Raw genomic sequence first — 113,319 nt, 5'->3', positions numbered from 1 at the left:
GATAGCGGTGATGTCACTCGGCAGCGGCGCTGCGGCCCAGTGCGCCCTGGCGAAGGCGGCGTCGACCTTGCCCTCGACCACGGCATTGCGTGGAGTAATGGTCGCGATGACTGTCTCGACGTCGGCAGCTTGTCGATGGCTGCGATAGAACCGCATCACCTCGGCGTCGGCTATCCGGTCGCCGTGCACAGCGACCCGCAACGGCGTGCGCACCGCCCGTATCGCCGCATCGGTGGAAGCCAGAATAGCCCTGGCGTGCGGGAGGAAACGCAGCCCGATGGGCGTGAGCACGGCCCCGGTCGGCGTCCGCTCGAACAGGGTCGTCCGCAGTTGCGCCTCGATCTTGGCGACGCGTTTGGAGACCGACTGCTGGCTGATGCCGAGTAGGTCGGCGGCATAGCTGAACTGACCTTCCTCCGCCACGGCAACGATTGTGCGCACGGCAGCGAGATCGAGATCCATGTCCACCTCCATGTACAGGCCTCGGGTGTGCACCGGGGCGCGATGGTTGTTCGACCTACCACCATGCCGCGGGTTGGAATGCAGCGCGATCCGGTCGTAAACACCTTGGCCACCGAGGTATCGAGGGTAGGCGCACCGGCGAGACAGTCGACAGCGTAAGGCGGTTCCCGGTGGGCGATTCAGCTTCCTTCGTGCATCTGCACAACCATACGGAGTTCTCGATGCTGGACGGGATGGCTAAGGTCGACCCGATGTTCGCCGAGGCGCAACGGCTCGGGATGCCCGCGGTCGGCATGACCGATCACGGCAACATGTACGGAGCGTCCGACTTCTTCCGCCAGGCGCAGCGATCCGGTATCAAGCCGATTATCGGCATCGAGGCGTACGTGGCGCCGGGTTCGCGACGGTCGACCGATCGGGTCCGGTGGGGCGATCCGTCGCAGAAGGCCGACGATGTGTCGGGATCGGGTGCCTACGTCCATATGACGATGCTCGCGGCGAACGCCGTCGGCTTGCGGAATCTGTTCACCCTGTCCACCCTCGCCTCGTTCGAGGGGCAGCTCGGCAAGTGGCCGCGGATGGACGCCGAGCTCATCGCCGAATACTCCGACGGAATCATCGCGACTACCGGTTGCCCTTCGGGAGAAGTACAGACCCGTTTGCGCCTCGGTCAGTTCGACGCGGCGTATCAGGCCGCGGGAACCTGGCGTGAGATCTTCGGCCCCGGCAACTTCTACCTCGAACTGATGGACCACGGCCTCGCCATCGAGCGCGGAGTACGCGAAGACCTGCTCGCGATCGGGACCAAGGCAGGCATCGCGCCGCTGGCGACGAACGACTGTCACTACGTGCTGCGAGGGCAGTCAGCGGCGCATGCGGCGATGCTGTGCGTGCAGACGGGCAAGACGCTCTCGGACCCCACCCGATTCAAATTCGGCGGCGACGGCTACTACCTGAAATCGGCGGCCGAGATGCGCGCTCTCTGGGACGACGAGGTGCCCGGCGCGTGCGACGCGACGCTCGCGATCGCCGAACGCGTCGAACCGTACGACGAGGTGTGGGCGTTCCAGGACCGGATGCCGGTGTTCCCGGTTCCCGAGGGGCACGACCAGGACAGCTGGTTGCGTGTCGAGGTGGATGCCGGGCTGCGGTGGCGGTTCCCGGGTGGTGTCCCCGACACCTACCGTGACCGTGCGCGATTCGAGCTGGACATCATCCGGGACAAGGGATTTCCCGCCTATTTCCTGGTCGTCGGCGATCTGGTCGCGCACGCGCGAGAGGTCGGTATCCGGGTGGGTCCGGGGCGCGGGTCGGCCGCCGGCTCGCTCGTCGCCTACGCCCTGGCCATCACCAATATCGATCCGATCCAGCACGGACTGCTCTTCGAACGCTTCCTCAATCCGGAGCGGCCGTCCGCACCCGATATCGATATCGACTTCGACGACCGGCGGCGCGGCGAGATGATCCGCTACGCCACCCAGCGCTGGGGCGCGGACAAGATCGCGCAGGTGATCACCTTCGGCACCATCAAAACGAAGGCGGCGATCAAGGATGCCGCCCGCGTCCAGTTCGGTCAGCCCGGATTCGCCCTCGCGGATCGGATCACGAAATCTCTGCCACCGGCGGTGGCGGCCAAGGACATCCCCGTCGCCGGGATCATGGATCCGGCCCACGAACGCTACTGCGAAGCCGCCGAGGTGCGCACCCTGATCGAGTCCGATCCGGACGTGCGCACCATCTACGACACGGCGGTCGGGCTGGAGGGAATGGTTCGCGGCGCAGGCGTGCACGCGTGCGCGGTGATCATGTCCTGCGAACCGCTGCTGGGTGTGGTTCCGCTGTGGCGGCGCCCGCAGGACGGAGCCGTCATCACCGGGTGGGACTATCCGTCGTGCGAGGCCATCGGTCTGCTCAAGATGGACTTCCTCGGCCTGCGCACACTCACCGTGATCGGCGACAGCCTGGACAACATCGCTGCGAACCGCGGCATCGAACTCGACTTGGACACACTGGGTCTCGACGATCCGGCCGCCTACGCCATGCTCGCCAGAGGCGACAATCTCGGTGTGTTCCAGCTGGATTCGGCGGGTATGCGGGAACTGCTGCTGAAGATGGCGCCGACCGAATTCAACGACCTGGTCGCCTCGAACGCGCTGTACCGGCCAGGGCCGATGGGTGTCGGCGCGCACTGGTCCTATGCCGATCGCAAGAACGGGCGCGAGGCCGTCATCCCGATCCATCCGGAGCTCGACGACGCGCTGGGGGAGATCCTGTCCGAGACCTACGCGCTCATCGTCTATCAGGAACAGATCATGCAGATCGCGCAGCGGGTGGCCGGGTACACCCTCGGTCAGGCCGATCTGCTGCGGCGTGCCATGGGCAAGAAGAAGCCCGAAGTGCTGGCGATGGAGTTCGAGAACTTCCGTGACGGTATGCGCCGCAACGGGTATGGCGACGACGCCGTCACCGCGCTGTGGGAGGCGGTGCTGCCGTTCGCCGGCTACGCCTACAACAAGTCGCACGCCGCCGGATACAGCCTCATCATGTACTGGACCGCCTACCTCAAGGCGAACTATCCCGCGGAATTCATGGCAGCACTGCTGACCTCGGTCGGCGACGACAAGGACAAGACCGCGATCTACCTCGCCGATTGCCGCAAGCGCGGGATCCGGGTGCTGCCGCCGGACGTCAACGAGTCGGTCGCCACCTTCTCTTCGGTGGGTACCGACATCCGCTACGGGCTCGAAGCGGTGCGCAATGTGGGCGCGCCGGTCGTCGCGGCGATTGTCCGGGCGCGCGAGGCCGGTGGCGCGTTCACGGAATTCTCCGACTATCTCGACAAGGTCGACCTCACCGCCTGCGCGAAGAAGGTCGTCGAATCACTGGTCAAGGCAGGAGCTTTCGACTCTTTAGGGCACAGTCGCCATGGCCTGTACCAGGTACATTCGGAGGCGGTCGACGCGGTGGTCGGGATCAAGAAAGCGGCTGCGGCAGGCCAATTCGATCTGTTCATGACCGCTGAAGCCTCGGTCAGCAGCTTCGCCGTTCCGGTTCCCGAGCAGGAATGGGACGAGCGGCAGCGCCTGGCCTACGAGCGAGAGATGCTCGGGCTCTATGTCTCCGGGCATCCGCTCGACGGAGTCGCGAACACGCTGGCCGCGCTCGCGGACACTTCGATCACCGCTGTTCTCGAAGGCCGGATTCCGCACGGCCGTACCGTCGTTCTCGGGGGCATCGTCGTCGCGATCGATCGGCGGGTGAACAAGAAGGGGGAGCCGTGGGCGATCGTGCAGATCGAGGACCTCGAAGCGGGCGCCGAGGTCCTGTTCTTCCCCGCGCCCTACGCGGCCGTCGCCACGCGGCTGACCGAGGATGCGATTGTCCTGGTCACCGCTCGCGTCACAGTGCGCGACGGGCGGACCTCCTTGTTCGGTGACGACCTGACCGTGCCGGATATGAATGGCCACGGCGCGCCGGTCGTCCTGAAGATCACGACCCAGGCCTGCACGAAGGGCAATGTCGCAGCGCTACGCGAAGCGCTGCGACGCCACCCGGGCGACACCGAACTGCACATCGAATTCCACGGACGCAAAGGGCCGAAGAGGTACTCGATCGACCCCAGCTTCCGGATCAGCAGTACTCCGGCGCTGATGGGCGAGCTCAAAGCGATCTTCGGCCCCGGCTGTCTGGTGGGTCAGCGGTTGCCGAGTTCTGAGAGTTGATAGGCCAGCTTGCCGCGGACCGCGGGGATGCGGGTGAGTAGGCGGAAGGCGGTGTTGCGCGCGGTGCGAGCGGGGGTGGACCGCAGGGTCGCCATTCTGGTCATGCGGTCGGTGAAGTCCACGACTTCGAGGGCGATCGGTCTGCGGATGGTTTCGTAGGTGTCGAGGATCGAATCCGGTTCGCCTGCGGTGACTTTCGCCAGGAGGGTGCCGAGTAGGGCGGCGTCCTGGATGCCGGTGTTCATGCCTTGGCCGCCCGCCGGGCTGTGCACGTGGGCGGCGTCGCCCGCAAGGAGGATTCGGCCCGCGCGGTAGTGGTCGGCTACGCGGTGGTGGACGCGGAAGCGGGAGCTCCACAGGACCTCGTCCACATGGATCTTGCCTGCGGGGCCACGGGTGTCGAGCAGTGACTGGATGTCGTCGAGGGTGGGGTGTTCCGGCGCCTGGTCGACGGTGGCGACGACGCGATAGCGGTCGTGGGCGTCGTCGGGGAGCGGGGCGACCACGGTGACGCCTTCGGGGAACAGGTGCAGCGACACCTCCGAACGCGGGGTCGGCCAGCTCATCCGGACGTCGGCCAGGATGAAGGAGGCCGGGTAGGTGTCGCCGGTGAACCCGATGGCCGCCTGCTCGCGCACGACACTGTGCATGCCGTCGGCGCCGATCACGTAATCGGCCACGAGCCGACCACGCTGGTCGCCCTCGTCGACGTATTCGACAGTGACGCTGCCGTTCTCCTCGGTGACCTTGGTGACCGTGAGCGGCCGGTGCACCGCGCCGCCCAGTTCGTGCAGCCGGTCGAGGAGCACCTGCTCGGTGACGTCCTGCGGCACCATCAGCGTGTACGGGAACTCGGTGGGGAGATCGCCGAATTCGATGGTGGCCAACGTCTTCGCGCCGTCGTGCAGCTTGAAGGTCGGCACCTCGATTCCGCGTTCGACGAGTGCGCTCGCGATGCCGAGCCCGTCGAGCACCTCGAGCGTCCTGGCATGCACTACCGCAGCCCGAGAAGTGTTGGCGCCCTCGCCGAGTCGATCGATGAGCACATGGTCGACGCCGGCTTCGGCGAGCACGATCGCGGCGGTGAGCCCGGCGGGACCCGCGCCGACGATGACGACGGAGGTGGCTTCGGGCAGTGAGGTGGCGGGCATTTCGACTCCTGGTCAACGCTTGTTTGCCAACGCTTGTAGGCATAACGGTAAACCTGCTCGTGGATGAAAGTCAACAGTTGTTGGCCTACAATCGTTGACATGCCTGACCAGGAGATTCCCACCCGTCGTTCCGACGCGACGAAGGTCGCCATCCTCGAGGCCGCCCGTGCCCGCTTCGCCGCCGACGGCTACGCCAAGGCCACGATCCGCGCGATCGCCGCCGACGCCGAGATCGACCCCTCGATGGTGATGCGCTATTTCGGCAGCAAGGACGGCCTCTTCGCCGCCGCCGCCCAGATCGACCTGGACCTCCCCGACCTGAGCGCCGCCGATCCGAACACCATGGGCGAGTTGATGATCCGCCGCTTTCTCGAGATCTGGGAGGGCAACGACAACACCGTTCTGCTGATCCTGCTCCGCTCCTCGATCACCGACGAGGCGGTAGCGGCCCGCTTCCGCGAGATCTTCGCCGACCAGGTCCTGCCCGCGGTCCTCCGCTTCGGCACCCCCACCGACGCCCCCCGCCGTGCCGCCCTGATCGTCACCCAACTCCTGGGTCTTGCCCTGTGTCGCTACGTCCTGCGGCTGCCCCCGGTGGTCGCGCTCACTCCGCGACAGATTATCGAAGACATCGCCCCCACCCTCCAGCGCTACTTGACTGCGGCGGCGACCGTCGATGAGGCAGCTGAGTATGTGCGGGACACGAGTGCGGAGCTGAACGCGCGACTGTCCTCGCAATGACCGGGTCTTCGGCGTGAAGACGCGAAAAGGGCCGGTACCGATCGGATTCGATCGGTACCGGCCCTAGGACGAGTGTGGGCTAGTTCGCCAGCTCGGCGCCCAAGGCGAGGAGGTGGGGAGTCGCTCCGCCGAGGGCGAATTCGTTGTGTTTGGCGGCGGTGAAGTAGTTGTGGGTGATGTGGTCACGGTCGATGCCGAGGCCGCCGTGGATGTGGACGACGGTGTGGGCGACCTTGTGTCCGGCCTCGGCCGCCCAGAACTTGGCGATGTGGATGGCCTCGGCGGCGGGGAGGTCCTCCGCGAGGCGCCAGGCGGCCTGGGTGACCGTGAGGCGCAGGCCGCCGATGTCGATATAGGCGTCGGACAGGCGCTGGGCGACCGACTGGAACGAGCCGATCGGCTTGCCGAACTGTTCGCGGGTGCGGGTGTGCTCGGCGGTCAGCTCGAGCGCGCGCTCCAGGGTGCCGAGTTGCAGGGCCGACACCCCGAGCCAGGCGTATTCGCGCAGCCAGGTGAGGATGTCGGCGCCGGCCTCGATGGTGCCGAGCAGTTCGGCCGGAGTGGCGGCGAGCTCCACAGCGAACTCGGGGCTCAGGTCGACGACCTGCTGGGCGGTGCGGGTGACCGACGCGTGCTCCGGATCGATCACGAAGACACCGACGCCGTTGGAGGTGATGGCGGGCACCAGGATTCGTGCGGCGCGGTCGGCGTAGGCGACGGTGGTGGCGGTGCCGGTCAGCGTCCACCCGGCACCGGCGGCCTCGGCGACGATTCCCGGTGCGTCGGTGGTGGCACGCAGTTCCTCGGCGAGCGCCGCGGTCAGCACGATCTCGCCCGCGCCTGCCCGCGCGGCCAGCTGCTGCTGGTCGGCATCGCCGAACTTCGCCAGCGCGCCCGCGCCGAGGACGATCGACCACAGGTAGGGCACCGCGGCGACGACGCGGCCGAGTTCCCGCAGGATCGCGGTCTGCTCGAGCATGCCGAAATCGCTGCCGCCCAGTGCTTCCGGTAGCGCGGCGGCCAGCACGCCGGTCTCGGCGAGCGACTTCCAGAGCTGCTCGTCGAAGCGGGCGGCGGTGTCGAGTTCACGCAGCCGATCGGCGGTGACGAGCTTGGCGCAGACCTCGCCGGTCAGCCGGGCGAGATCGGTCTGGGCTTCGGTGGGAGTGAAATCCATGGGAGATACCGGCTTTCGGGATCAGCGGGCGGATGCGGGCTGGCGCAGGGCGGTCATGGCGATGATGTCGCGCTGCACCTCGTTGGTGCCGCCGCCGAAGGTGAGGATGAGTGCGGCGCGGTGCATCCGCTCGAGCCGGCCGAGCAGGGCGGCGCCGGGGGAGTCCTGGCGCAGGTAGGCGTGGGGGCCGACGACTTCCATCAGCAGGCGGTACGCCTCGGTGGAGAGCTCGGTGCCGTAGACCTTGCACGCGGACGCGTCCCACGGCTTCGGCGCCGCTTCGCCGCCCAGGTCGGCGCGGCTGGCGATCTCCCAGTTCAGCAGCTTGAGGTATTCGACCTTGGCGTGCACCTTGGCCAGATTGAGCCGGGCCCATTCCTGGTCGATCACGCGCCTGCCGTCGGACAGGGTGGTTTCCTTGGCCCACTCGACGGTCTGCGCGACCGCTAGGCTCAGCGGACCCGCCGAGGTGAGAGCGACGCGCTCGTGATTGAGCTGGTTGGTGATCAGCGACCAGCCGCCGTTCTCCGGACCGACCACCGACGAGACGGGCACCCGTACGTCCTGGTAGTAGGTGGCGCTGGTGTCGGGGCCTGCCATCGTGTGCACCGGCGTCCAGGAGAACCCGTCGACGTCGGTCGGCACGATGAGCATCGTGATGCCCTTGTGCTTCTTGGCCGTCGGATCGGTGCGCACGGCGAGCCAGATGTAGTCGGCGTAGGCGATGAGGCTGGTCCACATCTTCTGGCCGTTGATCACGAAGTCGTCGCCGTCGCGCACCGCGGCGGTCCGCAGCGAGGCCAGGTCGGTGCCTGCGCCCGGTTCGGAGTAGCCGATGGCGAAGTGCAGCTCACCCGAGGCGATCTTGGGCAGGAAGAATTTCTTCTGCTCCTCGGTGCCGTACTGCATGATGGTCGGCGCGACCGAGTTGAGCGTGAGGAACGGGACGGGCGCGCCCGCGATGGCCGCCTCCTCGACGAAGATCAGCTGATCCATCGTGGTGCGGTCCTGGCCGCCGTACTCCTTGGGCCAGCTCAGCGTGAGCCAGCCGTCGCGGCCCATCTCGCGCACGACCTCGCGGTAGACGTTGCCGGAGCCGTATTCGCCGGTGGTCATGCTCAGCGCCGCGCGACGTTCCGGTGTCATCAGCTTCGCGAAATATTCGCGCAGCTCGGCGCGCAATTCTTCCTGCTGCGGCGTATACGCGACGCGCATGCTTCCTACCTCGGTGTCGAGCTGAAAGGGCGGGTGGCGGGGCGCAGGGGGTGAGCCCCGCCGAAACCGATCATTGCATACGAACTGGAACATGTTCCAGTATTGATGGTGATTCGGCGCCTGTTTCGCTCCGTGGACCGGGGTGTCTGAGTTAGTGTCGCCAAGACCGCGTGGAAGGAAGTTCTCATGAAGATCATCGTCGATTTCGACCGGTGCGAAGCGAACGGCGTCTGTGTCGGAATCGCCCCTGACATGTTCGAACTTGATGACGACGACATGTTGACCGTCGCCGAGGGCGATGTCGCGCCCGATCGTCTCGCCGATGCAGAGGAGGCGGTGGCGCAGTGTCCCAAGGCCGCGCTGAGGTTGGCGTGATCGCCTCTTGTCGGATGGTGGAACACGTTCTAGAGTCGGCCGAATGAGTGTGACGCAGATTTCATTGGAGGGCCGGGTCGCCGTCGTGACCGGTGCGGGCGCGGGGCTCGGCAGGGCCGAAGCTCTCGCGCTGGCGTCGGCCGGTGCGGCGGTGGTCGTCAATGACCTGACCGAGGACGCGGCGGCCGAGACCATCGCCGCCATCCGCGAGCTCGGTGGCAAGGCGGAATTCGTCGGCGGCTCCATCGCCGAGCGCTCGACGGCCGACGCGCTCGTCTCGACCGCGCAGGAGTCGCTGGGCGGGCTCGACATCGTCGTCAACAACGCGGGCATCACCCGTGACCGCATGCTGTTCAACATGTCCGACGAGGACTGGGACGCGGTGATCGCGGTGCACCTGCGCGGACACTTCCTGCTCACCCGCAACGCGGCCGCCTACTGGCGCGCGGCGTCCAAGGCGGCGGGCGCGCCGGTCTACGGCCGGTTGGTCAACACCTCCTCGGAGGCGGGCCTGCTCGGACCGGAAGGCCAGGCGAACTACGGTGCGGCCAAGGCGGGCATCACCGCCCTCACGCTGACCGCGTCTCGCGTCCTGTCCAGGTACGGCGTGCGCGCCAACGCGATCTGCCCCAGGGCCAGGACCGCGATGACCGAAGCGGTCTTCGCGGACGCGCCCGAAGGCGCGGTCGACCCGTTGGCGCCCGAGCACGTGGCCAAGCTCGTGGCCTACCTTTCCTCGCCCGCCGCCGACGCGGTGAACGGCCAGGTGTTCGTCGTCTACGGACCGATGGTGGCGCTGATGGCGGCGCCGACGGTCGAGCAGCGCTTCGATGCCGAGGGCGCCGAATGGTCCGAGGCCGACCTCGCCGCCGCCCTCGGTGGCTACTTCGCAGAGCGCCCCGCCGACCACACGTTTTCGGCGCGCGACCTCCGCGATCTGGGCTGAACCGTCCGGTTGGCGGTTTGCCCGATGTTGGCCCGCCACACACTCCGTCCGTTTTGTCACGCCTGTCGTGTTGATCACCGGTCCAGGTGTTGGTAGACATGAGCGTCGGAGTGTGTGACGGCTCACAGGAGGTTCGCGGATTTTAATAAGTACCCGTTTCAGTTTTAACGGCGATTTACGGCAAAAAGTCCTGTTCTGAGTCTACGAAAATGGCAGACATTAGCAGGAACATGTTCTAGTCTTTGGGCAGTCTTCAGATCGGGGTGGCGGTGAAGTACGGGTACGCGGACAAATCGGTCCGCCCGTCGATTGAGGAGGATTCGGTATGACAAACCTCCTTGCTGTCCCGTTGCGGGCGGTCGGCGGATTCTTCGAACTCGGCGCGGAAGTGGCGCGCGCCACCGTCCGCAAGCCGTTCCAATGGCGCGAATTCGTCGACCAGTCCTGGTTCGTCGCCCGCGTCTCCATCGTGCCGACTCTGCTTGTGGCCATTCCGTTTACGGTCCTGGTGGTTTTCACCCTCAACATCCTGCTGCGCGAAATCGGCGCCGCCGACCTCAGCGGAGCAGCCGCCGCGTTCGGTGCCGTCACGCAGGTCGGCCCGATCGTCACCGTGCTGATCGTGGCTGGCGCAGGCGCCACCGCGATCTGCGCCGACCTTGGCGCTCGTACGATTCGCGAAGAGATCGACGCGATGAAGGTGCTCGGTATCGACCCGGTCAGCCGGCTGGTCGTGCCGCGCGTGTTCGCCTCGATGTTCGTGGCGCTGATGCTCAACAGCCTGGTGTGCACCATCGGCATCGCCGGCGGCTTCGTCTTCTCGGTGTTCCTCCAGGGAGTGAACCCCGGCGCGTTCGTCAACGGCATTCCGCTGCTCACGAGTCTGCCCGAACTGATCATCTCCGAAATCAAGGCGGGTTTGTTCGGCCTGATCGCCGGAATGGTCGCCTGTTATCTCGGGCTCCAGGTCAAAGGCGGACCCAAGAGTGTCGGTGACGCCGTGAACCAAACAGTGGTATTCGCATTCATGGCGCTGTTCGTGGTGAATGTGGTCGTCACCGCGATCGGCCTGAAATTCACGGTGCGGTGACACGATGGCATTCATAGTTCGCAGCAAGTTTCCGCGCACGGTCCGCCGTTTCGACCGGATGTCGAAATCGGTGGATTCCCTGGGCGATCAGGCGATCTTCTACGTCAAGGCGCTCGGCTCGGTCCCACGCGCGCTGGTGCACTACCGCACCGAGACCATCCGGCTCATCGCCGAGATCAGCATGGGCAGTGGCGCCTTGGCCGTGATCGGCGGCACCGTGGTGATCGTCGGCTTCCTGACGCTCATGGCGGGCGGCACCATCGCGGTGCAGGGCTACAGCTCGCTCGGCAATATCGGTGTCGAGGCCCTGACCGGCTTCTTCGCCGCCCTCATCAATGTGCGAATCGCGGCGCCGGTGATCTCCGGCATCGGCCTGGCCGCCACGATCGGCGCCGGTGCGACAGCGCAGCTGGGCGCGATGCGTGTGGCCGAGGAGATCGACGCGCTGGAATCGATGGCGATCCGGCCGATTCCGTTCCTGGTCGGCACCAGGGTGCTGGCGGGCATGATCGCGATCGTGCCGCTCTACGCACTCGCGGTGATCGCCTCGTTCATCGCCAGCCGCTTCGCGACCGTCGTGATCTACGGGCAGTCGGCCGGTGTGTACGACCACTACTTCTCGACATTCCTCATCCCGAGCGACATCCTGTGGTCGTTCGCGCAGGCGATCGTGATGGCACTGGCCGTGATGCTCATCCACACCTACTACGGCTTCCACGCCGCGGGTGGTCCGGTCGGCGTCGGCATCGCGGTGGGTAACGCGGTGCGGTCGTCGCTGATCGCGGTTGTCACTGTGACGCTGCTGATCTCGCTGGCCATCTACGGCACCTCCGGCAACTTCCACCTCTCGGGATAGCGTGATGGACACTTCACGGTTCGTTGCCGCATTGCAGGGCGGGCTCGGGCGCAAGCTCGCCGCGCTCACGATGATCGGCTTGCTCGTCGGGCTCGCGGTTTTCGCGTTCGCCCTGTTCCAAGGCGCGTTCACCACCACCGCGAAGGTAGTGGTCGACGCTCCCCGCTCGGGTCTCGTGCTCGACCCCGACGCCAAGGTGAAGGTGCGCGGCGTCGAGATCGGCCGGGTCGCCGAGATCAACCTGCGCGACGACGGTGCGCAGATCCTGCTCGAGGTGGACCCCGAACAGCTGAAGCTGGTGCCGTCGAACGCGGGTGTCGACATTCGCTCGACCACGGTGTTCGGCGCCAAGTACGTGAACTTCGTGGTTCCCGAACAGCCTTCGTCCAGCCCGCTGAAGCCGGGCAGCACGGTCGCGGCGAGCTCGGTGACGGTGGAGTTCAACACGCTGTTCCAGCACCTGTCCGATGTACTGGCCCAGGTGGAGCCGGAGAAGCTCAACGCCACGCTGACCGCGCTCGGTACCGCACTGCAGGGTCGTGGCGACAAGCTCGGCGATCTGCTCGTCCGATCGGATCGCTACCTGCGCGAGATCAACCCGTATCTGCCCACGCTGCAACAGGATCTGGACAAGACGGCCCAGGTGACCAATATCTACGCCGATGCCTCCGGCGCGCTGCTGCGCACGGTGGACAACGCCACGGTGACCGCGAAGACGATCGCGGAGCTGCAAGCCGAGCTCGACAATGTGCTGGTGAACGTGATCGGACTGTCGGATACCACCGGTTCGGTGCTGCGGGAGAACGAAACCGATCTCGTCACCGCGCTCGATCTGCTGCGGCCGACGACCAGCCTGCTGTTCGAATACGCACCCGCGCTCGGCTGCATCATCGACGGCCTCGGCCCGCTGATGCCGATCGCCGAGGACATGTTCGGCGGCCTGCTGCCCGGCGTCGGCATGAACGCCTCGTTCATGCTCGGGGACAAGCCTTATACCTACCCAGAGGACCTGCCCAAGGTGAACGCCACCGGCGGACCGCATTGTGAGGGCGTGGTCAACCGGGTGCCGGAGAGCCACTCGAACTATGTGGTGACCGATAGCAACCAGGGCGCGCCGTACACGCCGCGCACCGGTGCACCCGAATTGAACAGCGCACCAAAGGTTTTCCAGCTGTTGCTGGAAGGACTGCCGGGAGTGACACGGTGAAGAACACGGCGACGACGGTCAAGCTCGCGATATTCACCGTAGTGATGACGCTGGTGTTCGCCGGCCTGGCGATCGTGCTCAGTCAGGCACGGTTCTCCAGCGAGAACAGCTACAAGGCGGTGTTCACCAACTCCTCGGGCATGCTGCCCGGGTCGAAGGTGCGGATCGCCGGTGTGCCGGTCGGCTCGGTGTCCTCGGTGAAGGTCGGCGACGACGATCTCGCGCACGTCGAGTTCGACGTGGACACCAAGTATTCCGTGCTCTCGAGCACGCGCCTGGTGATCAAGTACGAGAACCTCGTCGGTGACCGGTATCTGGAGCTGCAGGAGGGGCCGGGCTCGGCGCGTCGGCTGCCGGACGGTTCCACCATCGGCAAGGAGCAGACCACGCCCGCGCTGGATCTCGACCTGCTGCTCGGCGGGTTCAAGCCGCTGCTGCGCGGCCTGGATCCGGGTCAGGTCAACGACCTGACCGCGGCGCTGCTGCAGATCTTCCAGGGTCAGGGCGGCACGCTGGTCTCACTGCTCAACAGCGGTGGCAGCTTCGCCAAGACCCTCAGCGATCGCGATGCCCTGATCGGTAGCGTGATCGACAACCTGAACACCGTGCTGGCCACCATCGACGATCGGGACGAACAGTTCACCACCACGATCGAGGAATTGCAGCGCCTGGTCAGCGGATTGGCCGCCGAACGCGACCCGATCGGCGCCGCGCTACCGCGGATCGCCGGTGCGACAAAGGAACTCAACGACCTGTTGACCACCGCGCGCCCCGATCTGCGCAACACCATCGCGCAGACCGGCAGGCTGGCCACCAACCTCGACAACGGCTCCGACCATATCGAGTGGGTGCTCGGGAAACTGCCCGATACCTACAAACAGCTCACCCGCATCGGCGCCTATGGGTCGTTCCTGCAGCTGTACGTGTGTGGCACCAACTTCCTGATCGACGGCCCGAACGGCCAGACGATGGAAGTCTTGGCGCCAGGTCTGCAGGCGACCGGAAGGTGTACGCCCAATGAATGAGAAGAATTCGTCGGCCGTCATCGTCGGCATCGTCGGCATCGTGCTGGTGGTGACGATCTCGCTCGCCACGCTGCAATACACCAAGCTGCCGTTCATCCGCTCCGGCGCGACCTTCACCGCGTACTTCGTCGACGCGGGCGGGCTGGTGCCGGGTGATCCGGTGCACGTCGCCGGTGTGCGTTCCGGCGAGGTCGACCAGGTATCGCTCGACGGTCCCAAGGTGCTGGTGAAGTTCACCCTCGACGAGTCGATCGTGCTGGGCCAGAAGACCTCTGCCGCGATCAAGACCAATACGGTCCTCGGTCGCAAGTCCCTGGACGTGCTGCCGACCGGACCGGGCGCGCTGCGCACGGCCGACACCATCCCGCTCGATCGGACCACCTCGCCGTATTCGCTCAACGAGGCCCTCAGCGACCTCGGCGCGACCGTGCGAGACCTCGACATGGACCAGGTCGACAAGACGCTGGACGTCCTCTCGGCCGCCTTCGCCGACACCCCCGGCCCGCTGCGCAACGCCCTCGACGGCGTCACCGCGCTCTCGCGCAGCATCAATACGCGCGACCAGGCGCTGACCGATCTGCTCGGCCGGGCCCAGAACGTCACCAAGATCCTGGCCGACCGCAGCTCCCAGCTCAACGCGCTGCTGCTGGACGGGAACAATCTGCTCGGCGAACTCGACAGCCGGCGCGCCGCGATCAACCAGCTCATCGTCTACGTCGATTCCGTCGCCAAGCAGCTCTCCGGGCTGGTCGCCGACAACGAGGCGCAGATGAAGCCGACGCTGGACCGCCTCAATTCGGTGCTCGCCATGTTGCAGCGCAACAAGGACAACCTGTCGAGCGCGCTCGAGAATCTCGGCCCCTACGCCTCGGCTCTCGGTGAGCAGGTCGGCAGCGGCCCGTGGTTCAACGCCTATGTGGTGAACGCCACGAGCACCGAACTGCGCCCGCTGGTCGACGCGCTGGTCTGGCCCGAACATCTGCCACAGGACGTGATCGACATCTTTACGAATCCGAGGCCGCCGGGCATCGTGCCTTCCCAGGAGGATCCGCCGCGATGAGCATCGCATCGACAGTGCGCGGCGTGCCGCGCTGGACGCTCGCGGTCGCCGCGGTGGTGATCGTCGCGCTGGTCGCGGTCGGGGTCTACATCACTCTCGGCGTCGGCAAGACCAAGATCACCGCCGCTTTCACCTCGACCACCGGTCTGTACGCGGGCGACGAGGTACGGATGCTCGGTGTGGAGATCGGCAAGATCGACGCGATCGAGCCCGGCGAGGGCCGGGTACAGGTGCGGATGTCGATCGACAGTGGCATCGACCTGCCCGCCGACGCGCGTGCCGTGCTCATCGCACCCTCGCTGGTGTCGGCGCGGTTCATCCAGCTCGCGCCGGCCTACACCGGTGGCCCGAAGCTGGTCGACGGTGCGCAGATCCCGATCGAGCGCACCGCGGTCCCGGTGGAGTGGGACGACATCAAGGCCGAACTGTCCAATCTGGCTACGGCTCTCGGGCCGGTCGGCGATGACAAGCAGGGCTCCTTCGGGCGTTTTGTCGATACCGCCGCGAACAACCTGGACGGCAACGGCCAGAAGTTCCGTGACACCCTGCGTGAGCTGTCGGCGACGCTGAACACGTTGTCCGACGGGCGAACCGACCTGTTCGGCACCATTCGCAACCTGCAGAAGTTCGTCGAGGTGCTCTCGGCGAGCAACGAGCAGATCGTGCAGTTCGGTGGCAGGTTGGCCTCGGTGGCGTCGGTGCTCGCAGGCGCGTCCGAGGAACTCGTCGCGGGACTCGACAGCCTGGATGTGGCGCTCGCGGACGTGAAGCGGTTCCTCGAGGGCAGCGGCGCCGAGCTCACCGAGGGTGTCGAGCGACTTGCCGATGTCACCCAGACGCTCGTCGACAAGCGGCCGGAGATCGAACGGGTGCTCCATTCCGCGCCGACCGCGCTGGTGAACTTCTACCAGATCTACAAGCCGGCTCAGGGCTCGCTCACCGGCGCTGTGGCGCTGAACAATACGGCCAATCCGCTGAGCTTCCTCTGTGGTTCCGTCCGTGCGCTCGAACACAACGACTCGGATCGATCGGCGGATCTGTGCGCGGAATTCCTTGCCCCGGTGATCAGCTCGTTGGCGATGAACTACGCGCCGATCATGCTCAATCCAGGCAGCGGCGTGACGGCCTTCCCCGAACAGTTGACGTACAGCCCGCCGAGTCTGGCCGGAGAGGTAGCACCCGAACGGTCGTCTTCGGCGCCGATCACTGTGCCGAACGATCTTGCCGGACTTGCGGTTCCAGGAGGACAGCGATGAGGCCCCAACGCATGCTCGCCGGGCTGGCGGTGGGCGTCGCCGTGACGCTCGGCGCTACCGGCTGTCAATGGGACGGGCTGAACTCGCTACCCATGCCCGGCTCCGAGGGCAGGGGCCCCGGTTCGTACACCGTGCGGATCCAGATGCCCAATGTCACTACGCTGACGCGGAATTCGCCGGTTCGGGTGGACGACGTCGAGGTCGGCACTGTCACCGGAATCGATGTCGAGGGTTGGCACGCGCTGGTCACGGTGTCGCTGAATCCCGAGGTGAAACTCCCCGCCAACGCGATCGCCAAGATCGGCCAGACCAGCTTGCTCGGCAGCAATCACGTGGAGCTGTCCGCGCCAACCGCGACGCCGTCCCAGGGTCAGCTTCGCAACAACGACGTGATCCCGCTCGAGCGGGCGGGGGCCTACCCCACCACCGAGCAGGTGCTGTCCTCGCTGTCGGTAGTGCTCAACGGCGGTGGCATCGCCCAGCTCGAGACCATCACCAGCGAGCTGAACGCGGCGCTCAACGGCCGCGAGGCCGAGATCGCCGATCTGCTGCCGCAGCTCGACCAGCTCGTCACCGGCCTGGACAAGCAGACCGGCAACATCATCGCCGCGATGGAGGGTCTCGACCGGCTCGCGGGCAACCTCGCTGACCAGAAGGACGTGCTGGCCCGCGCGATCGACGAGATCCACCCGGCACTGACCGTGCTCGCCGACCGCACCGCCAACATCACCAGGGCGATCACCTCGCTGGGTGAGCTCAGCGAGGTCACCGAACGGATCATCCAGACCAGCGGTGACGATCTCAAGGCCAACCTGGCCAGCCTCGGCCCGGTACTGGAGACCCTGGCGAACACCGGCACCAACCTCATCGACGCGATGGGCATCCTGCCCACCTTCCCGTTCCCGATCAAGAACATCGGCAACGCGATCAAGGGCGACTACCTCAACCTCTTCATCACCTTCGACCTGACCGGTAAGCGCTTGGACAGCAACTGGCTCACCGGTACTCCGCTCGGCGGACGCTTCGGTGGTGTCGAGGGCGTGGTCGGTAGTTTCGCGCCGTCGACGGCGACCGACGCGGCCGACCCGACCAAGCTCCCGCAGGCGCCGACGCCCAGTGCGGGACCGGCGCCCACACTTCCCGGACTGCCACCCATTCCCGGCCTGCCCTCCATCCCCGGAATCACCGTGCCGCTGCCCGGCCAGGAAGGGGCGGGACGATGAAGCTCACCAAGTTCGTCCATGTTCAGCTCGCGATCTTCGCGGTCCTCACCGTGATCGGCCTGGTCGTGATGGGCGGGACGTATGTGCAGCTGCCCGCGATGTTCGGCATCGGCCGCTACAACGTGGTCGTGCAGCTCGCCGCCACCGGTGGGTTGTATCCGACCGCCAATGTGTCCTACCGCGGCACCAACATCGGCAAGGTCGAAGCTGTGCGGCTCACCCCCGCTGGGGTCGAGGCGGATCTGTCGATCAACAGCGACTACAAGGTGCCGTCGGACTCGACCGCCTGGGTGCGCAGCGTTTCGGCGATCGGTGAGCAGTACGTCGACCTGGTGCCCGAGGTCGGTTCCAACTCCGGCGACCTGCGCGACGGCTCGGTGATTCCGGTGCAGCGCACCAGGCTGCCCCAGGATGTCGGCGCGCTGCTCGACCAGTCCGACAAGCTGCTGTCCACCGTCGCCGATACCCGGCTGCGTCAGGTGATCGACGAGGCGTTCAAAGCGTTCAACGGTGCCGGGCCGGATCTTCAGCGGTTCATCGACTCGGCGGCGCTGCTGGTGCAGCAGGCCGAGACCGATGTGGAGCCGACCAAGAAGCTGCTCGATCAGATCGGCCCGCTGCTGGACACCCAGATCCAGTCCGAAGCCGATATTCGTTCCTGGACAACAGATCTCGCGACCCTGACCGATCAGCTGCGCGAACACGATCCCACGCTGCGAAACCTGTTGTACAACAGCCCGTCGGCGATGCAGAAGGTCAACGAGCAGTTCCAGAGTCTGCGCCCGACCCTGCCTCTGCTGATGAGCAACCTGGTCAGCCTCGGTCAGGTCGGGGTGACTTATCACGCTGGTGTCGAACAGCTTCTGGTCGTCTTCCCGCCGTTGATCGCGGCATTGCGGACCGTCATTCGCGGGCCTGCCCTGTACGGCGTGATGGTCGACTTCATGACTGTCATCAACGACCCGCCCGCCTGCACGACAGGCTTCCTGCCCGCCGATCAGTGGCGTCAGCCGAGCGATTTCTCCCAGGTGGACACCCCCGAAGGGCTTTACTGCAAGGTGGCTCAGGATTCTCCGATCGAAGTGCGCGGCATCCGCAACTCGCCGTGCATGGAGTATCCCGGGGTCAGGGCGCCCACTCCCGAACTGTGCCGGACAGGGTACGTGCCGCAGGGCACGAACCCGCCGTTCGGTGCGCCGCAGCCGGTAGCGCCGGCTTCGGCACCCACCGGCGCGTCCACCGGCGGGGTCACCCCCGCCGCCGCGCGTCCCTATGATCCGTCCACGGGCAGCTATCTCGGCCCGGACGGACGCATGTACCGCCAAGGTGATATCGCCTCCGACGGTTCGGGCACTGTCCCGGCCAGCTGGCAGGCGATGTTGGAGGAGCAGCAGAGATGAGTGAGAGCAACAACGGCCGCCCGCGTCGGCGGGCAGCCAGGTCGGCGGGTCCGCCGGTGGAGGATGTGCAGGTCGTCGACGTGACAGTCGACGCGGGGGCGGTTGAATCGGCCGAGGTGGCCGATGCGGAGGTGGCCGCGGCCGAGGAAGCCACAGTAGTCGCGGCTCCCGTCGAGTTGACGAAGGCCGCGGTGGTGGACGAGGAGGCCGACGATGATTCGGCCGAGCTCGACGAAGAAGATGCGAAGCTGACGCGGCTCGGGCAGATCATCGGGCTCGCCGCCGCGGCGGTGCTGGTGTTGGCGCTGGTCGTCGGCGCCGGGTTCGCCGCGTTCGCCGCCCGGTCGGGGAGCCAGGATGAGGATCTGCGCGCGCAGTACACCCAGACCGCGCGTCAGGCGGTCATCAACCTGACCACCATTCGCGCCGACTCCGCCAAGGAGGACATCGACCGGATCCTGTCGGTGGCCTCGGGGGAGTTCAAGAACGAGTTCGACGGTCGCGTCGATCCGTTCATGGATGTGGTGAAGCAGGCCAAGGTGGTCTCCACCGGCGAGGTCGTCGAGTCGGGCATCGAGTCCGTCGACGAGAATTCGGCGAAGGTGCTGGTCGCCGCCAAGCAGATGGTGAGTAATACCGGGTCGGCCGAGCCGCAGGCGCGGCAGTACCGATTCCGGATCACGGTGTCGAAGGGCGATTCCGGGATGACCGTGTCGAAAGTGGAGTTCGTGGGATGAGCAACCGAATCAAGATCGTCTTCGGAGCCCTCGCGGCGGCTGGTTTGATCGCGGCCATCGTCCTCGGTGTCAGTGGGTATCAGTTGTGGCAGCAGGACAAGACCGAGCAGGCGCGCACCGATGCGATGAGCACCGCGAGCCGGACGGTGAGCGCGATGTTCACCTATGAGCCCGCCACCGTCGACACCGAACTGCCGAGGGCCGCCGATAATCTCACCGAGTCGTTCCGGGCCGAATACCTGAAACTGATCGAGCAGGCCATCGCGCCGGGCGCCAAGGAGAAGCAGCTCACCGTCAAGGCCACCACCCAGGCCGAGGCCGTGGTCTCGGCCGATGCTGAGAAGGCGGTCATCCTGCTGTACCTGAATCAGCTGACCACCAGCAAGGATGCCCCCGATGGCACCACCTCGGGCAGTCGCGTACGGGTCTCGCTGGACAAGGCCGACAACCGCTGGCTGGTCTCCCAGGTCACGCCGGTCTGACCTACTCGCCGCGCGGTAGGCGCACCACGAAGGTGGCGCCGCCGCCGGGAGTCGATTCGACGCGCACTGTGCCGCCGTGCGCCGCGACGAGTGCTGCCACGATGGAAAGACCCAGCCCGCTGCCGCTGGTGTGTACGCGGCGGGTGCGGGAGGTGTCGGCTCGGTAGAAGCGTTCGAAGACGTGGTCGGCTTCCTCGGCGGAGAGCCCGGGGCCGGTGTCGACGACCTCGAGCTGGACCTCGTCGGTGGCGGGGGTCAGGCGGACGGTGATCGAGGTGCCGTCGGGGGTGTGAGTGCGGGCGTTGCCGAGGAGATTGGTGAGGACCTGGCGGAGGCGGTGTTCGTCGCCGAGGATCTCCAGGGTGCCAGTGCCTTCGGCGATCTCGAGAGTGATCGGGCGGTGTTGTCCTTCGGCGGCTTCGACCGCGCGGGCGCTGTGGACGGCGTCGCCCGCCATCGCCAGTAGATCCACCGGGCCGAGTTCGACGGGGCGTTGGGCGTCGAGGCGGGCCAGCATGAGCAGGTCTTCGACCAGCAGCCCCATGCGTTGGGCCTCGTGCTCGATGCGGTTCATGAACATCGCCGGATCGGTGGTCGCCCCCTGGCGGTACAGCTCGGCGAAGCCGCGGATCGTGGTGAGGGGCGTGCGTAGTTCATGGCTGGCGTCGGCGACGAAACGGCGCATCTTCGCCTCGGATTCGCGCGCGGCGGTTTCGGAGGCCTCGGTGGCCGCGAAAGCCTGCTGGATCTGGGTCAGCATGCTGTTCAGCGAACGGGACAGTCGGTCCACCTCGGTGACATTGCCGTGCACCGGGATTCGATGATGCAGCTCGCCGCCCGCGATCGCCGCCGCCGTCGCTTCGACCCGGTGCAGCGGGCGCAGGCTGCCGCGCACCACGAAATAGGCCGCGATGGCCAAGGCGATCAGCACGATGGCGCCGACGATCAATTGCAGCACAACGAGGTTGCGTAGCGTCTCGAGGTTCTCGGCCAGCGGCCACGCGACCGTCGCCGTCGCACGATGGCCGTTGACCGTGAGCACTCGCCACTGGTCGCCCGAGTCGTCCAACGAGCCGACCGTGACCGGCTGTAGCGCGGGAGGGTCGGGGAGGTCGGGCTCGGCATTCGTGCCGAAGACATTGTCGAGGCGTACGTTTCGGGTGCCATCGGTGCTCTCGGCCGTCACGAAGTAACGCCCGGGCGGCTGCCCGGACTCCGAGGAGGGCGGGGGCAGGTTGGGCGCGGGCAGCCCCACCCGCCGCTCCCATTCCATCGCCGCGTCCTGCAACTGCTGGTCGGTGCGGTTCTGCAGCGAGGTCTCCATCGCCTTGGTGACCACGAAACTCGAAGCGACCAAACCGAATCCGGCCAGCGCGACCAGCATCAGCACCAGCGTCACCCGCAGGGGGAGTCTGCTCACCGCTTCGGCTCACGCATCACATAGCCGACCCCACGCAGCGTGTGGATCAATCGCTGCTCGCCGGTGTCGACCTTCTTGCGCAGATACGACACATAGGTCTCCACCACGCCGACTTCACCACCGAAGTCGTAGCGCCACACGTGATCCAGGATCCGCGGTTTGCTCAGCACGCTTCCCGCGTTCACCATGAAATAGCGCAACAGCGTGAATTCGGTGGGGGACAACGCAACCGGCTCGCCGTCCTTCCACACCTCGTGCGTGTCGTCGTCGAGTTCGATATCGGCGAAGCGCAACCGGGTGCTCGCCCGCTCGGGCTCGGCGTGGCCGGCGCGACGCAGGATCACCCGCAGCCGCGCCACCACTTCCTCCAGGCTGAACGGCTTGGTGACGTAGTCGTCGGCGCCGAGGGTGAGCCCGGTGATCTTGTCGTCGACCTCGTCGCGCGCGGTCAGGAACAGCACCGGTGCGTCGATCCCGTCGGCGCGCAGCCGGCGCAGCAGACCGAAGCCGTCCATGCCGGGCATCATCACGTCGACGATCAGCGCCTGCGGCCGGAACGTGCGCGCACGATCCAGCGCCTCGGCGCCGTCGGCCGCCGTCGCCACCTCGAACCCCTGGTAGCGCAGGCTCACCGCCAGCAGCTCGACGATCATCGGTTCGTCGTCGACGACGAGCACCCGCGCCTCGGGCACATCAGGCACACCACTCATGCCCCTAATGCTCCACCACCCCGCTGGGAAGTGGCTGGACCGACGCTGTGAGGTCGCTGTGTGCCCACTGGCCGACGCGGGGCGTACCTCAGCGTTGGTCGGCCGGGTAGGTCTGCTCGTCGCTCATCAGGGCCGAACCGGCGATATTGCTGTGCGACAGCGCGTCGAGGAACGCGCGCGCCCAGCGTTCGACGTCGTGGGTCAGCACCTGACGGCGCAGCGACCGCATCCGGCGGCGCTTGGTATCGCGATCGTCGTCGAGTGCGCCGATGATCGCGTCCTTCACGCTGTCCAGGTCGTGCGGGTTGCACAGGTAGGACTGGCGCAGCTCCGCCGCGGCGCCGGTGAACTCGCTCAGCACCAGGGCGCCGTTGAGGTCGCTGTGGCAGGCCACGTACTCCTTCGCGACCAGGTTCATGCCGTCACGCAGGGGCGTCACCAGCATGGCGTCGGCGGCGATGAAGAAGGCGATCAGTTCGTCGCGGGGGATCGGGCGGTGCAGATAGTGCACGACCGGGTAGCCGACGCGGGCGAATTCACCGTTGATCCGGCCCACCTGGCGCTCGATGTCGCCGCGCATCTTGATGTAGCTCTGCACGCGTTCGCGGCTGGGGGTGGCCAGCTGCACCATCACCGTCTCGGTCGGGTCGACGCGGCCCTCTTCGAGGAGCTCCTGCAGCGCGTTGAGCCGGATGTCGATGCCCTTGGTGTAGTCGAGGCGGTCGACGCCGAGCATGATGTTCTTGGGATTGCCCAGCTCGGCCCGGATCTGCGCGGCCCGCTCCCGCACCGACCGACGGCGGGAGGACTCGTCGAGTTCGGCGGAATCGATCGAGATGGGGAACGCGCCCACCCGGACCGTGCGGAAACCGACCTGCACGACACCCAGTTTCGAGCGAACGCCGATGGTGCCACGGGAAGTGGGCTGACCGGCCAGTCTGCGGGCCAGGTAGAGGAAGTTCTGTGCCCCGCCCGGCAGGTGGAAACCGATCAGGTCGGCGCCCAGCAGGCCCTCGACGATCTCGGTGCGCCACGGCATCTGCATGAACAGCTCGACCGGCGGGAACGGGATGTGCAGGAAGAAGCCGATGGTCAGATCGGGGCGAAGCATGCGCAGCATCTTGGGCACCAACTGCAGCTGGTAGTCCTGCACCCAGACTGTCGCGCCCTCGGCGGCCACCTTCGCGGTCTCCTCGGCGAAACGCCGGTTGACCTCGACATAGGCCGCCCACCAAGCCCTGTCGTACACCGGGCGCACGATCACATCGTGATAGAGCGGCCACAGCGTGCCGTTGGAGAACCCCTCGTAGTAGTCCTCCACCTCCTGCGCCGTGAGCGGCACCGGATACAGCTCGAGCCCGTCTTCGATGATCGGTTCGACCTCGACATCGGGCACGCCTGCCCAGCCGACCCAGGCGCCTTTGTTGCTGCGCAGCACCGGTTCCAGCGCGGTTACCAGCCCACCGGGGCTGCGCTTCCATCTGGTGGTGCCGTCGGGCAGGCGCTCGAGGTCGACCGGAAGCCGGTTGGCGACGACAACGAATCCCGAACCCGCGCCGGTCGGCGCGAGGGGTTCACTGTTTTCGGACGGACGGTCATTGGACGGTTGATCGATCATTTGGTCCACTCACGCATCCTTATGCGTCGCAGGGGTGCGCTGTGTCAGGCGGGGGCGATGCCGAGCATGGACAGCAGCATGCGGCACTCGTCGGCGTCTTCGGCGTGTGCCGCGACGACCTTCTGTGCCTGGCGGGCAGTTTCGTCGGCAAGCGGCTCGAGTTCGTCGTCGGCGATGTCGTTGGCGGTGCTCTTCGCGGCCATAATGGGTTCGTCCTCCCGGTTTCCCTGCGCTCTACCTGCGAGTGATCAATACTATCGGGCGCCGGCGCACGGCCGATGAAGTAGCGACGCGTAACACCCCGCCCCGGTGCCGTGTCGTGGCGGTCCCGTTACCGTGGGGTAGCACACGATCAACCCCGCAGAGAGGTTTGTTTCATGCCACTGGCCACGGTGAACGGCATCGCACTGAATTATCAGGTCAAGGGCGACCGTACCAAGGGCACGGACGTCAAGGGCGGTGGTCCGCTGGTGGTGTTGATCATGGGGACCGGGTCGCCTGGGCGCGTGTGGGAGCTACATCAGGTTCCCGCGCTGGTCGCGGCGGGTTATCGGGTCTGTGTGTTCGACAACCGGGGGATCGCGCCGACTTTCGAGGCCGCGGGCGGAATGCGGATCGAGGAGTTGGTGGCCGACACCGCCGCGCTGATCGAGTTCCTCGACGAGGGTCCCGCGCTGATCGCGGGGACCTCGATGGGCGCGCGGGTGGCGCAGGAGCTGGCGCTGGCCCGGCCCGATCTGGTTCGCAAGGCTGTGTTCATGGCCGGTCACGGCAGGCTTGATCAGTTCCAGAAGACGCTGTCGGCCGGTGAGCAGGAGCTCGACGCGTCGGCCGTGAAGCTGCCCGCGAAGTTCGAGGCGGCCTTGAGCGCGGTGATGAATCTGTCACCGGCGACGATGGCCGACACCAACGCGGCGCGCGACTGGCTCGACCTGTTCGAGTTCTCCGTGGGGGCCCCTTCGCCCGGTGTCCGGGCGCAGCGGGCCATGGACCACGAATTCGACCGAGTCGCCGCCTACCGTTCGATTACGGTGCCCTGCTTGGCAATTGGGTTCGCCGATGATCGGATGATTCCGCCGTACCTGTCGCGTGAGGTGGCCGAGGCTATTCCCGGCGCCCGCTACCAGGAGATCCCGGATACGGGTCATTACGGGTACCTGGAGCGTCCCGAGGCGGTCAACAAGATCTTGCTCGATTTCTTCGCCGCATGAGACTCTGACCGGAACAGCATCGGGTAACTCCCTACCAGTAACGTATGCCTTGCTAGGGTCGACACAACGCTCGTGGCTTAGCGGCCGCGCAGTGATCCTGTACACAGCGCCAGTATCCAGTGAGGTGAAATGAGCACCAACCCCTTCGACGACGAGGACGGCCGCTTCTTCGTTCTGGTCAACGATGAAGAGCAGCACTCCCTGTGGCCCGCGTTTGCGGAGGTCCCGGCGGGCTGGCGTGTCGTGTTCGGCGAAGAAAGCCGGGCAGCGTGCGTCGAGTACGTCGAGAAGAACTGGACCGACATGCGGCCCAAGAGCCTGCGTGATGCGATGGCCGCCGACGACGCAGCTCGCGCCCAGTCCTGATCTCCTCCGCCACCGCGTGACACCCATCCGGTGTCACGCGGTCGGCGTGCGCGGCTATGATGGTCGCCGCAGTACCCGCCTCCTTAGCTCAGTGGTAGAGCACCGCTCTTGTAAAGCGAAGGTCGTCAGTTCAATCCTGACAGGGGGCTCACTTTTGATGAAGGCTCCGACCCAGGTCGGGGCCTTTTTTCATGCCCGGGGTGAGAAAGTTGCAGCAATCTCGGTGTGAGTTGTCGTATTCGGGTTCGGTCGTTCGTGGTGTGAGTAGAGGCAGCCGATCGGCGGCCACCGACGAAGGGAGATCGTCATGACTCAGTACCTGCTTTCCGTTGTTGTCGACCCGAGTGCCTACGACATTCCACAGGAGGAGGCGCAGCCGCAGTACGACGCGACGGGGAGGTTCAACGACGAGCTCCAGGCCGAAGGAGTGTGGGTGTTCGCGGGTGGCCTCGGGCGGGTCGACGAGGCGACCACGGTGGACAACACCGGAGCTGACGTGATTGTCACCGACGGGCCGTATGCCGAGACCAAGGAATGCCTCGGCGGGTTCTGGGTCGTGGAGGTACCCGACCTCGATGCCGCGCTGAAGATCGCCGCAAGGGCGTCGAAGGTCTGCGAGCAGAAGATCGAGATCAGGACGTTCGACGGCGCATGAGCGACGACACTCGCGCGCGGATCGATCGGATCTATCGCGAGGAGTACGGCCGGGTGGTCGCCTCGCTCGCTCGCCGTTTCGGCGATCTCGACATCGCCGAGGACGCCGCGGGCGAGGCGCTGCTCACAGCCATCGAACGGTGGCCGGTCGACGGCATACCGCCCAACCCGGGCGGCTGGCTCACGAAGACCGCGGGCAACCGCGCGATCGACCGGATCCGCCGTGAATCATTGCGCGACGCGAAACACCAGGCAGCCATGATCATCGACGATCACACACCGCACGAACCGACCGGACCGGTCAACGACGATCGCCTCCGGCTCGTCTTCACTTGTTGCCATCCGGCATTGGCGCCGGAGGCGCGAGTCGCGCTGACATTACGCCTGCTCGGCGGGCTGACGGTCGGCGAGATCGCTCGTGCGTTCCTTGTTGCCGAAACGACTATGGCGCAACGTATCACCCGCGCCAAAGCCAAGATCAAAGCCGCGCACATCCCGTTCCGAGTGCCCGATCGCGATGACGTCACCGATCGGCTCGGCGGGGTGCTGGCTGTCATCTATTTGGTCTTCAACGAGGGATATCTGGCCGGCGCGCAATCGATTCGGACCGACTTGATGGCCGAGGCCATTCGGCTCGGTCGCATCATGCGAGATCTACTGCCCGACGACGGCGAGGTTGCCGGGTTGCTCGCGCTGATGTTGCTCATCGATGCGCGCAGTGCGGCGCGCATCGCGGGCGGCGAACTGGTGACGCTCGACGAGCAGGACCGCGGTGGCTGGGACCACGTCCTCATCGCCGAGGGGCACGCTCTCGTGCGCGAATGCCTGCGTCGCGTCGCCGCCGGCGGGGCTCGGCCCGGCCGCTATCAGCTCATGGCGGCGATCAACGCGGTCCACACCGACGCGGCCGACTCCCGCGATACCGACTGGAACCAGATCGTCGCCCTCTACGACCAACTCTATGCCGTGACCCCGACTGCGATAGTCGCCCTCAACCGAGCCGTCGCCATCGCTGAACTCGACGGGCCGAATGTAGCTCTGGCACAAATTGATTCACTGCCGCTCGACGGGTACCACGCTTGGCACGCCGCGCGCGCCGATCTGCTTCGCAGGTTGGGGCGCGGCGCCGAGGCGAAGTCCGCCTACGACGCCGCGATCGCCGCCACGCAGAACCCGGCGGAGCGCGCGTACCTGACCAGGAGGCGCGAGCATCTCGTGTAGAAGGGGGACGCTTGGTCAGCGCGGTCCGTTCGTGTTGAGATAGAGGACAGGGCCGTCGCCGAACCTGCCCTGCTCGTTCATCGCCAGCAGTGCCGCCATGGCCTTGGCGGTGTAGACGGGTTCGAGGTTCAGGTGCTCGCGGTCGGCTGACAAGGTCTGGGCGCGTTCGCCTTCCGCTGTGGGGTGGCCGTAGCCGCTGCCGAGCCAGTCGGTGACGATGTCGATGTCCTCGACTCGCGGTTCGAGATCGGACAGGTCCGCGCCTCGCTTGCGCAGCAGTTGCGTGGTACGGCGGGCGAGCCGGGTGATCGTCGCTGGATCCAACCGCAGCGTGTCGTTGACTACGACACCGACTGCTCGGGTCGTCAAGCCCGCCATCCGCAAACCGAGCTGCAGCCCCGCGATCGTGCCGCCGGATCCGACGGCGGTCACGATGTGGGTGGGCTCGGGTAGCTCGCCGCGGTGTATTTGCCCGGCCAGTTCGAGCGCGGCCTCGACGTATCCGAGGACGCCGACCGGCGAGGATCCGCCAGGTGGCAGGTAGTAGGGCAGATGCCGCCCGCTGGTGTGCCGGGCGAACAGCATCGGCGCGGTGAGGATGGTCCGCGTCTTCGAACGCGTGAAATAGAGCGTGGCGCCGCTGTTCTCGAGCCGGCTCAGCTGTGCGCGGACGTGCTCGTCCACCGGCTGGTCGACGAGGGCGAGAACGGTGCCGAGTCCGTGGTCGCGTCCGTACAGGGCGACGGCAAGTCCCCAGTTCGTACCCACTCCGCCGACGGTCAGGATGGTCCGGGAGCCGCGCCGGTGCGCGTCGGGGAGAATCCATTCCAGCTTGCGGACTTTGTTGCCACCCCACCCGCCGTCACCGAACGCGCAGTCGTCCTTGAGCCAGACCGGCGCGCCACCGGTCGGCAGCGCATCGAGCCGACGGACCGGTGTCGGGCCGGAGCTCAGTCCGATATGCGGCAGGGTTTCGCGTAGGTGCGGAAAGCGTTGGTGCAGAAGCGGAGTGTTCATCAGCTGCCGTTCGTCAGGACAATGTCGTGGAACTGGTCGCCGATCCGTGAACGCGGCACGTTTCCCTCCTCGGATTCGGTGCTGCCCAACTCTCGCAACCCTTGTCGCGAAAGTCGAACAACTTGCCGAAACCGCACTGAACGCCACAAGCGCCCGCTACGCGATGATCCGGCCGGCAGCGGTCTGCGCCGGAGCCCTGCATGGTCCGGCCCGCGGACAGGCCGGAGATACCGATCAGCGCCGCCGAAAGAACTTCGCCGAGACCTGTCGTATTCGACCGGTCCTGTTCGTGGAACTGAGGAGAGGCGGCAACAGGCTGCCCACACCACACAGGAGTTCGACATGACCACTTCCGCTTACGCCGCGCCCACCATCCGCAGCAGCTCCGCCTTCTGGCGTCCGGCCGCACTGGCGGCCGTCGTCGCCGCGGCCGCGACAACGGCCGTAGCCGCCGTCGCGCACGCCGCCGGCGTGTCCCTCGCAATCGAAGGCGAACAGATCCCCCTCGCCGGATTCACCCAGCTCACCTTGATCTTCGCCGCGATCGGCATCCTCTTCGCCGCCGCCCTGCGCAAGTGGGCCCGAAACCCTCGCACGGTGTTCGTGCGCACCACGATCACCCTGACCGCGCTGTCGCTCGTCCCCGACCTGATCGTGAACGCAGCCGCCGACACCAAGCTCACTCTGATGCTCACCCACCTTGTGGCCGCCGCGATCGTGATCCCGACGGTCGCCGCTCGGCTCGCTCACCAGGTCTCGCCTGAATGATGGAGTCGCCGCTGTCCGGATGCGATGACGGAGGTGATCGTGTACAGACGCCCCGTGGCTGTACACGATTTACCTGTCGATTCAGCGAGTGGTGTTGTCTACCAGACTGATTGGCGAGTGGTGGCGGTTGCTTGGTCGACCAGACGTTGGAGGTCGGCTTCGATTCTGTCGGCGGTGGCTGGGGTGGCTTCTATTCGTTCGCGTTCGTGGATGAGGTAGCGGCCGTCGTTGGTGTAGTCGACCAGTTGGAGGGTGGTGCCGCCTTCTTGCCAGCCGTCCAGGGCTGGGCCGGTGGCTACGCGGAATTCGGCGTAGGTGGTGAAGGGGCGTTTGAGGAATTTGAGGGCTTGTTCGGCAGGGGTGCGGTGGCGGGCGTAGGGGTCGGGGGTGGTGGTGAAGTCGTCGCGGTGGACGTTGAAGCCGCCGGTGGTGCCCGCGGGGGTTTTCGGGAGGATGGCCAGCAGGCGGGCGGTGATGGCGTGGGCGGGGCGCAGGGAGATCAGGATGTTGCCGCCCTGGCCGTATTCGGGGCCGGGAAGTTGGGCGGCGACTACGCCGTTGCCTGCCTCGGTGGTGGCGCAGGCGCGGACCATGCGGGTGCGGCCGTCCAGCCGGTGGCCGAACAGTTCGATGCGGATTTCAGGGTGCGCGAGGGCGTGTAGGGCGTGGTAGAGGGATTCGTCGGTGCCCATTTTGGCGATCAGCGCGTCCGCGGCGCGACGGCATTCCAGGTCGAATTCGACCTGGGTTTCGACGCCCGCGGTGAACGTGAGGGGCCAGGGCATGCGGTCGCGGCCGAGCGTTTCCCAGGCGACCCAGAACTCGAACGGGGTCAGCTCCCAGGTGTCGGTCATGCGTCGCCGCCGATCACCGGCGGAACGTGCAGGCGTTCGGGGCCGAGCAGTTCTTCGTGAATGCCGCGCAGGTAGTCAGGGGCCTGGTGCTCGTTCTCGTCGTCCTTGCCGCCGCCGCGTGCGCCGGGCGCGCCCATTCCGCCCATGCCGGATGTGCCTGCGCGGCCCGAGGATGCGCCGGAACCCGCGCCCGCTCCCGCGCCTGCGCCTGCGCCCTGCTTCTGCCCGGCGGTGCCGGGGACAGCCGCGCCGGGGGTGCCTGCACCTGCTCCAGCTCCCGCGCCCGCACCTGCTCCACCGCCGGAGCCGAGTCCGCCCGGGGACGTGCCCGGGGTGGTGCCAGACGGGGTAGTCGCGGTGGGGGTTTCCGGAGTTGTAGTGGCGGCGGTGGTCTCGTCGCCAGTGGTGTCGTCAGTGGTCTGGTCGTCGGTGGTGTCGTCGTCACCGGGGTCGGTGGTGGTGGGGGTTTCCGGCTCCGTGGTGGAGGGGGTGGTGTCGTCGGTGCTCGGCTTGGTGGTGGTGCCGGTGGGTTTGTCGGTGGTGGTGCCGGTCGGCTTGTCCTTGGAGGTGTCGCCGGTTGGCTTGTCGGACTGGGGTTTTGCCGGCGTGGGGACCTTCGGGACCTGGGTGTCCGACTGTTTCGCGACCGGCGCGTAGACGGTCTCCATCACCTGGCGAGCTGCGGCTTGGGCAGCATCGGCGCGGCCTGCGCTGGTGCTGTCCATGAGGCCGGAAACTGCGGTACCGCTGCCGGGCACGATCGAAGATGCGAGCGCAGAAAAGACTGCGCCACCTACGGTGCTGCTCTGTTTGTCGGACTCGTGCGGTACCGAGTACTTCACCTGATTGAAGCCGGAATAGGCCTCTTCCATCTTGTTGCCGATCAGGGAGGCGGCTTGGTCGACCTTGTGGACTTCGGCGAGATAGCTTTTGGTGCTTGCCAGCGCTTGGCTCGCTGCGCTGCCCGACCAGCCCCGTTCCATTTCCTTCTGAATATTGTCGTGAAAGGCAGTGGCTTTCGTCGTGGTGTCGGTCGCCAATTGTCGCCAGGCTTGAACGCTGGTGCTCATCGTAGCGGGGTCGATCGACTCGACGAATTTCATGATTTCCGAATGGCTCATGATGGAGAACGGTTCCAGGATGTGTCGTACAACCTCTGGCGTAAACTCGCCGGAAAAACCGGTAGCGAGGCTGGAATTCTCAGCGTAGATCCGAGCTCGTTCGCGGTCGCCGGCATCTTGGGCGTCCAGTTCGGACTGTGTGGCAGAGATATCGGAATCGAATAGCGAGCTGATTCGGTCGGTAATTCTGGATGAACTGGTTGCTGTGTACGCAATGCTGCCCAATTTGCCCATGAAATCTGAGAAACTCATTGATCCCCCCGGATTCAGTCTATTTTGTTGGTCTGCTGTTTGATGGCGAGCTGGGTGGCCTCGTCGCAGTTCTTGTATGCGGCACCGGCTTTGCGGTACATGTCTGCCATGTTGGTGAGAATTTCGATGTGCTTGGCGGCGGCATCTGTGTATGAGCCAGAGCCTTCGCCGCCCTCGGCCAGGTCGACAAATTTTTTTCCGAGTGCCTTAGCTGAGTTCAGCGTACCAAAAGAATCGACGACGACCATTCGTCCGGTGCGCCCGGCGAGAGATTGTAGATCGGCTATATAATCGTCACACCATTTTGCGCAGCGCTCGGCGGTGTCGTACTCGATAATGAGACGACCCGCTGCCGCATCGCCAGTCAAACTCTGAAACTCTGTAGCCAATTCATTCGATGCCATCGTAGATCTCCTGGGTATTCGCTGTCGGTCCTATTTGGGCAGAACTTCCAGGAAGTTCGGTGTGGCATTGTTTGCCAACATGCAGGGGTCCGTCGATGACTTATTGTCGATAAATTTTGCCGCCGTCACTGTCACACGACCCTTGCTGGTATCGAAGGCAATCTCGCACTGATTCGGCGGTGTTCGCGTACCGAGGAGATACTGCACTGCCGCCCTGTCGCCGACCTTGATGTCTTGAAAGTCGTGGAAGTAATCGTTCGCCCGAATTTCTTGGAGCGTGTGAGTTGTCGAGCTGAGGTAGATGAAGTGGCCATCTCCGCGCCAGCCGCAGCCCTTCCACTCCTTACGCGGTACCGAGAACGGGTTATCATCCTTCGACGACGGGTTCAGACCCGCCGCCAGCAACACACTGTCCGGCACCGTGCACGGATCGAACAGCTGCTCCTTGGTCAGCGGAGTCCCACTGGCCTCGGGCTGCCCTTCGACCGCTGTAGAACATCCGGCGAGCGCCAGCACAGCGCACACTCCGGCGGCAAAGCCAACCAGTCGCATCGTCTCTCCTCTTTCGCGCACAACAACCACTCGCTGTCTTAGACGCACGCCCGGTCGTTTCGGTTCCATCCAGGGCAAAAATCAGGCGGGGACGTTGGCTCCGTAGCCGAGGTCGCGGAGGGCGGCCTTGATCTTGGTCTGGGCCTCGTCGAGGGATTCGGGGGTGGGGTCGGTGTTGGCGCCGGAGATGTCGAAGTCGCCCATGGTGAAGGCCGGGAAGACGTGGGTGTGCAGGTGGGGGACCTCGAGGCCGGCGATGAGCAGGCCCGCGCGGGGGGCGTCGAAGGCGGCGCGGACGGCCTGGCCGATCTTCTGGGCGAGGGTTGCCATTCTGGCCATCACGGCGGGATCCACGTCTTGCCACTGGTCGATCTCCGCGCGCGGCACGATGAGGGTGTGGCCCTGGGTGACGGGGGCGATGGTGAGGAAAGCGACGAACTCGTCGTCCTCCCAGACGAAACGGCCGGGGATCTGACCTGCGATGATCGCGCTGAAGACGGATGCCATACGGGTGAGCGTAGCTAGACCGAGACGAAATGCGACAGGATGCCCTGCACCTCGTAGATGTCGACCTGGCGGTTGAATCGCTGCTTGACCGGCTCGTTGTCGCTGCCGATCCAGATGTAGAGCTCGGCGTCGAGGTCGAAGGTGCCCGCGGTCTCGACGGAGAAGTGGCTGATCGAGCGGTAGGGGATGCTGTGGTAGCTGACCTTGCGGCCGGTGACGCCCTGCTTGTCGACCATGACCAGGCGGCGGTTGGTGAACAGCATCGCGTCGCGGACCAGGATGAACGCGGCGTACACCTGTTCGCCTTGGCCGAACAGCTTCGCGTACTCCTGCTGGGCGGCGGCCGGATCTATGCGACCGGCATTGCCCATCATCCCGTCGAGCAGTCCCATGGTTTTCCCCCGTTTCGGTGGTGGCTGCCGCGCCACCCCTGGTTCCATTGTGGCGCAGGTGAAGCCGGGCCGCGAGATGGTTGCGCTGCGCCGACGCGGGAATCGGTGAATGCCCAGCGTGGTCGGCCCTATCGCGGAGACCCAGGACGGCGCGACTAATCTATGGCGGTGCGCGTACTCGTCATCGGTTCCGGAGCCCGTGAACATGCCCTCGTCCTGGCGCTGCGCCGGGATCCGTCCGTGACGGCGGTGATCGCCGCCCCGGGAAATCCCGGTATCGGCCAGCAGGCCGAGTTACGCCCGGTCGATCCCTGCTCCGGCGAAGCCGTTGCCGCGCTGGCCGCCGAGGTGGCCGCTGATCTGGTGGTGATCGGTCCCGAGGTGCCGTTGGTGCTCGGCGTCGCCGATGTCGTGCGCGCGGCCGGGTTCCCGGTATTCGGTCCATCGGCCGACGCGGCCCGGATCGAAGGGTCGAAGGCCTTCGCGAAAGATGTGATGGCGGTGGCCGGGGTGCGGACCGCGCACAGCGAGATCGTCGACAGCCCGGCCGAGCTGGACGCGGCGCTCGACCGTTTCGGCCCGACCTGGGTGGTCAAGGACGACGGGCTCGCCGCGGGCAAGGGCGTGGTGGTGACCGCCGACCGGTTCGCGGCCCGCGATCACGGTGCCGAACTGCTCGAGCAGGGCCATCCGGTGCTGCTGGAGTCGTTCCTCGACGGGCCGGAGGTGTCGCTGTTCTGCCTGGTCGACGGCGAAACCGTGATTCCGCTGCTGCCCGCGCAGGACCACAAGCGCGTCGGCGACGGCGATTCCGGCCCGAACACCGGCGGCATGGGCGCCTACACACCGCTGCCGTGGCTGCCGGCGGAGACGCTCACCGAGATCATCGACGACGTGGTGAAGCCGGTCGCCGCCGAGCTCGTCGCGCGCGGCAGTTCGTTCTCCGGCCTGCTGTACGCGGGTCTGGCGATCGGCACGAACGGCCCCGCCGTCGTCGAATTCAATTGCCGCTTCGGCGATCCCGAGACCCAGGCGGTGCTGGCGCTGCTGGACAGCCCGTTCGCCGAACTCCTGCACGCCACCGCGACCGGGCGGCTGGCCGAGGTCGAGGCACCGCGCTGGAAGGATGGTTCCGCGATCACCGTCGTGCTCGCCGCCGAGAACTACCCGGCGCGGCCGCGCACCGGCGATGTGATCACCGGCGCCGACGACGGCGCGCTGGAGGGCGAAACGCTGGTGCTGCACGCCGGTACGGATCAGCGCGAGGACAAGGCGCTGGTGTCTGCGGGTGGTCGTGTGCTGAATGTGGTCGGGGTCGGTGCGGATCTCGCGCAGGCGCGGGAGCGGGCCTATGCGCGGCTCGCCGGGATCAAGCTCACCGGCAGCCATTTCCGGACCGATATCGGTGCGACCGAAGTTGTTGTACCGGAACGCAACAGCGTCGCCGGGTAAGACACGCGATCGGTGATCAGCGGTAAGACCGCTGATCACCACCGAGCGAGGCGTTGGCTAGCTCACGGTGAGGTCGACGATGTCGGCGCCGGGGGCATTCGTCTGAATTGAGGCGATGCCCTTCTTGGCGCCGTCTTTGCTTTCGTAGCCCTGACTTTCGAGGACGATTTCGCCGTTACCGGCCTTCAGGTGGAAACGGAACTTTCCCGCCTTGTCCTTGAATACCTCGAACTTGCCTGCCATGGTTGCCTCGCTTCATTCGGAGGGAAACACTCGACAGGTTTCACATTAACGTTCCCGTGATATCGGTGGTCTCGACGCGATGTCAATCGAGACGCAATCCATGCAGTGCGAGCCAGGCCTGTGGATCCACATGTTGACCGTTCTGGACGATCTCGAAATGCAGGTGCGGCCCGGTGGAATCGCCGCGATTGCCGATGCGCGCGATCTGCATTCCGGCGGGGACGCGTTCGCCCTGGGAGACGAAGAAGTCGTACATGTGGCCGTAGATGCTGATGGTGCCGTCGTCGTGGCGGATCCGGACCCACAGGCCGAAACCCTGCGCGGGTCCCGCTTCCACCACGGTGCCGTCGGCGACGGCGTAGATGGGGCTGCCGATGGGGCCCGCGATGTCGATGCCGCGGTGCATGGTGCCCCAGCGGGAGCCGAAGCCGGAGGTGAACGCGCCCTTCGCGGGCAGGCTGAACCCGCCGACGGACGGGGTCGATCCGGGCACCATCACACCGGGGACCACCGGTGCGCGCTGGCCCATCCAGTCCTGCCATTCACCTGACGCGGCGGCCGCCGCCTCCGCCTTGGCGCGTTCGAGGGTGGCACGGGCCGCCGCGGCGACCACATACGCCTCGCGGCGCTTCTCACCTGCGGCGATGGCGTCCAGCATCGGGGTCACCGACTGCGGGTTGGGCAGCAGCTGCGGGGGATAGGCGATAGCCACGTGCAGCGCTTCGCCCGGTGCGAGCGGCCGCTCGTCGACGGCGCCGCCGAACTGTCCGTCGGCCGCCACGAACACCGCGACCGCGAGCACCCCGGCGATGAGCACGCGTCGTTCGAGCAGCACCTGACGCACCCGTTCGCGACTCGGCCTACGCGCCCACATCCCCTCGGCCTGCGCCTTGGGTCGCCGCCAGAAGACCTTGCGCACCTCGCCGCTACGAAGCTCGCCCGCGATCTCACCGACCAGCGGATACCGCGCGGCCCACTCGGTCATCCGATCGCGCGCGGCAACCTTGGTCGGCAGTTGTTCGCGCCAATTCGCCGGCAGAATACGGCCGTTGACGCTGACGGGTCGACGGCGAAACGGCTCGTGGTCGCCGGTCGTTTCGATGTCGTCGACCGCCGCTGCCTCGTCCCCGATATCCGTGCCGACAGCGGAGGCGGATTCCGCGCGCTCGTCATCCGCGCGGGTGCCTTCGCCTACGTTCCGCGCCGTCCCTGTCCGCTTCATCTCGCCCCCGCGCCCCGGCCCCGACGTGACCGCTGGGGTCGCGTCGGTGGCTGCGTAATCGCTGTCGGAGCCATTGTGCCGACCATATCCGTGAACGCCCGCAATCGGGTGCTCTACCGTCTTTCGGGTGTCCAGAGAATCGCGCCGGTCGGCCATTGCCCCTTTCTACGTCATGGATGTGTGGAAAGCGGCTGCTGAACGCGCCAGGTCGCACGGCGATGTGCTGGTGCTCGCGGCGGGGCAGCCGTCGACGCAGGCGCCCGCGCCGGTGCTGCGGGCGACCAGAGCCGCTATCGATCACGAATTGCTCGGCTACACCGAGACATTCGGCATTCTGCCGCTGCGCGAGGCCATCGCGGGCCATCACAGCGAGACCTACGGCTACGACGTGCACCCGGACGAGGTGGTGGTGACGACCGGGTCGTCGGGCGCGTTCACGCTGATCTTCCTCGCCGCCTTCGACGCGGGTGACACCGTGGTGGTGGCGCGCCCCGGCTACCCCGCATACCGCAACACGCTGTCCGCGCTCGGTTGCACGGTCGTCGAATTGGACTGCGGCCCGCAGACCAGGTTCCAGCCGACCGTGGCGATGCTCGAAGCGCTGCCGGAGCCGCCCAAGGGTCTGGTGGTGGCCAGCCCGGCCAACCCGACCGGCACCATGATCGACCCCGCCGAGCTCGCCGCGCTGGCGCGCTGGTGCGAGCAGCACGGCACGCTGCTGATCTCCGACGAGATCTACCACGGCATCACCTATGCGGGCGCGAGCACGCCGACCTCCTCGGCGTGGGAGTTCTCGCGTGAATCGGTGGTGATCGGTTCGGTGTCGAAATACTTCTCGATGACCGGTTGGCGGCTGGGCTGGATGCTGGCCCCGGCCGACCTGCGCCCGGCACTGCAACGGCTGGCATCGAATATGACGGTGTGCCCGCCCGCGATCTCGCAGTACGCGGCGGTGCACGCGTTCGGACCGGAAGCCAAGGATGAACTGGACGGGCATGTGCGCCGGTACTCGCGCAACCGGTCGCTGCTTCTGGAGGGCTTACCCGCGATCGGAATCACCGATCTCGCGCCCGCCGACGGCGCCTTCTACGCCTACGCCGATATTGGACATTTGACCGACAATTCACGCGCCTGGTGCGCGGAGGTACTCACCGAAACCGGTGTCGCACTGGCGCCCGGACTCGATTTCGACACTGTAAATGGAAACCACACGGTCCGTTTTTCCTTCGCGGGCGCCACCGACGACATCGCCGCAGCGCTGGAGCGTCTGGGACGGTTCCTGAAGGGCTGATTCGACCCTTGTCAACAGTGATGTGCGACAACAACTTTGCGTAGTACGAACACATCTGTGCCGGGATACGGTAAAACTCAGTTATCCCGAATTCCCAGTGTTTCCCCGATGACGATTGCGCACGGTTGAACTGATGATGACTGGCACTCCTGCACGGTGACCACCGCAACGACCCCGAAAGGCGAACGACGTCGGCAGGCTCTGGTGGCGGCGGCGGCTGAGCTGTTGCTCGAAGGCGGCTTCGACGCTGTGCGGCATCGTTCGGTGGCCTCGCGAGCCGATCTTCCACTCGCTTCGACCACCTACTACTTCGAATCATTGGAGGATCTGATCGCCCGCGCCGTCGAGTTCAGCGGCGCGATCGAACTCGACGCGATGCGCCGCCGCGTCGGTGAGGTCAGTCATCGCAGGCGCGGCACCGAGGCGACGGTCGAGCTCGTGCTCGACGTGCTCGTCGGCCCCGACGACGGCGACCTCGACGCCCGCGGCCAGCTCATCGCCCGCTACGAGCGTTCGGTGGCCTCGGCCCGTCACCCCGAGTTACGCGAGGTCCAGCTCCGACTACGCACCCAGCTGGAGGACCTGCTCGCCGACGTGCTGCGCCGCTCCGACCGGGTGGTGCGCCCCGAGCAGTTACGCAGGATGGTGGCCGTCGTCGACGGTGCGGTGGTCGCCGCGCTGATCGAGGGCCACCCCGAACCACGCCGACCGGCACGGGCCGGTCTGCTGGAAATGATCGACATCGTCGCCCCGCCCGTGGTCCCGAACATGATGCCCTCCCAGCCCGAACGGGTGCGGCAATTAGACTGAGTGCTCGTGAGCCTCGTCCCGAATGTCCTCGCCACCCGATACGCCAGCCCGGAGCTCGTCGCGCTCTGGTCGCCCGAGAACAAGATCGTGCTCGAGCGCCGGCTGTGGCTGGAGGTGCTGCGTGCGCAGGCCGAACTCGGAATCGATGTCCCCGCAGGGGTTGTCGAGGATTATGAACGCGTCATCGACCAGGTGGACCTGGCCTCGATCGCCGAGCGTGAGCGGGTCACCCGCCACGACGTGAAGGCGCGCATCGAGGAATTCAACGCCCTCGCCGGGCACGAACACGTGCACAAGGGCATGACCAGCCGCGACCTCACCGAGAACGTCGAGCAGCTGCAGATCCGGCTCTCCCTCCAGCACGTCTACGACCACGGCATCGCCATCGCGGCGCGGCTGGCCGAGCGGGCCGCCGAGTACCAGACCCTGGTGATGGCCGGGCGCTCGCACAATGTCGCCGCGCAGGCCACCACGCTGGGCAAGCGCTTCGCCTCGGCCGCCGACGAGATGCTGGTCGGCCTCGCGCGCGTGCGTGAGCTGATCGAGCGCTACCCGCTGCGCGGGATCAAGGGCCCGATGGGCACCGCCCAGGACATGCTCGACCTGCTCGACGGTGACGCGAACAAGCTCGCCGCACTCGAGCAGCAGGTGGCGACCCACCTCGGCTTCGCGAACGTGTTCACCAGCGTGGGTCAGGTGTACCCGCGTTCGCTGGATCACGACGTGCTGTCCGCGCTGGTGCAGCTGGGAGCCGGGCCGTCGTCGTTCGCGCACACGATTAGGCTGATGGCCGGTCATGAGCTGGTCACCGAGGGTTTCCAGCCGGGGCAGGTCGGGTCGTCGGCGATGCCGCACAAGATGAACACGCGGTCGTGCGAGCGGGTGAACGGCCTGCAGGTGATCCTGCGCGGCTACGGCTCGATGGCGGCCGAGCTGGCGGGCGCGCAGTGGAACGAGGGCGATGTGTTCTGCTCGGTGGTGCGCCGGGTCGCGCTGCCGGACGCGTTCTTCGCCATCGACGGGCAGATGGAGACCTTCCTGACCGTGCTCGCCGAGTTCGGCGCCTACCCGGCGGTGGTCTCGCGTGAGCTCGATCGGTACCTGCCGTTCCTGGCCACCACCCGCATCCTGATGGCCGCGGTGCGCGCGGGCGTCGGCCGCGAGACCGCGCACGAGGTCATCAAAGAGCACGCGGTGGCGGTGGCGCTGGCCATGCGCGAGCAGGGGCGCGAACCCGATCTGCTGGATCGTCTGGCCGCCGACGAGCGGATGCCGCTCGACCGGGCGGGTCTCGACGCGGCGCTGGCCGACAAGGCCGCGTTCATCGGCGCGGCCTCGGACCAGGTGTCCGAGGTGGTCGCGCAGGTGCAGAAGCTGGTCGAAGCCAATCCGGAAGCCGCGCGCTACTCGCCGTCGCCGATTCTGTAGAGCTGTGCGAATCAGCTCGCCACTGCCGCTTTTTCGGCGCAGGTGGCGGGCTTTCGTGCGTAAAGGTCGATACCGTACGCGGGTGAATCCGTACACGATCTTCGCCGACATCATCGCCGGGGCCGCCCCGTCCTCGAAGGTTTACGAGGACGACGAGGTCCTCGCCTTCATGGACATTCGTCCTGTGACACCGGGCCATGTCCTGGTGGTGCCCAAGGTGCCCGCGCCGAGTCTGGCCGATCTCGATCCCGCGTTGGGCGGCAAGCTCTTTCAGGTCGGGCAGCAGATCGCCGCCGCGCTGCGCAGCAGTGAGGTAGCGGCCGACGGGGTGAACTTCTTTCTCGCCGACGGGGTGACGGCCGGGCAGGAGGTCTTCCATGTGCACCTGCACGTGATCCCACGGACGCCCGGTGACGGTTTCGGCTTGCGCGCGCGGCCGACGTCACCCGCGCGGGCGGATCTCGACTATCTGGCGGGGTCGATCCGGGGCGCGCTCACCCGCTGACCCGATTTCGGACGAAGCGGTCATCGCGAACTCGGAAGTTTGCTGGAGAAACGCCCGAAACGCTGAATGCTTCCAGTTCGCTGCCCTATGGGTTATTTTGGACTGTCATTGGCATGCGGTTATGGAGGGTACATCGTGCGTCGTACAGGTGTTGCTGCAGCGGTGCTGGCAATTGCTCTCGGTGTGCTCGGACCGGCGGTGGTTCACCCCACGACGGCGTCTGCCGCACAGATCATCGGCGTCAACGACCTGACTCCGTACCGGACGGCCATCACCGTCTCCTCGCCCGCGATGGGCCGCAATGTCGATCTACAGGTCCTGCATCCGGCCGGCGGTGGCTCGCGCGGCACGTACTACCTGCTCGACGGGCTCGACCCCGGCATCGGCCAGAGCACCTGGACCAACGCCACCGACGCCGAAGCCTTCTTCCGCGACAAGAACGTCAACGTGGTGCTCCCGATGGGCGGCCAGGCCAGCTACTACACCGACTGGATCGTCGACGATCCGCGTTTCGGCCGGTACAAGTGGGAAACGTTCCTCACCCAGGAACTGCCGGGACTGATCGACGGACAATTCAACGGCAACGGCCTGAACGGCATCGGCGGGCTGTCCATGGGCGGCAACGCGGCCTACATCCTGGCGGCCCGCCACCCCGGCCTCTACCGCGCGGTCGCCGGTTACAGCGCCTGCCCCGACATCGCGATGGCGGCGGGCGCGATGATGTTCTCCATCGTCAATCGCGGCGGCAACCCGGTCAATATGTGGGGAGCGCCCGGCAGCCCCGACTGGGCCTCGCACGACCCGGCTCTGATGATCGACGGGCTGCGCGGCAAGGCACTGTATTTGTCGACCGGCACCGGCATCCCCGGCCCGCACGAGGCCGAACTCAAGCCGACGCTGGCCGAGAACATCTTCCTCGGCGGACCCATCGAACTCGGCGTCAACACCTGCATGGTGGCCTTCGACCAGCGGCTGCGTGGCGCGGGCATCGGCGCCAGGATCGACTACCACCCGGTGGGTACCCACTCCTGGTCCTACTGGCAGGACGCCCTGCACGCCTCGTGGCCCGTCATCGCACCCGCGCTCGGGGCCTGAGACTACTTCGCGGACCGTCGCCGCAGGACTGCGCTCGCGATCACCCCGATCACCGACAGTCCGGCCACGATCAGTACGTAACCCGCGGGCAGGCCCAGGATTTCGACGTACTCCTTGCTCACCACGCGGTCCCGTACGGGGACGTCGTCGGCGGCGGGGCCGAAAAGGAAATCGCTGGTGATCGCGGCGGGATCGGGGATGTAGACCGAGAGTTCGGTGAGGTAGTTGCCGCCTGCGGCAAGCGCTTTCAGGTCCGGGTCGCTGGGTTCGGACACAGGAGAGGCGAATTCGGTGGTGACGGTGTGGTGATCGGTGTCGGGGTCGATGCGCGCCACCCGGTGGTCACCGAAGAGGTAGAGGTGCACCGACTGCGGTGTGGTCGCGGCGGCCGACATGCGCATCGGGTACACGAGGCGGTCGGAATCGAAGGCGAGGCGGACCGGGTCGAGGGCGCCGGAGAGGGGTTCGGCACTGGTGAGGCGCATGGCGACGAAGGACCAGCCCTCGCGAAGGTAGGGCTCGAGGGTTGCGCTCACTTCAGGACGGAGTTGATAGCCGTTGGCGTCGAGCCACTCTCGGATTCCGGTGAGATCTCCGCCGCGCAAGGTGGTTGCCTCCAACGGGCCCAGCTGCACCCGGCCGAGCACATCGGGGCCCGCACCCGGAGCGGCGCCGGATGTGTCGCCGCCCAGCGAACCGCTGCCGAACCAGTCGTACTCGGTGACACGCTCCGGCGCGGTCATGCGCGAGAGCTCCGCGAACGAGTCCGAATTCCCGGCTGAGACAGTCGCGGGCGTCGGCGTCGGCACGATCAGCGCCGCGTCGGCGCCGGCGAACCGCATCCCCAACCGCATCAGCACGGTCTCGCGCCGCCCGTCCCAGCCGAGGACCGCCGTTTCGCTGTTCACTCGCGCCGAACTGTCCCCGCTGACGACGCCGCCGCACGCACACGCGTTGGCCGACATCACCGCCCCCGATCCCGCGGCCAGCGCCACCCCGGCAGCCAGGACCAACGATCGAACTGCGTACCGCATCCCCATGCGGTCAGATTACGCAGAGCGGGCCTCGCGCAGATGCGCAGAAATACTCAGTCATCCGGTGCGAGCACGGTGCTGTCGAGCGCCCGCGGCCGAGTTGGCGGGCCCGGTTGGAGTGGGGCGGCTACGGTGGACCAATGGCTGGCGAGAATGAGACTGTGTCGGCGCCGATCGCGAAGAGGGCGCCCTTCGAGCGGGTCCACCACGGTGACACGTTCGTCGACGACTACGAGTGGCTACGGGACAAGGAAGACCCCGAGGTCATCGCGTATCTGGAGGCGGAGAACGCCTTCACGGCGGCGCAGACCGACCAGCTGCAGCCCCTTCGGGACAAGATCTTCGACGAGATCAAGGCCAGGACGCAGGAAACCGATCTCTCGGTGCCGACCCGCCTGGGCGACTACTGGTATTACTCGCGCAGTTTCGAGGGCAAACAGTACGGCGTGCACTGCCGCTGTCCGGTCGACGCGAAGGCCGAGGGTATCGACGCGTGGACGCCGCCGCAGCTGGAAGCGGGCTCGGCGATCGAGGGCGAGCAGGTACTGCTCGACAGCAATATCCTCGCCGAGGGTCTGGACTTCTTCGCCCTCGGCGCGTTCTCGCTGAGCCACGACGGCAACCTGCTGGCCTACTCCGTCGACAGTTCCGGCGACGAGCGCTACACGCTGCGGATCAAGGACCTGCGCACCGGCGAGATGCTGCCCGACGAGGTGGCGGGCGCGGCGCCGGGCGCGACCTGGTCGCTGGACGGCACGCACATCTTCTATCAGACCGTCGACGAGTCCTGGCGCCCCGACACCGTGTGGCGCCACCGCGTCGGCACCGGTTCCGACGCCGATGTGACGGTGTTCCACGAGCCCGACGAGCGCTACTGGGTCAGTGTCGGTGCCACCCGCTCCGAGAAGTACCTGATGGTCTGGCTCGGTTCCAAGATCACCACCGAGGGTTGGGTCCTGGAATCGGACAATCCCGAGGGTGAGTTCCGGGTGCTGTTGCCGCGTCGGGAAGGCGTGGAGTACTCGGCCGAGCACGCGGTGATCGCGGGCGAGGACAAGTTCCTGATCCTGCACAACGATGTGGTCGACGGGGTGAAGGCGGAGAACTTCGTGCTCGCCGTCGCGCCCGCCACCGACCCGTCGGACATGACGACGCTGATCGGGCATCGTGAGGATGTGCGGCTCGAGGACATCGACGCCTTCGCCAACCACTTGGTGCTCGGCTACCGGCGCGACGCGCTGCCTCGCCTTTCGGTGTGGCCGCTCACCCCGGAAGGCTTCGGTGAGCTGACCGAGCTCGACTTCGGCCTCGAATTGTTCTCCGCCGGTGCGGGTTCGAGCCCGGAGTGGGAGCAGCCGACGCTGCGCGTGGGAGTCACCTCGTTCATCACGCCGATGCAGGTGTTCGACTACGTGCCGACCACCGGTGAGCTGCTGCTGCGCAAGGAACAGCCGGTGCTCGGCGGTTACGACGCCGATGACTACGAGCAGCATCGTGATTGGGCCGTCGCCGCCGACGGCACCCGGATTCCGATCTCGATCATCAGGCGCAGCGGGCTGCCCGACGGGCCGAAACCCACCCTGCTCTACGGCTACGGCTCCTACGAGGCCAGCATCGACCCGTCGTTCTCGGTCTCGCGCCTGTCGCTGCTCGATCGCGGCATGGTGTTCGCGGTGGCGCATGTGCGCGGCGGCGGCGAGATGGGCAGGCTCTGGTACGAGCACGGCAAGACGCTGCTGAAGAAGAACACCTTCACCGACTTCGTCTCCTGCGCAAGCCATCTCATCGACACCGGCGCCACCGCGCCCGACCGGTTGATCGCCGACGGCGGCAGCGCGGGCGGGCTGCTGATGGGCGCGGTGGCCAACCTGGCCCCCGAGCTGTTCAACGGCATCCTCGCCAACGTCCCCTTCGTCGACCCCCTCACCTCCATCCTCGACCCGTCGCTGCCGCTGACGGTGATCGAGTGGGACGAGTGGGGAAACCCGCTGGCCGACAAGGACGTCTACGAGTACATGAAGTCGTACTCGCCGTACGAGAACGTCGAGGCCAAGAACTACCCGGCCATCCTGGCCATCACCAGCCTCAACGACACCCGCGTGCTCTACGTGGAACCGGCCAAGTGGGTCGCCAAGCTGCGCGCCACCAAGACCGGCGACAACGAGGTGCTGCTGAAAACGGAGATGACCGCGGGCCACGGCGGTGTGAGCGGACGCTACGAGAAGTGGAAGGAAGTCGGCTTCGAGTACGCGTGGGTGCTCGACCGAGTGGGTCTCGCGGACGCGTGATCCGAAGGGCCCGGGCTTCGGCCGGGCCCTTTTCTCTGTCAGGCAGATGGTGAGTGGTGCGCCGAAATTCGTCGGGGCGTCATCGGGGCAGCACGCCGGCGTCACCTCGGGCTGCCACCGTTGGTGCATGAACGCTGAGTTGATCGTTTCGGTGTCGGGGATCCGGGATACGACTCGCGATGCCGCGATCGAATTCGCCGGGGAGATGGACGCGCGCGGGGTGCGGCTGTCGTTGCTGGTCGCGCCGCGTCTGAAGGGCAAGTACCGACTGGTCGACGATCCGGCGACGCAGTCGTGGCTGCGCGGACGTCGGCTCGAAGGCGACGCGATCGTGCTGCACGGCTACGACCAGGCCGCCACCAAGGCTCGGCGCGCGGAGTTCGCCGATCTGCCGCGGCACGAGGCGACGTTGCGGCTCAAGGCCGCCGATCGGGTGATGGAGCGGGTGGAACTACGCACCCGGCTGTTCGCCGCGCCGCGCTGGGACGCCTCCTCCGGTGCGTTGGCGGCACTGCCCGAGGTGGGGTTCCGGATGGCCTTCGGGCTGACCAGCATGCTCGACCTGGAACGTGATGTGGCCCAACGTGCTCGGGTGTACGGGATCGGCGAGGGTTTCCGGGCCGAGCCGTGGTGGTGCCGGGCGCTGGTGATGGGTGCGGCGCGCACCGCTCGGCGCGGCGGAGTACTGCGGCTGGCGGTGTCGGCGGCGCAGTTGCAGCGGTCGGGGCCACGCCAGGCGATGTTCGACGCGGTCGATCTCGCGCTCTATCACGGCGCCCGCAGCGACGTATACCGCTGGGAGCCCTACTCGGCGGCCAGAGCTGCCTGACCGGCCGCCGCCGCGCGCGTACCGGCGATCAGCGCGCGGCGGTGGCCCCGATACCTCCCTGCGCGATTTATCATTCATCCGTTGATCGAGTGGTTTCCGCTAGTTGTGTAAACGCAGCAGGAGGCAACGCTGATGACGGGCACCGCGACGAAATCCGCGACTACGACGAAATATCTTTCCTGGGTGACCCTGGCGCTGATGACCACGAGTTCGGTGGCCAGTCTTCGATCGGCGCCCACCATGGCCGTCTACGGATTGGCCTGCGTATTCCTCTACGTCATTCCCGCGATTCTGTTTCTGATGCCGACCTCGCTGGTCGCCGCGGAACTCGCGTCGGGGTGGCAGGGCGGGGTGTATCAATGGGTCAGCGAGGGGTTGAGTAAGCCGCTCGGATTCCTCGCCGTCTGGTGCCAATTCGCCATGACGATTTTCTACTATCCGAGTTTGCTCGCTTATGTAGCAAGCACTTTCGCGTACATCATTCATCCGTCGCTGGCATCCAACGGGCTCTATGTGGCGATCGTGATCATCACTGTGTATTGGGCAGGGGTGTACGTGTCCTCGCAGGGGACGAAAACGGTGGCCGGTTTGTCGAGTATGGGCCTGGTGATCGGCACACTGATCCCCGGCACGCTGCTGGTCGTACTCGGCCTGGTGTTCCTCGCACAGGGCAATCCTTCTGCCGCGCCGATGAATTCGGACCATCTGCTGCCCGCATGGGCCGGTCTGGCGAGCCTCGTGTTGATCGTGAACAACTTCCTGTCCTACGCGGGCATGGAGATGAACGCGGTGCATGTGTCGTCGCTGAAGAACCCGGCCAAGGAATTTCCGAAGGCGATGTTCCTCGCCATGGGCCTGGTGCTGGTGATCTTCATCCTGCCCGCGCTGGCGATCAGCTGGGTCGTCCCAGCGGCGAGCTTGAGTCTCACCGCGGGCGTGATGCAGGCCTTCGACGCCTTCTTCAGCCATTTCGGAATCGGCTTCCTCACTCCGATCGTCGGCATCGCGCTGGTGGCCGCCGCGGTCGGCGGCATGCTGACCTGGCTGGCCGGACCGTCGAAGGGCCTGTTGCTGATCGGGCGCAGCGAGGGGTACCTGCCACCGTTCCTGACCCGGCTCAACAAGCACGGCGTGCAGCAGAACATGCTGGTGGCCCAGGGTGTGTTCACCACGTTCATCGCGCTGCTCTACGCCTTCATCCCCAATGTCTCCAGCGCGTACTGGATTCTGTCGGTGATCACCACGCAGGTGTATCTGATCATGTACGTGCTGATGTTCGCCGCGGCCGCCAAGCTGCGCAGGGACGATCCGGATCACCCGCGCGGCTACCGGGCGCCCGCGCTGATGGCGCTGTGCGCGCTCGGCGCGGCCTCCTCGATCGCCGCGTTCACGATCGGCTTCGTGCCGCCCTCGCAGTTCGGCGCGGGTAGTCCGTGGGTGTATCTACTGATCGTCGGTGGCGGTCTGAGCATCGTCGGGCTGCTCATTCCGTACCTGTTCTACCGAAACCGCAGGGAAAGTTGGAAGTTCGCCGTACCGGAAGGGCAGCAGGCATGACGACTGGAGACGCCCCTTACCGCAAGCGACGGTGGATCTACATCACGACCGGTGTGCTGCTCGTGGTGTTCGCCCTGATCGGGCTCTTGACCTTCAGCGCGATCCGCGAGAGCACGCAGGCGAACTCGAAAGCCGAGCAGTTGCACAACAATCTGGTCGCCGCGGGTCTGCCCGCGCCGGAGGCGAATGTGATCGCCGACGCGCTCGGCGAGAACGGCGGGTCGGTCTGCCAGGACCCGACTGCGCCGATGATCAAAGCGAAATATCAGGCCTCGATCACCAACGGCGCGGCCGGGCCGGGGCAGCGTCCGGTGATCGGCCCGCGCGATACCGCCGAGGCGGTGGCGCTCACGATCGCCACCTATTGCCCGGATCGTCTGCAGGACTATCTTTCTCATCTCGAAACCCTGAAGCTGGACGACACCACGAAGTGAGGCCGAAGAGATGACCGACGATGTGACGGCGCTGCGCGGCAAAGTTTCCGGGCTGATGGGACAGGCGAAAAAGGATCTGGCCCAGCTCGTTTCGCTCAAATCCGTCGCCGACCCGCGTCAGTTCCCGCCGGAAGGCTGCGCGCAGACGGCCCAGTGGGTGGCCGACGCGTTCGCCGCGGCGGGGCTGACCGAGGTCGGTCTGCACGAGACGCCGGACGGCAGCTCGGCTGTCATCGCGTCGAAGCCGGGGCCGCCCGGCACGCCGACGGTGCTGCTGTACTGCCACTACGACGTACAGCCCCCGCTCGACGATGCCGCGTGGAAGACGCCGGTCTGGACGCTGACCGACAAGGACGGGCGCTGGTACGGGCGCGGAGCGGCCGATTGCAAGGGCAATATCGTCACCCATCTCACGGCCTTGCGCGCGATCGGACCCGACTTCCCGATCGGGATCAAGGTGGTGGCGGAGGGGTCGGAGGAGCAGGGCACCGGCGGCTTGGAGAAGCTCGTCGTCGCCGATCCCGCACTGCTGCGATCGGATGCGATCCTGGTCGCCGACTGCGGCAACTTCGCCGTCGGGGTGCCGACGTTCACCCAGACCCTGCGCGGGATGGTGAATGTGGTGCTGACGGTGAAAACCCTCGAAGGGCCGATGCATTCGGGGATGTTCGGCGGACCGGCGCCGGACGCGCTCGCCGCGATGATCCAGCTGCTGGCGTCGTTGCGCGATGCCGAGGGCAACACCACGATCGACGGACTCACCGGCGATCAGAAGTGGGCGGGTGCGCAGTATCCCTCGGCGGACTTCCGGTCGGACGCGGGTGTGCTCGACGGTGTCGACCTGCTCGGCAACGGAACCGTATCCGACATGCTGTGGGCGCGGCCCGCGCTCACCGTGCTCGGAATGGACGTGCCCGCGGTGGTCGGGTCGTCGGCGGCGATCCAGCCGAGCACCCGCGCCCGGCTCAACCTGCGTATTCCGCCGGGCACCGAGCCGAAGCAGGCCTTGGACCTGCTGGAGAAGCACCTGCGCGCGCACGTGCCGTGGAACGCCGAACTCGACATCGAGGTCGAAGCGCTCGGTGAGCCGTTCGTCGCCTCCGAACAGGGACCCGCCCGCGACGCGCTCGGCAAGGCGATGGAGGCCGCCTACGGTCGACCGGTCACCACCGAGGGCCAGGGCGGGTCGATCCCGCTGTGCAACGTCTTCGCTGACACCTACCCGGAGGCCGAGATCATGCTGATCGGGGTGGAGGAGCCCAAGTGCCTGATCCACGCCCCGAACGAGAGCGTGGACCCGAGCGAGATCGAGCACATGGCACTGGCCGAAGCGCTGTTCCTGACCAGCTACCGCTGAATCAGAACTGGCCCTGGTCCTCGGCTTCGAGTACGCGGAACTCGGTGCCGGCCGGGGCCATTTCGGTCAGCCTGCCGAAGTAGACGCCGTAGGCGGCGGGATCGATGATGCCGAAGTGGATGGGGATCGCGGTGCGTGGATTGACCGCGCGTAGGTAGTCGACGGTGTCCCAGATCCGCATCCACGGGGCGACGGCGGGGATGGCGAGCACGCCCACCGGGACCGGCGGCACCCACAGCGAGTCGCCGGGGTGGACCAGCTGGGCGGGGTCCGACGCGGTGCCGAGCTGGAAGACGGTGTTGTCGACCACCGGGATCTCCGGATGGATCACCGCGTGCCTGCCACCGCCGCCGGTGATCTGTAACTCGCCGATGTCGAGCACCTGACCAGCCGAAACCGGCTCCCAGCCCTCGCTGCGCTGCTGCGCGGTCTGCGGATCCGACAGCAGGCGGGCGCCGGGATTGTGCTCGATGAGCTCGCCGATCCGGTTCGGATCGATGTGATCGGGGTGCTGGTGGGTCACCGCGATCGCGTCCAAGCCGGTGATGCCCTCGAATCCGTGCGCGAAGGTGCCGGGGTCGAACAGCACTTTCACGCCGTGCAGTTCCACGAGGATGCAGGAATGTCCGAAGTGGGCGATGCGCATACCCGATGCTAAGCCGCCGTGACCCCGGAACGCGGGCACGACGTCCCTGTCAACTAGGATTTCTGGGGTAACCCACACACCACTTGAGGAGCAACGCGTGGCACGAGTCGTGGTCGAGGTCATGCCGAAGGCCGAGATTCTGGACCCCCAGGGGCAGGCCGTGGTCGGCGCGCTCCCGCGTTTGGGATTCGCCGGGATCTCGGATGTGCGGCAGGGCAAGCGATTCGAGCTCGAGGTGGACGACAGTGTGTCGGACGCCCAGCTCGAGCAGATCGCCGAGGCGCTGCTGGCGAACACGGTGATCGAGGACTGGAAGGTCGTTCGGGTCTCGTGAGCGCTCGCATTGGCGTTATTACTTTCCCCGGGACGCTCGACGATGTCGATGCCGCTCGGGCGGTTCGGTTGGCCGGCGCCGAGGCTGTGAGCCTGTGGCATGCCGATGCCGATATCAAGGGCGTCGACGCTGTCATCGTGCCCGGTGGATTCTCCTACGGGGATTACCTGCGGTGCGGGGCAATCGCGCGGTTCGCGCCGGTGATGGGCGAGGTCGTTCGCGCCGCCGGGCAGGGGCTGCCGGTGCTCGGTATCTGCAACGGCTTCCAGGTTCTGTGCGAAGCCGGGCTGCTGCCGGGTGCGCTGACCCGCAACGAGGGACTGCACTTCATCTGCCGGGACGAGTGGTTGAAGGTCGAGGGGACCGATACCGCGTGGAGTTCGCGGTATGAGCCGGGTGCGCAGATCCTTGTTCCGCTGAAGTCGGGCGAGGGGCGTTTCCAGGCTTCGGAGAAGGTGCTCGACGAGCTCGAGGGCGAAGGTCGCGTGGTGTTCCGGTACGCGGGTGAGAACCCGAACGGATCGCAGCGCGGGATCGCCGGAATTTCCTCGGCCAACGGGCGGGTTGTCGGTTTGATGCCGCACCCCGAGCACGCCACCGAGGCATTGACCGGACCGAGCGATGACGGTCTCGGAATGTTCTTCTCGGTGATCGATAGTTTTGTCGGGGCCTGATTACTCGGTAGTCCCCGGTCGGCACTAGAGGGTGTCGATGATGTCGAAGTCGACCCCGTTCGCCATTGCCAGGTGGGCGGGGCCGACTGCTTGATTGCCGAGGAAACCGCGGCGGGCGGCCGGTCCGTCCAGCACCAGACCGGTTTCCGTCGCGGCGGAGATGGTTGCCACGTCGAGGGTGCCTGTTGCTTCGGACATGGCGTTCAGCAGGTGGATCGCTTCGTAGGTGGAGTTGCTGAAAGTGGTCAGCGCCGGGGCGAATCGGCCCTGGTGGCGATGGTAGCGGGCGCGCCGGGATCGGCCCTCGGTGGTGTTGTTGTCGAGGAAGAAGCTCGAGGCCACGTAGAGGTTGGTGTTCGCCGACGGGCCCGCGCTGAGTAGGACGTTCTCGTCGACCGCAGGGCTGAGGCGGGGCATCACGGCGGGGAGGCCGGTGGCGGTGAACTGCCGGTTGAAGCGGGCTGTGTCGGCGCCGACCATGAGGATCAGGACGGCATCGGCGAGCAGGAGCGTGGGGTTCTCCAGGAAACGGCGGAAATCGGTGGTGCCGAGGGGGACGTAGTGCTCGAGGATGATGTCGTACGGGTTGGGCAGGGTCCGGCGCAGGGCACGAGCTGTTCGGCGAGGCCAGATGTAGTCGTTGCCGATCACCGCCCAGCGACGCACTCCGAGTTCGCGGGCCATCCAGGCCGCCGCGGGAACTGTTTGGTGGTCGGGGTGTTCGCCGACCAGCAGGACGCCAGGGCGTTCGTCGGGCAGGCCCTCGTGGTCGGTGGCGTAGAGATAGGGGACGCGGGCGTCCACGGCCGTGGCAACCGCCCGCCGCACCGCAGAGGTGTGCCAGCCGGTGATCGCGCCGACCATTCCGGTGGCGAGGAAGGCCCCCACTTCGTCCGCCACCTCGTGTGGTTCGCGACCGCCGTCGATGGTGGTGAGGTGTATTTCTCGGCCGAGAATTCCTGTGCCGCTATTGATTTCGTCTACGGCCAGGGAAATCGCGGCGGTACACGATGGTGCGATGATGCCGCCAGGGCCCTGCGTGGGGACGATCGAGAGAATCTCGATCGTTTCATCCCGGCTCTGACCATAGAAAGGCACTCTGTACTCTATCGCCTAGCGCGAACAGGATTGTTCTAATGAATTTCTCGGCAGGTGGGAATGCAATCGGTGTCCATCATAAGTGGGTATTCCACGCTGCACGGGGCCCTGCGCTCCGCGGAGCGTAACTGGGTAGGTCGGCTCGAATCGGCGCTGTCGGCTGACAATCTCACGGCCGACCACTGGGCGATCCTGTCGCAGTTGTCCACCGACGACGGGATGACCATGTCGGAACTGGCCGCCCAGGCGCGGCTGGCCCCGTCCTCGGCCACCCGGCATGCGGACAACCTGGCCGAACGCGGGCTGATCTTCCGGGTCGCCGCCACCGACGATCGACGTCGGATCCTGATCGGGTTGAGCAGCCTCGGCGCCAAATTGGCCGCCAGGATCCGCGCGCAGGAAAAGCTCGCGGAGGACGAACTGCGCTCGCGCCTCGGGATTCGCCGCTACGGCGAATTACTGGCCGCGCTCGCGGTTGTCGCCGAACGCGACGACTGATCCGAGCGCGGTATTCCGGGGCGGGATGCCGGGGCGCGGCATCGTGCCTAGGATCGCAGGATGCCGGTTTCCTTGACAGCGGCCACGGCCAGCGGATTGTGTGCCTTCATCGATGCGTCACCCTCGCCGTTCCATGTGTGTGCGACGGTGGCGGCCGAGCTGGACGGCAACGGGTTCACGCCGTTGACCGAGGCGTCGGCGTGGGACGACGCGGGCGGGAAACACTATGTGGTGCGCGGTGGTTCGCTGATCGCGTGGGCTGACTACGACGCCGTGCCCGCCGCTCCCTTCCGGGTGGTCGGCGCGCATACCGACAGCCCCAATCTGCGGGTGAAGCAGCATCCCGACCTCGCGGGGTCCGGGTGGCAATTGGTCGGGCTCGAGCCGTACGGCGGGGCCTGGCTGAACTCCTGGCTGGACCGGGAGCTCGGTCTCTCGGGGCGGCTCAGTGTGCGCGAGGGCGCGCGGATGCGCGATGTGCTGGTGCGCATCGACGAGCCGATCCTGCGGGTGCCGCAGCTGGCCATTCACCTGTCCGAAGACCGTCGCGGGGTCACCCTCGACCCGCAACGGCACGTGAACGCGATCTGGGGGATCGGCGACGCGCCCGCGCCGTTCCTGGACTTCGTCGCCGAGCGGGCCGGGGTGAGCGGCGCCGATGTGCTCGGGTGGGAACTCATGACCCACGACCTCGCGTCGAGCACGATCGTCGGCCGCGATCTCGATCTGGTGAGCGCGCCGCGGCTCGACAATCAGGGCACCTGCTACGCCGGATTGCAGGCGTTCCTCGCGGCGGCCGACGAGCCGGGGGCGGCGACGGCGGTGCTGGTGATGTTCGACCACGAGGAGGTCGGGAGCCAGTCCGATCGTGGGGCGCAGTCGGATCTGCTGCCCGCGGTGCTGGAGCGGATCGTGCTGGCTCGGGGTGGTGGGCGTGCCGATTACCTTGCCGCGCTTGCCGGTTCGGTGGTCGCCTCCGGCGATATGGCGCACGCGACGCACCCGAACTATCCGGACCGGCACGAGCCCGCGCATCGCATCGTGGTCGGCGGTGGACCGGTGCTCAAGGTGAATCAGAACCTGCGCTACGCCACCGACGCGGCGGGCGCAGGCGCGTTCGCGCTCGCCTGTGCGCAGGCCGAGGTGCCGTTGCAACGCTATGTCCACCGCGCCGATCTGCCGTGCGGCTCGACCATCGGCCCGATGACGGCCGCCCGCACGGGGATGTCGACCGTCGATGTCGGCGCACCCCAGCTCGCCATGCACTCGTGCCGCGAACTCATGGGCGCCGCCGACGTGCCCGCCTATGCTTCGGCTCTCGCGGCGTTCCTGACCCCGGAAGCGACGGACTGACCGACTCGGCCTGGCTCAGTTCGTCGCGAGTTCCGAGGTCGCCGAAGGCTTTCGGGCCGGGCGGTAGGTGATCACCGCGTACACGACCACGGCGAACGTGGTCCACACATAACTGCTGCCGATGATCTGCTGCCACCAGGCCCAGGCGAGTTCCTTGTCGCCCGAATGCGGCAGAACCCACTGCGGGCCGACGATGAACATCAGTGTGAACAAGATGACAACGGTGGTGAAGGCGCGGGAGCGGCGGCGCACGGCCAGGCTCACGGCGACGACCAGCGCGGGGGCCACCCAGACCCAGTGATGCGACCACGACACCGGCGAGACCAACAACACCGCGGCCGCGTTCACCAGTAGCGCGCCGACATCGTTGCCCGCGCCGATCAGGCGGTACATCCAGACCGAGGCCAGCGCGATCGTCAGCGCGGACAGGCCGAGCCACAGCCCCGTTGCCAGCGATTCGTCCATGCCGAGGCGGAACAGCGTGCCCTTGATCGACTGGTTGCCCGCGAAGTAGGGGGTGCCGATGCGGCCGGTGTCGGAGACGGTGTGGAACCAGTATTCGACCGAGTCCTTCGGGAACAGCAGGAAGCCGACGCCCACCGCGGCCGCGGCCGACGCGACCATGGTGGCCGCGGCTTTCCAGTCTCGGCGGAGCAGGAAATACAGCAGGTAGCCGGCCGGAATCAGCTTGATCGACACCGCGATGCCGATCAGCATCCCGCGTGGCCAGAAGGGCTTGCGCACGAGAATGTCGAGGGCGACCGCGGCCATCAGGATCAGATTGATCTGGCCGAAGTTGAAGGTCTGGCGGACCGGTTCCAGGAACTGGGCCAGGCCGAGCCCGGCGATCAACACGGTGAGGACCGAGATGCGGTCGAGTTCGGGACGCACGCGAACCAGTACCAGCCACAGCACGATGGCCAGGCTCGCCAGCGAGGTCGACAGCACGACGACCTCGGCGACCACCAGCGGCATCAGGGCCAGCGGCACGAAGAACATCGCGGCCAGCGGGGGATAGGTGAACGGCAGGCCGAGGCCGTGGACCGGCGGCATCGGGCCGTACAGGTCGCCGCCGTCGAGCCACACGCGCGCGCCGTTGCGGTAGACCTGCAGGTCGATGAACCCGTGCCACCAGTGCGCGAGGAGCGCGACGGCCGCGGAGACGACGAACAGTCCGACGGCCGCGGTCAGCCGGCGACGTTGACGCTCCACGTGGTCGGGATCGGGAATACGCGGCTCGACCTGCTCGGCAACCCCCGGACTTTCGTTCACGGCGCCAGAGTAACGGGTACTCCGATGCCCCAGCCGCAAGTGTGACCAGACCGAATCCGGCCGCCTCCCCAGCGTGAGGGCAGGACGGGCGGCAGGCGGCTACCCCGCAACCATTAGACTCTGCAGATCAAGTTCCCCCCGGCCGAAAGGACCCTGGTCTCCCGTGACACTGCAGGTCGACACCGTCGCTACCGCCGCAGCCACCCCGGATGCTCCGCAGCCGTACAAGGAACTCGGTCTCAAAGACGACGAGTACGCCCGCATCAAGGAAATTCTGGGCCGTCGGCCCACTGATGCCGAGCTGGCGATGTACTCGGTGATGTGGAGCGAGCACTGCTCCTACAAGTCCTCCAAGGTGCACCTTCGCTACTTCGGTGAAACCACCACCGACGAGATGAAGGCTTCCATGCTGGCCGGGATCGGCGAGAACGCCGGCGTGGTCGACATCGGCGACGGCTGGGCCGTCACCTTCAAGGTGGAGAGCCACAACCACCCCTCCTACGTGGAGCCGTATCAGGGCGCGGCCACCGGCGTCGGCGGCATCGTGCGCGACATCATGGCCATGGGCGCGCGCCCGATCGCGGTGATGGACCAGCTGCGCTTCGGCGCGGCGGACGCCCCCGACACCCGTCGCGTGGTCGACGGTGTGGTGCGCGGCGTCGGCGGTTACGGCAACTCGCTCGGCCTGCCCAATGTCGGCGGCGAGACCGTCTTCGATGCCTCCTACCAGGGCAACCCCCTCGTGAACGCGCTGTGCGCGGGCGCGATGCGCGTGGAAGACCTGCACCTGGCCTTCGCCTCGGGCAACGGCAACCGGATCATCCTGTTCGGTGCGCGCACCGGCCTGGACGGCATCGGCGGCGTGTCCGTGCTCGCCTCGGACTCCTTCTCCGGCGACGAGTCCGGCACCGGCCGCAAGAAGCTGCCCGCCGTGCAGGTGGGCGACCCGTTCACCGAGAAGGTGCTCATCGAGTGCTGTCTCGACCTGTACGCGGCCGGGCTGGTCGTCGGTATCCAGGACCTCGGCGGCGCCGGGCTGTCGTGTGCCACGTCCGAACTCGCCGCGGCGGGCGACGGCGGCATGCACATCGACCTGACCAGGGTTCCGCTGCGCGCCAAGAACATGACCCCCGCCGAGATCCTGTCGAGTGAATCGCAGGAGCGCATGTGCGCGGTCGTGACGCCGGAGAACGTGGACGCGTTCATGGCCGTCTGCAAGAAGTGGGACGTGCTGGCCACCGACATCGGTGAGGTCACCGACGGCGACCACCTCGTCATCACCTGGCACGGCGAGACCGTGGTCGACGTGCCGCCGCGCACCGTGGCCCACGAGGGCCCGGTCTACGAGCGCCCCGTGCAGCGTCCCGACACCCAGGACGCGCTGATCGCCGATACCACCGCCACCCTGACCCGGCCGAAGACCGGCGACGAGCTGCGCGAGACCTTGTTCACGATGATCGCCAGCCCGCAGCTGTGCAGCCGCAAGTGGATCACCGAGCAGTACGACCGCTACGTGCGCGGCAACACCGTGCTGGCCGAGCACGCCGACGCGGGCGTCGTCCGCATCGACGAGTCCTCGGGCCGCGGTATCGCCCTGGCCACCGACGCGTCGGGCCGCTACACCAAGCTCGACCCGTACACCGGCGCGCAGCTGGCGCTGGCCGAGGCGTTCCGCAATGTCGCCACCACCGGCGCCACCCCCAAAGCGGTCACCAACTGCCTGAACTTCGGTTCGCCGGAGGATCCGGGCGTGATGTGGCAGTTCCAGCAGGCCGTGCGCGGTCTGGCGGATGGTTGTGCGGCCCTGGGCATTCCGGTGACCGGCGGCAACGTGAGCTTCTACAACCAGACCGGCAAGGACGCCATCCTGCCCACCCCGGTGGTCGGCGTGCTCGGCGTGATCGACGATGTGCACCGCCGCATCCCGACCGGCCTCGGCCTCGAGCCGGGCGAGTCGCTGATCCTGCTCGGCGAGACCCGCGACGAGCTGGACGGCTCGATCTGGTCGCAGGTGGTCCACGATCACCTCGGTGGCGTGCCGCCGCGGGTCGACTTCGCTCGCGAGCAGCTGCTCTCGGAGGTGCTCACCTCGGGTTCGCGCGACGGCATGATCTCCGCCGCGCACGACCTGTCCGAGGGTGGTCTGGCGCAGACCGTCATCGAGGCGGCGCTGGCAGGCGAAACCGGCTGCCGCATCGTGCTTCCCGAGGGTTCGGACCCGTTCGTGCAGCTGTTCTCCGAGTCGGCGGGCCGCGTGCTCGTCGCGGTGCCGCGTTCGGAGGAGACCCGGTTCACCAAGATGTGCGACGCGCGGCAGCTGCCGTGGGTGCGCATCGGCGTGGTGGACCAGGGTTCGGATTCGGTCGAGGTGCAGGGGCAGTTCTCCGTGACACTCGCCGAATTGCGTGAGGCATTCGAAGGCACGCTGCCTAAGCTGTTCGGAGCGCATACCGCCTGATCAACCGGACGAGGAGTCGAGCTTGACCACTGAGAGTACGGGCTCGACTTCTCTGTCCGCGGCGCGCGAGGACCCCGCGCACAACAACCTCTTCGTCCGGGGAATTCACCTGGTGGAGAGGTTTTTTCATCCGGATTACGTCGGCCTGATCGTGGCCACGATGTTCTTCGGACTGTCGCTGACACCCTCGCTGCTTCCGCGTGACTGGTTCTTCCAGGGACTGCTCAGCGGGATCAACGCCACGATCGGCTACGGGCTCGGCTGCGCGCTGTCCTGGGTCTGGCGCAAGTGGATCGCGCCCCGGATCACCTGGCCCGCCCAGGTCTCGTCGGCCTGGAGCCGACGGCCCGGCTGGCTGCTGGTGGCGGTGAAGGGCGCGATCGTGGTGGCGTGCCTGGTCTTCGCGGTGCTGATGAGCATCAAGTCCTCGCAGTGGCAGCGCGAGATCACCGATCTGATGGGAATGGCACCGGTGTCCGACGCCGGGTATCCGCGCACGGTGTTGCTCGGCGCGGTGGTGGTGGGTCTGCTGATCTGGATCTCGCGTCTGGTGGTTCGGCTGGTGCGCACGGTGGCGCGCGCGCTGAACCAGTGGGTGCGGATTCCGGCTTCGTTCGCGCGGCCGCTCGGGGCGATCGTCGTGCTGGTGGCCGCGGTGCTGTTGTTCAACGGTGTGCTGGCGAAAGGCTTTTTCGCCGTGGCCAACTCGGCGTTCAGCGCGCGCAACAGCCATACCTCGCCGAACGCGGTCCAGCCGACGCTGCCCGAACGTTCCGGTAGCCCCGACTCGTTGGCCAAGTGGGAAACGCTGGGCTCGGAGGGCCGATGGTTCGTGGCGAACGCGCCGACCGCCCTCGCGATCGGCGAGGTCACCGGAAAGCCCGCACGCGAACCGATCCGGGTCTACGCGGGCCTGGAATCCGCGGACGGCGTCGAGGCGCAGACCGATGTGGCCGTCGCCGAACTGGAGCGCACCAAGGCTTTCGAACGCGAAGTGCTCGTGGTGATCAGTACCACCGGCACCGGCTGGGTCGATACGGCCAGCGCCGAGGCGGTCGAGCTGATGTTCGGCGGCGACACCGCGCTGGTGGCGACGCAGTACTCGTATCTGCCCAGCGCGTTGTCGTTCCTGTCCGACCGGGACAAGTCGATGACCATGGGGCGCACGCTGTTCGACAAGGTGTACGACCGCTGGTCGGCGCTGCCCGAAGACGCGAGGCCCAAGCTGCTCGTCTACGGCGAGAGCCTCGGTTCGCAGGGGTCGGAGGGCGCGTTCTCCGGTCTGGCCGATATCCGCAACCGCACCGACGGCGTGCTGTGGGTGGGGCCGCCCAACTCCAACCGGCTGTGGTCGGAATTCGTGACCAGGCGCGATCCCGGCACCGAGGAGATCACCCCGATCTACGCCGACGGAATGTCGGTGCGGTTCGCCGCGAGCGCCGATCAGCTGGCCCGGCCGACGCCGGTCTGGAACGACCCGCGCATCGTCTACCTGCAGCATGCCTCCGATCCGGTGGTGTGGTGGTCGCCGGATCTGCTGTTCAGCAGTCCGGACTGGTTGCGGGAGAAGCGCGGACCCGATGTGTCACCGGCGATGTCGTGGTATCCGATCGTCACGTTCTGGCAGGTGGCGGCGGATCTGCCCCGCGCGCAGACGGTGTCGGACGGGCACGGTCACAACTACGGCAATCTGCTGCCCGACGCGTGGGCCGCGGTGGCCCAACCACCGGACTACACACCGGAATTGGCTGCTCGGATCAGCGCGTTCATCGAAGAATCCATGGCCACCGAGCGTGAGTTGAAGTGACGAACCGCGCGGCGCCGAACCCCTCGATCGGCGCCGCGCGGTGGGGGTTCACGACACCGATTTGAACGGATTGTGTTCGGCGATCAGCTGTTCCAGCCGCGCTTCGTCGATCCGGCCGATCAGTGACTGGGTCTCCTGCTGGTCGCGCACGACCTTGGCCAGGGTGAAGCAGCTCGTCACCAGGAACAGGCCCGACATCGCCAGGAACGCGCGCTGCCAGCCGTCCAGCGGCAGGTAGGCGATTCCGGCGCCGGTCCCGAACAGGCTGACAGCGAAAGCGATCGCGGCCTGGGCCATGTAGGCCGAGGTGTTCTTCGGCTTGGTGTTTGTGCTCATGGTTCTCAGTGTGCGCGGCCACGGCGTCGCGATCGCGCGTACAACTACTCGAGCGCGGTACGTAGTTTGTGAGCGGCTCCGCAGTGACAAATCCGGTGATTGTCGGTAGCGGCGGCCATACTGAGGCGGTGACCGAGCGCGCTTCGACTTCTGCGATGCTGCGTGCGCGCGGCGGCGTTGTCGTGCGGCGCGTGGAGGCCGTGGTCGATCTGAATTATGTCGGATTGGTGCTGGCGACGCTGTTTTTCGGGCTGTCGGTGACGCCCTCGCTGGTGCCGCGTGACTGGCTGTTCCAGGGTCTGATCAGCGGAATCAACGCCGCGATCGGGTACGGGCTCGGCTGCGTGCTCGAATGGGTGTTCCGGCGGTGGGTGCGGTCCCGGATTCCGATTCCGAGCCCGTCCGATCGGGTCCGATACGTGCTCAAGGCGATCTTGCTGGTGGGATGCGCGCTGGTCGCTGCGGTGATGCTGGTGCAGTCGGCGCGATGGCAGCGCGAGATCACCTCGCTGATGGGGATGGCCGGGACCACCACGCCCGCGTATCTGCGCACCGGGCTGCTCAGCGTGGCTGTCGGGGTGGCCGTGGTCGCCGCGTATCGGACGGTGCGCGTGCTGGTGCTCGGGCTGGCTCGTCAGCTCAATCGGTGGGTGCGGGTGCCGCGAGAACTGGCGCCTGCCGCCGGGTTGCTGGTGCTGGTCGTTCTCACGGTGACGATGGTCAACGGTGTCGCCTCGCAGGCGTTCTTCGCGGTGGCCAACTCGGCGTTCAGCGTGCGCAACGACCGGACCACACCGTACGCGGTGCAGCCGGTCGCGCCGGAGCGTTCGGGGAGCCCCGAGTCGCTCGCGCCGTGGCAGACGCTGGGGTTCGAGGGGCGGTGGTTCGTGTCCAACGGTCCGAGCGCGGCCGCGATCACCGAGGTGACGGGGAAGCCCGCGCGCGAACCCGTTCGGGCGTACGTGGGGTTGGAGTCGATGGCCAAGGGGCAGACCGCGGCGCAATTGGCCGTCGCCGAGCTCGAGCGGACCCGCGCCTTCGACCGGGAGGCGATGGTGGTGGTCACGACTACCGGAACCGGGTGGGTCAACGGGATGGCCGCGGCGGCCGTGGAATACCTCTACGGCGGCGATACGGCGATCGTCGCGACGCAGTTCTCGTATCTGCCCAGCGTGCTCTCGTTCCTGTCGGACCGGGAGAAGGCGGCCGCGGCCAGCCGGGAGCTGTTCGACGCGGTGTACGAGCGGTGGTCGGCGCAGCCGGAAGGGCATCGGCCGAAGTTGTTCGTCTACGGGGAGAGCCTGGGTTCGCAGGGGTCGGAGGAGGCCTTCGACGGGTTGGCCGAACTGCGCGAGGAGGTCGATGGAGCGTTGTGGGTCGGCCCGCCGAACTCGAATCGGTTGTGGCGGCAGTTCGTCGATCGTCGCGATCCGGGCTCGCCCGAGGTGGCGCCGGTGTACGCGGACGGGCTCGTCGTGCGCTTCGCCGATGACGCGACGGATTTCGACAGTGCGGAGCCGTGGCGCGAACCCCGCATCGCCTACCTGCAACATCCCTCCGATCCCATCGTGTGGTGGTCGGCCGATCTGATCTTCACGCAGCCGGATTGGTTGAGCGAGCCACGCGGTTCCGATGTGTCGACCCAGATGCGGTGGGCGCCTTTCGTGACGTTCTGGCAGGTCACGGCCGATCTCACGAACGCACAGGGGGTCGTCGACGGGCACGGGCACCGGTACGGGAGTTTGGTGCTGGACGGATGGTTAGCCGTCGCGGCGCCGCCAGGGGTGGACGGCACTGTCATCGAAAGGATCCGTGCCGCGCTGGAATCAGCGGAAACCTACGAGCGCGAGGTGAAGTGAGGCGACTCGAAAGTGCTGCGGCGCTGATTCTTCCACTGCTGTGGAGCAACCGGATCCTGCCGGCTCTCGATCTGCCCTTGCGTGGCCGTACCGTGGCGAACACGGCTTTCGCGACGGGATATACCAAGCTCTTTCGTGGTAGCCCGAACTGGTTGTCGCCCAGCGGTTTCCGGTGGGGTCTCGGCAGCGCGGGCATCGTCCTCATCGGCTACGCCGTTGCTCTGGCGATCCCGTCCCTGCGACGCCTCCCACTCGAAATCGCCATCCGCGCACCAGAGACCTCGACCCTCGAATGGATTGCCCTCCACATCCCCGTCGGTACCGTCCTGGCCGAAGAAGCGATCTTTCGAGGGACTCTCGATCCCTTGCTCGCCGAGAGCGTCGGCCAACCGGCTCCCGTGATCAGCGGCCTCGAATTCGGCCTCTGGCACATCCAACCGGCAAGAGCCGCAGAAGATCCGGTATTTCCAACGGTCGCGGCCACCACCCTGGCCGGGCTCGTCTTCACCGAACTTCGCCGTCGGTCGGGCAGTGCCACCGCACCCGCGCTCCTGCATCTTGCGATCAATGCCGGGGGAGCGCTCGCGCCCGCCGCCGCCCGGTGGGTCGACGGGCTGCGGCGCTAGCGCGGCTCAGGCTGTGGCGACGAAACCGGCGACGGCCTCGGTGAAGGCGTCGTTGTCGTCGCCCGCGGCGGTGTGGGCGGCCGTGCTGATCTCGGCGAGGCGGGCGTGCGGTGCGAGAGCGAGGAAGGCCGCGGCGCCCTCGTCGCTGACGACATCGGACTTGCCGCCGCGGATCAGCAGGACCGGGATGGTCAGGGCCTCGGCTGCGGCCTCCATCTCGACGATGCGAGCGTCCGGGTCTTCGTTGACGTCGCTGATCAGGTCGGGGTCCCAGTGCCAGTACCAGCGGCCGTCGCGCTCGCGCAGGTTGCGCAGGAGGCCGTCTGCGTTGTCGGGGCGCGGGCGGTGCGGCAGGTAGGCGGCGACCGCGTCGGCCACCTGGTCGAGGGTGTCGAAGCCGTCGCGGTGCTTGCCGAGGAAGTCCATGACGCGGCTCACGCCCGCGGATTCCGAGCGGGGCACGATGTCGACCAGAACGAGCGCGCGGATCGCGCTGCCACCCGGTCTCGCCGTGGCGAGCAGCCCCGTGATCCCGCCCATGCTCGCCCCGACGACCACCGCGCCCGCGTCCGGCGTCGCACCGAGCTGTTCGAGGACGGCGTGCAGGTCGCCCACCATCGCGGTCCTGCCGTAGTCGGCGGTCGGCGACCAATCGCTCTCACCGTGCCCACGCGCGTCCACGGTGACGACCCGCATCCCCGCCGCCGCGAGCGCCCGCCCGGTCCGCTTCCACGAATACCGGTTCTGCCCACCGCCGTGCAGCATCACGACCAACGGGCCGTTCTCGGCACCGAAGCTGTCGGCGACCAGGGTGAGCCCGTCAGCACTGCGCAATCGCAACGTGGTCGGCTCGAGGGGACCGGTGACACTCATAGGACGAATGTACGACGCGGCTCACGTTCCGGCATCGCCGGGCTTTCGATCGGTCGGCGGTGTTGCCGTGTCAGCTGGCGGACTCGGTCCAGCTCAGGTATTCGGCGTCGTGGATGCTCGGGCGCCGGAGTGTCACCGGCCCTCGGTAGCGTCTCGGGGTATGGCTGGACGGAATGTGGTTGATCCCGCGCAGGTGCGGGCGGCTGTGTTGGACGTGGGGGAGTGGTTGCGGGATCCGGCGTTGCCGGTGCCGGGGCGGCGGGAGTTGGGGGCGGCGGTGAAGGGGACGGTGCGGGCGTTGGCGGGGAGTGCGCCGGGGCATTCGGTGGAGGTTCGGGTGCCGCCGTTCGTGGCCGTGCAGTGCATCGAGGGGCCTCGGCATACCAGGGGGAACCCGCCGAATGTGGTGGAGACCGATCCGCGGACGTGGTTGTTGCTGGCCACGGGGCTGTTGACGTTCGAGGCGGCGGCCGAGTCCGGTGCGTTGACGGCCTCGGGAACCAGGGCGGGAGAGATCGCGGGGTGGCTGCCGATCGTGGCGTTGCCCGGGCGGCCGGACCCGGCTGCCGGATAGCGGCAACCGGGTCAGGGCTCAGGCGGCCGTGGTGTGCTTGCGGTGCAGGCCCTTGTAGTCGTAGTAGCGGGTGATGATCGTGCCCGCGACGACGGCGATCGTGATGCCGAGCAGCGACATCCAGATGCCGCGGTCGAGACCGGCGGCGTAGCCGGCGTCGAAGTACAGGATCGAGCGGACGCCGAGGAACACCTGGTGCATCGGCTCGAATTCGGCGAGCCACGCGAGGTAGGTCGGGGTCGCCTCGATCGGGACGGTACCGCCGGAGGAGGGCAGGCCGAGGATGACGAACAGCGTCAGGTTCACCAGCAGCCCCGCGGTACCGAGGGCGGCCAGCGTCATCAGGGCGGTCCAGCCGACCGCGATCATGGCGAGCACCGAGAACAGGACCAGGGCGAGCGGATTGTCGATCGGCATGCCGACCGCCTTGCCCACCAGCAGGAACACCAGCGAGGCGATGACCGCGACCAGTGCCGATATCCCCCACTTGATGAGCAGCGTGTGAAAGCGCGAGATCGGAGTGGGGGGATAGTGCACCGACCACGGGCCGTACTCGGTGGGAAGGAAACCGAGTTGGGCATCGACCATCGTGTGGATCACCATCGCCCCGACCATGCCGGCCAGCAGCAGGAGCAGTGAGAAGAAGAACGCCGTCAGGCCGATGCCGGTGCCGCTCGGCAGCGGACGGAAGTCCTGCGCGACCACGTCGATCGGACTCTCGAGGGTGAGCATCGCCGCGCCGGACACCTGCGGCGGCGGTGCGCCCGCCGGCGTCTCGGCCAGGGTGGCCCGTACCTGCTCGGTCAGTTGGAGGCCGACCTGTTTGTCGACCTCGGTCAGCGCCTGGTTGCCGATGCGCTGCATGATCCCGACGCCGTAGGCGCCCATGCGCGGGTTGGCTTGCAGGGTGATGATCGGCCGTTCCATCTCGCCGGGCACGATGCTGCCCGTGCCGAGAATGCCCAGGCGTTTGCTGAAATCGCCGGGGATGATGATCGCGCCGTAGATCTGTCCGGTGCGCAGCAGCTGTTCGGACTCCGATTTTCCGACGACGTGCAGGTCTACCTTGTCGGCGGGGATACCGGCGACGAGTGCGTCGGCGACCTGCTTGCCGAAATTGACCTGCTTGGTCTGCTCGCCCGAACCCATCACGTCGCCGACATCGGAATTGACCAGCGCGATCGGGAAGTCGTGCAGATTCTCCTCCGGGTCGGCGATATAGCCGAGGTACATCACCCCGAGCAGGGCGGTGAGCAGGGTCAGCACCGCAGTGGGCGAGAGCACGATCCGAGCCCAATGGCGCCGACCCAAGGTCGGTGTGGCGAACGTCGCTTCGCTTGCGGGCGTCTGCTCGGGATCAATCGGCTTCGCGCCGGTGTTCTCACTATCCGACCCGGTTCCACCGGCTGCAACGTGTGCACTGTCGTCCGTCGTCACGATCCGCACCGTAACAGCCTTTTGTGGCGATCGGCGGGTTCGTGACCGGCGGATTGCTGCCGGGATGCGAGCGCGCGTACTACCTGCCCATGATTCACCCGTAGACTGAGTACTGCCCCCAGCCCGCCCGAACAGGGAGCAAACGGTGACCGACGTCGATCCTACGATCGTCCCCACGCCCCATACCCCCGACGAGATCGAACACGACCCTCGTGAGGAGTGTGGCGTCTTCGGCGTCTGGGCTCCCGACGAAGACGTGGCCAAGCTCACTTACTATGGCCTGTACGCCCTGCAGCATCGCGGGCAGGAGGCGGCCGGAATCGCCGTTTCCGATGGTTCCCAGATCCTCGTCTTCAAGGATCTCGGCCTGGTCTCCCAGGTCTTCGACGAGCAGACCCTCGCGGCCATGCCGGGGCATATCGCCGTCGGACACTGTCGCTACTCCACGACCGGTGGAGTCACCTGGGAGAACGCGCAGCCGATATTCCGCACCACCTCGGTCGGCTCCGGTCTGGCGCTGGGCCACAACGGCAACCTGGTGAACACCGCTGAATTGGCCGGTCGCGCACGCGAACTCGGCCTGATCGGCACCGGTGTGATCGATGGCCGCCCGCAGATGACCGGCGCCACCTCCGACTCCGACATCGTCACCGCGCTGCTGGCGCACGCCTCGGCGGATTCCAGCATCGAGGCCGCGGCGATGGAACTGCTGCCGCAGTTGCGCGGCGCGTTCTGCCTCACGTTCATGGACGAGCACACCCTCTACGCCGCGCGTGACCCGCACGGCGTGCGCCCGTTGGTATTGGGCAGGCTCGATCGTGGCTGGGTCGTCGCGTCCGAGACCGCCGCGCTCGACATCGTCGGCGCCGCGTTCGTCCGCGAGATCGAGCCGGGCGAGCTGCTGGCCATCGACTCCGAGGGCGTGCGCTCGATGCGCTTCGCCAACCCCGAACCCAAGGGTTGCGTCTTCGAGTACGTGTATCTGGCCCGTCCCGACACCACGATCGCCGGTCGCTCGGTGCACTCCACCCGTGTGGAGATCGGCCGCAAGCTGGCCAAGGAGCATCCGGTCGATGCGGATCTGGTGATCCCGGTGCCCGAGTCGGGTACGCCCGCCGCGGTCGGTTACGCCCAGGGCTCCGGCATTCCGTACGGCCAGGGTCTGATGAAGAACGCCTACGTGGGCCGCACCTTCATCCAGCCCAGCCAGACGATCCGTCAGCTGGGTATCCGGCTCAAGCTCAACCCGTTGAAGGAAGTGATCCGCGGCAAGCGACTGATCGTCGTCGACGACTCCATCGTGCGCGGCAACACCCAGCGCGCGCTGATCCGCATGCTGCGCGAGGCCGGTGCGCTCGAGATCCACGTGCGTATCGCGTCGCCGCCGGTGAAGTGGCCCTGCTTCTACGGCATCGACTTCGCCTCGCGCGCGGAGCTGATCGCCAACGGCACCGGCGCCGACGACAGCTACGCCGACATGGTCGAGAACGTGCGCCGCTCCATCGGCGCCGACACTCTCGGCTACGTCTCCACCGCGGGCATGATCGCCGCCACCGAACAGCCGCGCTCGCGACTGTGCACCGCCTGCTTCACCGGCGACTACCCGATCGAACTGCCGCCGGAGGCCGCGATCGGCAAGAACGTGCTCGAGGGGATGCTCTCGGGCAAGGCCGAGTCGAAGCTGCTCGGCGAGAACGCCAATGTGGACGCGCTCAGTCGTCCCTGACGCCGCACACGAGGGGTCGGACAGGATAAACCTGTTCGGCCCCTTTTGTGTTGTGTACGAAGGTAATTCCGGTAACCGGTAATTTCGTAAGATTAGTTCATAACATGGCGGCAATAATTCGGACCATTTGAAACTGGGCGGTAATGGTTCACCTGTACGGTCCCTCGTTATATCGCTAGCTCACCATGTAGTCGTCGCCTCTGTGATCCGGGGGCGGCGACTGCGCGGCGTTCGAGAATGGGACCTGATGTTGAACAAGGCACGAAGCATGCGCGCGAAACGAATTGCCGCGGTGGGGGTTACCGCCGCTGTCGCCGCCGCGCTGGCCGGTTGTGGCTCCGGCCGCACCGATGAAGCGGGCTCCGGTGCGGGCCTGGTCGTCGGCACCACCGACAAGATCTTCTCGCTCGACCCGGCCGCGGCGTACGACAACGGTTCGCTGCTGGTGGAGAACCAGATCTATTCGTATCTACTGAACTTCGCACCGGGTGATACCACGCCCAAACCCGATGCGGCGGAAAAGTGCGAATTCACCACTCCGACGGTCTACACCTGCAAGATCAAATCCGGGCTGAAATTCGCCAGCGGTAACCCGTTGACCGCCAAGAGCGTGAAGTTCTCCTTCGACCGGATGGTGAAGATCAACGATCCGCACGGTCCCGCGTCGCTGCTCGGCAATCTCGACAAGACCGATGTGGTCGACGATCTCACCGTCGCGTTCACCCTGAAGGTCGCCAATGATCAGACCTTCCCGACGATCCTGCCGACCCAGGCGGGCCCGATCGTCGACGAGCTGGTCTTCCCAGCCGACAAGGTCGCCACCGACGACGAGGTCGTCGCGGCCAAGGGCTACTCCGGCCCGTACACGATCTCCAGCTACGACAAGAACAAGCTGGTGGAATACCGGGCCAATCCCGACTACCAGGGCATCCTCGGCACGCCGAAGACCGCGACGGTGTCGACCAAGTACTACGCCACCTCCGACAACCTGAAGCTGGACCTGCAGAACGGCGCCATCGACGTCGGCTACCGCTCGTTCACCCCCACCGACATCGACTCCCTGCGGACCGATTCCAAGGTGAAGGTCACCGACGGCCCCGGCGGCGAGCTGCGCTACGTGGTGTTCAACATGAACACCATGCCGGGCAATACGCCGGCGCAGAAGCTGGCCGTGCGCAAGGCATTCGCGTCCTCCGTCGACCGTGAGGCGCTGGCCAACGGTGTCTACAAGGGCACCTACCAGCCCGCCTTCGGCTACGTCCCCTCGGGCATGGCCGGGTCGGCCGAGCCGCTGAAGGATCTCTACGGCGCCAAGCCCGACAAGGTCGCCGCCGCGAAGTACCTCGCCGAAGCGGGCATCGCCACCCCGGTGACGCTGAACCTGCAGTACAACCCCGACCACTACGGCTCCAGCTCCTCGGAGGAGTACGCGGCGGTCAAGTCCCAGCTCGAGGCCTCGGGTCTGTTCAAGGTGAACCTGCAGTCCACCGAGTGGGTGACCTACCAGAAGGAGCGCGCCTCCGACGGGTACCCGATGTACCAGTTCGGCTGGTTCCCGGACTTCCCGGACGCCGACAACTACCTGACGCCGTTCTTCGGCCCGAACAACTTCCTGCAGTCGCACTTCGAGAACCCCGGCATCAACGCCCAGCTCACCGCCGAGGCCACCGAGTCCGACGCGACCAAGCGGATCGAGTTGCTGAAGAAGATCCAGACCGATCTGGCGCAGAACCATCTGCCGACCCTGCCGTTGCTCTCGGGTAAGCAGGTCGCGGTGTCGAAGCCGGGCGTCAGCGGTGTGGATCAGACCCTCGACGGCTCCTTCAAGTTCCGGTTCACGGTCCTGAGCAAGTGAGTGACGTTGCCGCTGCGCCCGGATCACCGATCCGGGCGCAGCGTTTCGGGTGGATGCGCGGCGGGGGTTCCCGCCAGGTGGCTTTGCTGCGGTACCTGCTGATTCGGCTGTTGCTGATTCTGCCGACCGCGTGGTTGCTGGTGACAGTGGTGTTCTTCCTGATGCGGGTGATCGGTGACCCGATCAGCGCGGCCATGGGTGGCCGACTGACCCAGGACCAGATCGAGGAACGCAAGGAAGCCGCGGGGCTCAATCGCCCTATCCTGACGCAGTATTGGGAGTACATCACTGGCTTCCTGCACGGTGATTTCGGCCGGACACAGGACAACCAGGCGATCAGCGATGTGGTGATCACCTACGGTGCCGCCACTTTCGAACTCGTCTTCTGGGGCCTGCTGGTCGCCTTCGCTGTCGGTGTGCCACTGGGCAGATACGCTGCGACACATCGGGATACAGCCTCGGACGCGTTTCTGCGGTTCTCCGCGGTGCTGGCCTACGCGGCCCCGGTGTTCTTCGTGGGCATGCTGTTCAAGCTGATCTTCTCGGTGTGGCTCGGCTGGTTCCCGGTCGGCGGCCGCGCCAGCACGGATGTAGAGCTTGCGCTGCAACATGTCTCGCCGAAGACCAACATCCTGATCGTCGATGCGATCCTCTACGGCGAACCGTCCTATGTGCTCGACGTACTCGAACACGCGGTGCTGCCCGCGGTGGCGCTCGGCTTGCTCACCGGCGGCATCTTCCTGCGGCTGGTGCGGGTGAACCTGATCCAGACGCTGCGCAGTGATTTCGTCGAGGCGGCGCGGGCGCGTGGGTTGTCCACGCGGGTGGTCACCGGCAGGCACGCGGTGCGCAACGCGCTGATCCCGATCATCACGGTGATGGGCATGTGCATCGCGATGATGCTCGGCGGCGCGGTGCTCACCGAGACCACGTTCGAATGGAAAGGCTTGGGCTATCAGCTCGCCGAGTATCTGCGGGCGCGCGACTTCATCGCGGTGCAGGGCATCGTGGCGTTCATCGCGCTGGTCGTCGCGGTGATGAGCTTCGTCGTCGACGCCATCGTCGCGATGATCGACCCGAGGGTGAGGTTCTAGATGACCACCGCTGTGCAACGTCGGCGTCTGCCCGGCGCCGAGCTGCTGTCGAAAACCTCGGGGCTGCAACGAGTCACGCTCATCACCGGATTGGTGCTGGTCGGTGTGTTCGTGTTCGTGGCGGCGTTCGCGCCGTTGCTCGCGCCGTACGGGCTGGCCCAGAACTCCGCTGACGGTGCGGCTTTCGTGCCGCAGCAGGGTCCGTCGGCCGAGCACTGGTTCGGTACGTCGGTGCGTAGCGAGGATGTGCTCTCGCGGGTGCTGTTCGGCGCGCGCACCGCGCTGCTGGTGATCGCGATCTCGGTGACGCTGTCGCTGCTGGTCGGCGTGCCGCTGGGCCTGCTGTCGGGGTTCGTGGGGCGCTGGATCGACAAGACATTGGTGCTGATCATGGACGCCATCTACGCGTTTCCGTCGCTGCTGCTGGCCATCGTAGTGTCGATCGTCGTCGCCGGTGGTACGTCGAGCAGTCTCGGCGGGATGCTGTCGGCGGCCATCGCGATCACGGTTGTCTATGTGCCGCAGTACTTCCGGGTGGTGCGCAATGCGACGGTCGCGGTGAAGACCGAGCCGTACGTGGACGCCGCCCGGGTGACCGGCGCCTCGACGACGCGAATCATGTTCCGCCACATCCTGTCCAACGTCACCGGCTCGCTGCCGGTGATCGTCACGATCAATGCCGCCGACGCCATCCTCACCCTCGCCGCGCTCGGCTTCCTCGGGTTCGGCATCGAGCCGACCCAGGCCGCCGAATGGGGCTACGACCTGAACAAGGCGCTCAACGATGTCTCCAACGGCATCTGGTGGACCTCGATCTTCCCCGGAACCGCGATCGTGCTGGTCGTGCTCGGGATGACGCTGGTCGGCGAGAGCCTCGACGAAACGCTGAATCCGCTGCTGCGCACCAGGCGTGCGGTCACCTCGGCAGACAAGGAAACAGTCGATGAGTGAAAAGACCGCCGCACTGGCTGTTTCGGGACTGTCGGTCACCTTCTCGACCGACAGCGGACCCGTGAACGCGGTGCGCGATGTGTCCTACGAGGTGTTCCCCGGTGAGGTACTCGCGATCGTCGGCGAGTCCGGGTCGGGCAAGTCGGTGAGTTCGCGTACCGCGATCGGGCTGCTGCCGCATTCGGCCTCGGTGCGCGGGCTGGTGACCATCGGCGATCGGCCGGTGACCTCGATGACCGAGCGTCAGCTCACCGCGCTGCGCGGTGGCGAGGTGTCGATGGTGTTCCAGGAACCGGCACGTGCGCTCGATCCACTGTTCACCGTCGGGTTCCAGATCTGCGAGGCACTGCGCGCCCACAGTGGCATGGGCCGAAAAGCCGCCAAGGCCAGGGCGATCGAGCTGTTGCGCACGGTCGGGCTGCCCGATCCCGAGCATCGGGTCGACTACTACCCGCATCAGCTCTCCGGCGGGCAGAAGCAGCGCGTGATGATCGCGATCGCCATCTCGTGCGAGCCGAAGGTGATCATCGCCGACGAGCCGACCACCGCGCTCGATGTCACCGTGCAGGCCGAGATCCTGGAACTGCTGCGCGATCTGCGCGATCGACTCGGCAGCGCGATCGTGCTGATCACCCACAACATGGGCGTGGTGGCCGACCTCGCCGATCGGGTGGTGGTGATGCGCGCGGGCGAGGTGGTCGAACAGGCGCCGGTGCACGAACTGTTCGCCAGTCCGAAGGCCGAGTACACCAGGGCGCTGCTCGATGCCGTTCCGCATCTCGGTGCGGCGACCATCGAGCGGCCCACGATCGATCGGACCGTCGAGCCGGTGCTCGATGTGAAGGATCTGGTCGTCACGTTCCCCGGGCCGTTCGGTCGGCCGGCGTTTCGTGCGGTCGACGGCGTCAGCTTGCAGATCAGGCCGGGGGAGACCCTAGGCTTGGTCGGTGAGTCGGGGTCGGGCAAGTCGACCATCGGGCGCTGTGTGGCCGCGCTGCAACGGCCGAGCGAGGGGCACGTGCTGATTCGCGGGCAGGACATCGCGGATCTGTCCCAGCGCAAGCTGCGGCCGATCCGGCGGCGGTTCGGGTTCGTGTTCCAGGACCCGGCCGGTTCGCTCAACCCGCGCCTGACCGTCGGCGAATGCGTCGCGGAGCCCCTGGTCGTGCACGGCATCGGCGACAAGGCGAGCGTCCGCGCGCGGGTGCGGCACATGCTCGACGACGTGCGGCTGCCCGCGGGCACCGAGAATCGGTACCCGCACGAACTGTCCGGCGGACAGCGTCAGCGGGCCAGCCTGGCGCGGGCGCTGGTGCTCGACCCGGATCTGCTCGTCGCCGACGAGCCGACCAGCGCGCTCGACGTCTCGGTGCAGGCAGCGGTGCTCGAACTGTTCGCCGAACTGCAGCGAGGGTGTGGTTGGGCGTGTCTGTTCATCAGCCACGACCTCGCCGTCGTCGACCAGCTCGCGGACCGGATCATGGTGCTGCGCGAGGGATCCTGCGTCGAGGAAGGCGACAACGAACAGATCCTGCGCAACCCCCAGCACGAGTACACCCGTCGCCTGGTCGCGGCCGTTCCCGTCCCAGACCCGGTCGAACAGAGGCGCCGGCGCGCAGAGATCGCCGCCACATTCGCCACTGAACCGGGACAATGAGCTGGAGCCGCACGACAGCTGAACTGGCGGATCACTTAGAGTTACTAGGCATCTATCCGCCGATTCGGTTTGGAGCTTTCCCCCACAATGACTGAACAGACACCCAGCGGTGCAGGCGCTTCCTACGCTGCGGCAGGCGTGAGCATCGAAGCCGGTGACCGCGCCGTCGAATTGTTCGGACCATTGGCCAGGAAGGCCAGCCGACCCGAGGTACAGGGCGGTATCGGCGGCTTCGCCGGGCTGTTCGCGCTCAAGGGCGGCTATCGGGAGCCGTTGCTCGCCGCCTCCACCGACGGTGTCGGCACCAAGATCGCCGTCGCCCAGGCGCTGGACAAGCACGACACCGTCGGGCTCGATCTGGTCGCCATGGTCGTCGACGACCTGGTGGTGTGTGGCGCCGAGCCGCTGTTCCTGCAGGACTACATCGCCATCGGCAAGGTGATCCCGGAGAAGGTCGCCGAGCTGGTCTCCGGCATCGCCGAGGGCTGCATCAAGGCCGGTTGCGCGTTGCTCGGCGGCGAGACCGCCGAGCACCCGGGTCTGATGGATCCCGATGACTACGACCTGTCCGCCACCGGCGTCGGTGTCGTCGAGGCCGACGCGGTGCTCGGCCCCGACCGGGTGCGTCCCGGCGATGTCGTCATCGCGATGGGGTCCTCGGGCCTGCACTCCAACGGCTACAGCCTGGCGCGCAAGGTGCTGCTCGACATCGACCGGATGTCGCTCACCGGCTACGTCGAGGAATTCGGCCGCACCCTCGGTGAGGAACTGCTCGAACCGACCCGCATCTACGCCAAGGACTGCCTCGCGCTGATCGCCGAAACCGATGTGCGCACCTTCTCGCACGTCACCGGCGGCGGCCTGGCCGCCAACCTGGCCCGGGTGCTGCCCGCGGGCCTGGTGGCCGAGCTGGATCGTGGCACCTGGAACCCGGCGCCGGTGTTCAAGATGATCGCCCAGCGCGGACGCGTGGAGCGGATCGAGATGGAGAAGACGTTCAACATGGGCGTCGGTATGGTCGCGATCGTGGCGCCCGAGGACGCCGATCGTGCGCTGGCGGTGCTCACTGCCCGCCACATCGACTGCTGGACGCTGGGCCAGGTCAAGAAGGCCGCCGATGTCGCGGCGCCGCGTGCGGTGCTGCTGGGCGATCACCCCAGGTTCTGATCTTTTCGAGTTACCACCGAGCCGGGTCGCGACGAGCGGCCCGGCTCGTGTGCGTCCCGGGTTTGCTCCGGCCACTGAGTGGCTATCCCATAGCTGGAGGGTTCGTGCCCGTCGGCTCGGGGTGGTCGGGGCCTCGAGGCGGCGAACACGACGAGCGTCCTGTGTGTGCACAGGACGCTCGTCGTGTATTCAGGTATTCGCCGTAACTGCTACTACGAGCCTGTCGTCACTCACCTGAGAACGGCTGGAAGGGGGAGGCCCTCAGGCCTCCCCCTTCGTCGCTGTCAGGTCAGCGGCGCCAGCTGTCGTAGCCGTCGTCCTCGTCGTTCCAACGAGACGGCGACTCGTCCGCATCATGCTCATCGGACAGCACTGCTCTACTCCTTGGTTGGGAGTAGGGCGGAGCATCGCTATCCGACAGCTCGCGCTGAAGGCTCGCGAAGTCGGTCGGCGCGGAGCTGTACTTGAGCTCACGTGCGACTTTGGTCTGCTTTGCCTTAGCCCGGCCACGGCCCATGGCTGACCCCCTCGCGTCACTGCGGGGCGGCCTGGGGTTTGTTGGCGGCCCCGTTCGAATTAAACTCTTCCTGACAGACACTTTAGCGTGTGTCAGAGCGTCGCGCTCCCAGGAGTGGGTGAAGACCTGACGAAGCGCCCCGGTTTGCCCCTTCTTCGCCCAGACCGCCCGGTCTCAGATGACTCCCGGAATCGCGCGGATCACACCGACTCTGGCGTCGCCGCCGAGCACCGCGGAGGCCGCGAGCCGGGTGTGCTGATCGGTCCACTCGACGCCGAGTTCGCGCAGAATCGCCAGCGTCAGCGGCATCCGGGCCCGATCGTGACCGTCTTCGATCTTGTACGCGAAGGCCCTTCCGTCGGGTAGCGCACCCGCGTGCACGCCGTCGGCGCCGATCTTGCAGAACAGTCCGGGGGTTGCCGACATGGCCGAGAGATCCGGGCCGCCGGTGCCGGAAATCACTCGTGGATTCGCCCGAACGGCGTCGGCGATCCGGCGCGGCGCGGTGCCGGACTCGGCCGTGGTGAAGCCGGCGAAGGCGCGCGCGAGGTTGATCAGCGAGACGGGCACGATCGGCAGGCCGCAGCCGTCGATACCCAGATCGGTCTCCGGTTCGCCGGTGACGTCGGCGACGGTGGCCAGCACCGCTTGCTGGATCGGGTGCTCGATCTCGAGGTACCCGGTGCGCGGCCAGTCGTTGATCGCGCAGGTCGCCAGCATCGCGGCGTGTTTGCCCGAACAGTTCATGTACAGCGGGCTCTGGCCGTCGCCGGTGATCGCGGCGGCGCGGGCCTTTTCCTCGAAGGGCAGGTCGGGCGGGCAGGCGAGGTCTTCGGCGGTGAAGCCGAAGCGGTCGAGCAGACGACGGACCAGGGCGATGTGGTCGGGCTCGCCGAAGTGGGAGGCGGTGGCGATGGCGAGCTCGTCGTCGTCGACGGGGTCGAAACCGTTGCGCAGCAGGGCCAATGCCTGCATCGGCTTGTTGGTGGAGCGCGGGAAGATCGGGCCGTGGATCTCGCCGAGTTCGAGGGTGGGGGTGCCGAAGGCGTCGAGGATGACGACGGATCCGCGGTGTACGCACTCACGAAAGCCGGAGCGGACGACTTCGACCAATTCGACACTCATGCGCGGGCCTCCACGGCGACGTCGGTGCGGGTTCGGCTGTGGCGGTCGATCTGCATGCGCACATCGGCGGAGATGGTCGGTTCTTCCGCGCGCAGGCGCTCGAGGCGGGCGGGGTCGGCGCCGGTGAACAGGTCGCGCACGGTGATGCCGTGATCGGGAACGTGGACGACGCGGACTTCGTCGCCCGAGCCGATCGTGCCCTCGGTGAGCACCCGGAAGTAGGCGCCGGTGTCGGATCGCAGGGCGAAGCGTTTCACCCACCGCTGCTCGCCCGACCACTGCTGGAAGGTCGCGCAGGGCACCCGGGGCGCGCTGACCTCGAGCAGGGTGTCGCCGATCGCCCAGTGCGCGCCGAGTACCGCGTCGCTGACCGGCAGACCGGTCAGGCGTAGGTTCTCGCCGAACCAGCCCGCGGGCAGTTCGCGATCGAGTTCGCTCGCCCAGCGGCGGGCGTCTTCGTCGGCGTAGGCGTAGACGGCCTGGTCGACGCCGCCGTGGTGGGCGGTGTCGCAGACGTGGTCACCGTTGAGGCCGAGCGCGGCCACGGCTACCCGACCGTCGACCGGACGCTTGTCGATGGCCGTGCGGCCGACGCGGGTGCGTACCTCGATTTCGGCGTGAACGACGCACACGGCCTCGACGCGGCCGGTATCGCCGACGCGCATGACCGGACGGTTCATCGCCCGCGCAACCGGTTGACGGCGGCGCGCCCTGCCTGCTCGGTGTCGTCGGCGGGGATCGAGTCGGGGTCGATGGCCGCGGCCATGTTGCCGACCACCAGTTCGGTGCCCGCGGGGACCGAACGCTTGATCAGAGCCAGGGCGATCGGGCCGAGCTCGTAGTGGTCGACGACGGTACCGAGGCGGCCGACGGTGCGGCCGGCCGCTGTTACGTCGTCACCGGTCGCCGGGCGCTCGTCGGCCGAACCGTCGAGGTGCAGCAGCACGAGACTGCGCGGGGGCTTGCCGAGGTTGTGGACCCTGGCCACGGTTTCCTGGCCGCGGTAGCACCCCTTGTTGAGGTGGACGGCCCCGTGCTCGTCGATGCCGCCGATCCAGCGGGCCTCGTGCGGGATGGTGCGTTCGTCGGTGTCGACGCCGATGCGCGGCCTCAGCGCGGCCACGCGCAGCGCCTCGTAGGCCCACATGCCCGCCGGAGTGGCTCCCGCCTCGGTGAGCCTGGTCCACCACGCCGAGAGCTCGGCACGGGGCACGATCAGATCGAAGGAGTCCGGCATCCGTCGCAGGAATCCACCACCGGGAAGAGCCGCGGCCACGTAGATGTCCGGCAGCTGCGCGATGCCGAGCGCGTCGAGCAGCGTGTCCACTCGCGGGCCCAGCAGGCTCAGCACGGCGTAATCGGGCGCGTCCTCCGGCTTGGCGTCGGCCCAGAAGACCATCTTCTTCAGGAACGCCAGCAGCTCGGCGCCGCGGTCGGCCTCGGTATCGAGCCACAGGGTGCCGTCGAGGTCGGTGACGACGAAGTGATTGAGGACCCGGCCGTTGAGATCGAGGTCGAGAGTCTCGGCGCTGTGCGCGTCGGGCAGCGCGGCGATGTGTTGACTGGTGATGGTGTGCAGCCAGCTCAGGCGCTCGGCGCCGGTGATCTTGGCGAGGCTGCGGTGGGAGCGGTCCACGACCGCGACCTGCTGCGCGGCAGCCTTCTGCTCACCGAACGGGTCACCGTAATGCCAGGCGACCGCGGCGTCCGGAGTGTCGGGAGCACCCGCGACGGCACCCGGCGTATGGAGAACAGGACTGGGGACGACGACCTGTGACACGACACCCACTGTAGGCGCGTCTGCCGACACGCGCCGCACGTGGGCTTCAACGCGACGCGCGTCGCGAGCTCGATTCGATGCAGCCATAGGCATAACAGAGCGATAACGCCTACGCTCGGCGCATGGGAGAACGGGTTCTTGTGACACTCGACGGGACGGTCGCTGACGCGAACGTGCCGTCGCTTTATGCCGACGACATCGGCGCACTTCGCGGCGATGGAGTATTCGAAACGATTTTGGTGCGCGGCGGCACGGCCACCGCGCTGGAATTCCACCTGGCGCGGCTGCGTCGTTCAGCGCAGGCACTGGAACTACCGGAGCCGGGACTGTCGAGATGGCGCACCGCGGTAGAGCTGGCTGTGAAGGAATGGGGATCGGAAGAGGAAGGAATGTTGCGGCTGATCTACACGCGCGGTCGCGACTCGGAATTCGACGCACCGCGCTCGGAACTGGCGCCGGAGGACCCGCAGCCCACCGCGTATGTGCTCGTCTCCCCGGTGCCCGCGCGGGTCGAGACGGCGCGCGCCGAGGGCGTGAAGGTGATGTCGCTGGCGCGCGGCATCTCGGTCGACCTCGCGCAGGCGGCGCCGTGGCAGCTGCTCGGCGCGAAGACGCTGTCGTACGCGACCAATATGGCCGCGCTGCGGTTCGCGCGGCGCATGGGCGCCGAGGACGTGATCTTCCATAGCACCGAACACAAGGTCCTCGAGGGGCCGCGCTCGTCGGTGGTGATCGCCCGCGGCAAGCAACTGATCACCGTGCCCGCCAAGAGCGGCGTGCTGCCCGGCGTCACCCAGCGTGCGCTGTTCAACGTGGCGGAGAAGGCCGGCTGGGAGTGCAAGTACCAGACGCTGTTCACCGCGGACCTCTTCGACTGTGACAGCATCTGGCTGCTGTCGAGTATCACCCTCGCCGCGCGAGTGAACCAGCTCGACGGCGTACGCATGTCGGCGCCCGACAATGCCCAGGAGATCATCGACATGGTCGATCTCGGCATCGAACGGCCGGGGACCATCGGGGACTGGTGATCCCTGTGTGGGGCACGGGTGGGCGTGCCCCTGCGGGAACGGTTTCCGCGTGCCGTGGCGGTTGTCACGCTCGAACGAGGTGAATCCCGGCGTACGATCTACTACAAGTTGTCGTAGTAGATCGGTGGAGGTCGGATGGACACCCTTGATGTCTCCCGGTGGCAGTTCGGGATCACGACCGTCTACCACTTTCTGTTCGTCCCGCTGACCATCGGACTCGCTCCGCTGATCGCGATGATGCAGACCGCCTGGGTGGTCACGGGCAACGAGCGCTGGTACCGGCTCACCAAATTCTTCGGCAAGCTGTTCCTGATCAACTTCGCCCTCGGGGTCGCGACGGGCATCGTGCAGGAATTCCAGTTCGGGATGAACTGGAGCGAATACTCCCGCTTCATCGGCGACGTCTTCGGTGCGCCACTGGCGTTGGAAGCGCTGATCGCCTTCTTCATGGAGTCGACATTCATCGGGTTGTGGATCTTCGGCTGGACCCGGCTGCCTCGACTGGTGCATCTGGCGACGATCTGGATCGTTGCCATCGGGGTGAACGCGTCGGCCTTCTTCATCATCGCGGCCAATTCGTTCATGCAGCATCCGGTGGGCGCTCGGTACAACCCGGAGACCGGACGCGCTGAGCTGGAAAGCATTTGGGCGCTGTTGACCAACAACACGGCTCTGGCCGCGTTTCCCCATGTGGTGGCGGGCGCCTTTCTCACCGCGGGTACTTTCGTGGCGGGCATCGCGGGTTGGTGGATGGTGCGAAACGCGCGCAGTGCCGATCCGGCGAAACTCGAAGAGGCGCAAACAATGTGGCGGCCGGTGGGGCGTTTCGCCCTCGTGGTGGTCGCGCTCTCCGGCGTCGCCTTGATCTTCACCGGTGATATTCAGGGCAAGCTGATGTTCGAGCAGCAGCCGATGAAGATGGCATCGGCGGAATCGTTGTGCCACACGGCGACCGATCCCGACTTCTCCGTTCTCACCGTGGGCACACACAACAATTGCGACAGCGTGATCCACGTGCTCGAGGTGCCCTACGTGCTGCCCTACCTCGCCAAGGGCGAGTTCAGTGGGGTGACGCTCGACGGTGTGGTCGATCTACAGAAGACCTACAACGTCGCCTACGGGCCCGGCGACTACCGGCCCAACCTGTTCGTCACCTACTGGTCCTTCCGCGCCATGATCGGGCTGGCAGGTGGGTCGGTGCTGCTGCTGTTGGCCGGGTTCTGGGTGACGCGCGGTGGCCGGGTGCCGAATCAGCGCTGGTTCTCCTGGCTGAGCCTGCTCGCGATCCCCACGCCGTTCCTGGCCAATGCCGCCGGGTGGGTCTTCACCGAGATGGGGCGTCAGCCGTGGGCGGTGGCGCCCAATCCGACCGGCGACCCGAACATTCGAATGACGGTGCAGCAGGCGGTCTCCGAACACGATGCCACGACCGTGCTGTTCTCGCTGGTGGTGTTCACGTTGCTCTACGGCGCGCTCGCGCTGGTGTGGTTCTACCTGATGCGCCGGTATGTCGTGGCGGGGCCGGACACGCAGACGCACGCCGAGAATTCGACCGACTCGGATACTCCCCAACTTTCCTTCGCGTACTAGGAGCCGACGATGGGTCTGCAACAGTTCTGGTTCCTCTTGATCGGCGTGCTGTTCACCGGCTACTTCGTGCTGGAGGGATTCGACTTCGGGGTGGGCATGCTGATGCCGATTCTCGGTAAGGGGTCCGATACGCGCAGGCGCGTGGTGCTCAATACGATCGGGCCGGTCTGGGACGGCAACGAGGTGTGGCTGATCACCGCGGCCGGTGCGCTGTTCGCGGCGTTTCCCGAGTGGTACGCCAGCATGTTCTCGGGGTTCTATCTGGCGCTGCTGCTCCTGCTGGTCGCGTTGATCCTGCGGGTGTGCGCGATCGAATACCGGGGCAAGATCAATGATCCGCGATGGCGGGCCTGGTGCGATATCGGGATCGGTATCGGGTCGTGGATTCCGGCGCTGGCCTGGGGCTGGGTGTTCGCGAATATGGTGCGTGGCGTGCCGTTGAACGCGGAGAAGCAGATGGTCGGATCGGTGGGGGATCTGCTCAGCCCGTACGCGTTGCTCGGTGGGTTGGCTACCGCTGTGCTGTTCGCGCTGCACGGTGCGGTGTTCCTGATGCTCAAGACCGCCGGTGAGGTTCGGACCGACGCTGTGCGGATTGCCAAGTCGCTGCTGATTCCCACCGTGGTGGTGGTCGGCGGATTCGGATTGTGGACTCAGCTCGCCTATGGCGCCGGGTGGACCTGGATCGTTCTGGTGACTGCTGTGCTCGGACTCGTGCTCGCCGCGATGACGAATATCGCGGGGCGTGATGGATGGGCCTTTGTCGGCACGACACTTACCGTTGTCTCGGTGACGGTGTTGATCGTCGGGTCGATGTTTCCGAATGTGCTGCCCTCGACCATCAGCCCGCTCTACGACCTCACCATCTACAACGCGTCGTCGACGCCGTATACGTTGAAGGTGATGAGCTGGGCGGCGGTGATCGCGACGCCGGTGGTGCTGATTTATCAGGGATGGACCTATTGGGTGTTCCGGCAGCGGATTCGGGTCGAACAGATTCCGCCGCCGGTGGGTTTGCCGCGCAGCGGTAAGGGCTGACCGATGGCGTCGGCCCTGCCTCGGGTAAGTGTCGCTCGCGAAAGGTCGGACGCTGTGGTGTCGGAGAGCTTGTCGCAGGATGGACCGGGGCCGGGCGAGGGGACGCCGAAACGGTCGCGGCGCGGACCGGTGGATCCGCGGCTGTGGCGGTACGCGCGGTCGGCGCGGCCGCATCTGGTGATCGCTGTCGCGCTGGCGCTGGTGATCACGGCGACGATCGTGGTGATCGCCATCGTGCTGGGACGCGTGCTCGCCGGGGTCATCACGGATCCGAGCAAGCGTGAGTTCGGTGCGTGGACCACGGAATTGGCTGTACTCGCGGGAGCCGTCGCGGTGCGGGGGCTGGCGAGTTGGTGGCAGGCGCGGTTGGCTCATCGAGCCGGCAGCGCGGTGGTCGCGGAGCTGGAGACGGCGGTGCTGCGGGCAGGCGCCGAACTGCCGCCGCGGGAACTGGACGTACGGCGAACCGAGATCGCGGTCGTCGTCGGCAACGGTCTCAGCGGTTTGCGTGGGTGGTTCACCGGTTATCTGCCCGCGCTGTTGCTGGCCTGTCTGGTGCCGCCGGTGGTGTTGGTGGTCATCGCCCTGCACGATCCGACCTCGGCGTTGATCGCGGTGATCACCGTGCCGTTGATCCCGGTGTTCATGGTGCTGATCGGGCTGCTCACCCAGGGTCGAGCCGAGGCGACGCTGGCGGCGACCACCCGGTTGTCGGACCAGATTCTGGACCTTTTCGCGGGCATGCCCACCCTGCGCGCCCTCGGCCGCGAGGGGGCGGACGGTCCTTCGATGGTGAATCAGGTACAGGCCCTCGGCGATTCGCTGCGACAGCGGACCATGCGCGCGCTGCGGATCGCCTTCCTGTCCTCGATGGTGCTGGAAAGTCTCGCGACGCTGAGTGTCGCGCTGATCGCGGTGGCGATCGGGCTGCGGTTGGTGTTCGGGGAGATGGCGCTGTACAGCGGGCTGGTGGCGTTGATTCTCGCGCCGGAGGTGTACTGGCCGCTGCGGCAGGTGGGGGAGAAGTTCCATGCGGCGCAGGACGGAATGGCCGCGGCTGACCGGGCTTTCGCGGTGCTCGAACCGCCCCGGCGGGCCGAGCCGGCGCCTCCTCGCGCCGCCTGGGGCGAGGTCATCGCCTCCGGCAGCCGGACGGTGGCCGTGGCCGGACTACCTGATGTGGGTGTCGGGCCTGCGCGAATCACCTTGCGTGGTTTGTCTGTTGCCGCCAGGACAGGCGTCGCGCCCGATCGATTGACGGCCGAGCTCGACCCCGGACTGGTGACCGTCCTGACCGGGCCGAACGGGTGCGGGAAATCGACCACGGTGCAAGCGATTCTGGGGCTGGCCGAACCCGATGAAGGCGCCGTCTTCGTCGACGGCACCGATGTTCGTGAACTCGACCTCGACAGCTGGTGGAGTCGGATCGCCTGGTTGCCACAGCGGCCGGTGCTGGTTCCCGGAACCTTGCGCGAGAATGTCGAGTTGCTCGGGGCCGTCCCGGACCCGACCGCCGATGATCTTCGATCCGTCAGCGCCGCAACGGGATTCGAGAGCGTGCTGGCCGAACTCCCCGACGGCTGGAACACCGTTGTCGGTCAGAACGGCACCGGGCTCTCCCTAGGCCAACGCCAACGCCTCGCCCTCACCCGCGTCCTCGCCGCCCACCGCCCGATCCTGCTCCTCGACGAACCCACCGCCCACCTCGACCCCGAGAGCGAGCAGCGCGTGCTCACCGCCCTGCGCGAATACGCCGCCGCCGGCGCGACCGTCGTGGTCGTCGCCCACCGTCCGACCGTGCTGGCAGCGGGCGATGTGGTGATCGAGGTCGTCGCGGGGCACACGCCTTCAGTCGTCGCGCCGGATTCGGTGGCGACGAGCAACTCCGCCGGTCGCGGGTACGGGGTGGAGGTCTCATGATCGGCGATCTGCGGGAGATGTGGCGGCTGCTGGCGTTGCCGCCCGCGCGGGTCGCGGTGGCGATCGCCTGGGGCGTGGCGGCGTTGGGCAGTGGGCTCGGGTTGGCCGCGCTCGCCGCGTGGTTGATCGCGCGGGCCTGGCAGATGCCGCCGGTGCTGGATCTGAGCGTCGCGGTGGTCGCGGTGCGGGCGCTCGGTATCTCGCGAGGTGTGTGCCGGTATCTGGAGCGTCTGGCCACCCACGATGTGGCGCTGCGGGCGATGACAACGGCCCGGACCTCGGTGTATCGCACGTTGGCGCAGTCGGATGTCTGGTGGTGGCGAGACCGGAGCCGCGCTGACCTGCCATCGGGCTCGGGTCGTGTGGTGCGGCGCGGGGATGTGCTCGTCCGGATCGGTGCTGATATCGACGATCTCGGGGCGGTGGTTGTTCGGGTGCTGGTGCCGGTGGCCGTCGCCGTGGTGTTGTCGCTGGCCGCCGTGGGGCTGATCGCGACGATCTCGCCGTTGGCGGCGGTGATCCTTGCTGTCGCGCTGGGGGTTTCGGGGATTCTCGCGCCGTGGATGTCGGCGGTGGCCGCGCGAGAGGCCGAGCGGGCGGTGCGGGTCGATCGGGCAGAGTTCACCGCCGAGGGGCTCACGGTGCTCGATCATGCTGCCGAGCTCCGTGTCGCGGGGCGGCTGGATGCGGCCCTCGCGGTGGCGGACAAGGCTTCTCGGCGTGCGGTGATCGCGGAGGATTCGGCTGCCTCGCGGAGTGCGTGGGCGGCCGCGGCCACTCCGCTGTCGATCGGGGTCAGCGCGTTCGGTGCGCTGCTGGTCGGCATCGCCGCCTACGGGCCGACCGGCGGGCTCCCTGGCGGCATGACCCCGATGGCTTTGACGATCCTGGTGCTGGTCCCGCTGTCGGCCTTCGAAGCCGTGGGCGCGCTTCCCGCCGCCGCGACCACACTCACCACTTCCCGTGCGGCCCTGCATCGCCTCCGCGGCATCTCGGTAGGAACCCGCGGCACTGTCGGCGCCGAGAGCGAGCGCCGCGAGTGGGCAGCGGTCGAGGCTGCTCCGGTTGACGTCGACCGGGGAGTTGTGGGGATTCGAGAACGCGCCCGGTCGGTGGTCGCTGACCAGGGACCGGTGGCCACGGCCAGGCGGATCCCGATGCCGACGGGGTCGCGGGTGGTCGTTGTCGGACCGAGTGGGGCGGGCAAGACGACGCTGCTGATGGCGTGGGCCGGCCTGTTCGATACGCCTCGGGACGGGGTCACGTTCTTCGCGGAGGACGCGCACCTGTTCGGCACCTCGATTCTGGAGAATCTGCGAGTGGCGCGCGGTGACCTCACCCTCGACGAGGCCGAAAGCGCGATGCGCACAGTCGGTCTCGGCCCCTGGCTGGATTCGCTGCCGGACGGTCTGCACACCTCGCTCACCGCGGGTGCGGCCGCCGTATCCGGTGGACAACGGCGCCGCATCCTGCTGGCCCGCGCCCTCGTCGCCCCCGCGCACACGCTGCTCCTCGACGAGCCGACCGAACACCTGGCCGCCGCCGAAGGCGATCAACTCCTGCGCGAGCTCCTTGATGTGGACAGCGGTCTCGTCGGTCCCGATCGCACCGTTGTCGTTGTCACCCACCAACTCCCGCGCGGGCACGGAGCCGACACCGTCGTCACCGTCGATGCGACCGGCACCTGCCACATCGAACATCCCCATGCCGCGACATCCTCGGCAACCTGACGCATACACCCAGGTCAGCATCACAATTAATTCCATTGCCGACCGCGCCGAGCGCGGCTAGATTCATCAGTACACAAGAGAGGAGGTGGTCTGAAGAATGTATGTTCATCGGATGCGTGAGGTGGCTGCCCGCTAGCAGCTCCACTGCGGGAGATTCCCCAGCGGTGCGCTGAGCGAATCCCAGGCAGTCACCCGACCCCCGAGCCCCCGGACGATCCAACCGGGACCATCGCGTTCAGAGAACGTGGCGGAACGGCTCGGGGGTCGCTCCATGTCAGGACGAAAACGGCCCGCCCGGAAAGATCTGGACGGGCCGTTCGCGAAGAATCTCAGCCGATGTAGCGGACCAGCCGTGCCGACAGGCGGGGGACGAGAGCGCCGTCGGGGTCTACGCGTTCTTCCACGTAGGCGAGGTCGCCGTTCTCGACGATGCCGTAGAGGCGCTTCGCGCCGCCCACCACCACGCCGGAGGTGCTGCGGATGGAGACGTCGGTCGCGAGCTCCCAGGAGGCATGGTTGCGGGCCTGGCCGTAGTACAGCTCGATGACGCCGTTGCTGTGGGTGAGCAGGAGTTCGAGCATTTCGTCTGCGCCCTCGCCGCCGACCCGCCAGTAGCCGCTCTCGCGCAGGTCGGGACCGGTGTATTCGCCCTCGGCGTCGAGTTTCCAGGTCTGCGATTCCCAGGCGAGGTAGTCGCCGCCGTCGTGGGAGACGATGATCTGCTGGCCGAATCGGTAGTCGCCCTCGGCGGGGTGGTTGCCTTCGCCCTCGCCGCGCCACACGCCGACCAGCGGCAACAGGGCGAGCATGGCGTGGTTCAGATCGGGGCCGAGGCGCAGATTGGCCGTGTCCTCGGGCAGCGGAAGACCAGGCAGCACCGAAATGTTTCGGGCGCCGGTCTCTTTGGCCCGTTCAGCCGCGACATTCACTGCCTCGTCGCCACTACGACGCTCGGCCGGAGCGCCTTGCTCGTTGCTCGCTCGCTCGGCCGGTTCGTTACCTTCGCCAGCGAGCCCGCTCATGACTCGGTGAAGAGGCGGTAGAGGACGTAAAGGCCGAACCAGCCGATGAGAATCGACACGGCAACAAGGAGTACCTCGAAGAAGATGACCACAATCGGAGTCTAGCTACTCCCGGCAACGGATACGAAAACGGCCCTGGTAGTTCCCGCACAGGAACTACCAGGGCCGTTGTGAGCTTCTTACTTCGCGACCGCGACATCCACAGCGTGGATGCCCGCGCCCTCGGGGCTGATCTCGGCGGAGCCGTTGCCCGACGAGGACAGCGCGCGCAGGGTCCACGAACCCGGCGCGGCGAAGAAGCGGAAATCACCGGTGCCGGAGGCGACGACCTCGGCGGTGAAGTCACCGTTGCCGTCGAGCAGACGCACGAACGCGCCGCCGACGGGCTGGCCGTCGGTGCTCAGGACACGGCCGGTGATGACCGTTTCCTTCTCCACATCGACGCCGGCCGGAATGGCCTGACCCTGGGTAGGTGCTGCACACATATTGATTACGCTCCCAACTCGATAGGCGCTCCGACGAGGGAACCGTATTCGGTCCAGCTGCCGTCGTAGTTCTTGACGTTCTGGTGGCCGAGCAGCTCCTGCAGCACGAACCAGGTGTGCGAGGAACGCTCGCCGATGCGGCAGTAGGCGATGGTTTCCTTCTCGCCGTCCAGGCCCGCGTCCTTGTACAGCTCGGCCAGGTCGGCGTCGCTGCGGAAGGTACCGTCCTCGTTCGCGGCCTTGCTCCACGGCACGTTGATCGCGCCCGGGATGTGGCCGGGACGCTGGCTCTGCTCCTGCGGCAGGTGCGCGGGGGCGAGGATCTTGCCCGAGAACTCGTCGGGGCTGCGCACGTCGACCAGGTTCTTGGTGCCGATGGCCGCGATGACCTCGTCACGGAACGCGCGGATGCTCAGGTCGGGAGCGGCGGCCTTGTACTGGGTGGCCGGGCGCGAGACCGCGTCACGCGAGAGCGGACGACCGTCGAGCTCCCACTTCTTACGGCCGCCGTCGAGCAGCTTGACGTCGTTGTGGCCGTAGAGCTTGAAGTACCAGTAGGCGTAGGCCGCGAACCAGTTGTTGTTGCCGCCGTAGAGCACCACGGTGTCATCGTTGCCGATGCCACGCGTCGAGAGCAGGTCGGAGAACTGCTCCTGGTTCACGAAGTCACGACGGACCTGATCCTGCAGGTCGGTCTTCCAGTCCAGGCGGATGGCGCCTTCGATGTGGCCACCCTCGTAGGCGGAGGTGTCCTCGTCGACCTCGACGAAGACGACGCCGGGGGCGTTGAGGTTCTCTTCGGCCCAGTCAACGGAGACCAGGACATCGGAGCGAGCCATGTTGTTCCTTTCAGAGACGTGCAGGGGGTCAGTTCGGTGCCGGAGCGGCGGAGTTGGCATCAGGCCCGGAGGAGGCAGCCTGCGTAACCACGGAGGGGCGGCCAGTTCCGCCAATGTGTGGAGCTGACCGGCGGAAGCGAGCTACCAGCGGATAGATCTGGCAACCCAGGCAGACCCCGAACGCCGCGTTCAAGAACGCCGCGAACAGGGCGAAGCCGGCGAACACCGCGCCGACGATCGAGGTGCCGAGCGCGAAGCCCAGCAGGGAGAGACCGGCGAACACGAAGCCGAGCGCTTGCGCGAAACGCAGCGGCGGCACGGGCTCGGTCTCGGTGGGCGGACCGTTACGCGGCGCGACGAACGCGGCGTAGATCCGGCCGTAAGGGTGCTTGGCAGGGCCCGCAATCGCGCCGATCGCGAACACGACGGCCTGCAGGCCGATCAGGATCGCGGCGGCGAGGGTCGAGAAGGCGCTGACGAGTAGCACCAGGACGAGGACGCCGGTGGTGATCCAGGCCACGAAACGCGGCCCTCGGACGTCTACGCGAGGTAGGGAATCAGAATCGGTCATTGTGCGAACTCCTGCGCTTCAGATGAGCACTTCCAGGGGGATCTACCTGTTCGCCGGGGGATCCGAGAGGATCACTCGCGCGGCGGGCATGGATCGACGTCAGAAATCTCGGGAGAGAATGGGCCGATCGTTCAGCAGCACAGGCAGCAACAACCACCGAGGCGACACAGGTCAACTGTGCGGCGTCGGGTGAGCATCAGCTCGTGGTCGGTTTGCACGAGAAGTAGTTTACCCGGTCTCCCCGGAGAATGTCTCGGCCCCCCTGGATATGGGGCTTGATCACACAGTCAGGGGCTCGAGGGCGGTACGCAGGTCGCCCGCCTTCGGGACGCCGGAGATGCGGAAGCGTTCCTTTCCCTCGGCGTCGAAGACGAAGGTCGTCGGCAGGGAGAGCACATTGAGCTCGCGGGCGAGCGCGGGAGCGGCATCGATATCGATCTCGATGTCGCGCGGGGCATTCGGGGATTCCGACAGTTCGGCGGTGACGCCCGCCACGACCCGGCGGACCGCGTCACACGGGCCGCACCAGTCGGCGGAGAAATGCAACACCGCGGGGGCCTCGCCGGTCACACCCGCGGCATCGAGCAGCTGGGCGCGCTGTTGGGTCTCGGGGTCGAGGGAGGCCGGACGAACCTGCCCCTGCTTACGCGACAGCGCGAAGCCCACCGCGACGGCGGCCGCGATGACGGCGGCCAGAATGACGATCTCGATCATGGTTGCTGCAATCGGTCCAGGTCGATGGTGACGTTGCGGCCGACACCCTCGACGACGATCTGGCCGCCGAGCGCCGACACCTCGGTCGGTGCGACACCGAACGGCAACTCCTTGATATCGATCGTACGGCTGAAGCGAGCGAGGACAGCGGCGTGATCGGTCTCGGGGATCTTCGAATCGGTGGTCACCGCCGCGGTCGTGTCGGTGGTGCTGGTGGTGTCGGTGTAGAAACCGGTCGCCTGGATGCGGACCTTGTCGCCCTCGAGCAACAGGTCGGCCTGGATCTGCACCGGCACGCGCGTCGCGGAACTGGAAGGGGTGACACCGACGGGGAGGACGCGCCCGTTCGCCGTGGTCGGCAGGGTGCCCTTCAGGACGAGGACGCCCGCGGTCGTCATACCCGACCCGCCGGAGCCGCCCGTCCCGTCGGACTTGTCGGCGGGCGGAGTGTGGACCTGCAGGTCCGGGATGCCGAAGAGCTTGCCGAGCTCGGTGGGCTCGAACCGCATCAACGCGTCGATCCGGTCGACCTGCACCTTGCGGGCCGCGCCGTCGAGCAACTCGCTCGCGGGGGCGTGCAAGCCCTGCAGCTTGGCCTCGATGCCGACCTCGCCGGGGATGTCGGGGCGCACGCCGCGGGCGCGGATGGTCACGTCGTCGTAGCGGCCGCTCATCGCCTGCGCCGTGAACGGAAATCCGTGGAACGTCACTTCCGGGTCGGCCGAGAGATCCGCGCCTGCCCGCAGTTGACGGGAGACGTGGTACTCCGAATAGGCGGCGGCGCCGAAATCGATGACCACCGCCAAACCGGCCAGGCAGAGAAGCCCGATGATCAGCTTGCGCATGATGTGACACTAGCGGCTGGCGCCGCGGGTCGCGGGCCCCGCCCGCGACCAGGACCAGAGCGAAGGACACAAAACGGACGCCGTGTTGCGAGGTAGTGGCTGTGGAGGCGCTAATGTTGCACACGACTTAACCTGTGTTTCGGCGACGTAGCTACGCGGCTGCTGTCGTCCGCGGAGCAACGAGATAGGAGGAGAGCCCCATGGAGCTGCTCCTACTGACCTCCGACCCCAACCCCGACGCGGTCCTGCCGTCGTTGACGCTACTGGCGCACAACGTCCGGCCCGCGCCGACCGAGGTGTCGTCCCTGCTGGAGGCGAGTAGTGCCGATGTCGCGCTGGTCGACGCGAGAACGGACCTGGCCGCCGCGCGCGGTCTGTGCCGACTGCTCGGCAGTACCGGGTCCTCGGTGCCGGTGGTCGCGGTCCTGACCGAGGGCGGCCTGGTGGCCGTCAACGCGGACTGGGGCCTGGACGACATCCTGCTGCCCGGCACCGGCCCCGCCGAGCTCGATGCGCGCCTGCGGCTGCTGGTCGGACGCAACGGTGGGGTCGCCAGCCCGGAGAACACCGGCAAGATCACCCTGGGTGAGCTGGTGATCGACGAGGGCACCTACACCGCGCGGCTGCGTGGTCGCCCGCTCGACCTCACCTACAAGGAATTCGAGCTGCTCAAGTATCTCGCTCAGCACGCGGGCCGGGTGTTCACCCGTGCCCAACTGCTGCAAGAGGTCTGGGGCTACGACTTCTTCGGTGGCACCCGCACCGTCGACGTGCACGTGCGACGCCTGCGCGCCAAGCTCGGCACCGAGTACGAGTCGCTGATCGGCACCGTGCGCAATGTCGGCTACAAGGCCGTGCGCCCGGCTCGAACAGCCGCCGCCAAGGGCGAGGTGGTGACCTTCGTCGACGAGGACATCGACGGCGACGACTCCTTCGCCCCGGTGAACGGCTCCGCGCAGTAGCGCTCGTCGGCGCGGCGCAATACGGTGACCGTGCCACGCTTCGAGAGGACGCGATGTCGGACACAGCAACCCTGACCTGGACCGATCAGGTCGAGCCCGGCACCGTGAACACGGTGCGCGCACTGCTCGAACGCGCGGCTGAGGTCGACGGCGTGGCCCCGGTCTCCGAGCAAGCGGTGCTCTCCCTCGCCGAAGTCGACCCCTCGACCAGGCATTTGCTCGCGGTCCGCGCCGGTGAGCTGGTCGGCTACGCGAATCTTGTTGCGGCACATGACGAACACCCCGCAATGGCCGAGGTCGCCGTAGACCCGACCGCGCGTGGCGCCGGTATCGGTACGGAGCTGGTGCGCGCCGCGCTGGCCGAAGGTGGCGCGGGCGCCAGGGTGTGGGCGCACGGCGACCTGCCCGCGGCCAAGGCGTTGGCGACCGGCCTAGGACTGAGCACCGCCCGCGAGCTGTGGCAGATGCGCCGATCACTGGCTACCCCGGAGCTACCCGAACTCGAGGTCCCCGGAGACCTCATCCTGCGTACCTACGCGGGCCAGGTCGACGACCTCGAAATCCTGCGGGTGAATAACGCGGCTTTCGCCTGGCATCCCGAACAGGGCGGCTGGACCGAGCGTGAGATCGCCGCTCGACGCGCGGAATCCTGGTTCGAACCGGCCGGTCTCTTTCTGGCTTTCGACGCCGCCGATCCGAGCCGCCTGCTCGGTTTCCACTGGACCAAACAGCACCCCGACGCCGCCCCCGCCGGTGAGGTGTACGTGGTCGGGGTCGACCCGGCCGCGCAAGGGCGTGGCCTCGGTCGACTGCTGACCCTGGCCGGTCTGCGGCACCTGCGCGCGGCCGGATCCTCGGAAGTCCTGCTCTATACCGAGGCCGACAACACCGCCGCGGTGCACACCTACACCAAGCTCGGATTCGCCCCCGCCCATATCGACGTCGCGTACTCACTGCCTTGATGCGAGTCACCTCACACGGAGGTGAATTCTGGTGCGCGAGGAGAATATTGCGCGGATGACCGGGTACCTGCGAGTAAAACTGGGGCTAACGTCACATTCGCCGCATCGATCGCGCCGGGCTGTTCATTTTCCGTTAACCCACGTCGGGCCCACTGTCAACCGGGCGACCCTAGGTTACTTCTGGGCGGCACAGTCGTCGCCTGGTGCGCGCATTCCTTCGGGATCGCCTGCACCCCCAGCCTCGCTCGGGCCGGTGAGGGACCGAGCGAGACACCCAGCATTGTCGGAGGAAAAGTGAACTTCAAGCGCACCAGTGCCCTGGTCGGCGTTCTCGCCGTGGGCACCATGACCCTGGCCGCCTGTGGCAGCGACGACAACACCGCTGGCGATACGAGCAGTGCTGCCAACTCCAGCGTCGAATGCGGTGGCAAGAAGGCGCTGAAGTCCAGCGGTTCCTCGGCCCAGAAGAACGCCATGGACCGTTTCGTCAAGGCGTACGAGACCAACTGCGACGGCTACACCCTGAACTACACCTCGAGTGGCTCGGGCGCGGGTGTCAACGAGTTCATCGGTGGCCAGACCGATTTCGGTGGTTCCGACTCGCCGCTGAGCTCGAAGAAGGAAGAGCCGGCCAAGGCTGCCGAGCGCTGTGCCAGCCCTGCATGGAACCTGCCGACCGTCTTCGGCCCGATCGCCATCACCTACAACGTCGACGGCGTCACCGACCTGGTGCTCGACGGTCCGACCGCCGCCAAGGTGTTCAACGGCTCCGTCGCCACCTGGGATGCCCCGGAGATCAAGGCGCTCAACCCCAACGCCAAGCTCCCCTCGGAGAAGATCGCCGTGATCTTCCGCTCCGACGAGTCGGGCACCACCGACAACTTCCAGCTCTACCTCGACGCTGCCTCCGACGGCGCGTGGGGCAAGGGCGCGGGCAAGGTCTTCGCCGGCGGCGTGGGCGAGGGTTCGAAGGGCAACGAGGGCACCTCGGCGGCCGTGAAGAACACCAAGAACGCGATCACCTACAACGAGTGGTCCTTCGCCAAGGCGCAGAGCCTGTCGATCGCGCAGATCATCACCTCGGCATCGAAGGACCCGGTCAAGCTGAGCACCGAGTCGGCCGGTAAGGCCATCGACGGCGCCAAGATCAAGGGTGAGGGCAACGACCTCGTCCTCGACGTCAGCTCGTTCTACAAGCCGACCGTCGCCGGTTCGTACCCGATCATCCTGCCGACCTACGAGATCGTGTGCTCGAAGTACGCCGACGCCGAAACCAGCAAGGCCGTCAAGGCTTTCCTGACCTCGGCCGTCACCAACGGCCAGAAGGGTCTGGACGAGGCGGGGTACGTCGCTATCCCGGATCAGTTCAAGACCAAGCTGACCACCGCGATCAACGCCATCTCCTGATCGCTCCCTGGCCATGACCATGCACCCTGAGGTGACCGCCGTGGGCTCGTCGAATTCGACGAGCCCACGGGCGGCCGGAGATACTGCGAATATGCCGACCGAACCGAAAATCGACAAGGCCCCTGACGGGGGTCGTACCGGCCGCCTGAACGCCGAGACGATCTTCCGGTGGACAGCCACCGCGGCCGGCGCCACGATCGTCGCCGCCATCGCGTTGATCGCGCTGTTCCTGCTGATCCGCGCGGTCCCCTCGCTCATGGCCAACAACGCCAACTTCTTCACCAGCACCGAGTTCTCGACCGGCGATGCCAACAATCTCCGCTTCGGTATCCGCGACCTGTTCATGGTCACGGTCTTGAGCTCGGTGTTCGCACTGGTCGTCGCGGTGCCGATCGGGGTCGGCATCGCGCTGTTCCTGACCCACTACGCGCCGTCGCGGTTGGGTAAGCCGTTCACGATGCTGATCGACCTGCTCGCCGCGGTGCCGTCGATCGTGTTCGGCCTGTGGGGCTTCCTCGTGCTGGCGCCGCAGATCTCGCCGGTGCAGGAGTTCCTCAACAGCAACCTCGACTGGTTCTTCCTGTTCTCCGATGGCAATGTCTCGATCGGCGGTGGCGGCACCATCTTCACCGCCGGCGTCGTGCTCGCGGTGATGATCCTGCCGATCATCACCTCGGTGTCCCGCGAAGTGTTCGCACTCACCCCGCGCGCCCACATCGAGGCCGCGCAGGCCCTCGGCGCCACCAAGTGGGAAGTGATGCGGATGACCGTGCTGCCCTACGGTCGCAGCGGTGTGATCGCCGGTTCCATGCTCGGCCTCGGCCGTGCGCTCGGTGAGACGATCGCCGTGCTGGTCGTGCTGCGCACCGCGAGCAACGCCGGTACCTGGTCGCTGTTCGACGGCGGCTATACCTTCGCCTCCAAGATCGCCTCGGCGGCCTCGGAGTTCAGTTCACCGCTGCCGACCGGCGCCTATATCGCCGCCGGCTTCGTTCTCTTCGCGCTGACCTTCATCGTCAACGCGCTGGCCCGCCTCGCTTCCGGCGGAAAGGTGAACGGCTGATGCCTACGACAACTGTCCTCGACAAGCCGGTCAAGGCACCGACGTTCCGTCACGTCAGCACCGGCAGGCGGATCAAGAACAACGTCGCCACCGCCATGGTCACCATCTGTTTCGTCATCGCCCTGATCCCGCTGGTGTGGGTGCTAGGTCTGGTGGTCAGCAAGGGCCTCACCGCGATCTTGTCATCGGACTGGTGGTTCAACTCGCAGAAGGGCATCCTTCCGGACGAGACCGGCGGTGGCGTCTACCACGCCATCTACGGCACCATCGTGCAGGCCGCCGTCGCCTCGGTCATCGCGGTGCCATTGGGCATCATGGCCGCGGTCTACCTGGTCGAATACGGCCGTGGCCGGCTCGCCAAGGTCACCACCTTCATGGTCGACATCCTGGCCGGTGTGCCGTCGATCGTCGCCGCGTTGTTCATCTTCGCGCTGTGGATCGCCACGCTCGGTATGCCGCAGAGCTCTTTCGCCGTCTCGTTGGCGCTTGTGCTGCTGATGCTGCCGGTGGTCGTGCGCAGCTGCGAGGAAATGCTGAAACTGGTACCCGATGAGCTGCGCGAGGCGTCCTACGCGCTCGGCGTGCCGAAGTGGAAGACCATCCTGCGGATCGTCATTCCCACCGCGGCTCCCGGCATGATCAGCGGCATCCTGCTCTCGCTCGCTCGCGTGATGGGTGAGACCGCGCCGGTGCTCGTGTTGGTCGGTTACTCGAAGTCGATCAACCAGAACATCTTCGACGGCAACATGGCCTCGCTGCCGCTGTTGATCTACCAAGAGCTGGCCAACCCGGAGGCCGCGGGCCGCGAACGTGTCTGGGGTGCGGCGCTCACGCTGATCCTGATGATCGCGGTGCTGTACCTGGCTGCCGCCGGCGTCAACAAGCTGCTCACCCGGAACCGATAGAAGCGAACGGAATACTCAGATGGCCAAGCGGATCGACGTCAAAGATCTCAACATCTATTACGGCAGCTTCCACGCCGTGGCGAATGTGGAACTGACCGTGCTGCCGCGCAGCGTCACCGCCTTCATCGGTCCCTCCGGCTGTGGCAAGTCCACCGTGCTGCGCTCGCTCAACCGCATGCACGAGGTGACCCCCAACGCCCGCGTCGAAGGCGCCGTGCTGCTCGACGGCGAGGACATCTACAGCTCCTCGATCGACCCGGTCGGCGTGCGCCGCACCATCGGCATGGTGTTCCAGCGCCCGAACCCGTTCCCCACCATGTCGATTCGCGACAACGTGGTGGCCGGGCTGAAGCTGCAGGGCGTGCGTAACAAGAAGGAACTCGACGAGGTCGCCGAGCGCTCGCTCAAGGGCGCCAACCTCTGGAACGAGGTCAAGGACCGTCTCGACAAGCCCGGTGGCAGCCTCTCCGGTGGTCAGCAGCAGCGTCTGTGCATCGCCCGCGCCATCGCGGTCTCGCCCGACGTCCTGCTGATGGACGAGCCGTGTTCGGCCCTCGACCCGATCTCCACCCTGGCGATCGAGGACCTGATCACCGAGCTCAAGAAAGAGTTCACGATCGTCATCGTCACCCACAACATGCAGCAGGCCGCCCGGGTGAGCGACCAGACCGGTTTCTTCAACCTCGAGGCCCAGGGCAAGCCCGGCCGCCTGATCGAGATCGACGACACCGAGAAGATCTTCTCCAACCCCACCCAGCGCGCCACGGAGGACTACATCTCCGGCCGCTTCGGGTAAGAAGCTCCGCCGCCTCCCCGCGACTTCAGGCCAGACCTGGGTGCGGGGAGGTTTGCGTTGGCGGCCAGACGATGGTTGCGGGTGGGTTAGTCCGTACTCGGTGAGTTACCCATGTTCGTGCGCGATCAGTGAGTAGAAAAGCAATAGGCCCGTGCATTGTGCACGGGCCTATTGGGTTCTTTCTCAGCTGGTTTCGATGTCCTCGTCGGACGGGAGGACGCCGGTCACCAGGAAGATCACGCGGCGGCCGATCTCCACGGCGTGGTCGGCGAAGCGCTCGTAGTAGCGGCCTAGAAGCGTCACGTCGACGGCGGAGGCCACGCCGTACTTCCAGTCACGGTCCATCAGGAGGGTGAACAGGTGGCGGTGGAGGTCGTCCATCGCTTCGTCGTCCTGATTGAGCTGGGCGGCGCGCTCGGGGTCGCGGGTCTCCAGCACCTCTTTGGCGCCCGCGCCCATGTTGACCGCGATGCGGCCCATCTCGGCGAAGTAGCCGTTGACCGACTCGGGCAGGGCGTGAGCGGGGTGACGGCGGCGGGTCACCTTGGCGACGTGCAGCGCGAGCGCGCCCATCCGGTTGACGTCGCCCACGATCTGGATCGCGCTGACGACCTGACGCAGATCGCCCGCGACGGGTGCCTGCAGTGCGAGCAGCGCGAAGGCCTTCTCCTCGGCCTCGGTGATCATCACCGAGATCCGATCCTGCTCACCGATGACCTGCTCGGCCAGACCGAGGTCGGCCTGCAGCAGTGATTGGGTGGCCTGTTCCATGGCCTGGCCAGCGAGACCGGCCATCTCGCCGAGGAGGTTGGCGAGGTCGGCCATTTGCTCGTTGTAGATGACACGCATGATTGCTGACCCTAGTGGGTACCCGGATCCCTGTCACCCAACAGTGGGTTAATGCCGCATGGCAGTGTCGTGGCAGGTCAGCGCGGTCAGTCGCAGCTGGTGTCGGCCGCGTTCATGTGTTCGAGGTCGGACGGCAGGGTTACCGGCGCCGCGGTGATCGGTTTGCCGGTGCCCACGTCGGGGATTTCGGTGCCGACCGAGGCCGGGGTGCGGACCTGTCCGGCGTAGTTCGAACCCAGGATGACCTCGATGATTCCGTCGAGGTCATCCGCGCGTTCGAGCATCGCGCCGGGAATCGAACTCGCGACGGTGGCGGCCGCGGCCTCGTTGCCGGTGGAGAAGCGGACCACGGTGGATTCGCTGCCCTGGGGGTAGTTGCCGACGTTGTAGATCCCGAAACCCATGTTGGAGAGCTTGTTCGCGGCCTGTTGCGCTACGCCGGTGCGGCCGGTTCCGTTCGAGATCCGCAGCGAGACCGAGCCGGGACTGACGGCGAAGAGCTTGGGCGCCTGGGTCGGCGGCGCCTCGCTCGAGCTCGTCACCGGCGGCGCGGTTTCCTCACCGGGCAGCGGCTGATCATCGATGATCGAGCGGAAGATCGCCTTGATGTCGGACTCACGGGGAATCTCGTTGCCGTAGGCGGTGGTACCGGCAGTGGGCGCGGTGATGAAGGTGACAGCGCCCGCGTTGACCTTCTGCAGCGACCGGCCGAGCAGAATCAGATCCTGCGTGCCGACGCCGTCGACGAAGGTGTGCTGACGGAATGCCTCGACGAAGCCCTGTAACTTGGCCGGATCGAGCAGTACTTTGCCCGACAACGCGCCGCGCAGCAGCGCCGCCAGGAACTGCTGCTGCCGGTGGATGCGGTCGTAGTCGCTGCGTTCCTCGCCGATCACGTGCCTGGCGCGGACATAGTTGAGTGCGGTTTCGCCGGTGACGCGCTGCTTGCCCGAGCTCTCGAGCACCGTGCCGAGTACGCCGTCGATGATCGGTTTGGTCGAGCACACCTCGACACCGCCGATCTGATCGACCATGGCCTCGAAGCCGGCGAAGTCGATGCCGATGAAGTGACCGATGGTCAGGCCCGACATCTTGCGGACCACATCCACCAGGCAGCGCGGCCCGCCGAGGGCGTACACCGCGTTGAGCTTGTCGCCGATGGCGGAGGGGAATTTCTGCTCGGTGTAGGTGGCCTTCTCGTTGTCCCACCCGGCGCACTGCGGCCTGGTGACGTCGAGGTCGCGCGGGAACGACACGACAACTACCCGTGAGCGGTTCTTCGGGATGTGCACCAGCATCGCCGTGTCGGCGCGAGCGCCTTCGGTGTCGGCGGCCGAGCCCGCGCCCATGTCGGCGTTGACGCCCGCTCTGGTGTCGGTGCCGACGATGAGGTAGTTCTCGTCGCCGAGCTGCATATCGCCGTCGAGCACATCGCCGGAGGCGCCGCCGCCGAGGGCGTCGACCTGGGTGAAGCTGCTGTTGGTGGCCTGTAGGTAGCTCCAGCCGCCGCCGGTGATGACGAGGGCGAGCACCGCCACGAACGTCAGCGTGACCCGGCCCGCCATCCGAGCCTGCTTGTTACGCCGACCTTCGGCGCCCGGACGACGCGGCGGTGCGGCGGAGGCGGTCTTCACCGGCCTGGCGCGCTCGGGCTCCGCGGTGTCGACCGTCGGCAGGATGTCCGTGGGCGGATCGATCGATTCGGCGGCCACGCGCCGCGCCGGGGGAGCCTTGCGTGCCTGCTCTTTCGCCTGGGCGGGTATCGCGGTGGTCGCGGTGCGGTCGGCGGGGGATTCGGCGCGGTGTGGTGGCTTACCCGCGATGTCGTCGACGACGGGGGAGCCGTCGGTGCGGGGTGCGATGTCGGGACGTGGGGTGGGCCGCGGCGCCTGTTCGCGGGCTCGACGGCCCGCGCGCGAGCCGGGCTCGGCGCTTTCTGCGGGGGGCACCCGTCGGCCGCGCCTGGTGCGTTCGCTGTCGACGCGGTTGACCAGATCGGCCACCGTCAGCGGCGCGGCGGTCCCGGCGTCGGGCGTCGCGTCCGCGTGCCGGGAACGTCGAGAGCCGGTATCCGGTTGCTCGGGGGGTTCGGCCGTCGGATAACGCTCCCAGGGGGCGCGATTTCCAGGCCGGGGCGTGCGCCCGCGCCGATCGTCACCCACCAACGAACCTCACTCCTCTATCTGGCGCAGCCTGCGCGTCATCGCCCGGCTCCGATCGAACCAGAGTCGAACGATCCCGCAATGATAACGATTCCGCCACGAGTGGCCACTCCAGTGCACACCGGAATCGCCGACGAATTGATCGAGAAGGTTCGCCAGGCTCAGGAAAGCCCTGTTCGAGCGGGTGCGGTCGGCCGAAACAGCGACGGCTTACGAATTGATGTCGACCCGTTATCGGCGCCTGATCAGCCGCCGCTGTGCATCACATCGGCCGCGGCCGGAACGGTGTCGTCCTCCGGGTCGTCGAGCCAGCCCTCGGGGAGCACGACCTTGGTCTGCGGCGAACCCTGCCGCCCGCGCGGGCCGAGCGCGTCGGTGGGGAACGGCACAGTGGGGTCGAGCTGTCCGACCAGATCCTCGATCTGCGACAGCTTCGACACGGTGGCGAAGCTGCGCCGCAGCTGCGAGCCGACCGGGAAACCCATCAGGTACCAGGCCATGTGCTTGCGGATATCGCGCATGGCCTTGTCCTCACCGTCGTGCTCGGTGAGCAGGGTGGCGTGGCGCACCAGGATCTCCCCGACGCGGCCGAGCGTGGGCCCCTCCGGGATCGGCTCGCCACGCAGGGCCGCGCTGAGTTCTGCGAAGAGCCAGGGCCGACCGAGGCAGCCGCGGCCGACGACCACGCCGTCGCAGCCGGTCTCGTTCATCATCCGCAGCGCGTCGTCGGCGGTGAAGATGTCGCCGTTGCCGAGCACCGGGATGGAAGTGACGGTTTCCTTGAGCCGTGCGATGGCCGACCAGTCGGCCGCGCCCGAGTACAGCTGGGCGGCGGTGCGCGCGTGCAGCGCCACGGCAGCCGCGCCCTCGGCCTCGGCGATGCGGCCGGTGTCGAGGTAGGTGTGGTGGTCGTCGTCGATGCCGATGCGGAACTTGAAGGTCACCGGCACGCCCGCCGGTTCGGCCGCGGCCACCATCTCGCGCACGATATTGGCGAACAGCCTGCGCTTGTACGGCAGCGCCGAACCACCACCGAGCTTGGTCACCTTGCGCACCGGGCAGCCGAGGTTGAGGTCGATGTGATCGGCCCAGCCCTCGCCGACGATGATCCGCACCGCCTCGCCGAGCGTCTTGGGATCCACACCGTAGAGCTGCATCGAGCGCGGATGCTCGTCGTCGTCGAACGACATCATGTGCAGCGTCTTCTCGTTGCGCTCGACCACCGCGCGTGCGGTGATCATCTCGCACACGTAGATCGAGGTCGTGCTACCGAACTCCCGGCACAACCTGCGGAAGGCGCGGTTGGTGATGCCCGCCATCGGCGCGAGCACAACCGGCGGGTCGACCGGGTAGGGCCCGATCCGCAGCGCGGTGGGCGCCTGGGGCAGCGTGGTAGTCACGCGAATGATTGTCTCATCCGCCCCGATGTGATCGATCTCGCGTCCGAGCGCTTATCACCGGGTCATCGCCGCCACTGCGACCCCGCCGCCACCGTTTACGTGCTACGCCGTGTCCGGAACGGTTCCGAAACCTCAGTAGCCTTACGCTGCTGGCATCGTCGCCTCCGGCGGTGCGCTGTCCCCACGTAATCGGAGAAGACCCCATGGCCGAAAGCAACGAAGGCGCCACCGACCTGACGAAATCCCCTGCCACGCCCACCAAAGGCACGGTCGCCGTGCGCGTCTCGTCGCTGGTGGGCGGCGCCGTGATCGCCGTCCTCGCGATCATCGCCCTCGTGCTCGGCGTGCTGCTCGGCTCGGCGCGCTCGGAGATCTCCGACATGAAGGACCAGGCGGCCGACAACGCGAAGGCCGAGCAGATCGCGCTCGACTACTCCATCGGCTCGGCCACCCTGAACTATCAGGACGTCGACGCCTGGGTCGCCAAGCTCAAGGCCGGTACCTCCCCCGAACTGTCGAACAAGTTCGATGCCACCGGCGACAAGCTCGAGCAGATCATCATCCCGCTGAAGTGGACCTCCACCGCGGCGCCGATCACCGCCAAGGTGCTCTCGCAGGAGGGCGAGGTCTACAAGGTCGCCGCCTTCGTCGACGTGAGCACCACCAACGCGCAGAATCCCGACGGCCTGCGCAATACGGTGACCTACAACATCACCGTCGACGCGGGCAAGGACTGGAAGATCACCGACGTCGGCAGTGCCGACGGCGCCCTCCCGATCAAGTAACCCCGGACAGACAGAAGCGCCGCCTACCGGAAATCCGGTGGGCGGCGCTTTCGTGGTGAAACCTAGACGACGGCCATCTCGCGCTTCTTGGCTTCGCGAGCGAGCATCCGGTCGCGCTGCTCCTCGAACTTCAGCACGTCCTCGCCCAGCTTGTCCAGGAAGCCGGCCAGGCGCTCACGGGTGGCCTCGCCGCGTGCGGTGAAGTCGGTGCGATCGAAGACGTTCCACTTCTTGAGCACCGGCTGCACGACCTCTTCGAGGTGCTGACGCAGGTCGTAGATGCCGTGCTTGGCCATCAGCACGCCGTTGCGACGGAAGTTCGGCATCCCGGCGCCGGGCATCTGGAAGTTCTCGACGATCAGCGAGATCGCCTCGATGGTCTGGTCGGGGCTCAGGTCCATCGCCGCGCCGCAGAGGTTGCGGTAGAAGATCATGTGCAGGTTCTCGTCGGCCGCGACGCGCTGCAGCATGCGGTCGGCGATCGGGTCGTCGCACACCCTGCCGGTGTTGCGGTGGCTCACCCGGGTGGCCAGTTCCTGGAAGGTCACGTAGGCGACCGAGTGCAGGAAGCCGGCGTCGACCTCGGTGGGGGAGGCGAAGCCGTTGGTCATGTGGATCATGCGCGCCTCTTCGAGGGCGACCGGATCCACGCCGCGGGTGACAACCAGGTAGTCGCGCATCACGATGCCGTGCCGGTTCTCCTCGGCGGTCCAGCGACCGACCCAGGTGCCCCAGGCGCCGTCCTGGGAGAAGTTCTCCGCGATCTCACGGTGGTAGGACGGCAGATTGTCCTCGGTGAGCAGGTTGGTGATCATGGCCGCCTTGGCGACCTCACTGAGCTTGGACTGCTCAGGATCCCAATCGATGCCGCCCATGGCGGCGAAGTTGCGGCCCTCGTCCCACGGGACGTAGTCATGCGGATGCCATTCTTTGGCCAGCGACATGTGCCGGTTGACGTTTTCCTCGGCAACCGGCTCCAACTCCGTGAGCAGTTCGAGTTGAGTCAGATCCCTTGCCATGTAAAAACCCTTCGCTGTCGTGCTTGCGGTCGAACGTCGCGATGCGGCCATACCTTACGGCACCGTAGGTGTGATGCGAAACGCAACAGAGCGGTTTTCCGACGATGTTGAGCAACGCCACAACTCGTCAGTAGATCCGATGGTCTTGCTGACGAGTCTAGGCGTTCGACCCGCAGCATAGGGACTATCGCTGCGGGCCCCGCGACGTTAACTACACGTAGATGAACATCTCAGCGCTTGCCGCCGAGCAGGCCGCCGAGCACGCTGCCCAGCGCACCGCCCGCGTTCTTCGACAGGGCGTCGCCGATCATTCCGCCGAGCCCGCCGCTATTGCTGCTGCCGCCGAGTAGGCCGCCGAGCAGATCGCCGAGACCGCCACCGGAGGCCTGCGTCTGCTGCGGTGCCGTGGCGCCGCCACCGGTGAGCTGCTTGGCCAAGTAAGCGAGCACGATTGGAGCCAGAATCGGCAGCAGCTTGCCGATCAGATCGTTGCCGCCGGTCCCACCGCCCGCACCGAGCGCGCTGATGACAGTGTTCTTCTCGTCGCCGAAGACGTTGTCGACGATCTTCTCGCCGTCGCCGACGTCCACCTGCCCGAGATCGACCGCGCCGTCACCTTCGACGAGGCCGCCGTGATTGTCGAGCGCGCCGAGCAGCGACGCCGCGCCCTGAGGCTCGGACGCATTGACCTGGAGGCCGCCGAGCAGCGTCGGCAGCGCGGCCTGCACGGCCGTCGTCGCGGTCGCCTGGTCGACGCCGAGTTGGTCGGCGATCTGGGCGATGGGTACTTGGGAGAGCAAATCGTCGAAGGAAGTCATCTCACTCCGCCTGAGGTTGTGGGCGCCCGGGAGCCCGGGTCGCGCTCAGATTAGGTGCATCGATGCAAGAACCCGGCGGTTTCGGCGGCGTCTGCGTTTGGCGCGTCGCCACGTGACGATGGTCACGGTGATAGTTGGTGGTGCCCCCTGTAGGACTCGAACCTACGACCTAGTGATTAAAAGTCACCAGCTCTACCAACTGAGCTAAAGGGGCGCGCAGCGGAGTCTAGCGGACGCGGTGCCGAAGGGCCGAACCGTGGCCCCCGGTCGCGTTGCGGGCGTCTGATCGCCGCTGGTGGCGGCTGGTAACGGCGGGGGTGTTCGCGACGATTCTCGGTAAACACCTGGTGCCCAGCACCGTTCGCGCTACGGGTTGCGTATGGTTATCGAATACTGTTGTATCGCAACATCTTTCGACAAGCTGGGGTGCAGGAGCGATGGAGTGGTCCACGATGGGCGCCGGTCTCGCGACCGTTCGGCGAACTTCGGCGGTGCCGGTGAGCCGGTCAACCGGGCTGCGCGCCTACGGAATTCGTACCCGGACTAACCATTCCGGTTGCGCTTCGTTTGCTGATGTGGATAACCGGACCGGATGTTCGGATAGGTACACCAATCGCCGCGTGTCGCCTCGGGAATGCGGGTACGGTGATCGCCTGGTGAATTTCGAAACAATCACCGGTGCCGCGTTTTCCGTGGCTCCGGTGCAGGGTGCGGCGTTTCGTAATTCATCGACAGATTGCAGGCCGAGGTGATCGCGATGGGTGCGCGAACTCACGGCAAAGGGGTAGACGTCGCCGCAGGAGGAGGCGGTTCTCACCGGTGGCGGGGCCGCTGTGCGAGGCACCGCGAGTCTTTCATACCGAAAGTTTGAATTAAAACCACAATTCGCACCAGCGGTCTGTATTCGACCGTCGGCGTCGAGAAGGTTCGGAGGCGTTTCGAGCATGGCACGGCAGCAAGAGCGGGCGCGCCGGACACGCGCGGCAATAATCAAATCCGCGGCCGTCGAGTTCGGGAAGAGTGGATATGCCGCGGCATCGCTCAACCGCATTCTGGAAGGTTCGCGTGCCACCAAGGGCGCGATGTACTTCCACTTCGACTCCAAGGAAGATCTGGCGCGCGCGGTGCTCGAGACCGCGGTCGAGCGGTACCGGATCTGCGCGGAGCGCTGGCTGGCGCGTACCGACCTCGGTCCGCTCGATGTGCTGCACGGCATGGTCGACGAGATCGCCCTTCGCCTCGAGCACGACACCATCGTGCAAGCGGAGTACCGCCTCGTGATCGAACCCGACTTCCATCGCGACACCGGCAACGGCGGCGGACGCATCGTCGGCCGAGCCACCCGCGTGCTCGCGGTCCGCGCCATCGACCATGGACAGCTGCGCGCCGACGCCGACCCCGACCGCTTCACACGAACCCTGTCCGCGGCGCTGGCCGGACAGCGCTATCTGGTCGACCCCATCTCCAACGGTTCCGCCGCCGACTTGCGTGCCCGCTTCGCCGAGGTGCTGGAGGTTATCGTGGAGGCGATGGCGACCCCGCTGTGGATTCAGACTTTCCGCACCGAGGGCTGGCGGGAGCAAGCACGTCTGGATGACCTCGGTTTGGGCGCCTGACCAGGCGATTTGGAACTCTGCGCACACCTGTCATAAGCTATGCGAGCTCCCAACGGAAACGTTGAAGCCGCCCCGGAGAGATTCGGAACGAGCCCCCTTCGTCTAGCGGCCTAGGACGCCGCCCTTTCAAGGCGGTAGCGCGGGTTCGAATCCCGTAGGGGGTACAGTCTTCGGACTGTGTCTAGCAGTACTGCAGGTATGCATGGCCCTGTAGCGCAGTTGGTTAGCGCGCCGCCCTGTCACGGCGGAGGTCGCGGGTTCGAGTCCCGTCAGGGTCGCACGTAGTACCAGAGCAATCCGGTACTTCCGGCCAGGTAGCTCAGTTGGTACGAGCGACCGCCTGAAAAGCGGTAGGTCGCCGGTTCGATCCCGGCTCTGGCCACCTTCGATCCCCTCACCGAAGTACACGGTGAGGGGATTTTTTCGTTGGTGGGCGGCGAGAGCCGGTCAGCTCGTGACCGGCATCCGCAGGGCGTTGGCCCACAGGCGCGACAGGGTGTGGACAACTTCTTCCATCGGAATCCGAGTGCCGTCGAACTCGCCGTCGCCGATGACGAAGTAGTTGAAGGCCATCCGACTGACCATGCCCGAGAGGGCGCGCGAGGTGAGCATCGGATCGATATCGGGGTCGGCCAGGCCGCGTCGCTGGAGATCGGCGATGCCGCGGGCATTGCGGCCGATGAAGGCATCGGCACGGTGCTGGCGCAGCTTGCTGAATTCGGGGTCGATCTGGGCGACCTGCTCGAGCAGGCCCATCAGCTTCGCATTGCGCTTGTAGGCCTCGAAGTAGGCCAGGTTGGCGGCTTCGATGATCGAGGCCGGATCGTCCTCGCCTGTCACATGCGGCATCCCGGGATGCATCATGTCTTCCTGGGCGTGCTCGAGGATCGCGGCGAAGATCTCCTCTTTGCTCGCGAAGTAGGTGTAGAAGGTGCCCGAGGAGCAGTGGGCTTCCTGGGTGATGTCGATGAGCCGGGTATCGAGATATCCCATCCGCTCGAACACCTTCCGGCCCGCCGCGATCAGCGCGTCCCGCGTACGCAGTCCGCGCTGGGTGGCAGGCAGGTCGCGCAACAGCGAGGTGCGTGCCATCGAGGGCAGCGCGCCCTCGCTGTCGGGGTCCGCGGATCGTTCCATGGTGTAGTTATATACCGGCGTTCACGGGCGGAACACGACGCGGCCGACGGTATCGCCGTCGCCGAGGCGGCCGAGTCCGGCTGGGATGTCGGCGAACGAGAGCCGCTCGCTGATCAGCGGTTTCACCTGGCCCGCCGCGGCGAGCCGGGTCAGCTCGGCATGGCAGTCGTGGATCGCCTGCTGGTTGTACTGCTTGTAGAGACCCCAGTGCAGGCCGATGATCGAATAGTTCTTGATCAGCGCGTGATTGAGCGCTGGCTGGGGGATGGTGCCGCCGGCGAAGCCGATCACGAGGATGCGGCCTTCGAAGGCGATGCACTTGGTGGACTTGGCGTAGGCGTCGCCGCCGACGGGGTCGTAGACCACGTCGGCGCCGCGGCCACCGGTGAACTCCTTGACGAGCGGCACGAAATCCTCGGTGTGCCGGTCGATCACGAGGTCGGCGCCGAGCTCGCGGCAGTAGTCGGCCTTCGCGGGCCCGCCGACGACACCGATCACCTGTGCCCCCGCCGCCTTGCCCAACTGCACCGCGGAGCTGCCGACGCCACCCGCCGCGGCGTGCACCAGCAGCGTCTCGCCGGGCTGCAATCGAGTCCGGCGGTGCAGCGCGAACCAGCTCGTCTGATAGCCGATGACCAGTGCCGACGCCTCGGCATCGTCGAGGGATTCCGGTGCGGGGAAAGCGTTTTCGGCATCGAGGACGGCCAGCTCGGCGAACGCGCCGCCGGGCAGGTTCGCGGTGCCGACGATCCGGTCACCGATCGCGAACCGGTCCACACCCGCACCGACCGCCAGCACTTCGCCGCACAGTTCCACGCCAGGGGTGAACGGCAGTGGTGGCTTGATCTGATATTGCCCACGGCACAACAGCACATCGGGGAAGTTGGCTGGCGTCGCGAGAACGCGCACCAGCAGCTGCCCCTCGCCCGCCACCGGGTCGTCGATGTCGTTGAACTGCAGTACTTCCCGTGGTTCGCCGAGTTCGGCCAACTGCCAGGCTTTCATGTGATCAGTGCTCCTGTTCCAGTCCGGTCATCTCAGTCGCGCTCCCTGTACTTGTTCAGTTCCTGACGTGCGATGGCACGCTTGTGCACTTCGTCGGGTCCATCGGCGAGCCGGAGCGTGCGCAGGTGCGCCCAGGCGGCGGCGAGCGGGAAATCGTCGGTGACGCCACCTGCCCCGTGCACCTGAATGGCCCGGTCCACGACCTTCAGCGCGATGTTCGGCGCGGCCACCTTGATCGCGGCGATCTCGGTGCGCGCGGCCTTGTTGCCGACGGTGTCCATCAGATAGGCGGCCTTGAGCGTGAGCAACCGGATCATCTCGATGTCGATGCGCGACTCGGCGATCCAGTCCTGGATATTGGCGTTCTCGGCCACCGGCTTGCCGAAGGTGATCCGCGCCTGCGCGCGCTTGCACATCATCTCCAGTGCGCGCTCGGCCATGCCGATGCTGCGCATGCAGTGGTGGATGCGCCCCGGCCCGAGCCGGGCCTGGCTGATCGCGAAACCCTCGCCCTCGCCCTCGAGCACATCGGTGACGGGCACCCGCACGTCGGCGAAGTCGATCTCGGCGTGGCCTTCGCGTTCCTGGAAGCCGAACACCGGCAGCCCGCGGATGATCGTGACGCCCGGCGCGTCGATCGGGACCACCATCATGGTCTGCTGACGGTGCGGCGCCGCGGTGGGATCGGTCTTGCCCATCACGATCATCACGCGACAGTTCTTGTGCAAGGCGTTGGTGGCGAACCACTTTCGGCCGTTCAGCACGTAGTCCTCGCCGTCGCGCACCATCGACAGTTCGATATTGGTGGCATCGGAGCTGGCCACTCGCGGTTCGGTCATCGCGAAGGCCGAGGCCATGGTGCCCTCGAGCAGCGGCTTCAGGTACTTCTCTTTGTGCTCCTCGGTGCCGAACAGCTCAAGCACTTCCATGTTGCCGGTGTCGGGGGCGTTGCAGTTGCAGGCCTCGGACGCGAGATGGCTACGGCCCATGATCTCGGCCAGCGGCGCGTATTCGAGGTTGGTCAGGCCGGGGCCGCGGCCGGGGTGCGGGTGGAAGAGGTTCCACAGTCCGCGTCGTTTGGCCTCGGCTTTGAGCTCTTCCACGATGGGCGGCTGGAAATGGGGGTCGCCGGATTCGCGCATCTGCACGTCGTACACGGCCTCGGCCGGGTAGACGTGGGCGTCCATGAAGTCGAGCAGTTCCTCGGAATACTTCTTCGCGCGATCGCTCAAATCGAACAGTGACATGGCTTGCTCTCTCGCTCAGTGGGTTTCGGCCAGCAACGACGACTGGTAGCGGCGCATGCCGCGCAGCCAGCGGTCGTAATCGGCGCCTTTGTGGCGGTACATGTCCAGCACCTGTGGATGCGGCAGGATCAGGAATTCCTCGGCGTCGACGGCCGCGAGCACGATGTCGGCCACTGCGGCGGGTTCGAGGACATCGCCCGCCGAGACGACGGCGCGGGTCGCGGTGGCGCCGATTTCCTCGCCCGAATCCCGGCCCGCGTAGAGCAGTTTCGTATTGACGCCCATCGGGCACAGGCAACTCACGCGAACACCCTGGTCGCCGTAGGTGACACTGAGCCACTCGGCGAACCCGACCGCGGCGTGCTTGCTCACCGAGTAGGTGGCCGAGCCGATCTGGGTGAGCAGCCCCGCGGCGGAAGCGGTACTGATGAAGTAGCCCGCACCGCGTTCGACCCACTCGGGCACCAGCAGCCGCGCGGCGCGGGTATGGGCGCGTAGGTTCACCTCGAGGGCGCGGCTCCAGTCGTCGTCGGTGACGTCGAGCCCGGGGGCGCCGACGATGCCCGCATTGGCGAAGTACAGGTCGACAGGCCCGAAGTGATTGCGCGCCACCGCGATCAGACCTCTGATCGCCTCGGTGTCGGCGGCGTCGGCGCCGACACCCACGACGGCGCCGGGGTGGTCGGCATTGATCTGCTCCGACACAGCCAACGCGGCGGTCTCGTCGATGTCGGATACCACCACCTTCGCGCCTGCCGCGGCGAGTGCGGCCGCCAGCGCGGCGCCGATGCCCGCGCCGCCACCGGTCACGATGGCCACCTTGTCGGTAACTCTCACGGGAAGTCCTTTCGAAGGGGGTCTGTCAGTTCTATTAGAACTTGACGTCAACTTCAAGTAAGTGAGCGCTTGCTTAGTATCGTTCACAAAGAATGTATTGTCAATCACATGCAGCTGTCGGCGGCTGCTCAGGATCCTGCGCGCGCCCGGCTGTTGACGAGGGTCGCGATCCACGCGCGGGTGTCGGCGGGGTCGATGACATCGTCGAGTTCGAAACCCGTGGCGGCGGTGATCGCCTTGCCCTTCTGGTAAGCCAGGGTGAGTAACTGCTGGAAAAGGGTCTCGCGCTCGTCCGGATCAGCCACGGCGGCGAGCTCTTTGCTGAAGCCGAGGCGAACCGCGCCCTCCAACCCCATCGGGCCGATCTCGCCGGTGGGCCAGGCGACGGTGAAGTTCGGCGCGCGGAAATGGCCCGCCGTCATCGCCATCGCGCCGAGTCCGTAGCCCTTGCGCAGGATGATGGTGCCGAACGGGACGCTCAGCTGCGCGCCGAGCACGAACAACTTGCTGAACCGGCGCACCGTCGCGGTCTTCTCCGCCTCCGGTCCGACCATGAAACCCGGTGTGTCGCAGAGGGAGACGATCGGCAGTCCGAACGACTGGCACAGCGTGAGGAAATCGCCCATCTTGTCGGCGGCTTCGGCGTCGATGGCGCCGCCGAGGTGATGGCTGCTGTTGGCGATCAAGCCGAACGGTTCGCCGTGCACCCGCACCAGCGCGGTGACGACGCCGACCCCGTAATCCGGCCGCAGCTCGAGCACCGAGCCGACGTCGACGATCGCGTCGATGGCGCGATGGATGTCGTAGGCGCGTAACCGGTTCTCCGGCACCACATGGCGGGCCAGCCGTGGGTCCGGCGCGTCGAAATCCTCGACCCGGCCCTGGAAATAGCCGAGGTACTGCTTGGCCAGCGCCACCGCGTGCGCCTCGTCGCGGGCCACCAGGTCGACGACGCCGTTGTGTCGCTGCACGTCGATCGGGCCGATGTCCTCCGGGCGGTAGGCGCCGAGCCCGCCGCCCTCGATCATCGCCGGACCGCCCATGCCGATATTGGCGTCCGGCGTCGCGATGATCACGTCACAGGAGCCGGCCAGCGCGGCATTGCCCGCGAAGCAGCGGCCCGACACGATCGTCACCAGCGGTACCTTGCCGCGCAGGGCGCCGAGCGCGCGGAAGGTCGTCACCTCGAGGCCCATGCCGGTCCAGTCGGTGTCGCCCGGCCTGCCGCCACCGCCCTCGGCGAACAGCACAACCGGAACCCGTTTGCGTTCGGCCAGTTCGAAGGCGCGGTCGGTCTTGGCGTGGTTGTTCTTGCCCTGGGTCCCCGCGAGCACGGTGTAGTCGTAGGAGATCACCACCGCCTCGGCCTTGTCGAAGTGTTCGGCGCCGATGGTCGCCAGGCCGGTGATCAGTCCGTCGGCGGGGGTGTTGGCGATCAGGTCTTCTTCGGTGCGTCTGGTGCGTTGGGCGGCGAAGGTGAGTGCGCCGTACTCGACGAAGCTGCCCGCGTCGACGAGGTCGGCGATGTTCTCCCGTGCGGTGCGTCGGCCGATCCTGTGCCGTTTCTGCACGGCCGCCGGGCGGGATTCGTCGAGCGTCACCCGGTGCCTGGCGAGAATCTCGTCGACATCGGCGCGGGCCCGGCCGGGATCGAGATCGGCGTGCGCGCTGCCGGTTTCGTCGGCGCCGGTGCGGGTGATGATGACCAGCGGATCGCCCGGCGCGACGACCCGGCCGGGGCGAACGAGCACCCGGACGACCCTGGCGGCATCTGGTGCGGCGAGCACGTGCTGCATCTTCATCGCCTCGAGCACCACGAGCTGACCACCGGCGCCGATGTCGACGCCTTCGTCCGCCACCTCGACCACCGTGCCCGCGAGCTGCGCGCGCACGGCTTCCTGGCCCGGATACAGCTCGACCGCGGTGACCGCGACCTCGGGCTGATCGGTCTGCGCCGCCGCGACCAGTTCGGTCAGTCGCTCTGTGAGAAAGCCGGTGGCGGCCTGGCCTGATTGGAAGGTGCCGTCGGCGAGGATCTCTCGCAGGAACGAGATATTCGTACCGATGCCGGTGACGGTGAACTCGGCGAGCGCTGTCGCGGTCTTGCGGGCGGCGGCGGGGAAGGACTGTCCGCGGGTGCGGGTGATCACCTTGGCCAGCAGCGAGTCGTAGCGCGGGCTCGGGGTCAGCCCGGAGCGGCCGAAGGTGTCGACCCGCACGCCCGGCCCGGTCGGCGGTGCGAAGGTGGTCAGCGTGCCCGCGGTCGGCACCGCCGAACCGTCGGCCGCCATCGTCTCCATGTTCACTCTGGCCTGGATGGCGATGCCGTCCGCGACGGCCGGATCACCGGTGGATTCCGTTCCGTCGGAGACGATTCCGCGCGGCAACCCCAAGTCGTCGAAGTGCGCGCCCTCGGCGATCGCGAGCTGCACGGCGACTAGATCGACCCCGGTCACCTCCTCGGTCACGGTGTGCTCCACCTGGATTCGCGGATTGACCTCGAGGAATACGAACTCGCCGTCGGAGACCAGGAATTCGACGGTCGCCAGTCCGCGATACCCGACATGGGCGCACAGCCGGGCTGCCGCGAGGTGGAGGTCTCTCCGCAGTGTCTCCGAAAGGCCCTGCGCGGGAGCGATTTCGAGCAGCTTCTGATGCCTGCGCTGCACACTGCAATCGCGGTCTCCCAACGCCAGCGCCCTGCCGCCCGTGGCGACGATCTGCACTTCGATGTGCCGGGCGTTCTCGAGCAGCAGCTCGGCGAACACCGCGGGGTTACCGAAACCGAGCTGCGCCTCCGCGCCGCACTGCCGATACGCGTCGTCGATCTCCTCGACCGTTCGCACCACCCGCATGCCACGCCCGCCGCCCCCGGCCAGCGCCTTGATCATGATCGCGCCGGGGTGCGTACCGAAGAACCTGTGAACCTCCTCGGCGGTGGTCGGTCCCTCGGTGGCGGGCAAGACGGGCACGTCCGCGGCCACGGCGGTCGCACGAGCCGAGGACTTGTCACCGAACAGGTCGAGCACCGCGGGATCGGGCCCGACGAACGTGACGCCATCGGCCGCGCAGGCACGGGCGAATGCGGCGTTCTCGCTGAGGAATCCGTAGCCGGGATGGATGAAGTCGGCGCCGGATTCCTTGGCGGCGGCCAGGATCGCGGAGTGGTCGAGGTAGGGCGTGGCGCCGGTGCCCGCCAATGCGATCGCCTCGCCCGCCGCGTGTACATCGGGGTTGTCGGCATCGTCGTCGGCGTAAACCGCCACGGTGTCGATGCCGAGTTCGGTAGCCGTGCGGATGACGCGCAGGGCGATCTCGCCGCGATTGGCGATCAGCAGTTTCACTGGATGTCCTCGGATTCGGTGGCGGCGGGTTCGACGAGGGCACGGTGACCTGCGCCTGGCTTGTGGTCACCGTCACAAGTGTTATTGACGTTGACGTCAATGTCAACGGTCGATTCACCGCCTGACCTGTTCGGTTACCGAAAGCGGTGCCCACCGGGTAATATCGCTCCCCGATGCAAGGAAGCAAGGCCCTGTAGCGCAGTTGGTTAGCGCGCCGCCCTGTCACGGCGGAGGTCGCGGGTTCGAGTCCCGTCAGGGTCGCCACGCGGAAAGTCCCCCACACCGATTCCGGTGCGGGGGACTTTCGCGTTCCAGGACCTGCTCAGATGCGGTGGTCGATGCTGGTGATGCGGTGACGACCGGGCGCTACCTCGGTGGTGCGCATGACCTGGTTGATCTTTTCGGTGGTGGCGTCGCCCGGCCATTTCTGGTGGATGGTCACGTTCCAGAGGGTGGGGTCGGCGGCGTCGGCTTTGGTGATGTGCACGCAGTACTTCACATCGAGGGGCAGCGAGCCGATGCCCTCGGCCAAAGCCGACGCGTTGCCCACATGGGCGTTGTCGGTGACGAAGGAACGGGCCTTCGCAGCGTCGCGGTCGACGTAGTAGCTGTATTCGAAGCCGAGGATGGCGCCCTCGGGGCTGGCGGTGTCGCCGCGTTCGGCGCTGATGGTGATCGAGGGGGTGCGGAAGGATTCGCAGCCCGACAGGGCGTGTGCGGGAAGCGGGGGCACCACGGTGGACGTCGTTGCCCGCGTGCCGGAGACAGCGGCCTGTGCCGTGGTGGTCGGTTTGTCGGCGGGGCCGAGGAAGATGGTGGCGGCCAAGCCGAGAAGCACGACGAATACCACTGCCCCGATGATGCCTTTGATCGCGGCCGCGGCCTTCACCTTGCCACCGCTTTCGTCGTAGCGTTCGTCGTCGAAGTTCCTGCGGGGGCGCCGGGCGATCTGGCCGCCGCCGCCGAAGTCCTTGAGGCGCGGCAATACCGGTATCTCGACATGGTCGCCGCTCTGTTCGGTCGCGGTGGCGGTGGCCCAGTCGTTCCAGTCGACATCGTCACCGCGCTGCGGCTGGACCGGCACGTCGGCGTCGTTCCAGTCGTTCCAGTCGCCGGTGAACCCGTCGTCGTCATCGGGATTTCGGTACACTGGTTCGACGGGCGCGGGCTGGAACGGGCCGTCGTCGAACGGTTCCGGGTCGGGCGGCGGCCAGGTCTCGGGGTTCGTGCCGATCGTCTGCGGCTCGGCCTCGCGCCGTCGCCTGCGCCGCCGTTTACCCTGCGGGCGACGGCGGCCGGGCGACGTGGCGTCCGGCGACGCGAAGTAGGCACCGAACGGATTGTCCATGCGGTCGTCCTACGCCGGCGCCGGGACGACTCCCGGTTGCCCGTGTTTAGGCGCGGCGGAGGGTTTCTCGGTCTCCTGATCCTGCGCAGGACGAGCACCGGGCGGCACCACTCCGCCTTGCATCGGCTGCTGCGCGGGCGCGGGCGTACTCGGAGCCTGTTGGGGCTGTTCGGCTTTCGGTGTCTGACTCTGGAACGGAGCGGCTGGCGCTGGTGCTTCCGGCTTCGCCGAAGCGCCCCTGTCGTTGTTCGCGCCGCCACCGCCGCTGTTGGCGCCGCCGCCGGTGCTGGTGCCGCCACCCAATCCGCCGAACAGGGTGCTCGTGCCGGTCCCGCCGCCATTGGTCGACGGTGCGGTGGGCGTGGTGCCCGCGGGCGTGGTGGATGTGGCGCCCTCGGTGCCGGCGGCATTCGCGGCGAGAGTGTCGATTCCGGTCGTCGCCAGCTCGGAACCCTTGTCGAGTCCGTGCATCGCGACTTCGGCGATCTTGTCGATCAGATGCGTACCGAACGTGACACCGGCATCGATCGCCGCCGTTCCCAAGGAGACCCCGCCGTCGATCAAGGCCTCCTGCAACGCGATCTGCGCCGCTGTCGCCGGATCGATGTTGTCTTTCTCGTTATCCCACGACGAGTTGTCATCCCAGGACGACGTATCGGACCCACCGGTGCCGAGTACGTAGACGCCGGGCGACACCTCTGTCGCGCCGACGGGAACGGTCACCCCGTTGGTCCCGCCGAGATCGCTGGTGAGCCCCTTGGTGTCTCGGGTGTACTGATCCATCTCGGTGCTGGCATTACCCACCACCCCGACCGCTTCGGAGATGGCCTCTTCGGCGAGTTCGACGATGGCGTCGAGGTTGTTGCCGTTCACCGCGGGCGCGGCCTTCTTCGCCTTGGCCCGGAAGTCGGCGATGATCGCGTCGACCTTCGCGGCCGCCGTCGACTGCGTCGAATGGGCCTGCCCGAGCAGGGAACTCAATCGGGTCCCACGATCGGCCGCGGCCGAGACCTCGGTCGCGGTCTGCCGCAGCGCGGGTGTGGCGGGAGCGGCGGTCTCGGTCGACTCGAGGGCGTACAGCCCCAGCCGATGCGGGTCCTCGGTAGCTGTCGTCGCGGCGGAGGCCGACGTCAGCGCGGCGACCACCGAGGCATCGGGATCGGGGGAAGTATTACTGCCCAACGATCTACGCAACTCGAGCAACGGCACTTCGAGCAGTGCGATCACCGGCGCGATCTTCGCCTCGGCCTCGGCGGGGGTGATCGTGCTCAACGTGGTTTCGGTGGCCAGCGACTTGGTACGCATCACGCCACCTCGCTCTCGACCGCGCGCAGATCGCCCGCCAGCCCGGTGTCGATCCCGGTCACGCTGTCGCCGAAGCGATTCAGAATGCCCTGATAGGCGGTGACCAGGTTGCCCGC

Annotated in this window: 105 protein-coding genes and 6 tRNA genes (2 of these 111 running past the window's edge); 63 read left to right on the top strand and 48 right to left on the bottom strand. The window is 66.9% G+C overall.

All coding sequences use genetic code 11. From position 1 onward, the window contains the following. Positions 1-462: the 5' portion of a LysR family transcriptional regulator gene (locus tag NS1_RS07195; protein ID WP_255284448.1), read on the bottom strand. It extends 597 nt beyond the left edge of the window; 462 of the gene's 1,059 nt are visible here — the first part of the coding sequence; its start codon is at positions 460-462; its stop codon lies off the left edge, out of view. A 221-nt stretch (positions 463-683) separates the two neighbouring features. Between NS1_RS07195 and dnaE the strand changes: the two genes are divergently transcribed. Further along, positions 684-4,184, top strand: coding sequence for a DNA polymerase III subunit alpha (gene dnaE, locus NS1_RS07190; RefSeq protein ID WP_062982885.1), 3,501 nt, complete (start codon positions 684-686; stop codon positions 4,182-4,184). Here dnaE and NS1_RS07185 read toward each other — a convergent pair. Further along, positions 4,157-5,335 carry an FAD-dependent oxidoreductase gene (locus NS1_RS07185; protein WP_062982735.1) on the bottom strand — a complete coding sequence of 393 codons (1,179 nt, stop codon included), beginning with the start codon at positions 5,333-5,335 and terminating at the stop codon, positions 4,157-4,159. The genes dnaE and NS1_RS07185 overlap by 28 nt on opposite strands. 99 nt (positions 5,336-5,434) lie before the next feature. Between NS1_RS07185 and NS1_RS07180 the strand changes: the two genes are divergently transcribed. After that, positions 5,435-6,076, top strand: coding sequence for a TetR/AcrR family transcriptional regulator (locus NS1_RS07180; RefSeq protein WP_084503568.1), 642 nt, complete (start codon positions 5,435-5,437; stop codon positions 6,074-6,076). Positions 6,077-6,155: 79 nt separating this feature from the next. On the opposite strand, the gene NS1_RS07175 is transcribed toward NS1_RS07180, so the two are convergent. Beyond that, on the bottom strand, positions 6,156-7,253 hold the full coding sequence (locus NS1_RS07175) for an acyl-CoA dehydrogenase family protein (RefSeq protein WP_062982733.1): 1,098 nt from the start codon (positions 7,251-7,253) through the stop codon (positions 6,156-6,158). 21 nt (positions 7,254-7,274) lie between these two features. Further along, positions 7,275-8,468, bottom strand: coding sequence for an acyl-CoA dehydrogenase family protein (locus tag NS1_RS07170; RefSeq protein ID WP_062982731.1), 1,194 nt, complete (start codon positions 8,466-8,468; stop codon positions 7,275-7,277). Positions 8,469-8,654: 186 nt separating this feature from the next. Here NS1_RS07170 and NS1_RS07165 point away from each other — a divergent pair, with 186 nt between their 5' ends. From NS1_RS07165 to NS1_RS07110, 12 genes are all read left to right on the top strand, one after another. Next, positions 8,655-8,843 carry a ferredoxin gene (locus NS1_RS07165; protein WP_056819344.1) on the top strand — a complete coding sequence of 63 codons (189 nt, stop codon included), beginning with the start codon at positions 8,655-8,657 and terminating at the stop codon, positions 8,841-8,843. Between the two features lie 43 nt (positions 8,844-8,886). Continuing rightward, entirely contained in the window at positions 8,887-9,789 is a 903-nt protein-coding gene (locus NS1_RS07160; RefSeq protein ID WP_062982729.1) for a 3-oxoacyl-ACP reductase, read from the top strand. A 325-nt stretch (positions 9,790-10,114) separates the two neighbouring features. Then, complete coding sequence (locus NS1_RS07155; RefSeq protein WP_062982727.1) at positions 10,115-10,879, top strand: MlaE family ABC transporter permease; 765 nt, start codon at positions 10,115-10,117, stop codon at positions 10,877-10,879. 4 nt (positions 10,880-10,883) lie between these two features. Beyond that, a complete protein-coding gene (locus NS1_RS07150) occupies positions 10,884-11,735 on the top strand; it encodes an MlaE family ABC transporter permease (protein WP_062982725.1) in 852 nt (283 codons plus the stop codon). A gap of 4 nt (positions 11,736-11,739) precedes the next feature. Then, positions 11,740-12,942 carry an MCE family protein gene (locus NS1_RS07145; protein ID WP_062982884.1) on the top strand — a complete coding sequence of 401 codons (1,203 nt, stop codon included), beginning with the start codon at positions 11,740-11,742 and terminating at the stop codon, positions 12,940-12,942. Continuing rightward, positions 12,939-13,967 carry an MCE family protein gene (locus NS1_RS07140; protein ID WP_084503567.1) on the top strand — a complete coding sequence of 343 codons (1,029 nt, stop codon included), beginning with the start codon at positions 12,939-12,941 and terminating at the stop codon, positions 13,965-13,967. Before NS1_RS07145 ends, NS1_RS07140 begins: the two co-directional genes overlap by 4 nt. Next, positions 13,960-15,027, top strand: coding sequence for an MCE family protein (locus NS1_RS07135; RefSeq protein WP_062982723.1), 1,068 nt, complete (start codon positions 13,960-13,962; stop codon positions 15,025-15,027). Before NS1_RS07140 ends, NS1_RS07135 begins: the two co-directional genes overlap by 8 nt. After that, the gene (locus NS1_RS07130) at positions 15,024-16,283 is read left to right on the top strand and encodes an MCE family protein (protein ID WP_062982721.1); all 1,260 of its coding nucleotides are present in this window, start codon (positions 15,024-15,026) and stop codon (positions 16,281-16,283) included. Before NS1_RS07135 ends, NS1_RS07130 begins: the two co-directional genes overlap by 4 nt. Continuing rightward, positions 16,280-17,506 (top strand): MCE family protein, encoded by a 1,227-nt coding sequence (locus NS1_RS07125; RefSeq protein ID WP_062982719.1) that lies wholly within the window; start codon positions 16,280-16,282, stop codon positions 17,504-17,506. The genes NS1_RS07130 and NS1_RS07125 overlap by 4 nt, the downstream gene beginning before the upstream one ends. Further along, the gene (locus NS1_RS07120) at positions 17,503-18,906 is read left to right on the top strand and encodes an MCE family protein (protein ID WP_062982717.1); all 1,404 of its coding nucleotides are present in this window, start codon (positions 17,503-17,505) and stop codon (positions 18,904-18,906) included. Before NS1_RS07125 ends, NS1_RS07120 begins: the two co-directional genes overlap by 4 nt. Further along, positions 18,903-19,643: an Rv1363c family protein gene (locus NS1_RS07115; protein ID WP_157125122.1), complete on the top strand. Its 741-nt coding sequence runs from the start codon at positions 18,903-18,905 to the stop codon at positions 19,641-19,643. Before NS1_RS07120 ends, NS1_RS07115 begins: the two co-directional genes overlap by 4 nt. After that, positions 19,640-20,125 (top strand): Rv1363c family protein, encoded by a 486-nt coding sequence (locus NS1_RS07110; protein WP_062982713.1) that lies wholly within the window; start codon positions 19,640-19,642, stop codon positions 20,123-20,125. Before NS1_RS07115 ends, NS1_RS07110 begins: the two co-directional genes overlap by 4 nt. Before the next feature lies 1 nt (position 20,126). Here NS1_RS07110 and NS1_RS07105 read toward each other — a convergent pair whose 3' ends face one another. The 4 genes from NS1_RS07105 to NS1_RS40750 form a co-directional block, all read right to left on the bottom strand. After that, positions 20,127-21,509, bottom strand: coding sequence for a sensor histidine kinase (locus tag NS1_RS07105; RefSeq protein WP_062982880.1), 1,383 nt, complete (start codon positions 21,507-21,509; stop codon positions 20,127-20,129). Positions 21,510-21,541: 32 nt separating this feature from the next. After that, positions 21,542-22,255, bottom strand: a complete 714-nt coding sequence (locus tag NS1_RS07100) for a response regulator transcription factor (protein ID WP_062982711.1) — start codon at positions 22,253-22,255, stop codon at positions 21,542-21,544. A gap of 88 nt (positions 22,256-22,343) precedes the next feature. Beyond that, a complete protein-coding gene (locus NS1_RS07095) occupies positions 22,344-23,873 on the bottom strand; it encodes an alpha,alpha-trehalose-phosphate synthase (UDP-forming) (protein WP_062982709.1) in 1,530 nt (509 codons plus the stop codon). Positions 23,874-23,917: 44 nt separating this feature from the next. Next, positions 23,918-24,076, bottom strand: a complete 159-nt coding sequence (locus NS1_RS40750; protein WP_165610244.1) for a hypothetical protein — start codon at positions 24,074-24,076, stop codon at positions 23,918-23,920. 174 nt (positions 24,077-24,250) lie between these two features. Between NS1_RS40750 and NS1_RS07090 the strand changes: the two genes are divergently transcribed. The 5 genes from NS1_RS07090 (at position 24,251) to NS1_RS07070 (ending at position 27,325) form a co-directional block, all read left to right on the top strand. Continuing rightward, positions 24,251-25,084 (top strand): alpha/beta fold hydrolase, encoded by an 834-nt coding sequence (locus tag NS1_RS07090; protein ID WP_056818821.1) that lies wholly within the window; start codon positions 24,251-24,253, stop codon positions 25,082-25,084. Positions 25,085-25,213: 129 nt separating this feature from the next. Beyond that, a complete protein-coding gene (locus tag NS1_RS07085; protein ID WP_022565839.1) occupies positions 25,214-25,450 on the top strand; it encodes an MbtH family protein in 237 nt (78 codons plus the stop codon). A gap of 77 nt (positions 25,451-25,527) precedes the next feature. Then, positions 25,528-25,599: transfer RNA gene (locus NS1_RS07080), tRNA-Thr, on the top strand. A 158-nt stretch (positions 25,600-25,757) separates the two neighbouring features. Continuing rightward, a complete protein-coding gene (locus NS1_RS07075) occupies positions 25,758-26,105 on the top strand; it encodes a YciI family protein (RefSeq protein ID WP_056818818.1) in 348 nt (115 codons plus the stop codon). Next, a complete protein-coding gene (locus NS1_RS07070; protein ID WP_062982707.1) occupies positions 26,102-27,325 on the top strand; it encodes an RNA polymerase sigma factor in 1,224 nt (407 codons plus the stop codon). Before NS1_RS07075 ends, NS1_RS07070 begins: the two co-directional genes overlap by 4 nt. 15 nt (positions 27,326-27,340) lie before the next feature. Here the strand turns inward: NS1_RS07070 and NS1_RS07065 are convergent, their stop codons facing one another. Beyond that, positions 27,341-28,342 (bottom strand): 1-aminocyclopropane-1-carboxylate deaminase/D-cysteine desulfhydrase, encoded by a 1,002-nt coding sequence (locus tag NS1_RS07065; protein ID WP_062982705.1) that lies wholly within the window; start codon positions 28,340-28,342, stop codon positions 27,341-27,343. Between the two features lie 342 nt (positions 28,343-28,684). On the opposite strand from NS1_RS07065, the gene NS1_RS07060 reads away from it, so the two are divergent. Continuing rightward, positions 28,685-29,110, top strand: coding sequence for a DUF6069 family protein (locus tag NS1_RS07060; RefSeq protein ID WP_062982704.1), 426 nt, complete (start codon positions 28,685-28,687; stop codon positions 29,108-29,110). A gap of 98 nt (positions 29,111-29,208) precedes the next feature. On the opposite strand, the gene NS1_RS07055 is transcribed toward NS1_RS07060, so the two are convergent. The 6 genes from NS1_RS07055 to NS1_RS07030 all read right to left on the bottom strand — a co-directional run bounded on the left by NS1_RS07055 (position 29,209) and on the right by NS1_RS07030 (position 33,192). Continuing rightward, on the bottom strand, positions 29,209-29,964 hold the full coding sequence (locus NS1_RS07055) for an ESX secretion-associated protein EspG (RefSeq protein ID WP_062982703.1): 756 nt from the start codon (positions 29,962-29,964) through the stop codon (positions 29,209-29,211). Continuing rightward, positions 29,961-31,319 (bottom strand): PPE domain-containing protein, encoded by a 1,359-nt coding sequence (locus NS1_RS39905; protein ID WP_169812753.1) that lies wholly within the window; start codon positions 31,317-31,319, stop codon positions 29,961-29,963. Before NS1_RS39905 ends, NS1_RS07055 begins: the two co-directional genes overlap by 4 nt. Before the next feature lie 32 nt (positions 31,320-31,351). Continuing rightward, positions 31,352-31,741, bottom strand: a complete 390-nt coding sequence (locus tag NS1_RS39900; RefSeq protein WP_157125120.1) for a hypothetical protein — start codon at positions 31,739-31,741, stop codon at positions 31,352-31,354. A gap of 30 nt (positions 31,742-31,771) precedes the next feature. Next, positions 31,772-32,293, bottom strand: a complete 522-nt coding sequence (locus NS1_RS07040) for a DUF3558 domain-containing protein (protein WP_169812752.1) — start codon at positions 32,291-32,293, stop codon at positions 31,772-31,774. A gap of 81 nt (positions 32,294-32,374) precedes the next feature. Beyond that, a complete protein-coding gene (locus NS1_RS07035; protein WP_062982696.1) occupies positions 32,375-32,800 on the bottom strand; it encodes an HIT family protein in 426 nt (141 codons plus the stop codon). Between the two features lie 14 nt (positions 32,801-32,814). Continuing rightward, positions 32,815-33,192: a PH domain-containing protein gene (locus NS1_RS07030; RefSeq protein ID WP_056818801.1), complete on the bottom strand. Its 378-nt coding sequence runs from the start codon at positions 33,190-33,192 to the stop codon at positions 32,815-32,817. A gap of 168 nt (positions 33,193-33,360) precedes the next feature. Between NS1_RS07030 and purD the strand changes: the two genes are divergently transcribed. Then, on the top strand, positions 33,361-34,644 hold the full coding sequence (gene purD / locus NS1_RS07025; protein WP_062982878.1) for a phosphoribosylamine--glycine ligase: 1,284 nt from the start codon (positions 33,361-33,363) through the stop codon (positions 34,642-34,644). Between the two features lie 57 nt (positions 34,645-34,701). On the opposite strand, the gene NS1_RS07020 is transcribed toward purD, so the two are convergent. Together NS1_RS07020 and NS1_RS41535 are read right to left on the bottom strand one after the other, a co-directional pair. Continuing rightward, positions 34,702-34,887, bottom strand: coding sequence for a YegP family protein (locus tag NS1_RS07020; RefSeq protein ID WP_062982694.1), 186 nt, complete (start codon positions 34,885-34,887; stop codon positions 34,702-34,704). A gap of 82 nt (positions 34,888-34,969) precedes the next feature. Next, positions 34,970-36,109, bottom strand: coding sequence for a M23 family metallopeptidase (locus tag NS1_RS41535; protein ID WP_084503565.1), 1,140 nt, complete (start codon positions 36,107-36,109; stop codon positions 34,970-34,972). 127 nt (positions 36,110-36,236) lie between these two features. Between NS1_RS41535 and NS1_RS07010 the strand changes: the two genes are divergently transcribed. From NS1_RS07010 to NS1_RS06990, 5 genes are all read left to right on the top strand, one after another. Beyond that, positions 36,237-37,400, top strand: a complete 1,164-nt coding sequence (locus NS1_RS07010; RefSeq protein WP_131816672.1) for a pyridoxal phosphate-dependent aminotransferase — start codon at positions 36,237-36,239, stop codon at positions 37,398-37,400. Between the two features lie 156 nt (positions 37,401-37,556). Then, positions 37,557-38,210 (top strand): TetR/AcrR family transcriptional regulator, encoded by a 654-nt coding sequence (locus NS1_RS07005; protein WP_056818795.1) that lies wholly within the window; start codon positions 37,557-37,559, stop codon positions 38,208-38,210. 6 nt (positions 38,211-38,216) lie between these two features. Further along, entirely contained in the window at positions 38,217-39,638 is a 1,422-nt protein-coding gene (gene purB / locus NS1_RS07000; RefSeq protein WP_056819329.1) for an adenylosuccinate lyase, read from the top strand. A gap of 82 nt (positions 39,639-39,720) precedes the next feature. Beyond that, positions 39,721-40,143 (top strand): HIT family protein, encoded by a 423-nt coding sequence (locus NS1_RS06995; RefSeq protein ID WP_056818792.1) that lies wholly within the window; start codon positions 39,721-39,723, stop codon positions 40,141-40,143. A 135-nt stretch (positions 40,144-40,278) separates the two neighbouring features. Continuing rightward, positions 40,279-41,238, top strand: a complete 960-nt coding sequence (locus NS1_RS06990; protein WP_062982688.1) for an alpha/beta hydrolase — start codon at positions 40,279-40,281, stop codon at positions 41,236-41,238. Positions 41,239-41,240: 2 nt separating this feature from the next. Here NS1_RS06990 and NS1_RS06985 read toward each other — a convergent pair whose 3' ends face one another. Then, positions 41,241-42,278, bottom strand: a complete 1,038-nt coding sequence (locus tag NS1_RS06985) for a DUF2330 domain-containing protein (protein WP_255284447.1) — start codon at positions 42,276-42,278, stop codon at positions 41,241-41,243. Between the two features lie 134 nt (positions 42,279-42,412). On the opposite strand from NS1_RS06985, the gene NS1_RS06980 reads away from it, so the two are divergent. The 5 genes from NS1_RS06980 to NS1_RS06960 all read left to right on the top strand — a co-directional run bounded on the left by NS1_RS06980 (position 42,413) and on the right by NS1_RS06960 (position 48,737). Then, positions 42,413-44,560 carry a S9 family peptidase gene (locus tag NS1_RS06980; RefSeq protein WP_062982686.1) on the top strand — a complete coding sequence of 716 codons (2,148 nt, stop codon included), beginning with the start codon at positions 42,413-42,415 and terminating at the stop codon, positions 44,558-44,560. 127 nt (positions 44,561-44,687) lie between these two features. Then, positions 44,688-45,389 carry a DUF2334 domain-containing protein gene (locus tag NS1_RS06975; protein ID WP_056818779.1) on the top strand — a complete coding sequence of 234 codons (702 nt, stop codon included), beginning with the start codon at positions 44,688-44,690 and terminating at the stop codon, positions 45,387-45,389. Positions 45,390-45,521: 132 nt separating this feature from the next. Further along, complete coding sequence (gene gadC / locus NS1_RS06970; RefSeq protein WP_062982684.1) at positions 45,522-46,946, top strand: glutamate/gamma-aminobutyrate antiporter GadC; 1,425 nt, start codon at positions 45,522-45,524, stop codon at positions 46,944-46,946. Next, on the top strand, positions 46,943-47,380 hold the full coding sequence (locus NS1_RS06965; RefSeq protein ID WP_062982682.1) for a hypothetical protein: 438 nt from the start codon (positions 46,943-46,945) through the stop codon (positions 47,378-47,380). Before gadC ends, NS1_RS06965 begins: the two co-directional genes overlap by 4 nt. A 10-nt stretch (positions 47,381-47,390) precedes the next feature. Then, positions 47,391-48,737, top strand: coding sequence for a dipeptidase (locus NS1_RS06960; RefSeq protein WP_062982680.1), 1,347 nt, complete (start codon positions 47,391-47,393; stop codon positions 48,735-48,737). 1 nt (position 48,738) lies between these two features. Here NS1_RS06960 and NS1_RS06955 read toward each other — a convergent pair whose 3' ends face one another. After that, on the bottom strand, positions 48,739-49,383 hold the full coding sequence (locus NS1_RS06955) for an MBL fold metallo-hydrolase (protein WP_062982678.1): 645 nt from the start codon (positions 49,381-49,383) through the stop codon (positions 48,739-48,741). 97 nt (positions 49,384-49,480) lie between these two features. On the opposite strand from NS1_RS06955, the gene purS reads away from it, so the two are divergent. Then, on the top strand, positions 49,481-49,717 hold the full coding sequence (gene purS / locus NS1_RS06950) for a phosphoribosylformylglycinamidine synthase subunit PurS (protein ID WP_056818769.1): 237 nt from the start codon (positions 49,481-49,483) through the stop codon (positions 49,715-49,717). Then, entirely contained in the window at positions 49,714-50,391 is a 678-nt protein-coding gene (gene purQ / locus NS1_RS06945) for a phosphoribosylformylglycinamidine synthase subunit PurQ (protein ID WP_062982675.1), read from the top strand. Before purS ends, purQ begins: the two co-directional genes overlap by 4 nt. Positions 50,392-50,415: 24 nt before the next feature. On the opposite strand, the gene NS1_RS06940 is transcribed toward purQ, so the two are convergent. Then, on the bottom strand, positions 50,416-51,489 hold the full coding sequence (locus tag NS1_RS06940) for a substrate-binding domain-containing protein (protein WP_062982673.1): 1,074 nt from the start codon (positions 51,487-51,489) through the stop codon (positions 50,416-50,418). Positions 51,490-51,549: 60 nt separating this feature from the next. Here NS1_RS06940 and NS1_RS06935 point away from each other — a divergent pair, with 60 nt between their 5' ends. Both NS1_RS06935 and NS1_RS06930 read left to right on the top strand, forming a co-directional pair. Beyond that, positions 51,550-51,987 (top strand): MarR family winged helix-turn-helix transcriptional regulator, encoded by a 438-nt coding sequence (locus NS1_RS06935; RefSeq protein WP_056818763.1) that lies wholly within the window; start codon positions 51,550-51,552, stop codon positions 51,985-51,987. Between the two features lie 60 nt (positions 51,988-52,047). Next, positions 52,048-53,340, top strand: coding sequence for a M18 family aminopeptidase (locus NS1_RS06930; protein WP_062982671.1), 1,293 nt, complete (start codon positions 52,048-52,050; stop codon positions 53,338-53,340). A gap of 15 nt (positions 53,341-53,355) precedes the next feature. On the opposite strand, the gene NS1_RS06925 is transcribed toward NS1_RS06930, so the two are convergent. Beyond that, a complete protein-coding gene (locus NS1_RS06925) occupies positions 53,356-54,612 on the bottom strand; it encodes a glycosyltransferase 87 family protein (protein WP_084503563.1) in 1,257 nt (418 codons plus the stop codon). 163 nt (positions 54,613-54,775) lie between these two features. On the opposite strand from NS1_RS06925, the gene purL reads away from it, so the two are divergent. After that, the gene (gene purL, locus NS1_RS06920; protein WP_056818760.1) at positions 54,776-57,070 is read left to right on the top strand and encodes a phosphoribosylformylglycinamidine synthase subunit PurL; all 2,295 of its coding nucleotides are present in this window, start codon (positions 54,776-54,778) and stop codon (positions 57,068-57,070) included. A 22-nt stretch (positions 57,071-57,092) separates the two neighbouring features. Further along, the gene (locus NS1_RS06915; protein WP_307618690.1) at positions 57,093-58,877 is read left to right on the top strand and encodes an alpha/beta hydrolase; all 1,785 of its coding nucleotides are present in this window, start codon (positions 57,093-57,095) and stop codon (positions 58,875-58,877) included. A 48-nt stretch (positions 58,878-58,925) separates the two neighbouring features. Here the strand turns inward: NS1_RS06915 and NS1_RS06910 are convergent, their stop codons facing one another. Next, positions 58,926-59,213, bottom strand: a complete 288-nt coding sequence (locus NS1_RS06910) for a YiaA/YiaB family inner membrane protein (protein WP_056818759.1) — start codon at positions 59,211-59,213, stop codon at positions 58,926-58,928. Positions 59,214-59,341: 128 nt separating this feature from the next. On the opposite strand from NS1_RS06910, the gene NS1_RS06905 reads away from it, so the two are divergent. Together NS1_RS06905 and NS1_RS06900 are read left to right on the top strand one after the other, a co-directional pair. Further along, positions 59,342-61,072 carry an alpha/beta hydrolase gene (locus NS1_RS06905; protein WP_444980722.1) on the top strand — a complete coding sequence of 577 codons (1,731 nt, stop codon included), beginning with the start codon at positions 59,342-59,344 and terminating at the stop codon, positions 61,070-61,072. Beyond that, positions 61,069-61,698 carry a CPBP family intramembrane glutamic endopeptidase gene (locus tag NS1_RS06900; RefSeq protein WP_062982667.1) on the top strand — a complete coding sequence of 210 codons (630 nt, stop codon included), beginning with the start codon at positions 61,069-61,071 and terminating at the stop codon, positions 61,696-61,698. Before NS1_RS06905 ends, NS1_RS06900 begins: the two co-directional genes overlap by 4 nt. 6 nt (positions 61,699-61,704) lie before the next feature. On the opposite strand, the gene NS1_RS06895 is transcribed toward NS1_RS06900, so the two are convergent. Further along, the gene (locus NS1_RS06895) at positions 61,705-62,571 is read right to left on the bottom strand and encodes an alpha/beta fold hydrolase (RefSeq protein ID WP_056818754.1); all 867 of its coding nucleotides are present in this window, start codon (positions 62,569-62,571) and stop codon (positions 61,705-61,707) included. A 160-nt stretch (positions 62,572-62,731) separates the two neighbouring features. Here NS1_RS06895 and NS1_RS06890 point away from each other — a divergent pair, with 160 nt between their 5' ends. Next, entirely contained in the window at positions 62,732-63,145 is a 414-nt protein-coding gene (locus NS1_RS06890) for a sterol carrier family protein (RefSeq protein WP_062982665.1), read from the top strand. 18 nt (positions 63,146-63,163) lie between these two features. On the opposite strand, the gene NS1_RS06885 is transcribed toward NS1_RS06890, so the two are convergent. Next, entirely contained in the window at positions 63,164-64,582 is a 1,419-nt protein-coding gene (locus NS1_RS06885) for a YhgE/Pip domain-containing protein (RefSeq protein ID WP_307618689.1), read from the bottom strand. Between the two features lie 145 nt (positions 64,583-64,727). Here NS1_RS06885 and purF point away from each other — a divergent pair, with 145 nt between their 5' ends. The 6 genes from purF (at position 64,728) to purM (ending at position 73,032) form a co-directional block, all read left to right on the top strand. After that, a complete protein-coding gene (purF, locus tag NS1_RS06880) occupies positions 64,728-66,308 on the top strand; it encodes an amidophosphoribosyltransferase (RefSeq protein WP_062982663.1) in 1,581 nt (526 codons plus the stop codon). A 268-nt stretch (positions 66,309-66,576) separates the two neighbouring features. Next, complete coding sequence (locus NS1_RS06875; protein WP_084503580.1) at positions 66,577-68,163, top strand: ABC transporter substrate-binding protein; 1,587 nt, start codon at positions 66,577-66,579, stop codon at positions 68,161-68,163. Positions 68,164-68,216: 53 nt separating this feature from the next. After that, entirely contained in the window at positions 68,217-69,257 is a 1,041-nt protein-coding gene (locus NS1_RS06870) for an ABC transporter permease (RefSeq protein ID WP_062982661.1), read from the top strand. Then, complete coding sequence (locus tag NS1_RS06865; RefSeq protein ID WP_062982660.1) at positions 69,258-70,208, top strand: ABC transporter permease; 951 nt, start codon at positions 69,258-69,260, stop codon at positions 70,206-70,208. Next, positions 70,201-71,865 (top strand): ABC transporter ATP-binding protein, encoded by a 1,665-nt coding sequence (locus NS1_RS06860; RefSeq protein WP_062982658.1) that lies wholly within the window; start codon positions 70,201-70,203, stop codon positions 71,863-71,865. The genes NS1_RS06865 and NS1_RS06860 overlap by 8 nt, the downstream gene beginning before the upstream one ends. A gap of 87 nt (positions 71,866-71,952) precedes the next feature. Then, positions 71,953-73,032 (top strand): phosphoribosylformylglycinamidine cyclo-ligase, encoded by a 1,080-nt coding sequence (gene purM / locus NS1_RS06855; protein WP_056818742.1) that lies wholly within the window; start codon positions 71,953-71,955, stop codon positions 73,030-73,032. A gap of 289 nt (positions 73,033-73,321) precedes the next feature. Here the strand turns inward: purM and NS1_RS38900 are convergent, their stop codons facing one another. From NS1_RS38900 to ygfZ, 4 genes are all read right to left on the bottom strand, one after another. Further along, positions 73,322-73,549, bottom strand: a complete 228-nt coding sequence (locus NS1_RS38900; protein WP_084503561.1) for a DUF3073 domain-containing protein — start codon at positions 73,547-73,549, stop codon at positions 73,322-73,324. Positions 73,550-73,723: 174 nt separating this feature from the next. Next, positions 73,724-74,674: an asparaginase gene (locus NS1_RS06850; RefSeq protein ID WP_062982656.1), complete on the bottom strand. Its 951-nt coding sequence runs from the start codon at positions 74,672-74,674 to the stop codon at positions 73,724-73,726. Continuing rightward, complete coding sequence (locus tag NS1_RS06845) at positions 74,671-75,339, bottom strand: MOSC domain-containing protein (RefSeq protein WP_062982859.1); 669 nt, start codon at positions 75,337-75,339, stop codon at positions 74,671-74,673. The genes NS1_RS06850 and NS1_RS06845 overlap by 4 nt, the downstream gene beginning before the upstream one ends. Positions 75,340-75,350: 11 nt before the next feature. Beyond that, positions 75,351-76,454, bottom strand: coding sequence for a CAF17-like 4Fe-4S cluster assembly/insertion protein YgfZ (ygfZ, locus tag NS1_RS06840; RefSeq protein ID WP_255284446.1), 1,104 nt, complete (start codon positions 76,452-76,454; stop codon positions 75,351-75,353). A gap of 122 nt (positions 76,455-76,576) precedes the next feature. On the opposite strand from ygfZ, the gene NS1_RS06835 reads away from it, so the two are divergent. The 5 genes from NS1_RS06835 (at position 76,577) to cydC (ending at position 83,760) form a co-directional block, all read left to right on the top strand. Continuing rightward, complete coding sequence (locus NS1_RS06835; RefSeq protein ID WP_056818736.1) at positions 76,577-77,482, top strand: aminodeoxychorismate lyase; 906 nt, start codon at positions 76,577-76,579, stop codon at positions 77,480-77,482. A gap of 135 nt (positions 77,483-77,617) precedes the next feature. After that, a complete protein-coding gene (locus NS1_RS06830) occupies positions 77,618-79,072 on the top strand; it encodes a cytochrome ubiquinol oxidase subunit I (protein WP_062982652.1) in 1,455 nt (484 codons plus the stop codon). A 9-nt stretch (positions 79,073-79,081) separates the two neighbouring features. After that, on the top strand, positions 79,082-80,110 hold the full coding sequence (gene cydB / locus NS1_RS06825; RefSeq protein ID WP_062982650.1) for a cytochrome d ubiquinol oxidase subunit II: 1,029 nt from the start codon (positions 79,082-79,084) through the stop codon (positions 80,108-80,110). A gap of 3 nt (positions 80,111-80,113) precedes the next feature. Further along, the gene (cydD, locus tag NS1_RS06820; RefSeq protein ID WP_084503559.1) at positions 80,114-82,030 is read left to right on the top strand and encodes a thiol reductant ABC exporter subunit CydD; all 1,917 of its coding nucleotides are present in this window, start codon (positions 80,114-80,116) and stop codon (positions 82,028-82,030) included. After that, on the top strand, positions 82,027-83,760 hold the full coding sequence (gene cydC, locus NS1_RS06815; RefSeq protein ID WP_084503558.1) for a thiol reductant ABC exporter subunit CydC: 1,734 nt from the start codon (positions 82,027-82,029) through the stop codon (positions 83,758-83,760). The genes cydD and cydC overlap by 4 nt, the downstream gene beginning before the upstream one ends. A 329-nt stretch (positions 83,761-84,089) precedes the next feature. Here cydC and NS1_RS06810 read toward each other — a convergent pair whose 3' ends face one another. The 6 genes from NS1_RS06810 to NS1_RS06785 form a co-directional block, all read right to left on the bottom strand. Then, positions 84,090-84,782: a heme-binding beta-barrel domain-containing protein gene (locus tag NS1_RS06810; protein WP_062982648.1), complete on the bottom strand. Its 693-nt coding sequence runs from the start codon at positions 84,780-84,782 to the stop codon at positions 84,090-84,092. A gap of 179 nt (positions 84,783-84,961) precedes the next feature. Continuing rightward, a complete protein-coding gene (locus NS1_RS06805; protein ID WP_056818727.1) occupies positions 84,962-85,267 on the bottom strand; it encodes a DUF1416 domain-containing protein in 306 nt (101 codons plus the stop codon). Between the two features lie 5 nt (positions 85,268-85,272). After that, positions 85,273-86,106 (bottom strand): sulfurtransferase, encoded by an 834-nt coding sequence (locus tag NS1_RS06800; protein ID WP_062982646.1) that lies wholly within the window; start codon positions 86,104-86,106, stop codon positions 85,273-85,275. 28 nt (positions 86,107-86,134) lie between these two features. Further along, complete coding sequence (locus NS1_RS06795; protein ID WP_255284445.1) at positions 86,135-86,677, bottom strand: DUF4395 domain-containing protein; 543 nt, start codon at positions 86,675-86,677, stop codon at positions 86,135-86,137. Positions 86,678-86,956: 279 nt separating this feature from the next. After that, the gene (locus NS1_RS06790) at positions 86,957-87,391 is read right to left on the bottom strand and encodes a thioredoxin family protein (RefSeq protein WP_062982645.1); all 435 of its coding nucleotides are present in this window, start codon (positions 87,389-87,391) and stop codon (positions 86,957-86,959) included. Next, complete coding sequence (locus NS1_RS06785) at positions 87,388-88,236, bottom strand: LmeA family phospholipid-binding protein (RefSeq protein WP_062982642.1); 849 nt, start codon at positions 88,234-88,236, stop codon at positions 87,388-87,390. The genes NS1_RS06790 and NS1_RS06785 overlap by 4 nt, the downstream gene beginning before the upstream one ends. A gap of 200 nt (positions 88,237-88,436) precedes the next feature. On the opposite strand from NS1_RS06785, the gene NS1_RS06780 reads away from it, so the two are divergent. The 6 genes from NS1_RS06780 (at position 88,437) to pstB (ending at position 94,331) form a co-directional block, all read left to right on the top strand. Then, on the top strand, positions 88,437-89,198 hold the full coding sequence (locus NS1_RS06780; protein WP_056818720.1) for a winged helix-turn-helix transcriptional regulator: 762 nt from the start codon (positions 88,437-88,439) through the stop codon (positions 89,196-89,198). 53 nt (positions 89,199-89,251) lie between these two features. After that, positions 89,252-90,160 (top strand): mycothiol synthase, encoded by a 909-nt coding sequence (gene mshD / locus NS1_RS06775; RefSeq protein ID WP_062982640.1) that lies wholly within the window; start codon positions 89,252-89,254, stop codon positions 90,158-90,160. A 294-nt stretch (positions 90,161-90,454) separates the two neighbouring features. Next, positions 90,455-91,567 carry a phosphate ABC transporter substrate-binding protein PstS gene (pstS, locus tag NS1_RS06770; RefSeq protein ID WP_084503557.1) on the top strand — a complete coding sequence of 371 codons (1,113 nt, stop codon included), beginning with the start codon at positions 90,455-90,457 and terminating at the stop codon, positions 91,565-91,567. A gap of 91 nt (positions 91,568-91,658) precedes the next feature. Beyond that, positions 91,659-92,630, top strand: coding sequence for a phosphate ABC transporter permease subunit PstC (pstC, locus tag NS1_RS06765; protein ID WP_062982638.1), 972 nt, complete (start codon positions 91,659-91,661; stop codon positions 92,628-92,630). Further along, positions 92,630-93,535: a phosphate ABC transporter permease PstA gene (gene pstA / locus NS1_RS06760; protein ID WP_062982636.1), complete on the top strand. Its 906-nt coding sequence runs from the start codon at positions 92,630-92,632 to the stop codon at positions 93,533-93,535. The genes pstC and pstA overlap by 1 nt, the downstream gene beginning before the upstream one ends. A gap of 19 nt (positions 93,536-93,554) precedes the next feature. Further along, the gene (gene pstB, locus NS1_RS06755; RefSeq protein ID WP_056818713.1) at positions 93,555-94,331 is read left to right on the top strand and encodes a phosphate ABC transporter ATP-binding protein PstB; all 777 of its coding nucleotides are present in this window, start codon (positions 93,555-93,557) and stop codon (positions 94,329-94,331) included. Positions 94,332-94,514: 183 nt separating this feature from the next. Here pstB and phoU read toward each other — a convergent pair whose 3' ends face one another. From phoU to dusB, 3 genes are all read right to left on the bottom strand, one after another. Beyond that, positions 94,515-95,180, bottom strand: coding sequence for a phosphate signaling complex protein PhoU (phoU, locus tag NS1_RS06750; RefSeq protein ID WP_056818711.1), 666 nt, complete (start codon positions 95,178-95,180; stop codon positions 94,515-94,517). An 86-nt stretch (positions 95,181-95,266) separates the two neighbouring features. Beyond that, a complete protein-coding gene (locus tag NS1_RS06745) occupies positions 95,267-97,342 on the bottom strand; it encodes an LCP family protein (protein ID WP_062982634.1) in 2,076 nt (691 codons plus the stop codon). Positions 97,343-97,587: 245 nt separating this feature from the next. Then, the gene (gene dusB, locus NS1_RS06740; protein WP_062982632.1) at positions 97,588-98,742 is read right to left on the bottom strand and encodes a tRNA dihydrouridine synthase DusB; all 1,155 of its coding nucleotides are present in this window, start codon (positions 98,740-98,742) and stop codon (positions 97,588-97,590) included. Positions 98,743-98,945: 203 nt separating this feature from the next. On the opposite strand from dusB, the gene NS1_RS06735 reads away from it, so the two are divergent. After that, complete coding sequence (locus NS1_RS06735; protein ID WP_062982630.1) at positions 98,946-99,527, top strand: hypothetical protein; 582 nt, start codon at positions 98,946-98,948, stop codon at positions 99,525-99,527. 62 nt (positions 99,528-99,589) lie between these two features. On the opposite strand, the gene NS1_RS06730 is transcribed toward NS1_RS06735, so the two are convergent. From NS1_RS06730 to NS1_RS06720, 3 genes are all read right to left on the bottom strand, one after another. Beyond that, positions 99,590-100,546: an acyl-ACP desaturase gene (locus tag NS1_RS06730; RefSeq protein ID WP_056818704.1), complete on the bottom strand. Its 957-nt coding sequence runs from the start codon at positions 100,544-100,546 to the stop codon at positions 99,590-99,592. Positions 100,547-100,776: 230 nt separating this feature from the next. Then, positions 100,777-101,364: a DUF937 domain-containing protein gene (locus NS1_RS06725; RefSeq protein WP_062982628.1), complete on the bottom strand. Its 588-nt coding sequence runs from the start codon at positions 101,362-101,364 to the stop codon at positions 100,777-100,779. Between the two features lie 138 nt (positions 101,365-101,502). After that, positions 101,503-101,578, bottom strand: a tRNA-Lys gene (locus NS1_RS06720). Positions 101,579-102,308: 730 nt separating this feature from the next. On the opposite strand from NS1_RS06720, the gene NS1_RS06715 reads away from it, so the two are divergent. The 4 genes from NS1_RS06715 (at position 102,309) to NS1_RS06700 (ending at position 103,362) form a co-directional block, all read left to right on the top strand. After that, complete coding sequence (locus NS1_RS06715; RefSeq protein ID WP_062982626.1) at positions 102,309-102,980, top strand: TetR family transcriptional regulator; 672 nt, start codon at positions 102,309-102,311, stop codon at positions 102,978-102,980. Positions 102,981-103,071: 91 nt separating this feature from the next. Beyond that, positions 103,072-103,144: transfer RNA gene (locus NS1_RS06710), tRNA-Glu, on the top strand. 40 nt (positions 103,145-103,184) lie between these two features. After that, positions 103,185-103,258 (top strand) — tRNA-Asp (locus NS1_RS06705). A gap of 30 nt (positions 103,259-103,288) precedes the next feature. After that, positions 103,289-103,362, top strand: a tRNA-Phe gene (locus NS1_RS06700). A 65-nt stretch (positions 103,363-103,427) separates the two neighbouring features. Here NS1_RS06700 and NS1_RS06695 read toward each other — a convergent pair. The 5 genes from NS1_RS06695 to NS1_RS06675 form a co-directional block, all read right to left on the bottom strand. Beyond that, the gene (locus NS1_RS06695; RefSeq protein WP_062982625.1) at positions 103,428-104,117 is read right to left on the bottom strand and encodes a TetR/AcrR family transcriptional regulator; all 690 of its coding nucleotides are present in this window, start codon (positions 104,115-104,117) and stop codon (positions 103,428-103,430) included. 21 nt (positions 104,118-104,138) lie between these two features. Further along, positions 104,139-105,122, bottom strand: coding sequence for an NADPH:quinone oxidoreductase family protein (locus tag NS1_RS06690; RefSeq protein ID WP_062982623.1), 984 nt, complete (start codon positions 105,120-105,122; stop codon positions 104,139-104,141). 32 nt (positions 105,123-105,154) lie between these two features. Beyond that, the gene (locus tag NS1_RS06685) at positions 105,155-106,369 is read right to left on the bottom strand and encodes an acyl-CoA dehydrogenase family protein (protein ID WP_062982622.1); all 1,215 of its coding nucleotides are present in this window, start codon (positions 106,367-106,369) and stop codon (positions 105,155-105,157) included. A 15-nt stretch (positions 106,370-106,384) separates the two neighbouring features. Further along, positions 106,385-107,206 carry an SDR family oxidoreductase gene (locus NS1_RS06680; RefSeq protein WP_062982620.1) on the bottom strand — a complete coding sequence of 274 codons (822 nt, stop codon included), beginning with the start codon at positions 107,204-107,206 and terminating at the stop codon, positions 106,385-106,387. Positions 107,207-107,334: 128 nt separating this feature from the next. Further along, positions 107,335-110,550 carry an acetyl-CoA carboxylase family protein gene (locus tag NS1_RS06675; protein WP_062982619.1) on the bottom strand — a complete coding sequence of 1,072 codons (3,216 nt, stop codon included), beginning with the start codon at positions 110,548-110,550 and terminating at the stop codon, positions 107,335-107,337. Positions 110,551-110,737: 187 nt separating this feature from the next. On the opposite strand from NS1_RS06675, the gene NS1_RS06670 reads away from it, so the two are divergent. Further along, a tRNA-Asp gene (locus tag NS1_RS06670) sits at positions 110,738-110,814 on the top strand. Between the two features lie 58 nt (positions 110,815-110,872). Here the strand turns inward: NS1_RS06670 and NS1_RS06665 are convergent. The 3 genes in view from NS1_RS06665 to NS1_RS39895 are tightly spaced (at most 9 nt apart) and all read right to left on the bottom strand, a layout consistent with a single transcriptional unit that may run on beyond the window. Beyond that, positions 110,873-111,898, bottom strand: coding sequence for a DUF8176 domain-containing protein (locus NS1_RS06665; protein WP_062982617.1), 1,026 nt, complete (start codon positions 111,896-111,898; stop codon positions 110,873-110,875). A gap of 9 nt (positions 111,899-111,907) precedes the next feature. Next, a complete protein-coding gene (locus NS1_RS06660) occupies positions 111,908-113,203 on the bottom strand; it encodes a hypothetical protein (RefSeq protein ID WP_062982615.1) in 1,296 nt (431 codons plus the stop codon). Further along, positions 113,203-113,319 carry the final stretch of a hypothetical protein gene (locus NS1_RS39895; RefSeq protein WP_131816668.1) on the bottom strand. It continues 201 nt past the right edge of the window, so 117 of the gene's 318 nt are visible here — the last part of the coding sequence; its start codon lies beyond the right edge, outside the window; the stop codon is at positions 113,203-113,205. Before NS1_RS39895 ends, NS1_RS06660 begins: the two co-directional genes overlap by 1 nt.

The sequence above is a fragment of the Nocardia salmonicida NBRC 13393 genome (genome assembly GCF_001613085.1).
GTDB classification, from domain to species: Bacteria; Actinomycetota; Actinomycetes; order Mycobacteriales; family Mycobacteriaceae; genus Nocardia; species Nocardia salmonicida.
Note: the sequence above shows the minus strand (reverse complement) of the source record. Positions and strands in the feature narration are given on the sequence as shown.

Bases quoted from the DNA above. Each gene is read 5' to 3' on its own strand.
- NS1_RS07070 (WP_062982707.1), top strand. From the start codon at position 26,102: ATGAGCGACGACACTCGCGCGCGGATCGATCGGATCTATCGCGAGGAG.
- NS1_RS07130 (WP_062982721.1), top strand. From the start codon at position 15,024: ATGAGCATCGCATCGACAGTGCGCGGCGTGCCGCGCTGGACGCTCGCG.
- NS1_RS06845 (WP_062982859.1), bottom strand. From the start codon at position 75,339: ATGCGCGTCGGCGATACCGGCCGCGTCGAGGCCGTGTGCGTCGTTCAC.
- NS1_RS07175 (WP_062982733.1), bottom strand. From the start codon at position 7,253: ATGGATTTCACTCCCACCGAAGCCCAGACCGATCTCGCCCGGCTGACC.
- NS1_RS06830 (WP_062982652.1), top strand. From the start codon at position 77,618: ATGGACACCCTTGATGTCTCCCGGTGGCAGTTCGGGATCACGACCGTC.
- NS1_RS07085 (WP_022565839.1), top strand. From the start codon at position 25,214: ATGAGCACCAACCCCTTCGACGACGAGGACGGCCGCTTCTTCGTTCTG.
- NS1_RS40750 (WP_165610244.1), bottom strand. From the start codon at position 24,076: ATGGCCGCGAAGAGCACCGCCAACGACATCGCCGACGACGAACTCGAG.
- NS1_RS06975 (WP_056818779.1), top strand. From the start codon at position 44,688: ATGAACGCTGAGTTGATCGTTTCGGTGTCGGGGATCCGGGATACGACT.
- NS1_RS07055 (WP_062982703.1), bottom strand. From the start codon at position 29,964: ATGACCGACACCTGGGAGCTGACCCCGTTCGAGTTCTGGGTCGCCTGG.
- NS1_RS06660 (WP_062982615.1), bottom strand. From the start codon at position 113,203: ATGCGTACCAAGTCGCTGGCCACCGAAACCACGTTGAGCACGATCACC.
- NS1_RS07075 (WP_056818818.1), top strand. From the start codon at position 25,758: ATGACTCAGTACCTGCTTTCCGTTGTTGTCGACCCGAGTGCCTACGAC.
- NS1_RS06985 (WP_255284447.1), bottom strand. From the start codon at position 42,278: ATGGGGATGCGGTACGCAGTTCGATCGTTGGTCCTGGCTGCCGGGGTG.
- NS1_RS07110 (WP_062982713.1), top strand. From the start codon at position 19,640: ATGAGCAACCGAATCAAGATCGTCTTCGGAGCCCTCGCGGCGGCTGGT.
- NS1_RS07105 (WP_062982880.1), bottom strand. From the start codon at position 21,509: ATGCTGGTCGCGCTGGCCGGATTCGGTTTGGTCGCTTCGAGTTTCGTG.
- NS1_RS06730 (WP_056818704.1), bottom strand. From the start codon at position 100,546: ATGGCAAGGGATCTGACTCAACTCGAACTGCTCACGGAGTTGGAGCCG.
- NS1_RS07065 (WP_062982705.1), bottom strand. From the start codon at position 28,342: ATGAACACTCCGCTTCTGCACCAACGCTTTCCGCACCTACGCGAAACC.
- NS1_RS39900 (WP_157125120.1), bottom strand. From the start codon at position 31,741: ATGGCATCGAATGAATTGGCTACAGAGTTTCAGAGTTTGACTGGCGAT.
- NS1_RS06890 (WP_062982665.1), top strand. From the start codon at position 62,732: ATGGCTGGACGGAATGTGGTTGATCCCGCGCAGGTGCGGGCGGCTGTG.
- NS1_RS07185 (WP_062982735.1), bottom strand. From the start codon at position 5,335: ATGCCCGCCACCTCACTGCCCGAAGCCACCTCCGTCGTCATCGTCGGC.
- cydB (WP_062982650.1), top strand. From the start codon at position 79,082: ATGGGTCTGCAACAGTTCTGGTTCCTCTTGATCGGCGTGCTGTTCACC.
- pstC (WP_062982638.1), top strand. From the start codon at position 91,659: ATGCCGACCGAACCGAAAATCGACAAGGCCCCTGACGGGGGTCGTACC.
- NS1_RS07160 (WP_062982729.1), top strand. From the start codon at position 8,887: ATGAGTGTGACGCAGATTTCATTGGAGGGCCGGGTCGCCGTCGTGACC.
- NS1_RS07180 (WP_084503568.1), top strand. From the start codon at position 5,435: ATGCCTGACCAGGAGATTCCCACCCGTCGTTCCGACGCGACGAAGGTC.
- NS1_RS41535 (WP_084503565.1), bottom strand. From the start codon at position 36,109: ATGAAGCGGACAGGGACGGCGCGGAACGTAGGCGAAGGCACCCGCGCG.
- NS1_RS06800 (WP_062982646.1), bottom strand. From the start codon at position 86,106: ATGGCTCGCTCCGATGTCCTGGTCTCCGTTGACTGGGCCGAAGAGAAC.
- NS1_RS06910 (WP_056818759.1), bottom strand. From the start codon at position 59,213: ATGAGCACAAACACCAAGCCGAAGAACACCTCGGCCTACATGGCCCAG.
- cydC (WP_084503558.1), top strand. From the start codon at position 82,027: ATGATCGGCGATCTGCGGGAGATGTGGCGGCTGCTGGCGTTGCCGCCC.
- NS1_RS07155 (WP_062982727.1), top strand. From the start codon at position 10,115: ATGACAAACCTCCTTGCTGTCCCGTTGCGGGCGGTCGGCGGATTCTTC.
- NS1_RS06790 (WP_062982645.1), bottom strand. From the start codon at position 87,391: ATGATCGAGATCGTCATTCTGGCCGCCGTCATCGCGGCCGCCGTCGCG.
- NS1_RS06695 (WP_062982625.1), bottom strand. From the start codon at position 104,117: ATGGAACGATCCGCGGACCCCGACAGCGAGGGCGCGCTGCCCTCGATG.
- NS1_RS06895 (WP_056818754.1), bottom strand. From the start codon at position 62,571: ATGAGTGTCACCGGTCCCCTCGAGCCGACCACGTTGCGATTGCGCAGT.
- NS1_RS06960 (WP_062982680.1), top strand. From the start codon at position 47,391: ATGACCGACGATGTGACGGCGCTGCGCGGCAAAGTTTCCGGGCTGATG.
- NS1_RS06935 (WP_056818763.1), top strand. From the start codon at position 51,550: ATGCAATCGGTGTCCATCATAAGTGGGTATTCCACGCTGCACGGGGCC.
- pstB (WP_056818713.1), top strand. From the start codon at position 93,555: ATGGCCAAGCGGATCGACGTCAAAGATCTCAACATCTATTACGGCAGC.
- NS1_RS07040 (WP_169812752.1), bottom strand. From the start codon at position 32,293: ATGCGACTGGTTGGCTTTGCCGCCGGAGTGTGCGCTGTGCTGGCGCTC.
- NS1_RS06685 (WP_062982622.1), bottom strand. From the start codon at position 106,369: ATGTCACTGTTCGATTTGAGCGATCGCGCGAAGAAGTATTCCGAGGAA.
- NS1_RS06665 (WP_062982617.1), bottom strand. From the start codon at position 111,898: ATGGACAATCCGTTCGGTGCCTACTTCGCGTCGCCGGACGCCACGTCG.
- NS1_RS06955 (WP_062982678.1), bottom strand. From the start codon at position 49,383: ATGCGCATCGCCCACTTCGGACATTCCTGCATCCTCGTGGAACTGCAC.
- NS1_RS06835 (WP_056818736.1), top strand. From the start codon at position 76,577: ATGGGAGAACGGGTTCTTGTGACACTCGACGGGACGGTCGCTGACGCG.
- NS1_RS06930 (WP_062982671.1), top strand. From the start codon at position 52,048: ATGCCGGTTTCCTTGACAGCGGCCACGGCCAGCGGATTGTGTGCCTTC.
- NS1_RS06690 (WP_062982623.1), bottom strand. From the start codon at position 105,122: ATGAAAGCCTGGCAGTTGGCCGAACTCGGCGAACCACGGGAAGTACTG.
- NS1_RS06805 (WP_056818727.1), bottom strand. From the start codon at position 85,267: ATGTGTGCAGCACCTACCCAGGGTCAGGCCATTCCGGCCGGCGTCGAT.
- NS1_RS07035 (WP_062982696.1), bottom strand. From the start codon at position 32,800: ATGGCATCCGTCTTCAGCGCGATCATCGCAGGTCAGATCCCCGGCCGT.
- NS1_RS06780 (WP_056818720.1), top strand. From the start codon at position 88,437: ATGGAGCTGCTCCTACTGACCTCCGACCCCAACCCCGACGCGGTCCTG.
- pstA (WP_062982636.1), top strand. From the start codon at position 92,630: ATGCCTACGACAACTGTCCTCGACAAGCCGGTCAAGGCACCGACGTTC.
- NS1_RS06725 (WP_062982628.1), bottom strand. From the start codon at position 101,364: ATGACTTCCTTCGACGATTTGCTCTCCCAAGTACCCATCGCCCAGATC.
- NS1_RS07150 (WP_062982725.1), top strand. From the start codon at position 10,884: ATGGCATTCATAGTTCGCAGCAAGTTTCCGCGCACGGTCCGCCGTTTC.
- NS1_RS07100 (WP_062982711.1), bottom strand. From the start codon at position 22,255: ATGAGTGGTGTGCCTGATGTGCCCGAGGCGCGGGTGCTCGTCGTCGAC.
- NS1_RS06860 (WP_062982658.1), top strand. From the start codon at position 70,201: ATGAGTGAAAAGACCGCCGCACTGGCTGTTTCGGGACTGTCGGTCACC.
- NS1_RS38900 (WP_084503561.1), bottom strand. From the start codon at position 73,549: ATGGGCCGTGGCCGGGCTAAGGCAAAGCAGACCAAAGTCGCACGTGAG.
- NS1_RS06865 (WP_062982660.1), top strand. From the start codon at position 69,258: ATGACCACCGCTGTGCAACGTCGGCGTCTGCCCGGCGCCGAGCTGCTG.
- NS1_RS06850 (WP_062982656.1), bottom strand. From the start codon at position 74,674: ATGAGTGTCGAATTGGTCGAAGTCGTCCGCTCCGGCTTTCGTGAGTGC.
- mshD (WP_062982640.1), top strand. From the start codon at position 89,252: ATGTCGGACACAGCAACCCTGACCTGGACCGATCAGGTCGAGCCCGGC.
- NS1_RS07115 (WP_157125122.1), top strand. From the start codon at position 18,903: ATGAGTGAGAGCAACAACGGCCGCCCGCGTCGGCGGGCAGCCAGGTCG.
- purM (WP_056818742.1), top strand. From the start codon at position 71,953: ATGACTGAACAGACACCCAGCGGTGCAGGCGCTTCCTACGCTGCGGCA.
- NS1_RS06715 (WP_062982626.1), top strand. From the start codon at position 102,309: ATGGCACGGCAGCAAGAGCGGGCGCGCCGGACACGCGCGGCAATAATC.
- NS1_RS07060 (WP_062982704.1), top strand. From the start codon at position 28,685: ATGACCACTTCCGCTTACGCCGCGCCCACCATCCGCAGCAGCTCCGCC.
- NS1_RS07120 (WP_062982717.1), top strand. From the start codon at position 17,503: ATGAAGCTCACCAAGTTCGTCCATGTTCAGCTCGCGATCTTCGCGGTC.
- cydD (WP_084503559.1), top strand. From the start codon at position 80,114: ATGGCGTCGGCCCTGCCTCGGGTAAGTGTCGCTCGCGAAAGGTCGGAC.
- NS1_RS07165 (WP_056819344.1), top strand. From the start codon at position 8,655: ATGAAGATCATCGTCGATTTCGACCGGTGCGAAGCGAACGGCGTCTGT.
- NS1_RS06735 (WP_062982630.1), top strand. From the start codon at position 98,946: ATGGCCGAAAGCAACGAAGGCGCCACCGACCTGACGAAATCCCCTGCC.
- NS1_RS07095 (WP_062982709.1), bottom strand. From the start codon at position 23,873: ATGATCGATCAACCGTCCAATGACCGTCCGTCCGAAAACAGTGAACCC.
- gadC (WP_062982684.1), top strand. From the start codon at position 45,522: ATGACGGGCACCGCGACGAAATCCGCGACTACGACGAAATATCTTTCC.
- NS1_RS06965 (WP_062982682.1), top strand. From the start codon at position 46,943: ATGACGACTGGAGACGCCCCTTACCGCAAGCGACGGTGGATCTACATC.
- NS1_RS07125 (WP_062982719.1), top strand. From the start codon at position 16,280: ATGAGGCCCCAACGCATGCTCGCCGGGCTGGCGGTGGGCGTCGCCGTG.
- dnaE (WP_062982885.1), top strand. From the start codon at position 684: ATGCTGGACGGGATGGCTAAGGTCGACCCGATGTTCGCCGAGGCGCAA.
- NS1_RS07030 (WP_056818801.1), bottom strand. From the start codon at position 33,192: ATGGGACTGCTCGACGGGATGATGGGCAATGCCGGTCGCATAGATCCG.
- NS1_RS06870 (WP_062982661.1), top strand. From the start codon at position 68,217: ATGCGCGGCGGGGGTTCCCGCCAGGTGGCTTTGCTGCGGTACCTGCTG.
- NS1_RS06875 (WP_084503580.1), top strand. From the start codon at position 66,577: ATGCGCGCGAAACGAATTGCCGCGGTGGGGGTTACCGCCGCTGTCGCC.
- NS1_RS07170 (WP_062982731.1), bottom strand. From the start codon at position 8,468: ATGCGCGTCGCGTATACGCCGCAGCAGGAAGAATTGCGCGCCGAGCTG.
- NS1_RS06810 (WP_062982648.1), bottom strand. From the start codon at position 84,782: ATGAGCGGGCTCGCTGGCGAAGGTAACGAACCGGCCGAGCGAGCGAGC.
- NS1_RS06795 (WP_255284445.1), bottom strand. From the start codon at position 86,677: ATGACCGATTCTGATTCCCTACCTCGCGTAGACGTCCGAGGGCCGCGT.
- NS1_RS39905 (WP_169812753.1), bottom strand. From the start codon at position 31,319: ATGGGCAAATTGGGCAGCATTGCGTACACAGCAACCAGTTCATCCAGA.
- NS1_RS07090 (WP_056818821.1), top strand. From the start codon at position 24,251: ATGCCACTGGCCACGGTGAACGGCATCGCACTGAATTATCAGGTCAAG.
- NS1_RS06980 (WP_062982686.1), top strand. From the start codon at position 42,413: ATGGCTGGCGAGAATGAGACTGTGTCGGCGCCGATCGCGAAGAGGGCG.
- NS1_RS07135 (WP_062982723.1), top strand. From the start codon at position 13,960: ATGAATGAGAAGAATTCGTCGGCCGTCATCGTCGGCATCGTCGGCATC.
- NS1_RS07020 (WP_062982694.1), bottom strand. From the start codon at position 34,887: ATGGCAGGCAAGTTCGAGGTATTCAAGGACAAGGCGGGAAAGTTCCGT.
- NS1_RS07145 (WP_062982884.1), top strand. From the start codon at position 11,740: ATGGACACTTCACGGTTCGTTGCCGCATTGCAGGGCGGGCTCGGGCGC.
- phoU (WP_056818711.1), bottom strand. From the start codon at position 95,180: ATGCGTGTCATCTACAACGAGCAAATGGCCGACCTCGCCAACCTCCTC.
- NS1_RS06785 (WP_062982642.1), bottom strand. From the start codon at position 88,236: ATGCGCAAGCTGATCATCGGGCTTCTCTGCCTGGCCGGTTTGGCGGTG.